General features: G+C 53.4%; 101 protein-coding genes and 1 pseudogene (1 of these 102 cut by a window edge). 33 read left to right on the top strand and 69 right to left on the bottom strand.

The annotated features are described in order from the left end of the window. Positions 1 to 7 precede the first annotated feature (7 nt). Both bamC and dapA read right to left on the bottom strand, forming a co-directional pair. Complete coding sequence (gene bamC, locus On2M_RS05675; protein WP_151217639.1) at positions 8 to 1,042, bottom strand: outer membrane protein assembly factor BamC; 1,035 nt, start codon at positions 1,040 to 1,042, stop codon at positions 8 to 10. Between the two features lie 16 nt (positions 1,043 to 1,058). Further along, the gene (dapA, locus tag On2M_RS05670) at positions 1,059 to 1,937 is read right to left on the bottom strand and encodes a 4-hydroxy-tetrahydrodipicolinate synthase (protein WP_006683510.1); all 879 of its coding nucleotides are present in this window, start codon (positions 1,935 to 1,937) and stop codon (positions 1,059 to 1,061) included. A 145-nt stretch (positions 1,938 to 2,082) separates the two neighbouring features. On the opposite strand from dapA, the gene On2M_RS05665 reads away from it, so the two are divergent. Both On2M_RS05665 and bcp read left to right on the top strand, forming a co-directional pair. Further along, complete coding sequence (locus On2M_RS05665) at positions 2,083 to 2,655, top strand: glycine cleavage system transcriptional repressor (protein ID WP_043017165.1); 573 nt, start codon at positions 2,083 to 2,085, stop codon at positions 2,653 to 2,655. Then, positions 2,655 to 3,125 (top strand): thioredoxin-dependent thiol peroxidase, encoded by a 471-nt coding sequence (gene bcp / locus On2M_RS05660; protein ID WP_151217641.1) that lies wholly within the window; start codon positions 2,655 to 2,657, stop codon positions 3,123 to 3,125. The genes On2M_RS05665 and bcp overlap by 1 nt, the downstream gene beginning before the upstream one ends. Before the next feature lie 90 nt (positions 3,126 to 3,215). On the opposite strand, the gene iadA is transcribed toward bcp, so the two are convergent. From iadA to On2M_RS05640, 4 genes are all read right to left on the bottom strand, one after another. Continuing rightward, on the bottom strand, positions 3,216 to 4,379 hold the full coding sequence (gene iadA, locus On2M_RS05655) for a beta-aspartyl-peptidase (RefSeq protein ID WP_210904485.1): 1,164 nt from the start codon (positions 4,377 to 4,379) through the stop codon (positions 3,216 to 3,218). Between the two features lie 11 nt (positions 4,380 to 4,390). Further along, on the bottom strand, positions 4,391 to 4,852 hold the full coding sequence (locus On2M_RS05650) for a YjiG family protein (protein WP_003037948.1): 462 nt from the start codon (positions 4,850 to 4,852) through the stop codon (positions 4,391 to 4,393). Between the two features lies 1 nt (position 4,853). Further along, positions 4,854 to 5,513, bottom strand: coding sequence for a nucleoside recognition domain-containing protein (locus On2M_RS05645; protein ID WP_151217643.1), 660 nt, complete (start codon positions 5,511 to 5,513; stop codon positions 4,854 to 4,856). A gap of 166 nt (positions 5,514 to 5,679) precedes the next feature. Further along, positions 5,680 to 6,744, bottom strand: a complete 1,065-nt coding sequence (locus tag On2M_RS05640) for an AI-2E family transporter (protein WP_151217644.1) — start codon at positions 6,742 to 6,744, stop codon at positions 5,680 to 5,682. Between the two features lie 226 nt (positions 6,745 to 6,970). Here On2M_RS05640 and bepA point away from each other — a divergent pair, with 226 nt between their 5' ends. Both bepA and arsC read left to right on the top strand, forming a co-directional pair. Continuing rightward, a complete protein-coding gene (gene bepA, locus On2M_RS05635; RefSeq protein ID WP_187253542.1) occupies positions 6,971 to 8,434 on the top strand; it encodes a beta-barrel assembly-enhancing protease in 1,464 nt (487 codons plus the stop codon). A gap of 12 nt (positions 8,435 to 8,446) precedes the next feature. Then, the gene (arsC, locus tag On2M_RS05630; RefSeq protein ID WP_151224079.1) at positions 8,447 to 8,806 is read left to right on the top strand and encodes an arsenate reductase (glutaredoxin); all 360 of its coding nucleotides are present in this window, start codon (positions 8,447 to 8,449) and stop codon (positions 8,804 to 8,806) included. A 34-nt stretch (positions 8,807 to 8,840) separates the two neighbouring features. Here arsC and On2M_RS05625 read toward each other — a convergent pair whose 3' ends face one another. The 4 genes from On2M_RS05625 to On2M_RS05610 all read right to left on the bottom strand — a co-directional run bounded on the left by On2M_RS05625 (position 8,841) and on the right by On2M_RS05610 (position 13,264). Next, positions 8,841 to 9,542, bottom strand: coding sequence for a DnaA inactivator Hda (locus tag On2M_RS05625; protein WP_211924219.1), 702 nt, complete (start codon positions 9,540 to 9,542; stop codon positions 8,841 to 8,843). 95 nt (positions 9,543 to 9,637) lie between these two features. Beyond that, a complete protein-coding gene (gene uraA / locus On2M_RS05620; protein WP_003037932.1) occupies positions 9,638 to 10,927 on the bottom strand; it encodes a uracil permease in 1,290 nt (429 codons plus the stop codon). A 96-nt stretch (positions 10,928 to 11,023) separates the two neighbouring features. Next, positions 11,024 to 11,650 (bottom strand): uracil phosphoribosyltransferase, encoded by a 627-nt coding sequence (gene upp / locus On2M_RS05615; RefSeq protein ID WP_003037929.1) that lies wholly within the window; start codon positions 11,648 to 11,650, stop codon positions 11,024 to 11,026. A gap of 183 nt (positions 11,651 to 11,833) precedes the next feature. Then, complete coding sequence (locus On2M_RS05610) at positions 11,834 to 13,264, bottom strand: 6-phospho-beta-glucosidase (RefSeq protein WP_187253543.1); 1,431 nt, start codon at positions 13,262 to 13,264, stop codon at positions 11,834 to 11,836. 420 nt (positions 13,265 to 13,684) lie between these two features. On the opposite strand from On2M_RS05610, the gene purM reads away from it, so the two are divergent. The 4 genes from purM to ppx all read left to right on the top strand — a co-directional run bounded on the left by purM (position 13,685) and on the right by ppx (position 19,185). Beyond that, the gene (gene purM, locus On2M_RS05605) at positions 13,685 to 14,722 is read left to right on the top strand and encodes a phosphoribosylformylglycinamidine cyclo-ligase (RefSeq protein WP_003838485.1); all 1,038 of its coding nucleotides are present in this window, start codon (positions 13,685 to 13,687) and stop codon (positions 14,720 to 14,722) included. Continuing rightward, the gene (gene purN, locus On2M_RS05600; RefSeq protein WP_101741993.1) at positions 14,719 to 15,360 is read left to right on the top strand and encodes a phosphoribosylglycinamide formyltransferase; all 642 of its coding nucleotides are present in this window, start codon (positions 14,719 to 14,721) and stop codon (positions 15,358 to 15,360) included. The genes purM and purN overlap by 4 nt, the downstream gene beginning before the upstream one ends. A 212-nt stretch (positions 15,361 to 15,572) precedes the next feature. Then, positions 15,573 to 17,639 carry a polyphosphate kinase 1 gene (gene ppk1 / locus On2M_RS05595; RefSeq protein WP_003037917.1) on the top strand — a complete coding sequence of 689 codons (2,067 nt, stop codon included), beginning with the start codon at positions 15,573 to 15,575 and terminating at the stop codon, positions 17,637 to 17,639. Positions 17,640 to 17,643: 4 nt separating this feature from the next. Continuing rightward, complete coding sequence (gene ppx, locus On2M_RS05590) at positions 17,644 to 19,185, top strand: exopolyphosphatase (protein WP_187258609.1); 1,542 nt, start codon at positions 17,644 to 17,646, stop codon at positions 19,183 to 19,185. Here ppx and On2M_RS05585 read toward each other — a convergent pair. After that, entirely contained in the window at positions 19,165 to 21,435 is a 2,271-nt protein-coding gene (locus tag On2M_RS05585) for a sensor domain-containing phosphodiesterase (protein WP_210904484.1), read from the bottom strand. The genes ppx and On2M_RS05585 overlap by 21 nt on opposite strands. 349 nt (positions 21,436 to 21,784) lie before the next feature. Here On2M_RS05585 and On2M_RS05580 point away from each other — a divergent pair, with 349 nt between their 5' ends. Together On2M_RS05580 and mscS are read left to right on the top strand one after the other, a co-directional pair. Then, positions 21,785 to 21,988 carry a YfgG family protein gene (locus On2M_RS05580; RefSeq protein WP_151217646.1) on the top strand — a complete coding sequence of 68 codons (204 nt, stop codon included), beginning with the start codon at positions 21,785 to 21,787 and terminating at the stop codon, positions 21,986 to 21,988. A 363-nt stretch (positions 21,989 to 22,351) separates the two neighbouring features. Beyond that, complete coding sequence (mscS, locus tag On2M_RS05575; RefSeq protein WP_151217647.1) at positions 22,352 to 23,230, top strand: small-conductance mechanosensitive channel MscS; 879 nt, start codon at positions 22,352 to 22,354, stop codon at positions 23,228 to 23,230. 92 nt (positions 23,231 to 23,322) lie between these two features. Here the strand turns inward: mscS and guaA are convergent, their stop codons facing one another. Together guaA and guaB are read right to left on the bottom strand one after the other, a co-directional pair. Beyond that, positions 23,323 to 24,900: a glutamine-hydrolyzing GMP synthase gene (gene guaA / locus On2M_RS05570; RefSeq protein ID WP_048224996.1), complete on the bottom strand. Its 1,578-nt coding sequence runs from the start codon at positions 24,898 to 24,900 to the stop codon at positions 23,323 to 23,325. A 63-nt stretch (positions 24,901 to 24,963) separates the two neighbouring features. Further along, on the bottom strand, positions 24,964 to 26,430 hold the full coding sequence (guaB, locus tag On2M_RS05565; RefSeq protein ID WP_187253548.1) for an IMP dehydrogenase: 1,467 nt from the start codon (positions 26,428 to 26,430) through the stop codon (positions 24,964 to 24,966). A 160-nt stretch (positions 26,431 to 26,590) separates the two neighbouring features. Between guaB and xseA the strand changes: the two genes are divergently transcribed. Beyond that, a complete protein-coding gene (xseA, locus tag On2M_RS05560) occupies positions 26,591 to 27,964 on the top strand; it encodes an exodeoxyribonuclease VII large subunit (RefSeq protein WP_210904483.1) in 1,374 nt (457 codons plus the stop codon). Here the strand turns inward: xseA and On2M_RS05555 are convergent. The 13 genes and pseudogenes from On2M_RS05555 to On2M_RS05495 form a co-directional block, all read right to left on the bottom strand. After that, positions 27,961 to 28,176: a zinc ribbon domain-containing protein gene (locus On2M_RS05555; RefSeq protein WP_210904482.1), complete on the bottom strand. Its 216-nt coding sequence runs from the start codon at positions 28,174 to 28,176 to the stop codon at positions 27,961 to 27,963. The two genes, xseA and On2M_RS05555, sit on opposite strands and share 4 nt — an antisense overlap. Before the next feature lie 217 nt (positions 28,177 to 28,393). Next, positions 28,394 to 28,657: pseudogene (locus On2M_RS24180) on the bottom strand (oxidoreductase); the annotation flags it as partial. 63 nt (positions 28,658 to 28,720) lie between these two features. Further along, positions 28,721 to 30,262 (bottom strand): peptide MFS transporter, encoded by a 1,542-nt coding sequence (locus On2M_RS05545; RefSeq protein ID WP_151217651.1) that lies wholly within the window; start codon positions 30,260 to 30,262, stop codon positions 28,721 to 28,723. 300 nt (positions 30,263 to 30,562) lie between these two features. After that, a complete protein-coding gene (der, locus tag On2M_RS05540; RefSeq protein WP_079939511.1) occupies positions 30,563 to 32,035 on the bottom strand; it encodes a ribosome biogenesis GTPase Der in 1,473 nt (490 codons plus the stop codon). A gap of 117 nt (positions 32,036 to 32,152) precedes the next feature. Continuing rightward, on the bottom strand, positions 32,153 to 33,331 hold the full coding sequence (bamB, locus tag On2M_RS05535; RefSeq protein ID WP_151217652.1) for an outer membrane protein assembly factor BamB: 1,179 nt from the start codon (positions 33,329 to 33,331) through the stop codon (positions 32,153 to 32,155). A 10-nt stretch (positions 33,332 to 33,341) separates the two neighbouring features. After that, a complete protein-coding gene (locus tag On2M_RS05530) occupies positions 33,342 to 33,962 on the bottom strand; it encodes a YfgM family protein (protein WP_151217653.1) in 621 nt (206 codons plus the stop codon). Between the two features lie 13 nt (positions 33,963 to 33,975). Then, a complete protein-coding gene (gene hisS, locus On2M_RS05525) occupies positions 33,976 to 35,250 on the bottom strand; it encodes a histidine--tRNA ligase (RefSeq protein WP_151224082.1) in 1,275 nt (424 codons plus the stop codon). A gap of 110 nt (positions 35,251 to 35,360) precedes the next feature. After that, on the bottom strand, positions 35,361 to 36,479 hold the full coding sequence (gene ispG / locus On2M_RS05520) for a flavodoxin-dependent (E)-4-hydroxy-3-methylbut-2-enyl-diphosphate synthase (RefSeq protein WP_016154000.1): 1,119 nt from the start codon (positions 36,477 to 36,479) through the stop codon (positions 35,361 to 35,363). Between the two features lie 26 nt (positions 36,480 to 36,505). After that, positions 36,506 to 37,507, bottom strand: coding sequence for a cytoskeleton protein RodZ (rodZ, locus tag On2M_RS05515; RefSeq protein WP_151217655.1), 1,002 nt, complete (start codon positions 37,505 to 37,507; stop codon positions 36,506 to 36,508). 285 nt (positions 37,508 to 37,792) lie between these two features. Continuing rightward, a complete protein-coding gene (locus On2M_RS05510) occupies positions 37,793 to 38,959 on the bottom strand; it encodes a bifunctional tRNA (adenosine(37)-C2)-methyltransferase TrmG/ribosomal RNA large subunit methyltransferase RlmN (protein ID WP_003037713.1) in 1,167 nt (388 codons plus the stop codon). A gap of 290 nt (positions 38,960 to 39,249) precedes the next feature. Further along, positions 39,250 to 39,681 carry a nucleoside-diphosphate kinase gene (gene ndk, locus On2M_RS05505; RefSeq protein WP_003037710.1) on the bottom strand — a complete coding sequence of 144 codons (432 nt, stop codon included), beginning with the start codon at positions 39,679 to 39,681 and terminating at the stop codon, positions 39,250 to 39,252. Between the two features lie 137 nt (positions 39,682 to 39,818). Continuing rightward, complete coding sequence (pbpC, locus tag On2M_RS05500; protein WP_210904481.1) at positions 39,819 to 42,131, bottom strand: peptidoglycan glycosyltransferase PbpC; 2,313 nt, start codon at positions 42,129 to 42,131, stop codon at positions 39,819 to 39,821. Next, positions 42,132 to 47,063 carry an alpha-2-macroglobulin gene (locus tag On2M_RS05495; protein WP_210904480.1) on the bottom strand — a complete coding sequence of 1,644 codons (4,932 nt, stop codon included), beginning with the start codon at positions 47,061 to 47,063 and terminating at the stop codon, positions 42,132 to 42,134. A gap of 206 nt (positions 47,064 to 47,269) precedes the next feature. On the opposite strand from On2M_RS05495, the gene sseA reads away from it, so the two are divergent. Further along, positions 47,270 to 48,115, top strand: coding sequence for a 3-mercaptopyruvate sulfurtransferase (sseA, locus tag On2M_RS05490; RefSeq protein WP_187258602.1), 846 nt, complete (start codon positions 47,270 to 47,272; stop codon positions 48,113 to 48,115). 43 nt (positions 48,116 to 48,158) lie between these two features. Here the strand turns inward: sseA and sseB are convergent, their stop codons facing one another. The 11 genes from sseB to trmJ form a co-directional block, all read right to left on the bottom strand. Beyond that, positions 48,159 to 48,935 (bottom strand): enhanced serine sensitivity protein SseB, encoded by a 777-nt coding sequence (gene sseB / locus On2M_RS05485; protein WP_151217657.1) that lies wholly within the window; start codon positions 48,933 to 48,935, stop codon positions 48,159 to 48,161. 70 nt (positions 48,936 to 49,005) lie between these two features. After that, a complete protein-coding gene (pepB, locus tag On2M_RS05480) occupies positions 49,006 to 50,289 on the bottom strand; it encodes an aminopeptidase PepB (protein ID WP_151217658.1) in 1,284 nt (427 codons plus the stop codon). 61 nt (positions 50,290 to 50,350) lie between these two features. After that, positions 50,351 to 50,551 carry a Fe-S cluster assembly protein IscX gene (gene iscX / locus On2M_RS05475; protein WP_003037694.1) on the bottom strand — a complete coding sequence of 67 codons (201 nt, stop codon included), beginning with the start codon at positions 50,549 to 50,551 and terminating at the stop codon, positions 50,351 to 50,353. An 11-nt stretch (positions 50,552 to 50,562) separates the two neighbouring features. Then, entirely contained in the window at positions 50,563 to 50,898 is a 336-nt protein-coding gene (fdx, locus tag On2M_RS05470; protein ID WP_003037690.1) for an ISC system 2Fe-2S type ferredoxin, read from the bottom strand. A 1-nt stretch (position 50,899) separates the two neighbouring features. Further along, the gene (hscA, locus tag On2M_RS05465; RefSeq protein ID WP_210904479.1) at positions 50,900 to 52,750 is read right to left on the bottom strand and encodes a Fe-S protein assembly chaperone HscA; all 1,851 of its coding nucleotides are present in this window, start codon (positions 52,748 to 52,750) and stop codon (positions 50,900 to 50,902) included. A 15-nt stretch (positions 52,751 to 52,765) separates the two neighbouring features. Further along, positions 52,766 to 53,281: a co-chaperone HscB gene (hscB, locus tag On2M_RS05460; RefSeq protein WP_005120410.1), complete on the bottom strand. Its 516-nt coding sequence runs from the start codon at positions 53,279 to 53,281 to the stop codon at positions 52,766 to 52,768. Between the two features lie 75 nt (positions 53,282 to 53,356). After that, positions 53,357 to 53,680 carry an iron-sulfur cluster assembly protein IscA gene (gene iscA / locus On2M_RS05455; protein ID WP_003037681.1) on the bottom strand — a complete coding sequence of 108 codons (324 nt, stop codon included), beginning with the start codon at positions 53,678 to 53,680 and terminating at the stop codon, positions 53,357 to 53,359. A 20-nt stretch (positions 53,681 to 53,700) separates the two neighbouring features. Then, positions 53,701 to 54,087, bottom strand: coding sequence for a Fe-S cluster assembly scaffold IscU (gene iscU, locus On2M_RS05450; protein WP_002913991.1), 387 nt, complete (start codon positions 54,085 to 54,087; stop codon positions 53,701 to 53,703). Between the two features lie 26 nt (positions 54,088 to 54,113). Next, positions 54,114 to 55,328, bottom strand: a complete 1,215-nt coding sequence (gene iscS, locus On2M_RS05445) for an IscS subfamily cysteine desulfurase (RefSeq protein WP_210904478.1) — start codon at positions 55,326 to 55,328, stop codon at positions 54,114 to 54,116. 242 nt (positions 55,329 to 55,570) lie between these two features. Then, positions 55,571 to 56,062: a Fe-S cluster assembly transcriptional regulator IscR gene (iscR, locus tag On2M_RS05440; protein WP_003037674.1), complete on the bottom strand. Its 492-nt coding sequence runs from the start codon at positions 56,060 to 56,062 to the stop codon at positions 55,571 to 55,573. A gap of 173 nt (positions 56,063 to 56,235) precedes the next feature. Continuing rightward, positions 56,236 to 56,967, bottom strand: coding sequence for a tRNA (cytosine(32)/uridine(32)-2'-O)-methyltransferase TrmJ (gene trmJ, locus On2M_RS05435; protein WP_210904477.1), 732 nt, complete (start codon positions 56,965 to 56,967; stop codon positions 56,236 to 56,238). A 118-nt stretch (positions 56,968 to 57,085) separates the two neighbouring features. On the opposite strand from trmJ, the gene suhB reads away from it, so the two are divergent. After that, the gene (gene suhB, locus On2M_RS05430; RefSeq protein WP_003037670.1) at positions 57,086 to 57,889 is read left to right on the top strand and encodes an inositol-1-monophosphatase; all 804 of its coding nucleotides are present in this window, start codon (positions 57,086 to 57,088) and stop codon (positions 57,887 to 57,889) included. A 72-nt stretch (positions 57,890 to 57,961) separates the two neighbouring features. Here the strand turns inward: suhB and On2M_RS05425 are convergent, their stop codons facing one another. Both On2M_RS05425 and On2M_RS05420 read right to left on the bottom strand, forming a co-directional pair. After that, the gene (locus On2M_RS05425) at positions 57,962 to 58,942 is read right to left on the bottom strand and encodes a nickel/cobalt transporter (protein WP_210904476.1); all 981 of its coding nucleotides are present in this window, start codon (positions 58,940 to 58,942) and stop codon (positions 57,962 to 57,964) included. Next, positions 58,933 to 59,571: a DUF1007 family protein gene (locus tag On2M_RS05420; protein WP_137375884.1), complete on the bottom strand. Its 639-nt coding sequence runs from the start codon at positions 59,569 to 59,571 to the stop codon at positions 58,933 to 58,935. Before On2M_RS05420 ends, On2M_RS05425 begins: the two co-directional genes overlap by 10 nt. Positions 59,572 to 59,992: 421 nt before the next feature. Here On2M_RS05420 and On2M_RS05415 point away from each other — a divergent pair, with 421 nt between their 5' ends. The 7 genes from On2M_RS05415 (at position 59,993) to csiE (ending at position 68,458) form a co-directional block, all read left to right on the top strand. After that, the gene (locus tag On2M_RS05415) at positions 59,993 to 60,976 is read left to right on the top strand and encodes an autoinducer 2 ABC transporter substrate-binding protein (RefSeq protein WP_003037665.1); all 984 of its coding nucleotides are present in this window, start codon (positions 59,993 to 59,995) and stop codon (positions 60,974 to 60,976) included. 103 nt (positions 60,977 to 61,079) lie between these two features. After that, positions 61,080 to 62,588: a sugar ABC transporter ATP-binding protein gene (locus tag On2M_RS05410; RefSeq protein ID WP_151217663.1), complete on the top strand. Its 1,509-nt coding sequence runs from the start codon at positions 61,080 to 61,082 to the stop codon at positions 62,586 to 62,588. Further along, positions 62,581 to 63,570, top strand: a complete 990-nt coding sequence (locus On2M_RS05405; protein WP_151217664.1) for an ABC transporter permease — start codon at positions 62,581 to 62,583, stop codon at positions 63,568 to 63,570. The genes On2M_RS05410 and On2M_RS05405 overlap by 8 nt, the downstream gene beginning before the upstream one ends. A gap of 1 nt (position 63,571) precedes the next feature. Next, a complete protein-coding gene (locus tag On2M_RS05400; protein ID WP_151217665.1) occupies positions 63,572 to 64,525 on the top strand; it encodes an ABC transporter permease in 954 nt (317 codons plus the stop codon). A gap of 17 nt (positions 64,526 to 64,542) precedes the next feature. Further along, positions 64,543 to 66,180 carry an FGGY-family carbohydrate kinase gene (locus tag On2M_RS05395; RefSeq protein ID WP_149692231.1) on the top strand — a complete coding sequence of 546 codons (1,638 nt, stop codon included), beginning with the start codon at positions 64,543 to 64,545 and terminating at the stop codon, positions 66,178 to 66,180. Next, positions 66,177 to 66,776: an SIS domain-containing protein gene (locus tag On2M_RS05390; protein ID WP_151217666.1), complete on the top strand. Its 600-nt coding sequence runs from the start codon at positions 66,177 to 66,179 to the stop codon at positions 66,774 to 66,776. The genes On2M_RS05395 and On2M_RS05390 overlap by 4 nt, the downstream gene beginning before the upstream one ends. 404 nt (positions 66,777 to 67,180) lie before the next feature. Beyond that, positions 67,181 to 68,458: a stationary phase inducible protein CsiE gene (gene csiE, locus On2M_RS05385; protein WP_151217667.1), complete on the top strand. Its 1,278-nt coding sequence runs from the start codon at positions 67,181 to 67,183 to the stop codon at positions 68,456 to 68,458. Here csiE and On2M_RS05380 read toward each other — a convergent pair. The 4 genes from On2M_RS05380 to On2M_RS05365 form a co-directional block, all read right to left on the bottom strand. Further along, positions 68,453 to 69,601: a 3-phenylpropionate MFS transporter gene (locus On2M_RS05380; protein WP_151217668.1), complete on the bottom strand. Its 1,149-nt coding sequence runs from the start codon at positions 69,599 to 69,601 to the stop codon at positions 68,453 to 68,455. The genes csiE and On2M_RS05380 overlap by 6 nt on opposite strands. An 88-nt stretch (positions 69,602 to 69,689) precedes the next feature. Continuing rightward, positions 69,690 to 70,532, bottom strand: a complete 843-nt coding sequence (locus On2M_RS05375; RefSeq protein WP_151217669.1) for an aldose 1-epimerase — start codon at positions 70,530 to 70,532, stop codon at positions 69,690 to 69,692. Then, positions 70,532 to 71,971, bottom strand: coding sequence for a sugar porter family MFS transporter (locus tag On2M_RS05370; RefSeq protein WP_151217670.1), 1,440 nt, complete (start codon positions 71,969 to 71,971; stop codon positions 70,532 to 70,534). The genes On2M_RS05375 and On2M_RS05370 overlap by 1 nt, the downstream gene beginning before the upstream one ends. 72 nt (positions 71,972 to 72,043) lie before the next feature. After that, the gene (locus tag On2M_RS05365) at positions 72,044 to 75,310 is read right to left on the bottom strand and encodes a DUF5107 domain-containing protein (RefSeq protein WP_210904475.1); all 3,267 of its coding nucleotides are present in this window, start codon (positions 75,308 to 75,310) and stop codon (positions 72,044 to 72,046) included. A 114-nt stretch (positions 75,311 to 75,424) separates the two neighbouring features. Between On2M_RS05365 and On2M_RS05360 the strand changes: the two genes are divergently transcribed. Then, on the top strand, positions 75,425 to 76,618 hold the full coding sequence (locus On2M_RS05360; RefSeq protein WP_151217672.1) for an ROK family transcriptional regulator: 1,194 nt from the start codon (positions 75,425 to 75,427) through the stop codon (positions 76,616 to 76,618). 3 nt (positions 76,619 to 76,621) lie between these two features. Here On2M_RS05360 and hcaR read toward each other — a convergent pair whose 3' ends face one another. After that, positions 76,622 to 77,515 (bottom strand): DNA-binding transcriptional regulator HcaR, encoded by an 894-nt coding sequence (gene hcaR, locus On2M_RS05355; protein ID WP_210904474.1) that lies wholly within the window; start codon positions 77,513 to 77,515, stop codon positions 76,622 to 76,624. 135 nt (positions 77,516 to 77,650) lie between these two features. Between hcaR and hcaE the strand changes: the two genes are divergently transcribed. From hcaE to hcaD, 5 genes are read left to right on the top strand one after another with little or no spacing between them, the layout of a single operon-like run. Further along, the gene (gene hcaE / locus On2M_RS05350; RefSeq protein WP_151217673.1) at positions 77,651 to 79,012 is read left to right on the top strand and encodes a 3-phenylpropionate/cinnamic acid dioxygenase subunit alpha; all 1,362 of its coding nucleotides are present in this window, start codon (positions 77,651 to 77,653) and stop codon (positions 79,010 to 79,012) included. Continuing rightward, positions 79,009 to 79,527 carry a 3-phenylpropionate/cinnamic acid dioxygenase subunit beta gene (hcaF, locus tag On2M_RS05345; protein WP_151217674.1) on the top strand — a complete coding sequence of 173 codons (519 nt, stop codon included), beginning with the start codon at positions 79,009 to 79,011 and terminating at the stop codon, positions 79,525 to 79,527. The genes hcaE and hcaF overlap by 4 nt, the downstream gene beginning before the upstream one ends. After that, the gene (gene hcaC / locus On2M_RS05340) at positions 79,527 to 79,847 is read left to right on the top strand and encodes a 3-phenylpropionate/cinnamic acid dioxygenase ferredoxin subunit (RefSeq protein WP_151217675.1); all 321 of its coding nucleotides are present in this window, start codon (positions 79,527 to 79,529) and stop codon (positions 79,845 to 79,847) included. The genes hcaF and hcaC overlap by 1 nt, the downstream gene beginning before the upstream one ends. Then, entirely contained in the window at positions 79,844 to 80,656 is an 813-nt protein-coding gene (hcaB, locus tag On2M_RS05335; protein ID WP_151217676.1) for a 3-phenylpropionate-dihydrodiol/cinnamic acid-dihydrodiol dehydrogenase, read from the top strand. Before hcaC ends, hcaB begins: the two co-directional genes overlap by 4 nt. Positions 80,657 to 80,665: 9 nt before the next feature. Then, positions 80,666 to 81,868: a phenylpropionate dioxygenase ferredoxin reductase subunit gene (hcaD, locus tag On2M_RS05330; protein WP_210904473.1), complete on the top strand. Its 1,203-nt coding sequence runs from the start codon at positions 80,666 to 80,668 to the stop codon at positions 81,866 to 81,868. A 67-nt stretch (positions 81,869 to 81,935) separates the two neighbouring features. Here hcaD and glyA read toward each other — a convergent pair whose 3' ends face one another. Next, complete coding sequence (gene glyA / locus On2M_RS05325) at positions 81,936 to 83,189, bottom strand: serine hydroxymethyltransferase (protein ID WP_187253566.1); 1,254 nt, start codon at positions 83,187 to 83,189, stop codon at positions 81,936 to 81,938. A gap of 326 nt (positions 83,190 to 83,515) precedes the next feature. On the opposite strand from glyA, the gene hmpA reads away from it, so the two are divergent. Further along, on the top strand, positions 83,516 to 84,706 hold the full coding sequence (gene hmpA, locus On2M_RS05320) for an NO-inducible flavohemoprotein (protein ID WP_210904472.1): 1,191 nt from the start codon (positions 83,516 to 83,518) through the stop codon (positions 84,704 to 84,706). Between the two features lie 96 nt (positions 84,707 to 84,802). Here hmpA and glnB read toward each other — a convergent pair whose 3' ends face one another. The 5 genes from glnB to purL form a co-directional block, all read right to left on the bottom strand. Beyond that, the gene (glnB, locus tag On2M_RS05315) at positions 84,803 to 85,141 is read right to left on the bottom strand and encodes a nitrogen regulatory protein P-II (RefSeq protein WP_002914032.1); all 339 of its coding nucleotides are present in this window, start codon (positions 85,139 to 85,141) and stop codon (positions 84,803 to 84,805) included. Between the two features lie 60 nt (positions 85,142 to 85,201). Then, positions 85,202 to 86,536 (bottom strand): two-component system response regulator GlrR, encoded by a 1,335-nt coding sequence (gene glrR, locus On2M_RS05310; RefSeq protein ID WP_304502307.1) that lies wholly within the window; start codon positions 86,534 to 86,536, stop codon positions 85,202 to 85,204. Beyond that, complete coding sequence (qseG, locus tag On2M_RS05305) at positions 86,536 to 87,279, bottom strand: two-component system QseEF-associated lipoprotein QseG (RefSeq protein ID WP_187253568.1); 744 nt, start codon at positions 87,277 to 87,279, stop codon at positions 86,536 to 86,538. Before qseG ends, glrR begins: the two co-directional genes overlap by 1 nt. A 22-nt stretch (positions 87,280 to 87,301) precedes the next feature. Beyond that, positions 87,302 to 88,732 carry a two component system sensor histidine kinase QseE/GlrK gene (gene qseE / locus On2M_RS05300; protein WP_151224096.1) on the bottom strand — a complete coding sequence of 477 codons (1,431 nt, stop codon included), beginning with the start codon at positions 88,730 to 88,732 and terminating at the stop codon, positions 87,302 to 87,304. A gap of 588 nt (positions 88,733 to 89,320) precedes the next feature. Next, complete coding sequence (purL, locus tag On2M_RS05295; protein WP_187253570.1) at positions 89,321 to 93,208, bottom strand: phosphoribosylformylglycinamidine synthase; 3,888 nt, start codon at positions 93,206 to 93,208, stop codon at positions 89,321 to 89,323. A 257-nt stretch (positions 93,209 to 93,465) separates the two neighbouring features. Between purL and mltF the strand changes: the two genes are divergently transcribed. Further along, complete coding sequence (gene mltF / locus On2M_RS05290; RefSeq protein WP_151217681.1) at positions 93,466 to 95,016, top strand: membrane-bound lytic murein transglycosylase MltF; 1,551 nt, start codon at positions 93,466 to 93,468, stop codon at positions 95,014 to 95,016. A gap of 12 nt (positions 95,017 to 95,028) precedes the next feature. Here mltF and tadA read toward each other — a convergent pair whose 3' ends face one another. The 4 genes from tadA to murQ are packed head-to-tail and all read right to left on the bottom strand — an operon-like array spanning position 95,029 to position 98,489. Next, complete coding sequence (gene tadA, locus On2M_RS05285) at positions 95,029 to 95,565, bottom strand: tRNA adenosine(34) deaminase TadA (RefSeq protein WP_072041501.1); 537 nt, start codon at positions 95,563 to 95,565, stop codon at positions 95,029 to 95,031. Between the two features lie 17 nt (positions 95,566 to 95,582). Next, positions 95,583 to 96,218 (bottom strand): phosphatidylglycerophosphatase C, encoded by a 636-nt coding sequence (yfhb, locus tag On2M_RS05280; RefSeq protein ID WP_187253571.1) that lies wholly within the window; start codon positions 96,216 to 96,218, stop codon positions 95,583 to 95,585. 3 nt (positions 96,219 to 96,221) lie between these two features. Continuing rightward, complete coding sequence (locus tag On2M_RS05275) at positions 96,222 to 97,586, bottom strand: PTS transporter subunit EIIC (protein WP_210904471.1); 1,365 nt, start codon at positions 97,584 to 97,586, stop codon at positions 96,222 to 96,224. Between the two features lie 9 nt (positions 97,587 to 97,595). Next, positions 97,596 to 98,489: an N-acetylmuramic acid 6-phosphate etherase gene (murQ, locus tag On2M_RS05270; RefSeq protein ID WP_151217683.1), complete on the bottom strand. Its 894-nt coding sequence runs from the start codon at positions 98,487 to 98,489 to the stop codon at positions 97,596 to 97,598. Positions 98,490 to 98,606: 117 nt separating this feature from the next. Here murQ and On2M_RS05265 point away from each other — a divergent pair, with 117 nt between their 5' ends. Then, the gene (locus On2M_RS05265) at positions 98,607 to 99,455 is read left to right on the top strand and encodes a MurR/RpiR family transcriptional regulator (RefSeq protein ID WP_151217684.1); all 849 of its coding nucleotides are present in this window, start codon (positions 98,607 to 98,609) and stop codon (positions 99,453 to 99,455) included. A gap of 55 nt (positions 99,456 to 99,510) precedes the next feature. Then, positions 99,511 to 99,771: a YfhL family 4Fe-4S dicluster ferredoxin gene (locus On2M_RS05260; protein ID WP_096756130.1), complete on the top strand. Its 261-nt coding sequence runs from the start codon at positions 99,511 to 99,513 to the stop codon at positions 99,769 to 99,771. On the opposite strand, the gene acpS is transcribed toward On2M_RS05260, so the two are convergent. The 12 genes from acpS to rseD all read right to left on the bottom strand — a co-directional run bounded on the left by acpS (position 99,768) and on the right by rseD (position 109,335). Next, positions 99,768 to 100,148 carry a holo-ACP synthase gene (acpS, locus tag On2M_RS05255; protein ID WP_003037588.1) on the bottom strand — a complete coding sequence of 127 codons (381 nt, stop codon included), beginning with the start codon at positions 100,146 to 100,148 and terminating at the stop codon, positions 99,768 to 99,770. The genes On2M_RS05260 and acpS overlap by 4 nt on opposite strands. Continuing rightward, positions 100,148 to 100,879, bottom strand: a complete 732-nt coding sequence (gene pdxJ / locus On2M_RS05250; RefSeq protein WP_151217685.1) for a pyridoxine 5'-phosphate synthase — start codon at positions 100,877 to 100,879, stop codon at positions 100,148 to 100,150. The genes acpS and pdxJ overlap by 1 nt, the downstream gene beginning before the upstream one ends. An 11-nt stretch (positions 100,880 to 100,890) precedes the next feature. Then, complete coding sequence (gene recO / locus On2M_RS05245; protein ID WP_151224098.1) at positions 100,891 to 101,619, bottom strand: DNA repair protein RecO; 729 nt, start codon at positions 101,617 to 101,619, stop codon at positions 100,891 to 100,893. Positions 101,620 to 101,646: 27 nt separating this feature from the next. Then, on the bottom strand, positions 101,647 to 102,552 hold the full coding sequence (gene era, locus On2M_RS05240) for a GTPase Era (RefSeq protein ID WP_151217686.1): 906 nt from the start codon (positions 102,550 to 102,552) through the stop codon (positions 101,647 to 101,649). Continuing rightward, a complete protein-coding gene (gene rnc / locus On2M_RS05235) occupies positions 102,549 to 103,229 on the bottom strand; it encodes a ribonuclease III (RefSeq protein WP_003037579.1) in 681 nt (226 codons plus the stop codon). Before rnc ends, era begins: the two co-directional genes overlap by 4 nt. Positions 103,230 to 103,496: 267 nt before the next feature. Beyond that, the gene (gene lepB, locus On2M_RS05230; RefSeq protein WP_042306654.1) at positions 103,497 to 104,471 is read right to left on the bottom strand and encodes a signal peptidase I; all 975 of its coding nucleotides are present in this window, start codon (positions 104,469 to 104,471) and stop codon (positions 103,497 to 103,499) included. A 15-nt stretch (positions 104,472 to 104,486) separates the two neighbouring features. Then, positions 104,487 to 106,286, bottom strand: a complete 1,800-nt coding sequence (lepA, locus tag On2M_RS05225) for a translation elongation factor 4 (RefSeq protein WP_210904470.1) — start codon at positions 106,284 to 106,286, stop codon at positions 104,487 to 104,489. Positions 106,287 to 106,499: 213 nt separating this feature from the next. Further along, the gene (rseC, locus tag On2M_RS05220; RefSeq protein ID WP_187253573.1) at positions 106,500 to 106,964 is read right to left on the bottom strand and encodes a SoxR-reducing system protein RseC; all 465 of its coding nucleotides are present in this window, start codon (positions 106,962 to 106,964) and stop codon (positions 106,500 to 106,502) included. Then, positions 106,961 to 107,917, bottom strand: coding sequence for a sigma-E factor regulatory protein RseB (rseB, locus tag On2M_RS05215; protein ID WP_151217688.1), 957 nt, complete (start codon positions 107,915 to 107,917; stop codon positions 106,961 to 106,963). The genes rseC and rseB overlap by 4 nt, the downstream gene beginning before the upstream one ends. Then, positions 107,917 to 108,567, bottom strand: coding sequence for an anti-sigma-E factor RseA (gene rseA, locus On2M_RS05210; protein ID WP_047501529.1), 651 nt, complete (start codon positions 108,565 to 108,567; stop codon positions 107,917 to 107,919). Before rseA ends, rseB begins: the two co-directional genes overlap by 1 nt. 31 nt (positions 108,568 to 108,598) lie before the next feature. Next, entirely contained in the window at positions 108,599 to 109,174 is a 576-nt protein-coding gene (gene rpoE / locus On2M_RS05205; RefSeq protein ID WP_003037573.1) for an RNA polymerase sigma factor RpoE, read from the bottom strand. Beyond that, complete coding sequence (rseD, locus tag On2M_RS05200) at positions 109,171 to 109,335, bottom strand: rpoE leader peptide RseD (protein ID WP_151217689.1); 165 nt, start codon at positions 109,333 to 109,335, stop codon at positions 109,171 to 109,173. Before rseD ends, rpoE begins: the two co-directional genes overlap by 4 nt. A 262-nt stretch (positions 109,336 to 109,597) precedes the next feature. On the opposite strand from rseD, the gene nadB reads away from it, so the two are divergent. Then, positions 109,598 to 111,220 carry an L-aspartate oxidase gene (gene nadB, locus On2M_RS05195; protein ID WP_151217690.1) on the top strand — a complete coding sequence of 541 codons (1,623 nt, stop codon included), beginning with the start codon at positions 109,598 to 109,600 and terminating at the stop codon, positions 111,218 to 111,220. Here nadB and trmN read toward each other — a convergent pair. Beyond that, positions 111,205 to 111,942, bottom strand: coding sequence for a tRNA1(Val) (adenine(37)-N6)-methyltransferase (gene trmN, locus On2M_RS05190; RefSeq protein WP_210904469.1), 738 nt, complete (start codon positions 111,940 to 111,942; stop codon positions 111,205 to 111,207). The two genes, nadB and trmN, sit on opposite strands and share 16 nt — an antisense overlap. Before the next feature lie 130 nt (positions 111,943 to 112,072). Here trmN and srmB point away from each other — a divergent pair, with 130 nt between their 5' ends. Continuing rightward, entirely contained in the window at positions 112,073 to 113,401 is a 1,329-nt protein-coding gene (gene srmB, locus On2M_RS05185; protein WP_210904468.1) for an ATP-dependent RNA helicase SrmB, read from the top strand. A gap of 16 nt (positions 113,402 to 113,417) precedes the next feature. Here srmB and On2M_RS05180 read toward each other — a convergent pair whose 3' ends face one another. Continuing rightward, the gene (locus tag On2M_RS05180; RefSeq protein ID WP_210904467.1) at positions 113,418 to 114,314 is read right to left on the bottom strand and encodes a LysR family transcriptional regulator; all 897 of its coding nucleotides are present in this window, start codon (positions 114,312 to 114,314) and stop codon (positions 113,418 to 113,420) included. Between the two features lie 102 nt (positions 114,315 to 114,416). Between On2M_RS05180 and eamB the strand changes: the two genes are divergently transcribed. Beyond that, the gene (gene eamB / locus On2M_RS05175) at positions 114,417 to 115,004 is read left to right on the top strand and encodes a cysteine/O-acetylserine transporter (RefSeq protein ID WP_151217692.1); all 588 of its coding nucleotides are present in this window, start codon (positions 114,417 to 114,419) and stop codon (positions 115,002 to 115,004) included. 79 nt (positions 115,005 to 115,083) lie between these two features. Here eamB and grcA read toward each other — a convergent pair whose 3' ends face one another. Further along, a protein-coding gene (gene grcA / locus On2M_RS05170) for an autonomous glycyl radical cofactor GrcA (RefSeq protein WP_003037563.1) crosses the window boundary here: on the bottom strand, positions 115,084 to 115,343 show its 3' portion. 124 nt of this gene lie beyond the right edge of the window; only the last 260 of its 384 coding nucleotides appear in the window; its start codon lies off the right edge, out of view — the gene reads right to left on this strand; it ends in the stop codon at positions 115,084 to 115,086.

Raw genomic sequence — 115,343 nt, 5'->3', positions numbered from 1 at the left:
TTCATTTTTACTTACTGAACGCTGCCTGGAAGACTGCGACCAGCGCGTCGTTCTGGCTTTGCGTCAGGGTATGCCCCTTCGGATCGATAAACTGCAAGCTACTACGGTTGTCTAAATCACCGACCTGCAGTTTATAGTCGCCGGATACCAACCCCGGATCGCTTGCGCCCAGCTCCTGCCAGCTGCTATCAGACAGTGGTTTGTAGGTCACGGCGATGCTGCCCTGAGAACGGGTGCTGTCGGTCACTTTCATCCCCACTTTCTCAAGCGCTGCCGGCAGACGCTGCCACACCACGTTGAACGGTCCGCGTACCACCAGCATAGGTAAACCGGTGTCATCGGCGGCGCTCTGAACATCCATGGTGGCTGCAGAGCGGTTCTGCGCAGCATTCGCGGCGTCGTTGGCGTTCTTGTCCAGACCAGCAGAGATAACGTTCATCATCTCAGCGCTGTAACGCTGCATTGATGCCGCATCGGCAACGGGTTTGCCCGCCTGCTCAAGGTTAATCAGTTTCACCGTTACCGCTTGCTGATAGCCCTGCGGTTTAACCGAGATTTGATAACGCCCACGGTACTGCTCGTCTTCATCCAGACGGTTCCAGTCGACCCAGTCGGTGGTTAACGTCTGGCTGGCATCATCACGTTTGGCGATTGTGTAGTTTTTAGACTGAATGACACTCACAACCTGCGGCCACAGCGTGTTACCACGACCATTTTCAACCAGCAACGTTGAGGTATCGCCTGCGATTTGCGTGCGAGCACCGGTGACTAACGCTAACGGCTGAGCCGGTGGACGAATATCCAGTGCCTTACCCACGGCACCGCTGCCGTTGGTTACCGGGATATTATAATCACCCGACATCACCGGCAGAATCATTCCAGCTGGAGCATGAAGCTCAGCAAGCGGTGTGGCCTCCAGATAGGATTCATCACCGCTCACCTGGCGCTTATAACGCGAGTCAGAACTACAGGCCGCGAGCAACATAACAAGCGAAACACCCGCAACCTTGGCCAGGCGCGACTTTTGTACTGAGTAAGCCATCAAATCTCCCTAAACTTTACAGCAAACCGGCATGCTTAAGCGCCGCTTTGACGATTTCACGAGCATTGTCCGTGATTGGCGTCATCGGCAGACGCAGCGTATCGGTCGCCACAAGTCCCAACTCCTTACATGCCCATTTCACGGGGATAGGATTGGGTTCGACAAATAGTTTGTTGTGTAACGGCATCAGACGCTGGTTAATCACCCGTGCTTCAGCAAAGTGACCAGCCGCCGCCAGTTTGCACATTTCAGCCATATCGCGCGCCGCAACGTTAGACGTTACGGAAATCACGCCATGACCACCGAGCTGCATGAAATCCAGTCCGGTCGCGTCATCACCGCTAAGCAGAATAAAGTCGTCTGAAACCAGCTCTTTGATCTGGTGAACGCGACTTAAGTTCCCCGTGGCCTCTTTAATAGCGATAATATTTTTTACTTTCGCCAGACGACCTACGGTTTCCGGCAGCATATCGCAGCCGGTACGGGACGGCACATTATACAGAATTTGCGGCAGGTCAGTATGTTCAGCGATGGCTTTGAAATGCTGGAACAAACCTTCCTGGGTTGGGCGGTTGTAGTAAGGCGTCACCGTCAGGCAGCCGACAACTCCGCTGTCGTTGAAACGCTGCGTCAGACTAATGGCTTCCGCGGTCGCATTGGCGCCGGTTCCGGCAATGACCGGAATACGCCCGTCAGCCAGCTCCAGGGTCATCATCACCACATCGCCATGTTCATCATGACTCAGGGTGGCCGACTCACCAGTGGTGCCAACCGAAACGATCGCCGAGGTGCCGCTGGCGACATGATAATCAATCAGTTTTTTCAGGCTCGACCGGCAGACTTTACCTTTCTCATCCATCGGCGTAACAAGCGCGACAATACTTCCCGTGAACATGGGCCATCCTCTGTGCAAACAAGTGTCTCAATGGTACGTTTGGTACGGCAATAAAAGCAAGCGACCAGAGCCGTTCTGATTGTTGTATGCATGTTTTTTTTATGCTTTCCTTATGATTACCTCACCGCTCAAAGGAAGAACAGGTTTGACTTCGTCATCGCAACACTATCTGGTCATTACTGCGCTGGGTGCCGACCGCCCGGGAATTGTGAACACCATCACTCGTCATGTCAGCAGTTGCGGCTGTAATATCGAAGACAGCCGACTGGCCATGCTGGGTGACGAGTTCACGTTTATCATGCTGTTGTCTGGCACCTGGAATGCCATCACCCTGATTGAATCAACCTTGCCGTTGAAAGGCGCAGAGCTGGATTTACTGATTGTGATGAAACGCACGACCGCGCGTCCCCGTCCGGCAATGCCCGCCACGGTATGGGTGCAGGTCGATGTTCCCGATTCTCCGCATTTAATTGAACGCTTCACCGCCCTGTTCGACAGCCACCAAATGAATATTGCAGAACTGGTGTCACGCACACAACCGGCGGAAAACGGAAAGGCGGCGCAGTTGTTTATTCAAATTACCGCACATAGTCCTGCGTCACATGATGCGGCAAATATTGAAGATGCCTTTAAAGCACTCTGTACAGAACTCAATGCGCAAGGCAGTATTAACGTCGTCAATTACTCACAGCATGATGAACAGGATGGAGTTAAGTAATGAACCCACTGAAAGCCGGTGATATCGCACCGAAATTTAGCTTGCCGGATCAAGACGGAGAACAAGTAAATTTAACCGACTTCCAGGGACAGCGTGTTCTGGTTTATTTTTACCCGAAAGCCATGACACCCGGCTGTACCGTCCAGGCCTGCGGCCTGCGCGATAACATGGATGAGTTAAAAAAAGCAGGCGTTGAAGTGCTGGGAATCAGCACCGATAAATCGGAGAAACTTTCCCGTTTTGCGGAAAAAGAAGTCCTCAACTTCACGCTTCTGTCCGACGAAGATCATCAGGTTTGCGAGCAGTTCGGCGTCTGGGGTGAGAAGTCATTTATGGGCAAAACCTACGATGGCATCCATCGCATCAGTTTCCTGATTGATGCCGAAGGCAAAATTGAGCACGTGTTCGATGACTTCAAAACCAGCAATCACCACGACGTGGTACTGAACTGGCTGAAAGAGAACGCCTGATTTACGTTTTACCGATCCAGGTCTGATGGCGACGCTACGCGTCTTATCAGGCCTGGATCCGCCCCCCCCCCCATAGGCCGGAAAAAGCGTTTATTCAAACGTCCCTTTTACGCAGGCTTTCTTCTCTCTGACCACGGCTTTTCCCTTCGCCCACAGGTGATTAACCTCCAGCGCATCGTTAAGCACCAGAATGTCTGCATCGCATCCCGCCGCCAGACGCCCCTTATGTTCGAGACCCAAAAATTCTGCGACCGTACGCGTCAGCGGACACAGCGCCTGTTCCAGCGGCACGGCATGCACCTTCACTAACTGACGCACCGTTTCAGCCAGAGATTCAAACCCTGCGACACCAATGCCGGTGAGATTACCCAACGCATCAAATTCCGGCTGACTACCGTTGCCGTCCGAACTCAGGGTAATGCGTGACAGCGGTACATTCTGGCACAGCGCCGTGGCAATGGCCATGGCCGGATCGACAGGCTCATCAATGCTGCTGGTAATATCGATAAATCCGCCCTGGCGGGCATACTCTAACGCCGCCTGGAACAACGGTTCCGCACGGTTAACGTGTGTCGGCAACAGCTTGGTAATCGGAACATCACAGCACTCGAGGATGTCGTACAACGGCTCCAGCATGCGCGGGCTGTCACCCATGTGGAAAACACTGATCCCCGGCTTGCGCCCTAACAATCCGCCAACGCGTGACTGCGCCGCCATGTTCGCCAGCGCCGAGGTGTCCGGGGCGGAGGAACGATGGTCAGAAACCGCGCATTTCACGCCAATGACTTTATCGATCAGCGCCACGTCGCGATCGATACTGCCGGTGATGGTCGGCGATGGCAGAGAATAGGCCCCGGTCAGCATCCATGCGCTGATACCTTCTAACTCCAGCGCGCGGGTTTTCGCCAGCAGCGATTCCGGGTGACGGGTGATGCCATCGGTACCCAGCAATCCCACCACCGAAGTGACGCCAGCTTCCACCAGTCGTGACAAGCGCACTTCCGGCGTACGCGTGTGCGGCCCCGCTTCCCCGCCGCCGCCAATCAGGTGGACGTGCTGATCAATAAACCCCGGGCACACAATCGCACCATCAAGATGGATGCACTTGCAACCGGGAAAGTCTTCAGGAGAAATCGACGGCGCGATGGCAACAATTTTAGTACCAGAGACCAGAATATCCTGGCGTCCTAAATCTTCCGGCGCGTACACATGTCCCTGCAGGAACAACGTCAAATTAAGAATTGAACAGTTCATAACCTTCCTTGTCAGGCAATTACCTGCATAACCCAAATAGAGAGCAGCGCATTAATGACGCATACCGCAATAATCAGTGGATAATAACGAGGATGGACCCCCGCAGTCCCCAAACAGCGTCCCACATTTTGCACCGGATTGCCCATCAGGTAGATAGCCGGTAGCAATACAGTCGCATCATGTCCCGAAAGCGTACCAGCGACAACCAGACTGGCGCAAACGCCGACACCGCCTCCCATACTCATCACCGCCGCCAGCAGCACGGTGGCAGATTCCCCCGGTAACCCCCACAGCGCCATAACCGGTTCGCACACCCGCCCGACAATCTCGAGCAACCCCGTCACCTTCAACGCCTGAATAATCACAAACGCCATCACCACGTTTGGTAACAGGCTGGTAGTTGCAATAGTAAACCCGCGCCGTGCACCATCGATAAACATATCCATGACGTTTTTACGTACCTGCGTTGTCATCTCAGACCTCCCGCTGCAGACGGCGATTTTCAAGCTGCGCGATCCACAGACGCAGCAGATTCGCTCCCACAAATTTGAAGACAAGGATCACCGCCAGCGGCGTAATCACCGGCACGGTCACCATGGTAAACAGCGCGGCACCCGAGGAAAAATAGTTGGTAATACACGCGCTGCCGCTGGTTTGCCAGCAGGCAAAAATAGCGCGTTCCTGTTCAGTAATAATTCCCTCTTCCGCCATCTCTTTGGTCATCCCTGCCGCAGCATCGGTATTTTGCAAATTCGCAATCAGCGCCAGCGAGCAAATACCAGGAATACCGAGTAACGGGCGCAGGACAGGCGTCATTAACTGTTGCGCCGCGCGCAAACCGCCCAGCCCTTCAGTAACGGAGATTATGCCGAGAGAAAGAATGACGGAAGGTGCCAGCTCAAGTGCGAATAAGAAGCCATCTTTTGCTCCCATTCCCCCTGCACCGCGAAAAGAGACTGCCGTATCGCCTGCGGCATTGATCTGCCCAAACGCGCCATTGAGGATGGTGAAGTCAAAGACTCGCCACCATTCGGTACTTTTCGCAAACATGCCTGAAAAAAGCACAATTGTAATAAAAAAAGCGAGATAACCGCCCCATCCCACTTTTTGCTGCGTGTGTGTGTTATGACCCATGTTGTTCTCCTGTTGGTCTTATTCCTTGCGTGACGAAAAGACATCACGTTGGTCAAGTTAAAGGCAAACACGGAGAAAAACGACACCAGAGGAAATTATTCAGAAAGAGTGGATAGAGGTCAGACAAGTTCAGTTCCGGCGACGTTGCGCCGCCGGTACTTGCCGATTAGGGTTCGTCAACGGCCTGACCATCCGGCCAGGCATGCATTACCGCTTTGATTAACGTCGCCAGTGGGATCGCAAAGAATACGCCCCAAAAGCCCCACAGGCCGCCGAATATCACGACTGAGAGAATAATGACCAGCGGATGCAAATTTACCGCTTCAGAGAACAGCACCGGCACCAGCAAATTACCGTCCAGCGCCTGGATAATCAGGTACACGGCAAAACAGCTCCAGAACTCGGTACCAAGCCCGAACTGGAACAACGCCACACCGACCACCGGAATCGTCACCACAAAAGCACCGATATACGGGATCAGCACGGAAAATCCGACCAGCACCGCCAGCAGCAGCGAATAGTTGAGGCCAAACATCAGGAAGCCGAGCCAGGTCGCTACGCCGACCACCACCATTTCCAACACCTTGCCGCGGATATAGTTGGTGATTTGCTGGTTCATCTCTTTCCACACCTGCCCCGCCAGCCCGCGATTACGCGGCAGCACCCGGCGCACGGCGTTCAGCATTTGTCCTTTATCTTTGATCAGGAAGAACACCATCAACGGGACAAGCACCAGATAGACCGCCAGCGTTAGTAAACCGACCAGTGAAGCCAGCGAATATTTCACCACCGAATCGCCCATGGTGAGCATTCGCGAGCGCATATTCTCCGCCATCGCATCAATAATGCCCGCATCCATCAACGCCGGATAACGCCGCGGCAAGGTAGCGGCAAAATCAGACAGTTTATTGAGCATGCCGGGCATATCGCGGATCAGGTAGATCCCCTGCTGCCACGCAACGGGCATCACCACAAACGCCATCAGCAGCAAAATACCGACAAACAGAATAAGTACAATCGATGTCGCCCAACGTCGTGAACAACCAATATGCTCCAGCCGCACCGTTGGCCACTCAAGCAGATACGCCAGCACTATGGCGACCAGTAGCGGCGCCAGAAGACCGCTAAAGAAGAACAGGATGCCAAAACCGGCAACCAGAATAATCAGCAGGGCAATGGCTTCGGGGTCGCTAAAGCGGCGACGATACCATTGCATCAACATTTCGAGCATAAAACCCTTCCATGAACCCAATAGCGGGATTGCGATCCCGAATTGTATCGAAATGTCACAAAAAAGACTTCGCTTTTTATGGCTGATTACGCAAAGTGAAAAGACATTTTTCCTGGGTGTTCATCGTCAGGTTTCGCAGTTACACTCCCTAAGCTTGCGGAGTGTGAACGATACTTCACGGCATTGGTCAAATGGCTATCTCAAAAAAGAATACAGGACAGAGGTTATGTTCAGGCAGTTGAAAAAAAACCTGGTTGCTACCCTCATTGCCGCACTGACTATCGGTCAGGTCGCGCCCGCATTTGCAGACACCGCGGACACCCTGCCTGATATGGGAACCTCGGCAGGGAGTACGCTTTCCATAGGACAGGAAATGCAGATGGGCGATTATTACGTACGCCAGCTGCGCGGTAGTGCGCCATTAATTAACGATCCGTTGCTGACCCAATACATTAATTCTCTGGGTATGCGTCTGGTCTCGCACGCCGACTCGGTAAAAACGCCCTTCACCTTCTTTTTGATTAACAACGATGAAATCAACGCCTTTGCTTTCTTTGGCGGCAACGTTGTCCTGCACTCCGCACTATTCCGCTATTCCGATAACGAAAGCCAGTTAGCATCGGTCATGGCGCACGAAATCTCCCATGTCACTCAGCGCCACCTGGCACGTGCAATGGAAGATCAGAAACGCAGCGCGCCGTTAACGTGGGTTGGAGCGTTAGGTTCAATTTTATTGGCGATGGCCAGCCCGCAGGCGGGTATGGCTGCGCTGACCGGTACGCTGGCAGGTACACGTCAGGGTATGATTAGCTTTACGCAACAAAATGAACAGGAAGCAGACCGTATCGGTATTCAGGTACTGCAACGTTCGGGCTTTGATCCCCAGGCCATGCCAACGTTCCTCGAAAAACTGCTCGATCAGGCCCGTTACTCTTCGCGTCCGCCGGAAATTTTGCTGACTCACCCCCTGCCTGAAAGCCGTCTGGCGGATGCCCGTAACCGCGCCAACCAGATGCGTCCGGTTGTCGTCCAATCATCGGAAGATTTTTATCTTGCTAAGGCGCGAACCTTGGGCATGTACAACTCGGGTCGTAACCAGTTGACCGATGACCTGCTGAGTAACTGGTCGAAAGGCAACGTACGTGAACAACGTGCCGCCCAGTATGGGCGTGCATTGCAGGCGATGGAAGCCAGCAAATATGACGAGGCGCGTAAAGCGCTGCAACCGCTGCTGGCGGCGGATGCAAACAATGCCTGGTATCTCGACCTGGCAACGGATATCGATCTCGGCCAGAAGAAAACCAGCGACGCCATTAACCGGCTGAAAAACGCCCGTGACCTGCGAACCAACCCGGTACTGCAGCTTAACCTGGCGAATGCGTATCTACAGGGCGGACAAGCCAAAGAAGCGGCAACCATCCTGAATCGCTATACATTTAACCATAAGGATGACCCTAACGGTTGGGATCTGTTAGCGCAAACGGAAGCCAACCTGAACAACCGCGATCAGGAGCTGGCGGCGCGCGCTGAAGGGTATGCCCTCGCCGGACGTCTGGATCAGGCGATTTCGATGCTCAGCAGCGCAAGTTCCCAGGTGAAACTGGGCAGTCAACAACAGGCCAGATACGATGCCCGTATCGACCAGCTACGCCAGCTGCAAGAACGCTTTAAACCGTACACCAAGATGTAACAGGAAAGAAAAATGTCCGACGCGATTAAAATCTACCATAACCCACGCTGCTCCAAGAGCCGTGAAACACTGGAATTACTGAAGTCCAACGGCGTGGATCCGGAAGTGGTGCTATATCTGGAAACCCCGGCTGACCCCGCGACCCTGCGTGAACTTCTGCAGATGCTGGGCATGTCCAGCGCGCGTGAGCTGATGCGCCAGAAAGAAGATCTCTATAAGTCACTTAACCTGGCGGACAAAAACCTGAGTGAAGATGCGCTGATTCAGGCAATGGTAGAAAACCCGAAACTGATGGAGCGCCCCATTGTGGTTGCCAAAGGCCAGGCACGAATTGGACGTCCCCCGGAGCAGGTACTGGAAATCGTCGGTTAACCTGAAACCTGCCGCAGTCTTTTGGCTGCGGCGCTTACAGCTTCAGTATCTCTTTTACGAACGGAATGGTCAGCTTACGCTGGGCGGTGATTGATGCATGATCAAGTTGATCCAGCGTCATAAACAGCGTACGCATTTCCCGATCCAGACGCTTAAGCAGAAAGCGTCCCACATCTTCCGGCAGTTCAAACCCACGTAGCCTGGCGCGTAATTGCAACGCCTGCAGTTTATCTTCATCAGAAAGCGGCTGTAGCTTATAGATTTGCCCCCAGTCCAGGCGCGAAGCGAGATCTGGCAGCCCCAAATTGAGCTGCCTTGGCGGGCGATCACCGGTGATCAGCAGCCGAGTTTTCCCCGACTCCAGGATGCGATTGTAGAGATCGAAGATCGCCATTTCCCATAGCGAATCGCCGGCCACGCATTCGATGTTGTCGATGCAGACCAGCGACAAATGCTCCATACCGTCAAGCACCTCGGGGACGAACCAGGTGCGCTTATCAAGCGGCACATAGCCTACCGCATCGCCCCGCGCAGACAGTTCCGCACAGGCTGCATGCAGCAAATGGCTACGGCCAGCGCCTTCACGCGACCAAAGATAAATATACCCGCTATGTTCCTGACGCAGCACATTTTGCAGTGCAGCCAGTAAAGAGGAGTTATCCCCCGGCCAGAAACTTGCGAAAGTTTCGTCGTCAGGCAGATAAAGTGGCAAAGAGAGCTGTGCCGGTGTGTTCAGAGATACCTCAACCCAGGATTTCATAAAATCGCGTTGAGTTTAACACAGAAATGCGTCGCGATAGAACCGGGCAGCGTCGCCGCCCGGTCAAAGGTTTACTGTTGCTCAGTGTCGGCATCTTTGGCGTCAAGCACCACTTCTTCCGGACGCAGCAGGCTGATAACTTTGAAAATCAGGCTCAGACAGACACCCACAATAGTCGCCAGCGCCATGCCTTTCAGCTCAGCAGCACCGATGTGAACTTTCGCGCCGCTGACGCCGATGATCAAAATAACCGAGGTCAGGATCAGGTTCTGTGCTTTGTTGTAATCAACTTTTGACTCGATTAGCACGCGAATACCGGAAGCACCAATCACGCCGTACAGCAGCAGAGATACGCCGCCCATTACCGGCAGTGGAATGATTTGGATCGCCGCAGCCAGTTTACCCACGCAAGAGAGCAGAATGGCGAAAATCGCCGCGCCACCAATAACCCAGGTACTGTAAACGCGGGTAATCGCCATAACGCCGATGTTCTCGCCGTACGTGGTGTTCGGCGTAGAACCGAAGAAGCCGGAGATCACCGTCGACAAGCCGTTAGCAAACATAGAACGATGCAAGCCTGGATCGCGAATCAAATCTTTTTTTACGATATTCGCCGTTACCACCAGGTGCCCGACGTGTTCAGCAATAACCACCAGCGCCGCAGGCAGAATGGTCAGAATAGCGACCCATTCAAAGCGCGGTGTGTAAAACGTTGGCAGAGCAAACCAGTGAGCCTGCGCTATCGGCGTGGTGTCCACGACGCCCATCACGAAGGAGAGCGCGTAACCGGCCAGCACCCCAATCAAAATTGGGATAATCGCCATAAAGCCACGGAACAGTACGGAACCAAATACCGTCACCGCCAGCGTCACCATTGAGATGATGATGGTTGTTGAGTCTGGCGCTTGTCCTTCAGCAGGCAGTAATCCCGCCATGCCCGCAGCGACCCCTGCCAGCTCCAGACCGATGACGGCAACGATTGCGCCCATAGCCGCAGGCGGGAACATTACATCCAGCCAGCCAGTACCGGCTTTCTTAACAATGAATGAAACCAGGCAGAAAAGGATGCCACACATAATGAAACCGCCCAGCGCCACTTCATACCCTAGCGGCAGCAGCAGCAGAACCGGGGAAATAAACGCGAAACTGGAACCGAGGTAAGCCGGAATTTTACCTTTACAAATAAAGAGATACAGTAACGTACCAATGCCGTTAAACAGCAGAACGGTAGCAGGGTTGATATGAAACAGGACTGGCACCAGTACCGTTGCGCCAAACATGGCGAACAGGTGCTGCAAACTAAGCGGGATTGTCTGTAAAAGCGGCGGTCTTTCACTCACCCCGATAGCACGGCGCGTCATAGTGTTTTCCTCTGAGTGTTGTTTGTTATTAGCGATTGGGTTGTTTTATTCAAAAAAAAGCCGACTCTTAAAGTCGGCTTCTTTTTATTTATTCATTTACTTGGTACCAAAAATCTTATCGCCGGCATCGCCGAGCCCAGGAATAATGTATCCGTGCTCGTTCAGTCCCTGATCGATGGAGGCGGTGTACAGCTCGACATCCGGGTGCGCTTTTTCCAGCGCCGCGATACCTTCCGGCGCGGCAACCAGTACCAGTACTTTAATGCTGCTGCAGCCTGCTTTTTTCAGCAGGTCGATGGTAGCGATAACCGAACCGCCGGTTGCCAGCATCGGGTCAACGATCAGCGCCATACGCTCATCAATGTTAGAAACCAGCTTCTGGAAGTATGGAACCGGCTCCAGCGTCTCTTCATTGCGGTACATACCTACCACGCTGATACGCGCGCTTGGAACGTTTTCTAGTACGCCTTCCATCATGCCCAGGCCCGCACGCAGGATTGGCACAACGGTGATTTTTTTACCTTTGATTTGGTCAACTTCAACCGGACCATTCCAGCCTTCAATGGTCACCTTTTCGGTTTCCAGACCAGCGGTTGCTTCATAAGTCAGCAGGCTGCCAACTTCCGAGGCGAGTTCACGAAAGCGTTTAGTGCTGATGTCGTTTTCACGCATCAGTCCCAGCTTGTGTTTGACGAGTGGGTGTTTGACTTCCACGATCTTCATACTCTTCTCCTTTCCTCAGACGAGTGGCAACCACAAAAAAAATCGCCGGATTATACCGCTTTTCGTCTCTGGCGCAACACTGCATACGCTTGATATGGATCAACCAAAATCGTTTGCGTCCGGATGATGAGTATAAAACAAGCCCCGCTTTGAGGTCGGGGCTTATTGTCAACACTATGAATTTTAAATATTTTCAGCGTTGCTCTGGATGACGTTTCGATACCAGGAAAAAGATTTCTTCGGCGAGCGTGCTAATGTCCCACTCCCGTCATTATTTTTATCAACATAGATAAAACCGTAGCGTTTTTTCATCTCCCCCGTCCCGGCCGAGACTAAATCAATACAGCCCCACGGGGTATAGCCCATCAGATCCACGCCATCTTCCACCACCGCTTTTTTCATTTCGCGGATATGCGCGGCCATATAGTCAATACGATAGGAATCATCCACCGAGCCGTCGGCCTGCTGCACGTCAATCGCACCAAAGCCGTTTTCTACAATAAACAGCGGCAGTTGATAGTGATCCCAGAACCAGTTCAGGGAATAGCGCAAACCGACCGGATCAATCTGCCAGCCCCAGTCCGACTTCTGCACGTACGGGTTAGAAACCAGGCTTTTCGACTCATCGTAATCCAGCTGTGGATTATCTGCCGTAGCCTGCGTCGCGAAAGACATATAATAACTAAAGCCAATGTAATCAACGCAGCCTTCAGTCAGTACCTGGCGATCTTCCTCGGTGATATCAAGTAAAAAGCCACGGCGTTCGAAATAGTTCATCAGATGCTGCGGATACTTGCCGCGCACGTGTACGTCAGTGAACCAGTAGCGGCGGTGCATGGCGTTCATCGCCATCATCATGTCATTCGGCGCACAGGTCAGCGGATAAATTGGGCACATCGCAATCATGCAACCAATTTGCAGCGCCGGATTTATCTCACGTGCGGCCTTTACTGCCAGCGCGCTCGCTACCAGCTCATAGTGCGCCGCCTGGTACATGACCGGTTCGCGATCTTCACCGGGCAGGTATTTCAGACCAGAGTTAGTAAAGGGCGCGAAGTCTTCGTGATAATTTGCCTGATTGTTAATCTCATTAAACGTCATCCAGTACTTCACTTTGTGCTGGTAACGAGTGAAAACCACCCGGGCAAAACGGACAAAAAAGTCGATCAGCTTACGGTTGCGCCAGCCGCCATATTCCGTCACCAGATAGTAGGGCATCTCGAAGTGCGACAACGTAATCACCGGCTCAATGCCATATTTCAGACATTCGTCGAACAGATCATCATAGAACTGCAGGCCAGCTTCGTTGGGTTGCGCTTCGTCGCCTAAGGGAAAAATCCGCGTCCAGGCAATAGAAGTACGAAAACATTTAAACCCCATTTCGGCAAACAGCTTTATGTCGTCTTTATAGCGATGATAAAAATCGATGGCATCGTGGTTAGGGTAATTTTTACCGGCAATGACACCGTCAGTAATTTCACGCGCCACACCATGCGCCCCCGCCGTCATGACATCGGCAACGCTAATTCCTTTACCGCCCTCCTGCCAGCCACCTTCCAGTTGATGAGCAGCGACAGCGCCACCCCACATGAAATCTGCTTTAAATCCTGACATCCCCTTCCCCTATCGTGATGAGTCTGCGCAAAACGCTCTATACCCGTCATACTTCAAGCTGCATGTGCGTTGGCTTTTCTCGCTCACTCCAGTTACGTACTTATGTACGCTCCTGGAGATTCGCTGCGTCGCCGCCTTCCTGCAACTCGAATTATTTAGGGTATAAATGAGGTTCGTAACAGAAAACAGAAACCGGTTTCAGTACGATACTGTGCATTCGGCTGGCAGGTTTCAAGCACAAGACTGTACCCGGTTTCATTTTCGTGGCGCAGTTCAAACAAATAGATAAATGATTGTAAAATGCTGAAAAAATCAGCAGATAAAACTTGATGCAGAGCAGGCTCGCAAACGTTTGCTTTCCCTGTTAGAATTGCGCCGAATTTAACTTTTACTGCAAGTAAACATGTGGGGAAGCAGGCAGTGACCGATAAAACCTCTCTTAGCTACAAAGATGCCGGTGTTGATATTGATGCAGGTAATGCTCTGGTTGATCGAATCAAAGGCGTAGTAAAGAAAACGCGTCGTCCGGAAGTTATGGGTGGTCTGGGTGGCTTCGGTGCGCTGTGCGCATTGCCGCAAAAATATCGTGAACCGGTACTGGTTTCCGGCACTGATGGCGTTGGCACAAAACTGCGTCTGGCAATGGATCTGAAACGTCACGACACTATCGGTATTGACCTTGTCGCTATGTGCGTGAACGATCTTGTCGTTCAGGGTGCTGAGCCGCTGTTTTTCCTCGACTACTATGCGACCGGCAAACTGGATGTAGATACCGCAGCCAGCGTCATTAACGGGATTGCCGAAGGTTGTCTGCAGTCTGGCTGTGCACTGGTCGGCGGGGAAACGGCAGAAATGCCGGGGATGTACCACGGCGAAGATTACGATGTGGCGGGCTTCTGTGTTGGCGTCGTCGAAAAATCAGAAATTATCGACGGTTCTAAAGTGGCTGACGGCGACGTACTGATTGCGCTCGGCTCCAGCGGTCCGCATTCCAACGGCTACTCTCTGGTGCGTAAAATTGTTGAAGTCAGCGGTTGTGACCCGGAAACCACCGAGCTCGAAGGCAAGTCGCTGGCCGATCACTTGCTGGCCCCGACCCGCATTTACGTAAAATCCATTCTGGAACTGATCGAGAAGGTTGATGTGCATGCCATTGCCCATCTGACCGGCGGCGGTTTCTGGGAAAATATTCCACGCGTTCTGCCAGACAACACGCAGGCCGTGATCGACGAATCTTCATGGCAATGGCCAGCCGTCTTCAACTGGCTGCAAACGGCGGGTAACGTTAGCCAGCATGAGATGTATCGCACCTTTAACTGCGGCGTAGGCATGGTTATCGCCCTGCCAGCTCCGGAAGTGGACAAAGCCCTGGCTTTGCTCAATGAGAAAGGTGAAAACGCATGGAAAATCGGTATCATCAAAGCTTCTGATTCCGAACAGCGTGTGGTTATTGAATGAAAAACATTGTGGTGCTCATTTCCGGCAACGGAAGCAATTTGCAGGCGATAATTGACGCCTGCGAACAGAAAAAAATCAATGGCACCATACGTGCAGTATTCAGTAACAAGGCCGATGCGTTCGGCCTTGAACGCGCACGCGAAGCGAATATTCCGGCGTACTCGCTGGAAGCCGCCCAGTTTGCCAGTCGCGAAGCCTTCGACCGCCAACTGATGCAAGAGATTGACGCCTGGGCACCCGATGTGGTGGTGCTGGCCGGTTATATGCGCATCCTCAGCCCGGCGTTTGTCGCACACTATTCTGAACGATTGCTGAATATCCACCCGTCTTTATTGCCGAAGTATCCAGGCCTGCACACGCACCGTCAGGTGCTGGAAAATGGCGATGAAGAGCATGGGACCTCCGTCCACTTCGTCACCGATGAACTGGACGGTGGACCGGTTATTCTCCAGGCCAAGGTTCCGGTATTTGAAGGCGACAGCGAAGATGATGTCACGGCACGGGTTCAGGCCCAGGAGCACACCATTTATCCGCTGGTGGTAAGCTGGTTTACCGATGGTCGACTGAAGATGCGTGATAACGCTGCATGGCTGGACGGCGTTCGTCTGCCGCCACAAGGTTACGCCGCCGACGAATAATAAAAAAACCTGTAAACCGGATCTCACCCTCCGGTCTACAGGCATAAATACCTTTTCCGGTTAACATCTCCGGTATTCATCTATGCTCCCCCTTTCTCTTTGCTATCAGACGGTTTATTGTCATATTTTTCTGGCACAGTTGGACATCTGAGAGCAATGCTCGCCATAATAAATCGGTAGTGTCCCGTGAATGAAACGGAGTAAAAGTGGTAATGGGTCAGGAAAAGCTATACATAGAGAAAGAACTCAGTTGGTTAGCGTTCAACGAACGCGTACTCCAGGAAGCTGCTGATAAATCAAACCCGTTGATCGAACGGATGCGTTTCTTAGGCATCTATTCCAACAACCTCGACGAATTTTACAAGGTTCGCTTTGCCGAACTGAAGCGCCGAATCATTATTAGCGAAGAACAGGGTTCAAACTCTCACTCCCGCCATCTGTTGGGCAAAATCCAGGCTCGCGTATTAAAAGCCGATCAGGAATTTGACGGACTGTACAACGAGTTGTTGCTGGAGATGGCGCGCAATCAGATTTTCCTCATCAACGAACGTCAGCTGTCGGCCAATCAACAGAGCTGGTTACGCCATTACTTCAAGCAATATCTCCGCCAGCACATTACGCCGATTCTGATTAATCGCGAGACGGATTTAGTTCAGTTTCTGAAAGATGACTACACCTATCTGGCTGTGGAAATTATCCGTGGCGATACAATCCGCTACGCGCTGCTGGAAATCCCTTCTGATAAGGTTCCCCGTTTTGTGAATCTGCCGCCGGAAACTCCGCGCCGTCGCAAACCGATGATCCTCCTGGACAACATCTTACGTTACTGCCTTGACGACATTTTCAAAGGATTCTTTGATTACGATGCACTGAACGCCTATTCGATGAAAATGACCCGTGACGCTGAATACGATTTGGTGCACGAGATGGAATCGAGCCTGATGGAGCTGATGTCATCCAGCCTGAAACAGCGTCTGACCGCAGAGCCTGTACGCTTCGTCTATCAGCGCGACATGCCCAATGCGCTGGTTGAGGTACTGCGTGAAAAACTGACGATTTCTCGCTACGATTCGATTGTGCCAGGCGGGCGTTACCATAACTTCAAAGACTTTATTAACTTCCCCAACGTTGGCAAAGCCAACCTGGTAAATAAACCGCTGCCACGTCTGCGCCACATCTGGTTCGACAACGAGAAATTCCGTAACGGATTTGATGCAATCCGTGAACGCGATGTACTGCTGTATTACCCATATCACACCTTTGAGCATGTTCTCGAACTATTGCGTCAGGCCTCCTTCGACCCAAGCGTACTGGCGATAAAGATCAATATCTACCGTGTAGCAAAAGACTCGCGCATTATTGACGCGATGATCCATGCCGCGCATAACAGTAAAAAAGTGACCGTGGTCGTGGAATTACAGGCGCGCTTTGATGAAGAAGCCAATATCCATTGGGCCAAACGTCTTACCGAAGCGGGCGTTCACGTTATCTTCTCTGCGCCGGGTCTGAAAATTCATGCCAAACTGTTCCTTATCTCACGTAAAGAAGGTGATGAAGTCGTGCGCTATGCGCATATCGGGACGGGCAACTTCAACGAAAAAACGGCGCGACTGTATACCGACTACTCGTTGCTTACCGCTGATTCGCGCATCACCAACGAGGTTCGCCGGGTTTTCAACTTCATCGAAAACCCGTATCGTCCGGTGACGTTCGATTATCTGCTGGTTTCTCCGCAGAACTCACGCCGTCTGCTGTACGCGATGATCGACAAAGAGATCGCTAATGCACAGCAAGGCCAACCTTCTGGTATCACACTAAAACTGAATAACCTGGTCGATAAAGGCCTGGTTGATCGTCTCTATGCGGCCTCAAGCTCAGGCGTACCGGTTAATTTGTTGATTCGCGGTATGTGTTCTCTGATCCCAAACCTGGAAGGTATCAGTGACAATATTCGCGTGATAAGCATTGTTGACCGCTACCTTGAACACGACCGGGTTTATATTTTCGAAAACGGTGGCGATAAGCAGGTATACCTCTCCTCCGCAGACTGGATGACCCGCAATATCGACTATCGTATCGAGGTCGCCACTCCGCTGTTGGACCCTCGTCTTAAGCAGCGCGTGCTGGATATTATCGATATCCTGTTCAGCGACACGGTGAAGGCTCGCTTCATCGATAAAGAACTCAGTAATCGCTACGTACCGCGCGGAAACCGCCGTAAAGTTCAGTCACAATTGGCGATTTACGATTACATCAAATCACTCGAGCAACCTGACTAACGCTATGCCAATACACGACAAGACTCCACGGCCGCAAGAATTTGCTGCGGTCGACCTTGGTTCAAACAGTTTCCATATGGTCATTGCCCGCGTGGTTGATGGCGCAATGCAGATAATCGGACGACTGAAACAACGCGTTCACCTGGCGGATGGCCTCGGCGAAGATAACAAACTGAGCGAAGAGGCAATGGAACGCGGATTAAGCTGCCTGTCGCTATTTGCCGAACGTCTGCAGGGCTTTCCCCCGTCAAGCGTATGCATCGTGGGAACCCATACTTTACGTCAGGCGCTAAATGCGACCGATTTTCTCAAGCGAGCAGAAAAAGTCATCCCCTACCCGATTGAGATTATTTCCGGTAATGAAGAAGCCCGACTGATTTTTATGGGTGTGGAACACACCCAGCCGGAAAAAGGCCGCAAGCTGGTTATTGATATCGGCGGTGGCTCAACAGAACTGGTGATCGGCGAAGATTTCGAGCCCAGGCTGGTCGAAAGCCGCCGTATGGGCTGCGTCAGTTTTGCCCAGATGTATTTCCCGGGCGGTGTCATCAACCGGGAAAACTTTCAGCGTGCCCGCATGGCAGCAGCGCAGAAGCTCGAAACCTTAACGTGGCAGTTTCGCATTCAGGGCTGGAATGTCGCAATGGGCGCGTCAGGCACGATTAAAGCGGCACACGAAGTGCTGCTGGAGATGGGTGAAAAAGACGGTTTTATCACCCCCGAACGCCTGGACAAACTGACATCTGAAGTGCTGAAGCATGCCTCATTTGATGCGCTCAGCCTGCCGGGGCTGTCAGAGGAGCGAAAGGCGGTATTTGTTCCCGGGCTCGCGATTCTGTGCGGCGTTTTTGACGCACTGGCGATCCGCGAACTTCGCCTTTCTGATGGCGCGCTACGCGAAGGCGTGCTGTATGAGATGGAAGGACGTTTTCGCCACCAGGACGTTCGCAGCCGTACCGCCAGCAGTCTGGCGAATCAGTACAACATCGACAGCGAACAGGCCCGGCGCGTGCTGGAAACGACGATGAAAATGTACGACCAGTGGCATACGCAGCAGCCAAAACTGGCCAATCCTCAACTGGAAGCGTTACTGCGCTGGGCAGCGATGCTGCATGAGGTTGGGCTGAACATCAACCACAGCGGTTTACATCGCCACTCTGCTTATATCTTACAAAACAGCGATTTACCGGGGTTCAATCAGGAACAACAGCTGATGATGGCAACATTAGTTCGTTATCATCGCAAAGCGGTGAAACTGGATGACTTGCCTCGCTTTACGTTGTTCAAGAAAAAACAGTTTCTGCCGTTAATTCAGTTGTTGCGCCTGGGCGTGCTGCTGAATAATCAGCGCCAGGCGACTACTACGCCGCCATCCCTGACTCTGATAACCGACGACAACCACTGGACCTTACGCTTCCCGCATGACTGGTTTAGCCAAAATGCGCTGGTGTTGCTCGATCTGGAAAAAGAGCAGCAATACTGGGAGGGCGTAACCGGCTGGCGTCTCAAAATTGAAGAAGAAAGCTCACCCGATATCGCCGCATAAACTCTCAGCAGGTGCCAGTTCAACTGGCGCCTGTTCTTCCAGCGTTTCATGCAATGGCAGGGGTTTACCAATCAAATATCCCTGCATGTAATCAATTCCCAGCGAAATTACCGCACTGCGTATTTCTTCACTTTCAACATACTCTGCAACCACCTGCATTCTTTTCATCCGCGCCAGATGGCAAATAGAAGCCACGATTTGGTAGTCGAGGCTGTTCGAAACGATATTGCGTATAAAGCTGCCGTCAATTTTCAGGATATCGGCATTCACATTCTTCAGCCGCGCATAGCTGGCGTATCCGGTGCCAAAATCATCAATCGCAATCTGACAGCCCATAGATTGCAGCTGCAGTAACGTTGCCTGTGCCTGTTCCGCATTGGTTAAGGCGTTGCTTTCCGTAACTTCAAAGATCAACTGCCATGCTTCAACCTTGTACTTAACCAGTAGCTGGTTGATGTCATGCGGAAGTCGGGCGCGACATATCGACGTGGGTGACAAGTTAATGGCAAACCGACGGGCGGGCATTTTTTCCCGATTCTGCGCCATAAACTTCAGCGTATTTTCAATCACCCATAGATCAATACTGGACGACAAGCCAAACTCATGCGCGACCGGCAAGAAGCAATCAGGGGCGACGGTTTCACCGTCATCCCCCTCAAGACGCAGCAGGATTTCATGATAAACATCGCCGCGTACGCCAGAAATCGGCTGCGCCATCAGGAAAAAACGATTGTGCTCCAGCGCCTGCTGTAGACGATTCATCATCGCAACCTTATCTTTCAGATCACGTTGCAAGTGCATTACGCCCCGGCGCTGCAAGTTCTCTGGCGCATTGGTCGCCAGAGAAAGTTCGGCAATGGTGCTTAACTCTCCCAGTAACAGATAGATATGGTTAACAGGAGAACGGACATAGCAAAAACTGATCCCCACCTGCGGCTGTAAAGGCATGCCATCCCAAATAAAACGGAACTGCTTGATATGCCTGTCCAGGGCCTCAATGCGCTCCTGATGAGACTCGGTGTTAAAACGCAAAACTAAGTCATTACCCGATAGCTGATAGACATGCTCATCCTGTTCCAACTGTGGCGTTATCCACTGTGAGAGTTTTTGCTTGTACTGGATACGCAGCATAATGCCGTAATTTTTTACCAGTAACTCCATGCCCGGAACACGCAAAAAGCAGAGTACTGACCATGGCGTTTTTTTCAAATCCCGGTTCAATGCGCGCAAATTTGGCAGATGCACCATCGGATCAAAGAATGCCAGACGATGATTGCGCCGGGTAACAAAGCGTTGGCGCGTTGCCAGTACGGCAATGAAGTTCACGATGAAGGAGAAAACAAGATAACTCGACGAGGTAATGGCAAGCTGGGTATCGTAGCCAGAATACCAGGGCATATAACGCTGGTAATAATGAATTGCGGTAATAAGTACGACAGACCATATCAGCGAAATAAATCTGTAGCCGTAACGCATTGCTCCCCAGAGCATGACGGGTAGCAACAGCGACAGCGTATAATTTGTGCTAAATATTGAGCTTTGTTCATTTAACGGCATACACAGTAATGCCATAAGTACAGCCAATATAATCAGCCAGATCGCAAACTCGGTTTTGGTAACTTTGTTATCAAACTGCTGCTTTAATTGAGAAAAATAGCCTCTGACATGCAAAGGGTTGCGGATCGTGCGAATAATAAAGTAGCACAAAGGAACCCCAACCAAATTCCCGACGAGCATGGCCTGATAGTTGATCAGCGTGCCAGTATTAAAGGGCATAACCCCCACCATGCCGGATTTACTCTCATAAACGCCCACAAACGCGGCAAACTGGAAGAGGATCAGAAACAGCGTCGCCGGGCAGAAGACCTGCCAAAACATGCGCTGAAACATCAGATGAGAGTCACCGTGAGATACGTTGTTCCGCCGGGGAGCAAATACTTTATACCCTCCCCAGCTCAGCACTATCGTAACAATAAAGTGCGAAATTATTGAGAGCGTTTCAAATAACCCAACCTGCGGATATTTGTAGCAGATAATGGAAATGATAATTCCCGGCAATGCCGCCCAGCCAAAAAATAGCATCAGGCTAATCATCAACGCCAAAGGCATGTAGAAAAGAATTACGGTCCCAGAACTAATATGGGCATAGGTATTAGCAGTGCTCAATATAGGCAACAGCAAAGATGGTAAGATGAGAGGTAACGCCCACCATCTATCTCTCATACCAATATAATGTTTTTTGAGTTTCATAGATGCTCAGTAGAATCCCGCACATCCTGCAGGGGGTATTCAGACAGGCATCCCACCTGACTCTAAACGATAAAGTTAAATACATTACGATGTCTCATCGATTTTAGTTATCATCAAACAGTGACGTTTGACATATATCAAAAAAAAAGACTCTCATTAATCAATTATTACTCTTTTCATCGTTTCTTATCGTTAATTCATTATTAATGCAAATAATAATATTAATTTTCATAACATATGAGGATGAAACAACTGAAGCAATTTTACATAACGAAAAATTGACCATTGCCCCACAGTATGCCTTAATGTGAATATCGCCCTCAGTTGGGTACACTACAAGGAACCTTTTGTGAGCCAGGTTACCAGCCTACGCAAACGACATCGATTTAATAGTCGCATGATCCGGATCGTACTGCTTATCAGCTTTCTCTTCTTCTTCGGACGCTTCGTCTACTCCGCTATAGGTGCGTGGCAGCACCACCAGAACAAAAAAGAATCTCAGCAGATCACCCAGCCGCAACAGGCATCTCCTGCTCAAACCGACGTGCGCTGATCGCTCGCGCCTGTAGTATCTCAGCATTAAGATTCCTTACCGGATGGCTAATCGCCTGACATTTAACCATCCGGTAAGGGATTTAAGTGATGAAACAAAACGCTGCCTTACCCACCACTCGCACGGAGTTATCGGATGATAAACCGTGTTTTCGCACAAATGCACAATCTTTTAATCCCACTTCACCGCACCATTCGCGCTGATTTTTACGTTCCGATTGACTGGGTATAAAAAAACACACCGTGTTCAAATAGACGTCAATTAATATCGCCAAAAAATATCACAGATGAAAGCATTAATATTATGTATGGAATTAAATGCTTATTTGAATCATTACCATTTTAAATTCTACAGGGTTTTACCATGAGTGGTTTTTCATTATTTCCGAAAATAAGCAGCGGTCTTGAATGGATCGCTGGACACAGCGATGCGGTTATTCAATTCGGGTGGAATATCGTTGCCGCCGTAATTTTACTGTTTGTCGGTAAATTTGTCTCTCGCCTGCTCTCCAGTGGTCTGGAAAAGTTACTGTTAAAACGTAAAGTTGACCGAACCATTATCCAGTTCTTCACCGCGCTGGTACGTTACATTACCCTCGCTTTCGCCGTTGTTGCCGCGTTGGGTCGCGTCGGTATCGAAACATCCTCCATTATTGCCGTCATTGGTGCCGCCGGGTTGGCCATTGGGCTCGCGCTACAAGGATCGCTTTCCAACTTTGCCGCTGGCGTACTATTGGTCTCCCTGCGTCCTTTCCGCGCCGGAGAAGTGGTACAAATTGGCGCAGTCACCGGAACGGTGGAAAAGGTACATATTTTCTCCACCACCCTGCTCACCGCCGACAGTAAAGAAGTGGTCATTCCAAACGGTAAGATCATCGCTGACAATATCATTAACTATTCCCGCCACCCTTTTCGTCGGATCGATCTGGTGATTGGCGTGGGCTATCAGACCCGGATAGCAGATGTTAAGCGCGTGATTAACCAGATTATCGAGCAGGATAGCCGCATCGATAAGCAACGTGGAGTAACCGTTCGTCTGGGCGAACTGGGCGCTTCAGCATTGAATTTTTACGTCCGCGTATGGGTACCCAACATCGAATACTGGAATACCTATTACGATCTGCTGGAAAACATTAAAGAAGCCCTGGACGCTAACCATATTGCCCTGCCGTATCCGCAGATGGATATCCGCGTGGAGAATGTGTCACCCCAATCTCCTCCCCAGCTACAGTTAGTTGATTAATAAGTTGTTCTCCGGTGTGAGCGCAATAAAAAACCCTCTGTTAAAGAGGGTTTGACATATTACCGTTCAAAAACCGCTAACGGAGAGAGATATTATTCCCACTCAATGGTAGCTGGCGGCTTACCGCTGATGTCATACACCACGCGGGAAATACCGTTAACTTCGTTGATGATGCGGTTAGAGACTCGGCCTAAGAAGTCATACGGCAGATGCGCCCAGTGGGCGGTCATAAAGTCGATGGTCTCAACAGCACGCAGGGAAACAACCCAGTCGTACTTACGGCCATCGCCCATGACGCCAACGGAACGCACCGGCAGGAACACGGTGAACGCCTGACTGACTTTGTTGTACAGGTCAGCTTTGTGCAATTCTTCAATGAAGATAGCATCCGCACGACGCAGCAGGTCGCAGTACTCTTTCTTCACTTCGCCCAGTACACGCACGCCGAGACCCGGCCCCGGGAACGGGTGACGGTACAGCATGTCGTATGGCAGGCCCAGCTCCAGACCAATCTTACGCACTTCGTCTTTGAACAGCTCACGTAGCGGTTCAACCAGACCCATCTTCATCTCTTTCGGCAGGCCGCCGACGTTATGGTGAGATTTAATGACGTGCGCTTTACCGGTGGCGGAAGCCGCGGATTCAATCACGTCAGGGTAGATAGTACCCTGCGCCAGCCATTTCACATCTTCCAGTTTCAGCGCTTCTTCGTCGAACACTTCAACGAATACGCGGCCGATGATCTTACGTTTCGCTTCCGGATCGTTCTCACCTTTCAGCGCGTCCAGGAAACGCTGTTCGCCTTCAACGTGAACGATGTTCAGTCCAAAGTGGTCACCAAACATATCCATTACCTGCTGGGCTTCGTTCAGGCGCAGCAGACCGTTGTCAACGAACACACAGGTCAGGTTTTTACCGATTGCACGGTGCAGCAGCATCGCAGTCACGGAGGAGTCCACGCCACCGGACAGGCCGAGAATCACTTTATCATTGCCAACCTGCTCGCGAATGCGGGCAACGGCGTCATCGATAATTTTTGCCGGCGTCCATAGCGCTTCACACTGACAGATATCGCGCACAAAGCGCTCCAGCATACGCATGCCCTGACGGGTGTGGGTCACTTCCGGGTGGAACTGCACGCCGTAGAAGCGTTTTTCTTCGTGCGCCATAATGGCGAACGGGCAGCTGTCGGTACTGGCGACAGTAACGAAACCTTCCGGGATAGCGGTCACTTTATCGCCGTGACTCATCCATACGTCCAGCAGCGGTTTGCCGTCGGCGGTCAGGGAGTCTTCAATACCACGCACCAGCGCACTGTCGGTCTGAACCTCTACCTGCGCATAGCCGAATTCACGTTCGTTAGATCCTTCAACATGACCACCGAGCTGCATTGCCATAGTCTGCATGCCGTAGCAGACGCCGAATACCGGCACACCGGCATTGAAAACGTATTCTGGCGCGCGCGGGCTGTTTGCTTCGGTGGTGCTTTCCGGACCACCGGAAAGAATGATACCGCTTGGGTTGAATTCGCGAATTTGTGCTTCCGTAACATCCCATGCCCACAGTTCACAGTAGACGCCCAGTTCACGTACGCGACGTGCAACCAACTGAGTATACTGCGAGCCGAAATCGAGGATGAGAATGCGATGTTTATGAATATTGTCTGTCATTGACGCTAATTCCGAGGCAAGTGAAACAAATTCGCCCGGCATATAGCCGGGCGCGGAAACTTATCAGGAGCCCATGCGGTAGTTAGGGGACTCTTTGGTGATGGTCACATCGTGAACGTGACTTTCCTGAATACCCGCACCGCTGATGCGTACAAACTCTGCTTGAGTGCGCAGCGCGTCGATAGTACCACAGCCGGTCAGGCCCATACAGGAGCGCAGGCCACCCATCTGCTGGTGGATGATCTCTTTCAGGCGGCCTTTATACGCGACACGGCCTTCGATACCTTCCGGGACCAGTTTGTCAGCAGCGTTATCGCTCTGGAAGTAACGGTCGGAGGAGCCTTTGGACATCGCACCCAGAGAGCCCATACCGCGGTATGATTTGTAAGAACGGCCCTGGTACAGTTCGATTTCGCCCGGGGATTCTTCGGTACCCGCCAGCATGGAACCCACCATGACTGCAGCAGCACCCGCAGCGATTGCTTTCGCGATGTCGCCGGAGAAGCGAATACCGCCATCGGCGATAACCGGAATACCGGTGCCTTCCAGCGCTTCAACGGCGTCAGAAACAGCGGTGATCTGCGGTACACCTACGCCGGTCACGATACGAGTCGTACAGATGGAGCCAGGGCCGATACCGACTTTAACCGCGCTGCAGCCGGCTTCCGCCAGTGCGCGAGCGCCTGCGCCCGTTGCAACGTTACCGCCGATGATCTGCAGATCCGGATATTTAGCGCGAGTTTCACGAATACGCTGCAATACGCCTTCAGAGTGACCGTGAGAGGAGTCAATCAGCAGTACGTCAACGCCCGCGGCAACCAGCGCGTCAACACGCTCTTCGTTACCAGCACCCGCGCCGACAGCAGCGCCAACGCGCAGACGACCATGCTCGTCTTTACAGGCGTTAGGTTTACGTTCTGCTTTCTGGAAATCTTTAACGGTGATCATGCCGAGCAGATGGAAGCTGTCATCAACAACCAACGCTTTTTCAACGCGTTTTTCGTGCATTTTGGCAAAAACAACATCACGCGCTTCACCTTCGCGAACGGTCACCAGACGCTCTTTCGGGGTCATGTAAACGCTCACTGGCTGGCTGAGATCGGTCACAAAACGTACGTCGCGACCGGTGATGATGCCGACCAGTTCGTTATCCTCCGTCACAACCGGGTAGCCTGCAAAACCGTTACGCTCGGTCAGTTCTTTCACTTCGCGCAGCGTGGTGGTTGGCAGTACGGTCTGTGGGTCAGTTACCACGCCAGATTCGTGTTTCTTCACGCGGCGAACTTCTTCCGCCTGGCGCTCGATGGACATGTTTTTGTGGATAAAACCGATGCCGCCTTCCTGGGCCAGAGCAATTGCCAGGCGCGCTTCCGTCACGGTGTCCATTGCTGCGGAGAGCATAGGAATGTTCAGGCGAATGGTTTTCGTCAACTGGGTGCTGAGGTCAGCAGTATTCGGCAGAACGGTAGAATGAGCGGGAACGAGGAGGACGTCGTCAAACGTCAGGGCTTCTTTTGCGATACGTAGCATGGGCAATATCTCACCTGGGAGGTTATTAAATATTGCCGCGGCATTATACAGAGCGTAACCGATTGCATCCACACTTTTTTGCAAAAAAACCTTGCGCTCCTCTGTGGGCATGTTACTTTCGACTGAATAACCTGCTGATTTAGAATTTGATCCCGCTCACATGTTATCCTCTCAGACCACCTCAATTTTTACCGTAAGCCGCCTGAATCAGACGGTTCGTTTGCTGCTTGAGCAGGAAATGGGGCAAGTATGGATCAGCGGTGAAATATCCAATTTCACTCAGCCGTCCTCGGGTCACTGGTATTTCACGCTCAAAGATGACACCGCTCAGGTTCGCTGCGCGATGTTTCGCAACAGTAACCGCAGGGTAACGTTCCGCCCACAGCACGGGCAACAGGTACTGGTACGCGCCAACATTACATTGTATGAGCCGCGTGGGGACTACCAGATAATCGTCGAGAGCATGCAGCCAGCTGGCGAAGGCTTGTTGCAGCAAAAATATGAGCAACTGAAGGCCAAACTGCAGGCTGAAGGGCTGTTCGATCAGCAATTCAAAAAAACACTGCCCTCACCGGCCCACTGCGTCGGGGTTATCACCTCTAAAACCGGGGCTGCACTGCACGATATTCTTCACGTCCTGAAGCGTCGCGACCCTTCCCTGCCCGTTATTATCTACCCGACCGCAGTCCAGGGCGATGATGCGCCAGGACAAATTGTACGCGCCATTGAGCTGGCGAATGCCCGCAACGAATGCGACGTATTAATCGTCGGACGCGGCGGCGGCTCGCTGGAAGATTTATGGAGCTTTAACGACGAACGTGTAGCGCGAGCGATCTTTGCCAGCAACATTCCAGTAGTCAGCGCCGTCGGCCACGAAACTGACGTCACTATTGCCGATTTTGTCGGCGATCTGCGAGCGCCCACGCCATCAGCCGCGGCGGAGATTGTCAGCCGCAACCAACTTGAACTGCTGCGTCAAATTCAGCATGGTCAGCAGCGTCTGGAGATGGCGATGGACTACTATCTCGCCAACCGAACTCGTCGATTTACCCAGCTTTTTCACCGCCTGCAACAACAGCATCCGCAGTTGCGTCTGGCCCGCCAGCAGACCGTGCTGGAACGACTGCGTCAGAGAATGAACTTCGCACTTGAGAATAAGATCAAACAGGCGAATCAGCGTCAACAGCGCATACTACAGCGTCTGAATCAGCAAAACCTGCAGCCGCGTATCCACCGCACGCAAACACGTATTCAACAACTGGAATACCGACTGGCGGAAAATATTCGCTCGCGCGTCAGCGAGCAGCGAGAACGTTTTGGCAATGCGGTCACGCATCTGGAAGCCGTCAGCCCGCTGGCCACGCTGGCACGTGGTTATAGCGTCACTACCGCGACAGACGGCAAAGTGCTGAAGCAAACCAAACAGGTGAAGGCCGGTGATGTGCTCACCACCCGACTGTCTGATGGTTGGGTAGAGAGCGAAGTGAAAGGCGTAACGGTGGCAAAGAAATCGCGTAAGAAAAAGCCGGATTAAACCGGCGCAAACTCCACGCGTTTCTTCGAAATCAGCCGATGGCCATTCTGACAGAAATAATCCACCGCGCCGCAGGCTTTTAACACTTGCAGTGGCAAATGGCATTCCGGACAACGCGCTTCCAGCTGAATATCTTTGTGACACTGCTCGCAGTGCGCCACACCGTTTTGTGGCTCCAGCTCAGCATGACAATCCGGGCATGTAATCGACATATCGTGTCCTTGTACAGAAAATGTATTCTTGTTTTTATTTTAACACCATGCGCGTAATGTGGCCCACGTAACTGCTGTTGTAACGTTAGCAGGCACTCCACTTCTTCCGCACCGCATCGGTCATGGCTGATGATGTTCCCGTCGCGAAGATAAATCCGCAGACCTTTTGTCCGCCATCAGGTCCCGCATATTTGTTGAGCCAGATCGCCAGTGAATTTTCAACCACGGTACATGCGATGGGAAAGGCCTGGACTTGTTCAAACACCTCAAGATGGTGCAGGGAAAAGGTCGTGATAAACAAGATATCAAAAGGCTGAGTAAGCAGTTCTTCGAAGGATGTGCAACGCGTCACGCCTGCAGGCTGTTTAGTGGAGCGAACATCAAAACCCGCTCAGCGTAGTGAATCACTAAAGAGGTTATGTAATGCAGGCAAGTATGCCGTTTCAACGACTGCGCCAAGGCCAACAAACCCAAACAGCATGTTCTTACCTCGAAAATTAAATGGCCGGGACACAACGTCTGCCCCGGCACAAACGAGGTGGTATCAGGCGCTGGTCACCGGTTTAGTTTGCGTATTTTCCAGCATGCGACGAATCGGAACAATGAGGACGATCAGTACTGCAGCGCAGATCAGCAGCGCAATCGAACAGCGCGCGAAGAGATCCGGCAGCATATCCAGTTGGTCAGCCTTCACATGACCACCAATCAGACCCGCGGCCAGGTTACCCAGCGCACTGGCGCAGAACCACAGACCCATCATCTGCCCACGCATTCTTTCCGGTGCCAACAGCGTCATGGTTGCCAGACCAATCGGACTCAGACACAGTTCGCCAAGCGTAAGCATCAGAATACTGCCCACCAGCCAGAATGGTGAAACGCCTGCCCCGCCGTTGCTCAGCACGTTTTGCGCCGCCAGCATCATCAGACCAAAACCTGCCGCTGCACACAGAATACCGATAACAAATTTGGTGATGCTGCTCGGACGAATGTTCATGCTCGCCAGCTTCGGCCACGCCCAGCTAAACACAGGTGCCAGCAGAATGATAAACAGCGCGTTGATTGACTGGAACCAAACCGCCGGGATTTCAAAATCACCGATCATACGATTAGTGTAGTCATTGGCGAACAGGTTAAACGAGGTTGGTTTTTGCTCAAACGCCGACCAGAAGAACGCGGCGGAGACCAGCAGGATAAAACAAACCAGCAGTCTGGCGCGCTCTTTACGATTCAGACCAGCAAAGATAAACAGGTAGATGAAGTAGAGAGCAACGGATGCGGCGATCACGTACACCAGCATGCTGGCAACCGCGACCGGGTTTATCACAATCACGCCCTGCGCAATCAGCGTAACGATAACCACCACGCCGACGGCCAGCGCCAGCAGCCACGCGCCCACGCCGTTACGTTTCACAACAGGACTATTCCAGGTGGAATCCAGACCGACTTCGCTATCGTAGCGCTTCATCGACGGAACGGCAAAAACACGGAAAATAATCAGCGCGACCAGCATCCCGATGCCACCAATACCAAAACCCCAGTGCCAGCCGTGGGTTTTAATCAGCCAGCCGGAGATCAGCGGCGCGATGAACGACCCCATGTTGATGCCCATGTAGAACAGCGAGAAACCGCCGTCGCGGCGCGCATCGCCTTTTTTATACAGCGTGCCTACCATGACCGAAATACAGGTCTTAAACAGACCGGAGCCGAGCACGATAAACATCAGGCCGATAAAAAACAGGTTGTTCCCCATGATGGCCGAGAGCGCAATCGACAGATGGCCGAGCGCAATCAGAATGGAACCGTACCACACTGCTTTTTGCTGACCGAGCCAGTTATCCGCCAACCAGCCGCCCGGCAGCGCGGCGAGGTACATCGTACCGGCAAAGATACCCACGATCGCCGAGGCGTTTTCACGCGCCAGCCCCATGCCGCCGTCATAAACGGTAGCCGCCATAAACAGGATCAGTAACGGGCGAATGCCATAAAACGAGAAACGCTCCCACATCTCTGTGAAGAACAGCGAGCCGAGCGGATAAGGATGGCCGAAGAAAGTTCGGCTTTCTTTTTGATTAACAGAGGATTGCATAATTCTCCCGAAAGTTATGTCGTCGTGCGTGTAGACACCGCGATGTACGCCAGTCAGTTACGTATCTGACCGATTTTTTACATGCGGCGAAAATTTATTTAACCATTTGATAACCTAAGACTAGTTTTGTCTAGTACCAGACCCCGGACTTTAAGATGAAAACTCGACAAATGTCTACTTTCTTAGATTTAAACTTGGTAAAAAACGAATAGTAATTGACATCGCACGGGTTGAGGCTGGCGATGAATTAACGAAAAAAACCCGCGACAAGCGCGGGTTTTTATCAGCATCAAGCAACGATCACTTGCTTTTTTTAATATGCTTAATCAAACGCTTACGTTTACGCATCTGAGTGGGAGTCAACGTATTGCGTTTGTTAGCAAACGGGTTTTCTCCTTCTTTAAACTGAATGCGGATCGGCGTCCCCATCACGTTCAAAGATTTACGGAAATAGTTCATCAGATAGCGCTTGTACGAATCCGGCAGGTCTTTAACCTGATTGCCGTGGATCACCACGATTGGCGGGTTATAACCACCGGCGTGAGCATATTTCAGCTTAACGCGACGACCACGCACCAGCGGCGGCTGATGATCTTCTACCGCCATGGTCATGATGCGAGTCAGCATCGCGGTGCTAACGCGGCGGGTGGAGCTGTCGTACGCTTCACGGACCGATTCAAACAGATTACCGACACCGCTGCCGTGCAGCGCAGAGATAAAGTGTACGCGCGCAAAATCAATAAAGCCCAGACGGAAGTCCAGCGTCTCTTTGACCTGCTCTTTCACTTCCTGTGTCAGGCCATCCCACTTATTGACTACGATAACGAGTGAGCGTCCACTATTGAGGATAAAGCCCAGCAGCGACAGGTCCTGATCGGAAATACCTTCGCGCGCGTCAATCACCAGCATCACCACGTTGGCGTCTTCAATCGCCTGCAGCGTTTTGATAACTGAAAATTTTTCTACCGCTTCGGTAATTTTGCCGCGCTTGCGCACGCCTGCGGTATCGATGAGCACATATTCGCGTTCATCACGCTGCATTGGGATATAAATACTGTCACGCGTGGTCCCCGGCATGTCGTAAACCACCACACGATCTTCGCCGAGAATACGGTTAGTAAGCGTGGACTTACCTACGTTCGGACGACCAACAATCGCCAGTTTGATCGGCAGATCCTGCGGGTTGAAATCGTCTTCAGGCTCTTCTTCGCCGTTTTCTTTGGCTTCCAGTTGCGCCCAATATTCCGCGTCTTCGTCCACTTCTTCCTGCGGAGCAACGTCATCCATCCACGGCAGCAGAACATGTTCCAGCAGGCTAAGAACGCCACGACCATGAGACGCCGCGATCGGATAAATTTCGCCCAACCCCAGTGAGTAAAAATCAACAACCGCCTGGTCAGGATCGAGTCCGTCAGTTTTGTTGGCGACCAGGAACGTCGGTTTCTGGCGCGAACGCAGATGCTTCGCAATAGCTTCATCTGCAGGCATCAGGCCAGCACGCGCATCCACCATGAACAGCACAACGTCCGCTTCCTCAATAGCCAACAGCGACTGTTCCGCCATACGAGTTTCAACACCGTCTTCGGTGCCATCAATACCGCCGGTATCAATACAGATAAACTCGCGGCCTTCAATTTCCGCACGACCGTACTTACGGTCACGAGTCAGACCCGGGAAATCCGCAACCAGCGCATCTCGGGTGCGAGTTAGACGGTTAAATAACGTGGATTTGCCAACGTTAGGGCGCCCGACAAGCGCGACCACAGGTACCATGTTTAAAGCCTCATTTAAAAAATCATCAGACAACGGGCGCATTTTGCGCCGTTGTTAAAAACAGTAAAACGGCCCCTGCATCCAGGAGCCGTTTTTCAAAGCGAGCGGCCGGGACGATTAACGCGTAATAGAGTACAGCGTACCGTCTTTCGCCTGGATCAGCAGTTTACCATCAGCAGAGACCGGCTCAGTCAGGAAACCAGAGCTGTCAACTTTCTGCTGGGCAACAAAACGGCCATCGTCAACGTTGATCCAGTGCAGGTAGCCTTCGCTATCACCCACAACCAGATTGCCGTTATACAATACCGGGGACGTCAGCAGACGGTGCAGCAGATCGCTTTGCGTCCACAGCGTCACGCCGCCGTCGGTGGTCAGCGCCAGTACGCGGTCGTTCTGGTCAACCAGGTAGATACGGTTACCGTCGACGATAAAATCATTCACCGAGCCCAGTTCACGTTTCCACATGATCTGACCGCTACGCAGATCCAGCGCCGTCAGGTTACCATTATAAGCCAGCGCGTAAACAACGCCATTGACGATAACCGGTGTGGTATCAACGTCGCTCAGACGATCGATTTCCGTTGGACCTGTCGCCTGCGAAATGCGTTGCTGCCAAATCATCTGGCCCTGCTGCATCAGCACGGCGCTTACGCGACCATTATCGCCACCGACAATGGCAGCGCCAAAAGCGGTCGCTGGCGCAGATTCTCCGCGCAGTGACAGAGAAGGCATATCGAGGTTAACGGTCCATTTGATGGCGCCGTCAGCTTCGTTCAAGGCTTGCAGTTGGCCGTTACTGGTGTGGATCAACACCATGCCATCGCTAACAACCGGACGAGACAGCGCTTCCCCGGCAACTTTCGTCTGCCATGCGGTGGTACCGTCGCTGGTGTTCAGCGCATAAACCTGCGCTTTCTCACTGCCGATATAAACATGCCCGCCGGATACGGTGACACCGCCAGAAAGCTGTGCTGATGCACGGGAGAACCATCCGTCTTTCTCACCCAGATTAACAGACCAGACTTCTTTACCGTCGTCTGCATTCAACGCTTTCACGACACCGGCGCGTGAAGCTGCATAGACAACATTATCCGCCAGCGCAGGATGAAGATTGGAATAGAAATCACCAATACCGTTGCCTACAGAGGTGCTCCATGCAGTGGACGGAGTAAACTGGTTTTCAACCACCGGTAATGGGGACATCTTAACGACATCTTCTTCGCCACTAAACAGTGAACAGCCGCTCAATAGGGTAACAGAAAGCAGCCCTGGCAGAAGTAATTTACGCAATTGCATCGGGTCCCTCTCAGATGGACAAATTATTGATTTTCATCTGCATCATTTCGCTCAGAGCAGGAGAGGCATCGCTTTTCACGCCCGCTTCCCATGCGCTACGCGCGCCTTGTTTGTCGCCTTTGCTCAGCAACGCTTCACCGCGTAGATCGGCAACAATGGCCGCCCACCCTTCACCCTTAATGGTGTCGAGCGTTTTCAGCGCGGTATCAGCCTGTTTAAGCTGAACCTGAACACGAGCCAGACGCAGGTTAATCACCGCTTTGAGATTTTCATCGCTGGTCGCAGCTAAGCCTTGTTGCAATTGGCTTGCAGCTTTCTCTAGTTCATTTTGGTCAACAAACTGTTGCGCCAGTTCCAGTGAAGCTAACGCGCCGTAAGTATTTTTGTTCTCTGCGGCAAATTTCTCTGCAGCAGGAATGCTATCCGGTTTACCCGCGCTAACCGCAGTCACCGTATTTTGATAAGCCAGAGAAGCAGAGCGTGCGGACTCTGTCTGATGGCTGGTCCAGTAACGCCAGCCAACCAGCGCGCCAACCCCTAAAATGATCCCAACAGCCAGCGCTTTGCCATTTTCAGCAAAGAAGCGTTTTACCGCATCAACCTGGTCGTTTTCGTTCTCGTAAATTTCCACGCTGTCCTTCTCCTTAGCCCAATAGAGTGCGCAAATGCGCGGCAACGCTATCCTGCGCTACTGCCGTTTGCTCACCAGAGCGCAAATCCTTCACTACAACAGTACCGTCAGCCACTTCGGACTCGCCCAGTACTAGTGCAACGCGGGCGCCCCACTTATCGGCGCGGGCAAACTGTTTCTTAAAGTTGCCGCCGCCGTGGTTTGTCATCAGTTTCACACCAGGAACTTCATCGCGCAGACGTTCTGCAAGTCGCATTGCCGCTGACTGCGTGTCTGCCCCTGAAGCGACCAGGTATATATCGACAACAGGATCTGCGTTAAATTCCGGATTAACTGCCTGAACTAACAAAACAAGTCGTTCAAGGCCCATAGCAAAGCCTACCGCCGGCGTTGCGCGGCCGCCAAGTTGCTCTACCAGACCGTCATAACGACCACCTGCACACACGGTACCTTGTGAGCCCAGGCTGGTGGTGACCCACTCAAATACGGTACGGTTGTAGTAATCAAGACCACGAACCAGACGCTGATTGACGGTGTAGGCAATACCTGCGGATTCCAGCAGTTTGCACAAGCCTGCAAAATGCTCGCGCGAGTCGTCATCCAGATAGTCGCCCAGCGCAGGCGCATCGTTGAGTAGTGCCTGTACTTCCGGGTTTTTGGAGTCGAGCACGCGCAACGGGTTGGTGTACATGCGGCGCTTACAGTCTTCGTCCAGTTTATCTTTATACTGTTCCAGATAAGCGACCAGCGCATCACGGTAGTTCGCACGTGCTTCAAGCGAACCAATGGAGTTCAGTTCAAGTCTCACATGCTGGGAAATACCCAGCGCACGCCACCAGCGGGCGGTCAGCAGAATGAGTTCAGCATCGATGTCCGGGCCTTGCAGGCCAAAAACTTCGCAACCCAACTGATGGAATTGACGATAGCGCCCTTTTTGCGGACGTTCGTGGCGGAACATCGGCCCGATATACCACAGACGCTGTTCCTGATTGTACAGGAGACCATGTTCGATGCCGGCGCGTACGCAGCCCGCAGTCCCTTCAGGACGCAACGTCAGGCTGTCGCCATTACGGTCCTCAAAGGTATACATCTCTTTTTCAACCACGTCGGTGACTTCACCAATCGCGCGTTTGAATAACGGGGTCTGCTCTACAATCGGCAAGCGGATTTCACTGTAACCATAGCTGCCGAGCACGTTTTTGAGAGTGCCTTCAATGCGCTGCCAGATGGCGGTTTCGCCAGGCAGATAATCGTTCATGCCGCGAATGGCTTGAATGTTTTTTGCCACGTTTATTCTCTTTATGAATATAAAAATGAAACCTCAGCGCTAACCCGAACAATGCGGGCGCCATGCGGGTTCAATCATACACGGGAAGCACGCCGCTTCCCATCACGTTGTTATTTTTCAAGCTGCTGCACGTCGATACGACGCGCTTCGTCCAGAATACTTGCTTTAGCACGAATGCGGGCTTCAAGCTGCGTAATCATGTCGTCGTTATCGAGTCTGTCCTTACGCACTCCGTCTTCATACAGACCGCTTTTCTTGTTACCGCCCGTCACGCCCAGCGTAGAAACCAGCGCTTCACCAGGGCCGTTTACCACGCAACCGATGATCGAAACATCCATTGGCGTAATGATATCTTCCAGGCGTTGCTCCAGCGCGTTCACCGTGCCGATAACGTCAAACTCCTGACGCGAGCAGGTTGGGCAAGCGATAAAGTTGATCCCGCGCGCACGAATGCGCAGCGATTTCAGGATGTCGAAGCCAACTTTGATCTCTTCCACCGGATCGGCAGCCAAAGAAACGCGCAGCGTATCGCCGATCCCTTCAGACAGCAGCAACCCTAAACCGATCGCGGATTTTACCGCCCCGCTGCGTGCACCACCGGCTTCGGTGATCCCCAGATGCAACGGCTGATCAATCTGTTTCGCCAGCAAGCGATAAGACTCTACGGCGAGGAAAACGTCAGACGCTTTAACGCTGACTTTGAATTGATCGAAGTTGAGGCGATCGAGGTGATCCACATGGCGCATAGCAGATTCCAGCAGCGCTTGCGGCGTCGGTTCTCCGTATTTTTCCTGCAGATCTTTTTCCAGCGAACCGGCATTAACGCCGATGCGGATCGGAATATTTTTATCACGAGCGCAGTCAACCACCATGCGAATGCGCTCTTCGTTGCCGATATTGCCTGGGTTAATACGCAGGCAATCAACGCCGTATTCCGCCACCTTCAGCGCGATACGATAGTCGAAGTGAATATCGGCAACCAGCGGGACGTTAACCTGCTGTTTGATAAGCTTGAACGCCTCTGCTGCATCCATTGTCGGTACAGAGACACGAACAATGTCTGCGCCTACGCGTTCCAACGCTTTAATCTGATTAACCGTTGCTTCCACATCTGTGGTACGCGTATTGGTCATCGACTGTACGGCGATGGGAGCGCCATCGCCGATCGGCACGTTCCCAACGTAAATTCGTGTCGATTTTCTACGTTGAATTGGAGCCTGGTTATGCATTAAAAAATCTCCCGCATTGCCGTCTGTTACTGAGCCGGTGATTGTTCGGCATTAACGGTCAGACGCGCAACCTGGTTAGTTCTGATAAAACGACTCAGGTCGACAGGTTTACCCTGGAACTGAATCTGCACTGCCGCCGGAGCGCCAATTTTCAGTTTGTACGGCGCCTGACCGGTCAGATTCAGATTGCCATCTTTACGTTGCATCCCGCTGAACAGTTTCTTACCGGTCGCATCGGTGACTTCCAGCCAGCAGTCGGCGGTAAAGTTCATTACCAGCGCGTTAGGATCGCCAGCCGGTGTTGTAACGCCCGCCTGGTCAGTCGGCAACGGTGCTGCGGCGGCCGGAGCGGTTGGCGCTGTGGTTGCGGTATCAACGTTAGCCTGAGAAGGTGCTACAACGGCGTTCTGTTGCGCATCAGCAGCCGGAGCCTGAGTCGCTGCGGCATCTTGTTGCGCTGGCGCCGCATCCGTTACCGCGCCATTTTCAGCTACCGACGTGGTATCCTGGCTTGCCGCAGCGCTGGTATCTAACGGTACATTCTGCGCCCCCTCTTTACCGGCATTCAACTCAGCGGAGGATTGATCGGCCATGGTGGTGATCTCTTCCTGCTGCGCTTTATGGTTCTGCCACCACCAGGCACCTGTCAGTCCGACAACGACAAACAGTACCAGCCAGGTAAAGGTCATTAACCAGCCGTCGCGTTTCTTACGACGCTTACCGAGCGAAAAGCTCTGCATCGGCGCGACTTTAGCAGGACGAATCGGAGCCTGTTTTTCCAGCCCTGGCAACAGTTCTTCTTCAGGAATATGCACCAGACGCGCATAAGAACGGATATACCCGCGCAGGAATGTTGAAGCGAGATCGGCTGGCGCCTTATCTTCTTCAATATCGCGTACCGTGGAGACCTTCAGGCAAAGTCGCTCCGCGACTGCCTGCTGGCTGAATCCGAGTTGTTCACGGGCATTGCGCAGACGAACGCCGGTGGAGAGTGCTTCATTTTTGTCGTGCGTGGCTTCAGTATTCATTCGCTACAGCTGCGTAATATTTGGGTTCTGATGCCGGCGAGCCATAATGCTCACCCACACCGCGAAACATCTGGTCAGTTAACCTTCGTCAGACAGTATAAAACCGTCAGACCATCAATGACAAAACAGCGTAAACCTGAGGGTTAAACGCTTGTTGCGCCGTTACATACTGCCTTAAAGTCGACAAAAACGCACCGTTATTATTGACCTGACGACAACAACAAGGAACCTCATCTGGCTTACGTTGCACTACGGTACATGAATTATACCGTAGTGCACTCAACATCAAACGGTCTTGATGTCGATAGCGTCGCCCTGCATACGCTTACGCAGAGTACGCTTGGTACGGTCGATAACGTCGCCCGCCAGCTGACCGCAGGCTGCATCAATGTCATCGCCACGTGTTTTACGCACGATGGTGGTGAAACCATAGCTCATCAACACTTTGGAGAAACGATCGATACGGCTGTTAGAGCTACGACCATACGGCGCGCCCGGGAACGGGTTCCACGGGATCAGGTTGATCTTACACGGCGTATCTTTCAGCAGTTCGGCCAACTGATGCGCGTGTTCAGTGCCATCATTGATGTGATCCAACATCACATATTCAATGGTTACACGACCCTGGTTAGCGTTGGATTTCTCCAGATAACGACGGACGGCGCCAAGGAACGTTTCGATATTGTACTTTTTGTTGATAGGCACAATTTCGTCACGAATTTCATCGTTCGGCGCATGCAGAGAAATCGCCAGCGCGACGTCGATCATATCGCCCAGCTTATCCAGCGCAGGCACAACGCCCGAGGTGGAGAGCGTAACGCGACGCTTGGACAGCCCGAAACCAAAGTCGTCCAGCATGATTTCCATCGCTGGCACCACGTTGGTCAGGTTGAGCAGAGGCTCGCCCATCCCCATCATCACCACGTTGGTGATAGGACGCACGCCCGTTGCTTTCACCGCGCCGACGATTTTCGCCGCACGCCAGACCTGACCAATGATTTCCGACACCCGCAGGTTACGGTTAAAGCCCTGTTGCGCTGTAGAGCAGAATTTACACTCTAATGCACAACCGACTTGTGAAGAAACACACAGGGTAGCGCGATCGTCTTCCGGGATATACACGGTTTCTACGCGTTGATCGCCAACCGCAATGGCCCATTTGATCGTACCGTCAGAGGAACGCTGCTCTTCCACCACTTCCGGGGCGCGAATTTCAGCCACTTCTTTCAGCTTGTTACGCAGCACTTTATTGATGTCAGTCATGTCATCAAAGTTGTCGCTGCAATAGTGATACATCCACTTCATGACCTGATCGGCACGAAACGGTTTTTCGCCCATTTCTTTGAAGAATTCGCGCATTTGCTGACGGTTCAGATCCAGCAGGTTAATTTTTCCATTTTTATTTGGAACCGCAGGAATGACGACTTCAGAGGTGTTAACTAATTCAGACATAATTTTTTCCGGCCTCGTTGTTACACGTTGTGGCCCGTGGAGGGTTAAAAAGAAACGCCCCGGCAAGCGATCTGCTCTTCCGGGGCGTTGCATTGTACAAAGTCTGGCGCAGGGATGCCACGTTTGCACGAAGCATTAGCGAAAATAATATGTAAATCGCTAATTCATCTCCAAAGGATTTCGCGTCGCAGGAAGGCGGCAAGTTCGAGCATCTCCGGGAGCATAGAAAACTATGTGACCGGAGTAAACGAACGCAGCCAACGCATCTGCGACGTGAAAGACGCGGGAGATTAGCGAGTACGAGGGCAAACCTCGCCTTCCCCAAAGAAATAGGCGATTTCGCGCGCCGCTGACTCAACGGAATCGGAACCGTGGGTACCGTTCTCAGTAAAGCTGTCAGCGTAATCTGCGCGCAGAGTGCCTGCCAGCGCATTTGCCGGGTTAGTTGCGCCCAGCAGATCGCGGTGGCGCTGTACGGCATTTTCGCTTTCCAGAACAGAAACAACGATCGGACCAGAGGTCATGAACTCAACCAGACCGTCAAAAAACGGCTTGCCATCATGCTCGGCGTAGAAGCCGCGCGCCTGCTCAACGGTCAGGTGCAGCATTTTAGTACCGACAATTTTGAACCCTGCAGCTTCAAAGCGCGCAAAGATGCTCCCAATAACGTTTTTTGCCACCGCGTTTGGTTTGATGATGGAAAAAGTACGTTCAATAGCCATGATTACCTCTGAAAAAGATGTTTTGTTGTGGTTTACCTGGCGCGGATTATAAAGAGCATCCTGGCAATTGACTATTGACGAAGATAACATTTCTTTAAAATAAGATGAATTTTAGCAACAAACAGTAACCAATTGGTCTACTGCAATGAAAATCTCACCGTCGCCACCTGTCCGGCATCATCCATCACCAGCAATTGATAATCCCCTTTGTTCGCCAACCGTAGCGTCAGGCGACGTCCTCGTTCATCCAGCCGTTCACCGTTAAGAAACCACCAACGTTCGCCTGTCCCGCCGCTGGTTTGTACCGGCAATGAGGCCTGCGCAGAACCGGGTAAACGCCTTACAATTGCGCCATCGCGAACGCCTGTCAACTGCAGCGGCAGTGAAACATCCTGTCCCAGTGGCGGACACGTGGCTGAGACCGGCGGTAGCCTTGCCCCACGTCGCTCTGACTCCGGTAACCACGGCTCCAGTGGCAAAGGCCAGACGATTAGCGTTTGCTCGTGCGCCTGCGGGCAATCCGCCGCCACACGTTGACCTTCATCGTCCAGCCAGACAGGGAAACGAATGCCACTCACTCCTTCCTGTTCGGGCAATAACAACGTTGGCGGCTGGCTATCGTCCAGTAGCCAGGTAGACAGACGGCGTCGGCAGTTGCTGTCACCGGGGGCAAGAGATTGCCCGCCCGGCCAGCACACCACACCGCGACTCACGGATTCAGGGCGTGGATCTTCCGGCTGATTTGTCCCGCGAGAGAGCAAAAGATTGTTGACCTGATTGAGCAACGGCACGGCACTGGCGAAACCAAACTGACCCACTACCGGCGTACCGTCGGGCCTGCCGGTCCAGATTCCAATCACATAACGAGCGTTAACGCCAATCGCCCATGCGTCGCGATAGCCATAGCTGGTGCCCGTTTTCCACGCCAGAGGGGCCACCCGGCTCAGCGCGTTATCCGGCAACGGCTGCCCTTCATCGGCCATAATGCGGCGAATAATCCACGCCGCGCCCGCCGACATCAGCGGACGCTCCAGCAGCGGATCGTCTGGCTGTAGGCGCAGTTTTCCCGCTTTCCCCTGGCGGGCAAAGGCGCTGTAAGCCGCTGCCATATCCTCAAGCTTTGCTCCCGCACCGCCCAAAATCAGCGACAGATTCGGTGCGGCCCCGGCGGGTAGATACAGCGATAAGCCAACGTTACGTAAGGATGCGGCAAAACGCTTCGGGCCATAGGCTTCGAGTACCTGCACAGCGGGTAAATTCAGCGAGCGCACCAACGCTTCACTCATACTCACCGGGCCATGAAAACCACTGTCAAAATTTCCTGGTCGATAATCCCCGGTTCGACGTGGTACATCCTGCAATAACGAAGCGGGATGGATGAGTCCGTCATCCAGCGCCAGACCATAAACAAACGGCTTTAGCACCGAGCCCGGCGAACGGATCGCATTCACCATATCCACATGACCAAAACGGGAGTCGTCATTCATATCTACCGACCCCACCCAGCCACGCACGCTCATATCGGTGTGATCGACCACGATCATCGCCAGCGAACTGCGCGCAGGTAAGCGTCCTTTCCAGTTTTGCGCCAGTTCTTCCAGTTGGCGCTGTAATCCGGCATCAAGGGTAGTCACGATTTTATCGCTTCGGCTTTTTCCCAGCACCATGCGCGAGAATAACGGCGCTAACTGCGGCATTTGTCTGGGCGCCAGCCAGACCGGTTCTTCGCGTGATTCCTGCACCTGCCTGACTGACCAAATGCCCTGCGTTGCCATGCGTTCCAGCACTTTATTGCGCGCCACTTCAGCACGGTCCGGCCAACGATCCGGTCGTAGGCGGCTCGGTGCCTGCGGCAGGACGGCCAGCAGCGCGGCATCGGAATAACTCAATTGTGCTGGCGATTTCCCCAGATAGGCCCAGCTTGCCGCCCCCACGCCCTGTAGCGTACCGCCAAACGGCGCACGGTTGAGATACAGCGTCAGGATGTCGCGCTTGGAGAGATGCCATTCCAGTTGCAATGCGCGCCAGAGTTGGCGGAACTTGCCGCCGAAGGTGCGGGGATGGGGATCGAGCAATCGTGCGACCTGCATGGTGAGCGTGCTGCCGCCAGAAACCACACGCCCAGAGGAGAGGTCCTGCCATGCCGCGCGCAGCACTGAAAAAGGATTAACGCCAGGATGTTTCCAGAACCAGCGGTCTTCGTAGTTGATTAACGCCTCGAGATACCGGGGTGACACTTCATCAATTGTCACCGGATAACGCCAGATGCCGTCTGCATCGGCGAAGCGCCAGAGCGGCGTACCATCATAGGCCACCACGACACGCGCCGGATCGACTTCGTGAAGCGGCAGCGGCCAGATTTTATCTGCCGCCCAAACCGCCACCACAAACAATAGCGTAGCGGCTACCAGCCAGTGCCAGCAGCCGCGCTTACCCAACACGCGCATCATTTACGGTCTGACAATCAAAAGTCCCTCTGTCGCACCGGTCGCGCGCCACTGCGGAACATACATTGATTCCACCTGTGGGACAGGAACCTGGTAGGTCCCCGGCGTTACCGCCCTCGCCAGATACACCAGCGTAACCGGTTGTCCTTCGTTAACTGCCACCGCGGCGACAAAGCGATCATCACGGAACTCAACATGCTGGATATCCGCCTGCTGCATCTGATTGAGCAGATTCGCCACTTCGCTGCCGCTATCCTGCAGGCTGGCGCTGCCGTTGGCCAGATTCTGGTTTTCAAGTTCCAGGCCCGCAGGCAGTAAGTCGACCACCAGCGCATCCGGTACGTTCTGACTGGCTTTCACCTCCAGCCAGACCAGCACCAGCTCGCCGCTGCGCAGAGAATCCAACGATTTGCTGTTCCCGTCGAGTCCCAGGATCTGACGCTCAATGTGCAGCACATTACTGGCAGGCGTCGGCGAGGTTTGCGGGTAACCACTCACATCCAAACGCAGCCACAGCGGCAGGCTACCTGTATTGGTCACGCTCAGCGTAGACAGCGCGTCGGCATCCAGATTACGCGTCTGTGATTTCTCTGCGGCTAACGGTTGTTCAGAGAATGACGTTTGCGCCTGCCATGAGCCAGGCAAGTCCTGCAACGTATGTGCGGCAAAGAACAGCGCATTATTTTCCTGAGTAGAGAGCCAGCGCTGCCCAAAGGCCTGTTCTGACAAGGTGTTCAGCAACGTATTCTGCACCTCAGGTTTAAGTTTGTTTTCTTCCAGCAATGCCAGCATCAGCGCGTTGTCGCGAAGTTGACTGCCGTAATCCGCCATCCACTGATGCGCATCGCGGCGTGGCGTATTCAACGCCAGCGTCAGCGCCTGTTCACTGCGGTTAGCATCGCCCATGTTTTTCAGCGCGATCCCCAATTGTAACAACGGTAAACCCGAAGCCGCCTGCGTACGACGCTCCCAGATTTCACGCAGCGCACCTAGCGGGGCTTTCTGCTGACGAGCCAGTACCAGCGCGGAGTAGGCCTGGACGGCAAACCGGCTCGCTGAAGCGTCGTCGGTATAACGAATCGACATCATGCCCGGATCCTGCAAGTAGCGCAGCAATCGCTCATTGCCCCGGTTAATGACCTCTGTCGGAACGCTATAGCCTTGTTCATTCGCCCGAACGAGGAAATCCATCACATACGCGGTCAACCAGTACTCTTCCGACCCGTTCTTATCCCACAGTGCGAAACCGCCGTTATCACGTTGCATTTGCAGTAAACGAGAGATACCAATCTCTATTGCCGCGCGGCGTTTTTCATCACTGTCGCCCGCGATACCTAATGCCTTCATCTGCGCGGCGTTGGTGTATAAAGACGGGAATAACCCGCTCGCCGTTTGCTCGAGGCAACCGTAAGGATAAGCTTTCAGTTCACGGATGTAGCGCGCCAGATTCAACGGCGGTTTACCGCTGAACAGCAGTTGTCCCTGCATCGTCGCTGGAGAGAAGCTCATCAGTTCTTCGCCCGGAAGCTGCCAGGTTGCACCCGGCTGAAGTGCGACACCGTTGTTGATGGTTTGCGCCGGGAACGCCGGACGCACGCCAATCTTCCACTGCTTATGCTGAACAGGCAGCGTTTCGCCCGGTAACGTCAGACCGCTAATCTGCGCCTGAATTTCGCCATCGCCAAAACCCTCTCGCGCACGTACCGGAACAAACAATGTTGTCCGTACGCCCGGTGCCAGATTTACCGGCGCGGGATCTTGCCCCATCAGCTCCAGTAAACCGCTGGCCACGAGCTTAATGTCCAGCGTTTGTGGTTTGTCAGTCAGGTTGGTCACGTCCATCGTCAGGCGCGACGTATCCCCCCCAGCCAGAAAGCGCGGCATGTTCAGTTCAGCAATCACCGGCGCGGCGACAATCACTTTGCTTTCACTGCTGCCAAAATCATCCGCCGTCCAGGCCTGCGCCATTACCCGCAGCTCGCCGTTGAAATCACCAATAGGTAACGTCACCGTACCTTCGCCCTGGTCGTTAAGCATGACTGGCAATGCCTGTTGCGCCACAATATTAACGTGATTGACTGGAGGTTTGCCGCCGCGTTTTAACTCATCGCCATCACCACCAAAGCGCAGCGCCGCCAAACGTCCTTGCCCTTCTATCACCTGGCCGTAAATATCATAAATATCCGCGCCATAGCGTTTTTGCCCGAAAAACGCCTGCCACGGATCCGGCGTGGCGTAATCGGTAATGTTCAATACCCCGCTGTCAACGGCAGAGACCAGTACGTTAACCTGTTTAGGCACGTCGCCATTTTTAACGCTGGCTTTAATCTTGACGGTCAACGGCTGATTTGGCCGTATTTTCGCCGGGCTTTCCAGCGCCAGCCCCAAACGACGGTTTTCATCACCTAACGGTAAATGCAGAAGGCCGACAGCCCTTTTGGGCGTTGCCGAGCGAGACTTATCGCCCGGACGAACCACCAGTGCGCTGAGATACAAATCGTGGCGGTTCCAGGTTTTATCGACCGGAATGGAGATATCAAGCCCCTCTGCCGGCACGTTTATCTCTTGCCACCATAGCGGGCCTTCGCTGGACTCCACCATCGCATAACCTTTGCCGGCGGCGGGTGCGGCAATGTGCAGCTTCATGGTATCACCGGGACGATAACTGGGTTTATCCAGTTTCAGGGTCACACGATCAGGACGCACTGACCCGCTGCCGTCGCTGTTATCCTGCCAGCTATAACCGGCCCAGAAGCGCACGCTGCTCACCGCATCATTCGGAGCTTTCACTTCCAGACGGTAAGCACCCCACTCAACCGGGAAGCTGACTTTACCGGTTTCATCGGCCTTAAGATCCAGGGTCTGCTCCCCCTCAATCAGATCTTTTTGATCGAACTGTGATTGCCACCCCTCGCCTTCAGACCAGTTCCAGTAATAATCACGACGTTCACGGATCAAGCGCACCTGCAAACCGGATACCGCTTTTTTCTCGCCTTGTGCGTTGGCATACACGATATCAAACGCGGCATTGCTGCCCTCATCAACGATGGGCTGATTCACGGTGGTATCGGTGCGGTAGTCATAAACGGCTTTCGCTGCAAACTGCGGACGAATACCCGGCAGCGTATCCGCAGGCCAGATGGCCTGTTCAACCCGACGCGTCACCGGGCGACCACCTGACTCCAGCAGGCTGGCTTGCAGAATGACCTGTAACGGGGAATGCGTCTCCTGCCACTGGCTGTTAGTGATTACTTCGCCGCGTCCGTGGTCATCCAGCGTGAGCTGAACTTCATCGAGGCTACGGGAAAGGTTTTCTTCAGCGATATTCCCAAACTGGAACCCCGGCAATGCCTGCACCGCATCCCGCAATGGTCGCAGATAAAGCTGTCCTTGCAGAGCATTGCCGTTGGCGGGCGCGCCATACAGGTAATAGCCCACCGCAGAGAACTTCACTTCATCAGTTGGCGCCACCGGCATCTTACTGGCGGTGAGGTTAAGCGCCATCCGCTCCGGCATAAAATCTTCGACATGGAAATCCCACATCCGTGACTGGTTGTCACCAGTATTGGCACGAATATGCCACATGCCGGTTGGTGCGCTGCTGTCCAGCGGCCAGCTAAAGCGGTACAAGCCGTTTTCCGGTTGGCTAACTACCGAGCGTAAAACCTGTCCGTCGGGTTTCACGACTTCCAGCTTCACCGGCTGGTCGGGTAACGTTTTGCCGTCGCTGTCACGCAGTAATCCGTTGAGGATCACCGTTTCGCCGGGGCGATAGAGGTCACGAGGACCAAACATAAAGAACTGTTTGCTGTATCCCGGCGCGCCAGCGATATCAAACTCAGCCAGATCTAACGCCGGGAGCTTCAGGTCCAGCAGCGTGGTTTGTCCGTCTTTGCGAGCCAGCAATAAGGCAGCGTCTTTATCATTCTCCAGCTTTACATGTCCTTGCGCATCGCTGGTCGCCTGCGCCAGCGTCTGCCCTTTTTCGTTGAGTAACGTGACCTCAATACCCTGCTGCGCAGCGCCATTTTCCAGACTCTGCGTAAAGACATCCAGTTGAGTGTGGTAACGGTGCACAGACACGCCAATATCACTGAGCGTAAACAGCGTAGCGGCATTGCTGTAGTTGTATTTTCCAGCCTGATTCATAACCGCAATGTAAACTCCCGCCTGCTGCAGCGGTTTGATATCGCTAAGCGGTAGCAGCAGTTTCTCGCGGGTGTTACGCGCAGGATTAAGGTCAAAGCGCCCGGTATAAACCAGTTCAGCCATCTTCAGCAGATTGTCAGACTCCCAGTTAGACAGCGAGTTGCGGTATTCCCACTGGCTGACAAACGCACCGAGCGACTCAGGCTTAACGCGAAAGAAGTTCACATCCACGCTATTAACGTTAAGGGCCATCACCGGCAGCCCTTCAATCACTTTGCCTGGCAGCAGCGAGCCACGACTGGCGAAGCCTACGCTTGGCTGGACATCGCGGGTGGTAATGTTTTTTTCATAGTCGATAGCGAACGTTGCTTTATTCAGCGCCAGCAACTCACGCTCGATGCTCACCACCAGTTCGCGATTAGGTTCGAGATGGCGTAAGCGTAGCTCTTTCAAATTTGGCGCCAGTTCCCAGGCTCCATCCACTTTGCCGCTTTTTTTATCAACCACGTGTAGTACGCGAGAAAAATCTTGTTCAGGATCGAGAGGAATAGAAAAAGTCAGCACCAGCGTCGCCGCACCATCCAACTGGACTTCTGAGGCATCCAGCAGCGTCAGCGGCTTGCCCTGGCTTTGCTGCATCAGCTTATGTAATTGCGCCGGATCTTTTGCCAACGTGGTCTGTGGGGCGGGCGTATCATTTTTTGCCGCCATCGACGGCTTATCGTTATTATCGCACCCCGCCAACGCCAACATCAGCAGACAGGCCACTACGTGTAATTGTTTCATTTTTCATCCCTGGCCTGAGTGGCCCGTTAGCTACGTAGAACAACTATTATGCGTCAGATTTCAGGCGGTGGAAGTCAGTAATGAGATGTTGTTGTCTGAATTTTCGTGATTAATGTGGGTCCACCTGACAAATCAGCCTCTTTTACTTGTCGCTTTACGGTAAACAGCCGACAATTTGCCGAAACCTGGTAAAAATGGAGATGCCTATGACCACCGCCTTCTTTGTCGCTGCCGACTGGCTTGTCGAACACATTGACGATCCGGAAATACAAATTATTGATGCCCGGATGGCTCCTCCAGGACAGGAAGAACGCGATGTTGGCGAGGAGTATCGCGCCGGCCATATCCCTGGCGCGGTCTTTTTTGATATCGAAGCGCTCTCCGACCATACTTCTGCATTGCCGCATATGCTGCCACGTCCGGAGGCTTTCGCCGTAGCCATGCGCGAGCTGGGTGTACATCAGGATAAACACCTGGTCATCTACGATGATGGCAATCTGTTTTCTGCCCCGCGAGCCTGGTGGATGCTGCGCACGTTTGGCGTCGAAAATGTCTCCATTTTGGCAGGCGGTTTTGCGAGCTGGCAGCGTGATGCGTTACCGTTGCAGAAAGGGAACGTTGATTTGCCCGAAGGCGAGTTTGACGCTGCGTTTACGCCAGAGGCCGTAGTGCGGGTGACCGATGTCCTGCTGGCCAGCCATGAAAAAACCGCACAGATTGTCGATGCTCGCCCGGCAGCGCGTTTTAACGCCGAAGTTGATGAGCCGCGACCAGGCCTCAAGCGTGGTCATGTGCCCGGAGCGCTTAACGTACCGTGGACCGAACTGGTTCGTGACGGCGAACTGAAAACCACCGAAGAGCTGGATGCTATCTTCTTTAGCCACGGCGTGAGCTTTGACCGCCCAATTATCGCCAGCTGTGGCTCAGGCGTAACGGCTGCCGTGGTGGTGCTGGCACTTGCCACGCTGGGTGTGTCCAACGTCGCGTTGTATGACGGCGCATGGAGCGAGTGGGGTGCTCGCAACGATTTACCGGTAGAACCGGTATTATAAAGCTGGAAATGCCGGATAGCGCTTCGCTTATCCGGCTTACAATTTAGATAATCCGATTCTGTTTAAAGTCGCGCAGGAAACCGCCCCAGCGGCGTTCGTAGAACGGTGCGATGTGCTCAGTGATAAAGTGGCTCACGCCCTTCTCACCTTTGACCACCTGGCAGATATCAATCGGTTCATCACCTGGCAACGTATCAGTCGCCACGCTGCCCGCGACATGAATGATCTCTTCAATATCACCGTCGGCTTCAATGCCAATCAACAGGTTGGGTTGGGCATCCGGACTTTCTTTGATTGAGCAGAGAAATGCCCGTTTTACCGGTTTAATGGTTTTAAACAGCGTGGTCAGCGAGTCAATCATCTGCGCCGGAGGTTCAGCGACTTCAGAGAGGATCAGCGATTCACCGCCTTCCAGTACTTCCTGGGTACTGAGCGGATTCCCTTCATCTCCCATCAGCAGGCTTATTTCACGCGGCATAAATTCTTTGCCGGTCGGCAGTTTCGCGTTGAGAAACAGCGTTTCGCCAAGCGTCATTTCAAACAACGTGCGCACTGGCATGACAACAAATGCCTGCTCCTCTTCAACCGCCTGCTGCAAGGCTTCCAGAGAGGTGAAGAACGGGATCACGGTCGTGCCATCTTCTTTTTCCCAGTGCTGAAGGTCGAGCGCACTATCTTCAACCACCGTCTCACCTTCTGCGGCAGTACCTGGCACCCAGACGGTAGACTCCAGTAAAGTACGGAAAAATGCCGGACGATGCGCAGGCTCTGTCGCCGCTTGCTCCAGCAGGATTTCTAATTCGTTTTTCGTTTCGGACATAAGGATCACAAATTGGGTAAATACATGTAGGCCGGATAAGCGTAGCGCCATCCGGCCATACAATCATGAATTATGCGGTCAACAGATTCGCGATAGTACGCACACCTAAACCGGTTGCGCCCGCAGCCCACTGCTCAACCGGCGCTTTGCGATAGGTTGCAGAGCAGTCGATGTGCAGCCAGCCCTGCTGATAGTTTTCCACGAAATGGGACAGGAAGCCCGCCGCAGTGCTTGCACCCGCCGGATAAGCCGCGCTGCCGGTATTATTCAGCTCGGCAAAGTTAGACGGCAACTGGCTACGGTGGAACTCTGCCAACGGCAGACGCCAGAACGGCTCGTTTTCTTGCGCCGCACTTGCCAGCAGACGGGCAGCCAGTTCATCATCAAAGCTAAACAGCGCGTGGTAATCGTTGCCCAGTGCCGTTTTTGCCGCACCGGTCAGCGTGGCAGCATCAATGATCAATTCTGGTTTTTGCGCGCTGGCGTCGATCAGGCCATCGGCCAGCACCAGACGCCCTTCAGCATCAGTATTCATCACTTCAACTTTTTTACCGTTGCGATAGTGAATAATATCGCCGAGCTTAAAGGCGTTACCGCTGATCAGGTTATCCGCGCAGCACAGATACAGCTTCACGCGCTTGTTCAGACCACGGGTGATGGCGAACGCCAGCGCGCCGGTCACCGTTGCCGCGCCGCCCATATCAGACTTCATCGAGTCCATAAAAGCGCTTTGCTTGATGCTGTATCCGCCGGAGTCAAAGGTAATTCCCTTGCCAACCAGACAGGCATAAACCGGAGCTTCTTTATCGCCAGTTGGATTGTAATCCAGTGCCAGCAGCACCGGAGGACGTTCGGAGCCACGACCTACGGTATGCAATCCCATGTAGTTCTGCTCGCGCAGATCTTCGCCTTTAGTGATCCGATAAGAGACGTTATCGCAGGCAACAGAACACAGCAGGTCTACTGCGCGTTGCGCCAGCTGTTCCGGGCCCAGCTCTTCTGCCGGGGCGTTAATGGTATCGCGCACCCAGTCAATAATCTTCAGACGGTTATCCAGCTCTTTGCGCTGTGTCTCGTCCAGAGCAGCCCACTCAACGTTGCGGGTGCCTTTTGGTCCTTTGTAGCCCTGCCAGAACGCCCAGCTACGTTCGGTATCCCAGCCTTCACCTTCCAGTTGGACATGTTTAATACCCAGGCCGTCAATTTTACGGGCAGCGCGCTGGATAAGGCCGAGGTCATCTTTTCCGTTCAGGTGCAGGGTAATGCCGTCATTATTAATGCTGTATGTCGCCTTTTCACCCCAGCGGGCGTCGGCGGGTTGCGTGGAAAGCGTAATTTTCATGGCTTCTGTCATTTTATTTATCCTTATTTTCGCGCATACAGGAAAACGGGCCACCCGTGGGCAGCCCGTTGACTTATTCGGCTTCGTCCAGCCAGACCAGCAAAATGGCCTCAAGGATTTTTTCGTTCGATGCCTGTGGATCATCATCGAACTCTTCCAGGTCACAGATCCACTGGTGCAGATCGGTGAAACGAACGGTCTTAGGGTCGAGATCGGGGAACGCGTCGTACAGCGCCTCGCCAATTTCACGGCTATCGGTCCACTTCAGTCCCATACTACCCTCTGTTAATGCTCACGTGCATGATTGATTGTGTAACGTGGGATTTCGACCACTAAATCGTCCTCGGTGACGCGCGCCTGACAGCTTAAACGGCTCTCCGGCTCCAGTCCCCAGGCTTTATCCAGCATATCGTCTTCTTCTTCTGTGCTTTCCGGCAAAGAATCAAAACCTTCACGTACGATGCAGTGGCAGGTTGTGCAGGCACAGGATTTTTCACAGGCGTGTTCAATCTCAATACCGTTACGCAGGGCAACGTCAAGAATGGTTTCGCCGGTCTCAGCTTCCAGAACTGCGCCATCGGGACAGAGATCCTGATGAGGCAAAATAACAATCTTTGGCATATTAAACCTCGTCCACGGAATGGCCCTTCAGCGCGCTACGGACGGATTTGTCCATGCGGCGAGCGGCGAATTCCTGGGTTTGTTTGTCTACGTTTTTAATGGCTTGTTCTATCGCGTCAACATCGTCACCCTGTGAAACCTCGCTCAAATGCGCGGCGGCGGTGTCGATAGCCTGACGTTCTGCGGCGCTTAACAGCGCGGCATCAGCGTTCAGCGCACCGGATAAACTCTCCAGCACGCGTGCCGCTTCGACTTTCTGTTCTGCCAGCATACGCGCTTTAACGTCCTGCTCGGCAAAACTCATCGAATCCTGAATCATGGAGGCGATTTCACTGTCGGTCAGACCGTAGGACGGTTTAACCTGAATTGAGGACTCAACGCCGGTAGATTTTTCCATCGCGGTGACGCTGAGCAGGCCATCGGCGTCCACCTGGAAGGTCACGCGGATATGCGCGCCACCCGCCGGCAACGCCGGGATACCGCGCAGTGCAAAACGCGCCAGGGAACGGCAGTCCTGCACCAGCTCACGCTCGCCTTGCATCACGTGAATGGACATCGCGGTTTGGCCATCTTTAAAGGTGGTAAAATCCTGCGCGCGCGCCACCGGAATCGTGGTGTTACGTGGGATCACTTTCTCCACCAGACCGCCCATGGTTTCAAGACCAAGCGACAGCGGGATAACGTCCAGCAGCAGCATTTCGCTGTCCGGTTTATTTCCGACCAGAATATCTGCCTGGATTGCCGCACCAATAGCGACCACTTTGTCCGGGTCGATAGAGGTCAGCGGCGTACGGCCAAAAAATTCACCGACACGTTCACGCACCAGCGGCACGCGTGTTGAACCACCGACCATCACCACTTCCAGCACATCCTGCGGCTCAACGCCCGCATCTTTCAGCGCGCGACGGCAGGCCAACAGCGTACGCTTAATCAGTGCGGAAATGAGTTCATTAAAGGTTTCACGGGTGATTTCACCCTGCCATCCCGCCACGTTAACCGTCACAGAATCGGCGTCGCTAAGCGCGATTTTCGCGGCAATCGCGGCATCCAGCAGCTCGCGCTGTACGCGGTTATCACTGCGATCGGCAACACCCGCCTGCTCGCGAATGTAATCTGCCAGCAGATGGTCAAAGTCGTCGCCGCCGAGCGCGGAATCACCGCCGGTCGCCAGCACTTCGAACACGCCGCGACTCAGGCGCAGAATAGAAATATCAAACGTGCCGCCGCCAAGGTCATAGACGGCGATCACGCCTTCCTGACCTGAGTCCAGGCCATAGGCGATCGCCGCAGCTGTCGGTTCGTTCAGCAAACGCAATACGTGCAGACCCGCCAGACGCGCGGCGTCTTTGGTCCCCTGACGCTGTGCATCGTCAAAGTAAGCCGGAACGGTGATCACCACGCCGTCCAGTTCTCCGGACAGCGATTCGGTTGCCCGCGCGGCCAGCGCTTTCAGAATGTCAGCGGAGACGCGCACCGGATTAAGCAAACCGGCAGCGGTTTCAATCATCGGCAAGCCATTTTCGCTTGCCTGGAAGGTATAAGGTAAATGCGGGTAACGCGCCTGGATATCCGTCAGAGAGCGGCCCATCATGCGTTTTACCGAACTGACGGTGTTTGCCGTATCCAGCGCGGCATTGGCGCGGGCATCGTAACCGACAGAGTAGCCCTGTTGCTGATAGTGAACCACTGACGGCAACAGGTGGCGACCTTCATGGTCTGCCAGCGTTTCGGCCTGGCCGCTGCGTACGGTCGCAACCAGGGAGTTGGTGGTGCCTAAATCGATACCTACCGCCAGACGACGCTGGTGCGGTGCGGCGCTCAGACCAGGCTCACTAATTTGTAATAAGGCCATTTTCGCTTCCGGAAATTAAAAATCGAGCAGTTTTTCTTCGAGTTGTTCTGCACTGCTTCGCAGTTTATCGAGAAAACGCAGTTTACGCACGGTATCTGCCGCCGCGTCCCACGTCTCGCTATCCAGTTGTTCCACCATCAATTGATGGCGTACGTTATACATTTCGCTAACGCGTTGCATAAACGTATCCAGACGTTGACTGTCTTTTGCCTGTTCAATTTCGTCCAGCTCTTCGCGCAGCTCCAGCTGTTCCATCAGGAACGCGGTGTCGCGCACCGTGTGTTGCTCGCTACGGATATCAAAGCCGTGTAAAGACAGTAAGTATTCCGCGCGCATCAAAGGATGACGCAGCGTTTGCCAGGCCTGGTTGATCGTGGCGGACTGCGAAACCGCAGCAAGTTGTTCCGCCTGGGAACCGCTGGCGAATTTATCAGGATGATACTGACGTTGTAGATCCTGAAAACGTAGGCTCAGCGCCTGAGTATCGAGCTGATAACGGGCCGGTAAGCCAAAGAGGGTGAAGTAGTCCATAACATTCTCAGGGTAGCCTGTTAGAACAAACCCCACACGTAGCAAAGCCACGGTGGGGTTTTCGGGTGACGCACGTTATACGTGGAAGCTTTCGCCACATCCACATTCGTCTTTCACATTCGGGTTAGTAAACTTAAACCCTTCGTTAAGACCTTCTTTGACGAAGTCTAACTGCGTACCGTCGAGGAATTGCAGGCTCTTACCGTCGACCACAACTTTAACGCCTTTGTCTTCAAACACGGTATCTTCAGCCGCCGGCTCGTCAACAAATTCCAGTACATAGGCCATACCTGAGCAGCCGGAGGTTCTCACGCCCAGACGCAGACCAAACCCTTTACCGCGGTTTGCCAGGAAGGTATTTACACGCGCTGCTGCACTGTCGCTTAAGGTAATCGACATAATAAAACCTCAACTCTTAATTATTTTGCTTCACGTTTGCTTTTGTAATCCGCAATCGCGGCTTTAATTGCGTCTTCAGCCAGAATAGAGCAGTGAATTTTCACCGGTGGCAGTTCAAGCTCGTCGGCGATATCGGTGTTTTTAATCGCCTGTGCTTCGTCCAGAGATTTCCCTTTCACCCATTCGGTAACCAGAGAGCTGGAGGCAATAGCGGAACCGCAGCCGTAAGTCTTGAAACGCGCGTCTTCAATGATACCTTCATTGTTGACTTTAATCTGCAACTTCATCACGTCGCCACAGGCCGGTGCACCCACCATGCCGCTGCCCACGTTCTCGTCGCTGTTGTCAAAAGAGCCCACGTTGCGTGGATTCTCGTAATGATCGATTACTTTTTCGCTGTAAGCCATGATGAATTCTCCTTATTGGTGCCGAATTAGTGATGTGACCATTCAATACTGTTCAGATCCACGCCCTGTTTGAACATTTCCCACAGTGGGGAAAGGTCACGCAGACGGCCGATGGAGTTGCGAACCAGATTGATGGTGTAGTCAATCTCTTCTTCGGTAGTGAAACGACCTAAAGAGAAACGAATTGAGCTGTGTGCCAGCTCGTCGGTCATCCCCAGCGCACGCAGCACGTAGGATGGCTCCAGGCTTGCAGAAGTACATGCAGAACCGGAGGATACTGCCAAATCTTTCAGTGCCATAATCAGCGATTCGCCTTCAACATAGTTGAAGCTGACGTTGAGAATGTTCGGTGCGCCCTGCTCGAGATCGCCGTTAAGATACACTTCTTCCATATCTTTCACGCCGTCCCACAGACGGTTACGCAGGCTGCGCAGGCGCGCCATCTCTGTTTCCATCTCTTCTTTGGCGATACGATATGCTTCACCCATACCAACGATCTGGTGCACAGGCAGTGTACCGGAACGCATGCCACGCTCGTGACCGCCGCCGTGCATCTGGGCTTCAATACGAATACGCGGTTTACGACGCACGTACAGCGCACCGATACCTTTCGGGCCATAGATTTTGTGACCGGAGAAGGACATCAGGTCGACTTTCAGCTGGCTCAGATCGATAGGCAGTTTGCCCACGCTCTGGGTTGCATCGACGTGATAGATGATGCCGCGCGCACGGCACATTTCGCCGATAGTCGCGATATCCTGCACCACGCCGATTTCGTTATTCACGTGCATGATGGAGACGAGAATGGTGTCGTCACGCATTGCCGCTTCAAGTTCTTTCAGGTCGATAATGCCGTTACGCTGCGGGGCGAGGTAGGTGACTTCAAACCCTTCGCGCTCCAGCTGGCGACAGGTGTCCAGCACGGCTTTGTGTTCGGTTTTGCTGGTGATGATGTGCTTGCCTTTTTTCTGATAAAAGTTGGCTACACCTTTGATCGCCAGGTTGTCGGATTCGGTCGCACCGGAGGTGAAAACAATCTCACGCGGGTCGGCACCCACCAGGTCAGCAATCTGATTACGGGCGATATCAACCGCCTCTTCAGCATGCCAGCCAAAACGGTGTGAACGGGAAGCTGGGTTACCAAAGTTTCCGTCCAGGGTCAGACACTGCATCATTTTCTCGGCAACACGCGGGTCCACCGGCGTGGTTGCGGAGTAATCGAGATAAATCGGTAATTTCATTGCTCTATAAACTCCGTACATCGCTTCAATGCAAGGAATCAGGCAACCGGCTGGATGTACGACCGAGTTAACGGGGCGTCTGGCACCCCGGCCTGATTCTAATATCTTATTATCTTTACCCTAAATAGTTCGTGTTGCAGCAAGGCGGCAAACTTGAGAGTGCCCAGGAGCTTACATCATGTAAGTGACTGGGGCGAGCAAGTGCGGCTAACGCAGTTGCGGCACGAAATATAACGGGCAAATTATGCGCGTAACTTAACGTCGATCGCGTCTTGTGCACGATTAGTGCGTGGAGCGTCATGTGTGTGCTGGCGACCAGACACATCCAGGACTTCCTGATTATTCACCAGTTCGCCCAACGTAATGTTGTTGAGGAAGCCGGTCAGACGATCGCTCAGATCGCGCCACAGCGCGTGAGTCAGGCATTTATCGCCGCCCTGACAACCGCCTTTGCCCTGGCAACGAGTCGCATCTACTGACTCGTCCACAGCGCTGATAACTTCACCTACTGCGATGCTGCCGGCATCTTTACCCAGCAGATACCCGCCGCCTGGCCCACGTACGCTGGAAACCAGACCGTTTTTACGCAAACGGGAAAACAGCTGCTCCAGATATGACAGGGAAATTCCCTGACGTTCAGAAATATCAGCCAACGGTACCGGGCCCGTTTCGGAGTTGAGCGCAACGTCCAACATTGCGGTCACGGCATAACGCCCTTTTGATGTCAGTCTCATGTCTTACTTAGCCTCAAACTCGCCCCTGCCCGGGGTTTTTTATTGTAAAATGGGGGTATTGCATAGCAGGGGCAAGTCTGACATTCCCGACTAAATCAGTCAACTATTTACTTGACTAATTTAGTCAGGTATTTAACCTTCAGTGCCATTTTTACTTGCCGGAGGCGTTACGTTTACTTGCCTTTATTCTGTTGCTCAATTGAAGCTAAAATTCCGCGCAAAATGTTCAGCTCCTGGCTCTCAGGACGTGCGCGCGTAAACAGACGGCGCAGCTTGTTCATCACCTGTCCCGGATGCCCTTCGCGGATAAACCCGGTCGACAGCAGCGTTTGTTCCAGATGACCGTAAAAACGCTCTAAATCATCGACCAGCGGGTACTCAGCGTCTTCGTATTCTGCGGTCTTCTCGCTTTCCTGCGTCGCCAGCCAGGCCATGCGCACTTCATAAGAAATGACCTGTACCGCCATCGCCAGATTCAGCGAACTGTATTCCGGGTTCGCGGCAATAGCGACGTGGTAATGGCACTTCTGCAGTTCTTCATTCGTCAGGCCAACGCGTTCACGACCAAACACCAGCGCCACGGGCGAACTCGTCGCTTCAGAGACGCTTTTTAAGCCGCATTCGCGCGGATCCAGCATCGGCCACGGCAGCGTACGGGAGCGCGCGCTGGTGCCTACCACCAGGCTGCAACCTGCCAGCGCTTCATCGAGAGTATCGACGATCTGCGCGCTGCCGATCACATCGCTGGCACCTGCCGCCAGAGCGATGGCCTGGGAATCCGGTTTAACCAGTGGATTTACCAACCACAGATTGGTTAAACCCATGGTTTTCATTGCGCGGGCTACAGAGCCCATGTTGCCAGTGTGAGAGGTTTCCACCAGCACAATTCGAATATTTTGCAGCATTGTATTTCTTCGGCTAAAGATTATTCGACCATATTATCATAAAACGAAGACATATTCCGAACTCGCTGCTATACTCTGCGCCGTTTTCCCGTTCTTTAACATCCAGTGAGAGAGACCGATGCATCCGATGCTGACCATCGCCGTGCGCGCAGCGCGCAAGGCGGGTAATGTAATTGCCAAACACTACGAAACCCCCGACTCTGTAGAAACCAGCCAGAAAGGCAGCAATGATTTCGTGACTAACGTCGATAAAGCCGCCGAAGCGATTATTATCGAAACTATTCGCAAATCTTACCCACAGCACACCATCATCACCGAAGAAAGCGGTGAGCACGCTGGTGAAGATCAGGATGTTCAATGGGTTATCGATCCACTGGATGGCACTACTAACTTCGTAAAACGTCTGCCGCACTTCGCGGTATCCATCGCGGTACGCATTAAAGGCCGTACTGAAGTCGCCGTTGTTTACGATCCAATGCGTAACGAACTGTTCACCGCAACTCGCGGCCAGGGCGCACAGCTGAACGGCTATCGTCTGCGTGGCAGCACCGCCCGCGATCTGGACGGCACCATCATCGCCACCGGTTTCCCGTTCAAAGCGAAGCAGCACGCTGCTTCTTATATGAAAATTCTTGGCAAAATGTTTACCGAGTGCGCTGACTTCCGCCGCACAGGTTCTGCTGCGCTGGATCTGGCTTATGTGGCCGCTGCGCGCGTTGACGGTTACTTCGAAATTGGTTTGAAACCCTGGGACTTCGCCGCAGGTGAGCTGATTGCGCGTGAAGCCGGCGCACTGGTTTGCGACTTCACCGGTGGTCATAACTACCTGGCGACCGGCAACATCGTTGCAGGTAACCCGCGCGTTGTTAAAGCCATGCTGGCTAACATGCGTGACGAACTGAGCGATGCGCTGAAGCGTTAATCTGCTGTGGTGCCGGATGCGACGCTTTCGCGTCTTATCCGGCCTACAAGTCATACCATTCCGCTCACTAACCTAAAACGGTCTTATCCCTCGCCCTACCGGCACCGCGCTCATCCACATCACTACCGCAGCAACAATAAGCACTGCACCACCGGCTAATGCCAGCGTTGTCCAGCCAATCTGTCGCCACAGCACCGGCGCTTTATGTCCGCTAAGTCTCACCGCCAGTGAGCGAAAACTGTGTACCAGCAGAGCCAGTGACGTAATCGTCAAAGAGGTTCCTGCCGCCATCGCCAACGCCGACGCCATGCCCCAGCTAAAGACGCCAACCACTTTACTGAACAGCAGCACCATAATTGCACCAGAGCAGGGACGCATGCCCATGGAGAGAATAATCATCAGCCGCGCGCGCCAGTCATCGCCGCTTTGCAGTTGTTCCGGCTTGGGCAAATGCTGATGCCCACAACCGCAGCCCTCGTGATGCACATGGTACGGCGTAAAGGCGGTGAATTTCGGCCGACGCAGCAGCTGGCGCAATTTCTTCAGCGCACGGACGCACAATAAAACGCCCAACATGCCAACCAGCGCATAACTTCCCTTCTCCAGCCAGAAACTGCTCATATGCAGCTGCCGGGCAGGCAGTTGCAGCACCGTGAGGACTACAACCACCAGTCCTATTGCCACCAGCCCCTGCAATAGTGAAGACGCCAGCGTCAGCCCAATGCTCGACTTGAGCTTCGACGGATGCGTCGCAAGCCAGGTCGTGATGACAATTTTGCCGTGCCCCGGCCCCAATGCGTGCAATACCCCATAAAGAAAGCTAAACAACAGCAGAGATCCGCCCGCACGAGTGGGATTCGCGGCAACCGCTTTCAGCAACCCGCTCATCTGCTGGTTAACGTCGCGCTGCCAGACAACACTTTGCATCATTACCTGAGGCCAGGCCTGCCACAACCACAGCCCCCCGCCTGTCGCCAGCAACAAAAAGACCGCCAGCGGCCATAGCGTGAGCCAACGGCGTCTGGCTGCGCGTTGTTGATAAACTACTGACATTGCAGTGTCACCGTCTGTGCAAACTGTTTACCCAATTCCATATCCTCCGGCGGAGCGTCTTCTTTATCCAGCGACTGCGCAAAGCTCAGCATGTGTTCATTCGGCGTCGGCGTATGCATTGAAATATGGCATTGCTGGCTTATAGTCTGCGAAAGCCGGGCGTCGCTGTCTTTGTCATAGCTCATATCGACGTAGTAGGTCGGATCGAAGGTTGAAATAGTATATTTTTGACCGCTCAGTGGTTGAGCTTCGGCCAGCGGCAGAACGAACGTCAGCACCGCCTGGTGTTCTTCACGCTCCATGCCATATTCCGTCGGTCTGTTTTTAAACTTTACCTTTTTCCCATCGTGCCACACTTCGGTGAAATAGTGCTGCCCGAGAACGTTGGCCATCACTTCCGCCGCCAGTTTCTTCCAAATTTCATCGCCAGGTTTAGCATTCCCCGCGTCGTAGAGCAGATCCGCCGACGTGATTTCATCCATCGTCCAGCGCATTTTTAGCGCGACGAACCGATCATTCTCGCTCACGACTTCGGTTTTCAGATGAATAAAGCTGTGGGGATGCGCACCTGCGCCAAAGGACAGGACAGCGAGAAACAACGTCATAATGATACGTTTAACGCCTTGCATGAGTTCTCCACGTTAAAAATCAACACCGCCACAAATAATGATGCCGTATTTGGCGCAAGTGTGCCGAGGATACCATCGAACGAAAAAAAGTTGAGCACCCTTTTCCGGTATCGATTCAGTTCTCAATTTCGATAATTTATTCTTCATCAATGTCAGCCTAAATCCCTTTTTTACGCCACAACTTAAGTTAAATGAAAATAGAATGTTAATTAATGGTTTAATTTTAATGTTTTTTTTAACTTTAAATTCATTCGCATCAATAAAAATCCGCTCAATTTTAACCAAAATATAACTGTTTATTTTCCATAAATTAACAATAACGGATATAGATCACATTCATCAAACTTGTGGTTCATTCCCTCTTCCATTCGTTGTTAACTTCACGCCGTGACATGTCCTGCCCCCTACAAAAGGTACAACTATGAAATTCAAACTCGCATTACTCAGTGCAACCCTGGTTTCTGCATGCATGTTGTCCGGCACGTCCTTTGCGGCGGAAAAATATGAAATTGCTGTGGTTGCCAAAGTCACCGGTATTCCCTGGTTTAACCGCATGGAAACCGGTGTTAACGAAGCAGCAAAAAAACTGGATGTGAACGCTTACCAGACCGGTCCGTCTACGCCGGATCCGGCACAGCAGGTCAAAGTGATTGAGGATCTGATCGCCAAAAACGTCAACGCGATCATCGTGGTACCGAACGATGCCAAAGTTCTTGAGCCAGTACTGAAAAAAGCGCGCGATAAAGGCATTGTGGTCCTGACGCACGAATCCCCAGACGAGCAAATCGGTCAGTGGGATATCGAAACCATCGATAGTGAAAAATACGCACAAGCCAACGTCGATGAGCTAGCAAAAAACATGGGCGGCAAAGGGGGTTATGCCATCTATGTTGGTTCGCTGACGGTCCCGCTGCATAACGCGTGGGCGGATTATGCAATCAAGTACCAGAAAGAAAAATATCCGGAAATGTTCGAAGTCACTTCACGTCTGCCGGTTGCGGAAAGCATCGATAAATCCTACGCCACGACGCTGGATCTGATGAAAACCTATCCGCAGATGAAGGGGATTATTGGTTTCGGCTCGCTGGGTCCAATCGGTGCGGGTCAGGCTGTACAGAAAAAACGCGCCAAAGATAAAATTGCCGTCGTCGGGATCGCCATGCCAGCACAAGCTGCGCCTTACCTGATGCGCGGTGATATCAAAAAAGCGCTGCTGTGGGATCCAAAAGATGCGGGCTATGCGCTGGTAACGGTCGCCGATCAGCTGTTGCAAGGCAAAGAAGTCAATGCCGATCTGAGTATCGACGGTTTAGGGAAAGCCGATATCGACACGGAGAAGAAAGTGATCCGCTTTAATAAGATCCTCGAAGTCACCAAAGACAACGCACAATCACTTGGTTTCTAAGGCTTTAGCCAACACCAGGGAACCTTAACGCCGACCGTCTGGTCGGCGCTATCAACCAAACTAACACTCAGCGTCCGTCAGGGCGCTCGCAGGGGTATTGTCCATGACAGACACCACCGCATTTATCACTCTTGAGAATATCAGCAAACAATTCCCGGGCGTGCTGGCGCTGGATAACGTGAATCTGACGCTGAGAAAAGGCGAAGTTCACTGTCTGGCGGGTCAAAACGGCTGTGGTAAAAGCACCATTATTAAAGTGATCTCCGGGGTTTATCACCCGGAAAAAGGCGCGCAGATTTTACTCGACGGAAAATTGTTCCATCACCTGACGCCGCAGCTATCTTCCCATTATGGCATTCAGGTTATTTATCAGGACCTGTCGCTGTTCCCCAACTTTAGCGTCGCAGAAAATATCGCGGTCAACCGCTATCTGCCGGGCGGTGATATCTGGGTGCGTCGTGGTGCTATGAAACAGCAGGCGCTGGCAGCCATGAAGCGTATCGGTGTGAACATCGATCCCGACAAAAAAGTTGAAAAACTCTCGATTGCCGACCGACAGCTGGTCGCCATTTGCCGGGCGATTGCCGCCGATGCACGTCTGGTCATTATGGATGAACCCACCGCCTCGCTGACCCGTCAGGAGGTCAATGGCCTGCTGAAGGTGGTTAACGAACTGAAAGCGGCTGGCATTTGCGTGGTGTTTGTCAGCCATCGCCTGGATGAAGTAATGGAAGTCGCTGACCGCATCAGCGTGATGCGCGACGGCAAACTGGTGGGCACGTACCCTGCCAGCGAACTGGACAGCCACGAGCTGGCTTTCCTGATGACCGGACAACGCTTCCACTACAGCCCGCTGCCGGAGAAATCATTCGACGATCGAGAACCCCTGCTTGAGCTGCGCAACCTCAGCCGCAGAGGCAAATACCAAAACATTAATCTGTCGCTGCATGGCGGCGAGATTGTTTCCATTGTCGGCCTGCTGGGCGCCGGGCGTACCGAGCTTTGTTTGAGCCTGTTCGGCATGACGCACCCGGAAAGCGGCGAGATGCATATTAACGGTCAGCCGGTCACGCTTCGTAATAACCACGACGCCATTAAGCACGGGATCGGCTACGTCTCAGAAGATCGCCTGACGCAGGGGCTGATCATGGAGCAGTCGATCTACGACAACACCATCGTCACGGTCTTTGATCAGCTGCACACCGGTAGCGGCTTGCTCGATCATCGTAAAGCGCAAAAGCTGGTCGCCGATTTAATCCGCGAACTGAATATCAAAGTGTCCGATCCGCACCTGCCGGTCAAAACGCTTTCCGGCGGCAATGCCCAGCGTATCGCCATTGCCAAATGGGTGGCAACCAATCCGCGCATTCTGATCCTCGACTCCCCGACTGTTGGCGTGGATATCGCCAACAAAGAGGGTATTTACCAGATCGCCCGCGATCTGGCGGAACAAGGTATGGCGGTGCTGATGATTTGCGATGAAATTCCGGAAGCGTATTACAACAGCCACCGCGTGCTGGTGATGCGTCGCGGCAGGCTGGTGGCGGAATTTAATCCTCATCACTGCCGTGAAGAGGAGATTGCTGAAGTGGTCGAGGTAATCAATGAATAAGATGCATCTCTCCCGTTTAATCGGGCAACATGAATTCTGGCTGGGCCTGCTGGTCGTGGCGCTGGCGGTTGGGCTAAGTGTCAGCACCGATGAGTTCCTCTCGCTCGGCAATCTGACAGATGTGGCCACCAGCTACGCGATTCTCGGCATTCTTGCCTGCGGGTTGTTTGTGGTGTTGATTTCCGGCGGGATCGACATCTCATTTCCGGCGATGACCGCAATTGCCCAGTATGCGATGGCCAGTTGGGTGATCGGCCACGGCGGCAACTTCGCACTGGCGTTAACCATTGCGATTGCGGTGGGGCTGCTTCTTGGGCTGATTAATGGCTTCCTGGTCTACTGGCTGCGCGTTCCGGCAATCATCATTACCATCGCCACGCTTAACGTCTACTACGGCCTTCTGGTTTACACCACCAAAGGCACCTGGCTGTACGGTTTCCCTGACTGGTTTATGAACGGCATTAACTGGTTGTCGTTCACCGCGGCAGATGGCTACGACTACGGCCTGACCCTGCCTCTGCTGTGCCTGGCGGCGGTGATCGTCTTTACCGCTGTGCTGATGAACTATACCCGTCTTGGCCGTCAGGTTTACGCCATGGGCGGTAATCGCGACGCAGCGTCACGCCTCGGTCTGAACCTGCTGAAGCTGCATTTCTACGTGTATGGTTACATGGGTATTCTGGCAGGCATTGCCGCCGTGGTTCAGGCGCAAATTACCCAGTCAGTTGCGCCCAATTCGCTGCTCGGTTTTGAGCTGACGGTGCTGGCGGCGGTCGTACTCGGCGGAACCAGCATGAGCGGCGGACGCGGTACGTTGACCGGAACCCTGCTCGGCGTTGTCCTGCTCGCCTTCTTACAAAATGGTCTGACGCTGCTCAGCGTCTCCTCTTACTGGCACACCGTGTTCAGCGGCGCCATTATCCTGGTCAGCATTAGTGCCACGGCCTGGAACGAAAAACGCAAACTGGCAAGGGAGCTTTGAGATGAAAACAATCGCCAGATTTTTACCCGGTGATGCCATCATTCGTCTGCAATGCGTCATTATTGTGGTCGTTGTCCTGGTCTTCTCAGCCCTACTTGGCAGCCGCTTTTTTAGCGTCGCTAACTTCCAGTCGATAGGCTCACAGTTACCGATCCTCGGCATGCTGGCCCTCGGAATGGGTATGACCATGCTGACCGGCGGCATTAACCTGTCAATTATTGCCGGAGCGAACGCCTGCTCGCTGGTGATGGCAGCGATTATCGTCACCCATCCGGATAACCCGCTGTTTCTGGTGCTGGCGCTGCTGGCAGGCGCTGCCGTGGCGGTGGCTATCGGTACGCTCAACGGCGCGCTGATTGCCTGGGTCGGCGTCTCACCGATTCTCGCCACCCTCGGCACGATGACACTTATCTCCGGGCTGAATATTCTGCTCTCCAACGGGACGGTGATTTCGGGTTTCCCGACTGCCATTCAGTATCTTGGCAACGCCACGATTGCGGGTATTCCGGTGGCGCTGTTGCTCTTTTTCCTGGTGGCAATCCTGCTATGGGTACTGCTGGAGCACACCACGCTGGGGCGCAGTCTTTATCTCGTCGGCTCCAATGAACAGGCTACCCGCTACAGCGGCGTGAATACCGTGCGGGTACAAATTTCCGTGTACGTTATTTCAGCCCTGCTCGGCTGGGTCGCCGCCATTCTGATGATGGCGAAATTCAACTCGGCAAAAGCCGGATACGGTGAGTCCTACCTGCTGGTCACCATCCTTGCCTCCGTACTCGGCGGCATCAATCCGGATGGCGGCTTCGGACGCATTATCGGCCTGGTATTGGCGCTGATTGTGCTGCAAATGCTGGAAAGCGGCCTTAACTTGCTGGGGGTTAGCAGCTATCTGACGATGGCGCTGTGGGGCGCGGTGCTGATCCTCTTTATCGCATTACAGAATCGTAAAGCCTGATTTCAGGAGAAAAAATTATGGCAAGTTACTTTATTGGTGTGGATGTCGGAACCGGAAGCGCCCGCGCTGGCGTGTTTGATCTCAACGGCAGAATGGTCGGTCAGGCCAGTCGGGCCATCGAAATTTACCGTCCGCAGGCCGATTTTGTTGAGCAGTCTTCCGATAACATCTGGCAGGCAGTGTGTAACGCGGTTCGCGATGCGATTAACCAGTCGGATATCAACCCTATCCAGGTGAAAGGTCTGGGCTTTGACGCGACCTGTTCACTGGTGGTGTTGGATAAAGAAGGTAAACCGCTGACCATCAGCCCGTCCGGGCGCAGTGAACAAAACATCATTGTGTGGATGGATCACCGCGCGATTACCCAGGCCGAACGCATCAACGCCCTGCATCATCGGGTGCTGGACTACGTTGGCGGCATTATTTCGCCGGAAATGCAGACGCCAAAGCTGCTGTGGCTGAAGCAACATATGCCCAATACGTGGGCCAATGCAGGTTATTACTTTGACCTGCCCGATTTCCTGACATGGCGCGCAACGGGCGATGACACGCGCTCATTGTGTTCAACAGTGTGCAAATGGACCTACATGGGCCATGAAGACAAATGGGATGCCAGCTATTTCCGCCAGATTGGGCTGGAAGACTTGCTGGAACATGATGCCGCCAAAATTGGCCGTTACGTGAAAACTATGGGCGAACCGCTTGGTCACGGGCTGTCAGCACGCGCCGCCAGCGAAATGGGGCTGATACCCGGAACCGCGGTCAGCGTCTCGATCATCGATGCCCACGCCGGTACGCTCGGCACGCTTGGTGCCTGCGGTGTTTCCGGCGAGGTGGCTGATTTCGATCGCCGCGTCGCACTGATTGGCGGCACCTCCACCGGGCACATGGCGATTTCCAAAGAGCCACGTTTTATCGGCGGTGTCTGGGGGCCTTACTACTCAGCAGTACTGCCGGAGTACTGGCTCAACGAAGGTGGACAGTCAGCAACCGGGGCGTTAATCGACCACGTAATTCAGTCGCATCCCTGTTACGAAACCTTGTTGACCCAGGCGAAGTCTCAGGGGCAAACCATTTATGAAGTACTGAATGCGCTGCTGCGTAAAATGGCCGGAGAGCCGGAAGATATCGCCTTTCTGACCCGCGACATGCACATCTTGCCCTATTTCCACGGCAACCGCTCGCCGCGTGCCAACCCCACACTCACGGGGGGGATCACCGGACTGAAACTGTCGCGCACGCCGGAAGATATGGCGCTACAGTACCTCGCGACCATCCAGGCTATTGCGCTGGGAACGCGCCATATTATTGAAACGATGAATCAAAGCGGCTATACCATCGATACGATTATGGCCAGCGGCGGCGGAACGAAAAACCCGATCTTCGTCCAAGAGCATGCCAACGCCACTGGCTGCGCCATGCTACTGCCTGAAGAGAGCGAAGCCATGCTGCTGGGCGGCGCCATGATGGGGACTATCGCCGCAGGCGTATTCGACACCTTCCCGGAAGCGATGTCGGCAATGAGCCGGATTGGTAAAACGGTCACCCCGCAGACCAATCGCATCAAGCAGTACTACGATCGCAAATATCGGGTGTTCCACGAGATGTATCAGGACCATATGAAATACCGCCAGTTGATGCAGGAGGACGCATGAGTGATTCATGGTCTCAGGCCAGCGGCGTATTCCAGCTCTATAGCGATGCCCTTGCGGGTCTGGGGCAGCATTTGACTGAACCGCTCTGGCAGTCGCTGATGGCGGAGTTGCGCGGTTGTCAGGGTAAAATCGTCGTTACCGGCGTCGGTACATCCGGTATTGCGGCGCGTAAAGTCGCGCATATGCTTGCCTGCGTGGAACGTCCGGCGATTTATCTCAACGCGACGGATGCAGCGCATGGCGATTTGGGCTTCTTACGCGCTAACGACCTGGTGATTATGCTGTCGCGTGGGGGAAATTCGGATGAACTCACCCGACTGCTGCCAGGGCTAACAGCGAGGAATGTGCCAATCCTGAGCGTGACTGAAAACGCCGATTCGGCCATCGCTAAAGCGTCGAGGTTGGTGATATCCACCGGTGTCCAGCGAGAGGCTGACCCGTTGAACATGTTGGCTACCACCTCTATTTTACTGGTGCTGGCTATCTTTGACGCCGCCTGTGCCTGTCTGATGAGCGAGAGCGGCTACTCAAAGGAAACGCTGCTGGCGGTCCATCCGGGCGGCGATGTGGGATTAACGCTGAGTCGTGGGCGGTAACGCCAGACAGCTGTTACGGAGGTAATGAATTTGTTGCCTCCGTCGTATTGCTACGTTCACCTAAAGTTTTCACTTCTCTGAAACGATACTCCCTGTGAACGTGTTAAGGGTATCAGCGCTTCAGAGAAATGACACTGCTGAGGTGAACGGAACCCTTTCTCTGCGAGAGCATGTTCATACCACCCTCCGCCAGCATTCCCCCCTCTGGCATTTTTTATATCTCAACAAAAGATAAAACAGTGAAAAAGCGGATTAACGCGCTGCGTTCCACTCCCGCTATCTGATCCCCACGTGAAAAATTCTGTGACGCCCTCCAGCATTCCTGGTGGAAAGCATTCCATTCCCCAAATCTATGAGCAAACTTTAGCTATTCTTATCAAACATACTTACGGGAGATCCTACAGATGATGTCAACGCTTGCTCCGCCATCTGTACTTTCCGCTCCCCAGCGCCGTTGCCAGGTACTGCTGACGCTTTTCCTGCCCGGCCAAATCGCTACGGCTCAAACCTTTATCAGCCTCAATGGCGTTGATGATGCCACGGTCCAGGAAGATATTATTGGCGCAGGACTCGAAATCCAGCGTTATCATCGACTCGCGATTACCATCGCGCAACATGGTGGCTATACGATCGAAGGAACGCCGCTCAATCAGCGCCTGTGTCTGTTGCAGTGGCTGCGCCGTGGTTTGCGAATTTGCCCGACTTTTATCGCCCAGCATTTCACGCCCGCATTAAAAATGGAGCTGAAACAACGAGGTATTGCGCGGACGCTGTATGACGACACCAACCTGCATGCGCTTATTAACCTCTGTTCCCGGCGCTTGCAAAAACCCTTTGAGTGCCGTGATATTCAGTTCCTGCGCTTGTATTTACAGTATTGCCTGCTGCAACATCACGCAGGGATCACCCCGGAGTTTAATCCGCTCCAGCAACGGTGGGCGCAATCCTGCGCTGAGTATCCGCTCGCCGAGGAAATTGGCCGCCACTGGCAGCGCCACGTCATGCAAAGTGCGCCGCTGGGCGAATCGTTGTTTATGGCGTTGTTATTCTCAATGATCCGCATCCCCGACCCTATCCGCGATAATCACCAGCAGGATCGTCGCCTGCGTCTTGCTATTGCTCGGCTGGTGCTGCGTTTTCGCGAGTATGGCAACGTCCGCTTCAGCGATGAGCAAGGACTGAATGACCAGCTTTATATTCATCTTGCCCAGGCGCTTAACCGTAGCGTGTTTGCCATTGGCATTGATAACACACTGCCGGAGGAGTTCAGCCGACTTTATCCCCGGCTGGTACGTACCACCCGCGAGGCGATACACGGCTTCGAAGCGGAATACGACGTGCAGTTTTCAGAAGAAGAGATCGGACTGGTGGCGGTTATTTTCGGTGCGTGGCTGATGCAGGAGAAGGATTTGCACGAGAAGCAGATTATCCTGCTGACCGGTAGTAACGAACAACTCGAAATGCATATAGAACAACAGCTGCGCGAACTAACGCTGCTGCCGCTCAACGTAAAACATATGCCAATGCAGGACTTTCAAAAAGAGGGCGCGCCGCGCGGTGTAACGCTGATCGTCACACCATACACTACGCCGCTGCCGCTGTTTTCACCGCCGTTGATTCATGCGGATCTGGCGCTGACGTCTCACCAGCAGCAGCAGATCCGCAAAATCCTCGAATCATAATGTTGCAGGCTGCGCCACCACTTTCGGGCGCAGCACGATAGCCGGTAGCGCCACCAGCGCCATCACCCAGAATACGCCGCTGCCCAGGTTCTGGTACAGGTAACCGGCGAAGACGGTCATGATGGCGATACTGCCGCCCATCGCCACCGCGGAATAGACCGCCTGTAAACGAATCACTTCGCTGCCCTGTCGCGCCGCGATATAGCGCATTGCCGCCAGGTGACAGACTGTAAAGGTGCCACAGTGCAGGATCTGCACCACAATCAGCCACGGGAGCTCTGTGCTCCAGCCCATCAGCCCCCAACGAATCACGCCGCAAACGGCGGAAAGCAGCAGCAGATCGCGGGCGCTAAAGCGGCGGAACAACTTATGGCTGAGCGCAAAAATAATCACTTCCGCCACCACACCTAATGACCATAAATAGCCCACCGCCGAAGCGGAATACCCGGCAGACTGCCAGTAAATGGCGCTGAAACCGTAATAAGCCGCATGCGCGCCTTGCAGCAGACTCACGCAGGCCAGAAAACGCCAGCTTTGGGTTATCAGCGCGCGCCAGGCGGGCCATCCCGCACTCTCCTGCTGACGGGTTTCACCTGCGGGCTGCACGGTCGGGCGAATCATCATGCCCAGCAGCATCGAGGCGATGCCAAGCGACAGCAGGACCAGGATAATCCGATAGTCAAACAGGCTCACCAGCTTACCGGTCAACGCAGAGCCGATCACAAAGGCCACGGATCCCCACAACCGTACCCGACCGTAATCCATGGTTATCTGTTTTTGCCAGGTGTTGGCCAGTGCGTCGGTCAGCGGCACCAGCGGCGAGAAAAACAGGTTAAAGCCGACCATCACCACCATCAGCCACGCCACGTTGGTTCCCGCCCAGAAGGCCAGCGCAAACACCAGCGTCAACAGGGCCAAAATACGTAAAGCTGAGATCAGACGAGAGGGATCGCTTACGCGCGGCGCAATCAGTAAACTGCCGAGAAAACGGGCAATCAACCCAGTCCCTAACAGTAAACCAATCGTTTCCGGCGTCAGCCCCAGTCCTTCGAGCCAGACGCTCCAGAAAGGCAGAAAAATACCGTAGCTAAAGAAGTAAGTAAAATAACCGAGCGCCAGCCAGCGCGTGGAATGCAAAGCCATGAATCCCTCCCGTTTGGTGGCGATAGTCTGGCGACAAACGCTGGCTGGCGCAAGAGTGCATTAACACGCAGATAACATGATATTGGCCCTATTCGACGCAAATTTGCATCGTAAAATGGCAGCCTTCTCCCTGCGCTAAAACCTGCAACCCCGGCTGCCCCTGCATGTGGTGGGCATTCACCGGATGCGTCTGCGGCTCCAGGCACAGAAACGGCTCACCCGACATTCTGAACAGCATCAACCACGGAGTTTGCGCTAAAATCGTGATTTTCATCACGTTCCGCTGAATAACAGCCCGTCCGCTCCAGCCAGAATAACCGACGTTCAGCCAGCGATCCTCACCGTATTGCGCGCGCATGAAATCCGCTGCTGGCGGAAGGACACTTTGCCATTCCAGCGGCAGATGCTGTTCCCCCTCCGGCCAGTAGCCGCTGGCGGTGAACTGCGCCGTACTGTGCTTATCAAAGGCGAAAAATGGATGAAACCCGCAGCCATAGATCATGGGCTGCTCACCGCAATGGGTAAGCGTCAACGAGGCATGCAGGCTTGAGGTTTCCAGTTGATAGCAAAGCTGCGCCGTATAGTCGTAGCCACAGGGATGCCAACTGCGCAACTGCAGCAAACAGCCGCTTTGGGTAGCGGTAATAATCTGCCAGCGTTGCAACCAGCCGTCACCGTGCAGGAAGAAAGTATCATCTGCGTCATGCTGAGGTAAAACCACCTCTTCACCACGTAGCTTAAAACGATTGCCCGCTACCCGATTTGCGACAGGCAGCATCGGAAACAAGCCGCAATCCCCCGGTTGCTGGCCCTGGCCTTCGCGTAAAACGGCCTGTTGATGTTGTAACGACACCAGACTCAATAGCGAACCGCCTTGCGGATCGACGCACATCCGTAGATGTGCGTTTTGTAGCGTCAGCAGACCATCCATCAGCGGGCGTTTCGCGGTTGAGCTGATGCGCCAACTTTTGTATGCTGCGCCGCCAGTTGCTCCTCCAGCGCTTCCAGCGTCACGCCTTTGGTTTCCGGTACATTACGCAGAACATAGATGAAGCCCATCGCGCAAATCACACCGTACAGCAGGAAGCTTCCCGACGCGCCAAGACTCGCATTGAGCAGCGGGAAGGTATAGGTTAGCAGGAAGCAGGCAATCCACAGCGCCAGTGTACCGAGCGACATTGCCAGCCCGCGTACGCGATTGGGAAAAATCTCCGACAGCAGCACCCAGGTCACCGGGGCCAGCGTCAGGGCATAAATCGCGATCGCCGCCAGAACCAGAACCAGAACCGGCCAGCCCATAATGCCCAACCCGTACGCCCCGGCAATCAGGACATAAATAACCGTCAATCCTGACGCGCCGAACAACATCAGTTTACGACGGCCAATTTTGTCCACTAACGGCAGGGCGGCAAGAGTAAAGACCAGATTGATGATCCCCGTCGCCACGATCGATTTTAACGTACCGTTGATGTCGAATCCGGCGGAGGCGAAGATCTCCTGCGCATAGTTGAAAATAACGTTGATCCCACACCACTGCTGGAACACCGCCAACACCATACCGATAATCACGATCGGTTTAATTTGTGGTTGTAACAGCGTTGACCACGCGACTTTGTGGTTATCTTTTTGCAATGTATGTTCAATCTCTTTCAGCGTTTGCCCGGCATATTCCGCCGAACCAATGCGCTGCAGCATGGCACGAGCACGATCGACTTTGCCTGCTTTCACCAACCAACGCGGTGATTCAGGCACAAAGAACATTAGTACCAGGAAAATTACTGCGGGCACCAATTCCGCACCAAACATCCAGCGCCAGCCCGTCTGACCGTTCCAGCTTTCCACAATCGCCTGCTGCGTGGCGCCTGTGGCGACAGGTTCGGCTATCATCAGGTTGATAAGCTGCGCCGCCAGTACGCCAATCACAATGGTGAGCTGGTTAACGGCAACAAAGCGACCTCGCTTTTCCGCCGGGCTAACCTCGGCGATATACAGCGGGCTTAGCGCAGACGCCAGACCAATCCCAACACCACCCACGATGCGATAGACAATAAACATGTCGAAATGACTGGCGACGGCGGTTCCCCATGCGGAAGCGCTAAACAGGATCGCCGAGAGAATCAGCGGCATCTTTCGACCAAACTTATCGGCGCACCAGCCGGAAATCAGTGCACCAAATACACAACCGACCAGCGCGGAACTCATCGCCCAACCGGATTGCGCCGGATCGGTAATCGAGAAATACGCTTCATAGAAAGGTTTTGCCCCGCCGATTACCACCCAGTCATAGCCAAACAGTAAACCACCGCAGGCCGCAACCAGGCAGATAGTCCAGACGTAACCAATCTTTAAATGTGTCTGCGCGTTATTCATTATGATTCCTCTTTCAGGGAAACGCAGGGGACAGAAGGTTTCGGGTGAGGTCGCCCCCACCCATTTCAGGTATTACTGGAAAAGCCTTACGTTAATGGCGTGACGCAGCAGTAATGCCTTGTCATGCGCCGGATTAAGTTGCAGGAGTTCATCAAGATCACGCTGACAGGCTGCGCTATTTCCCAACCCCAGATGCCCAAGCGCATTGATAAACAGGCAGTGTTGCTGGTGTTTTGCTTGTGCAGAGGTATCCAGCACCACCAGATCGGGTAGCGATACAGCAAAGAAATCGACATCCGGCACGTTCTCGCGATTCAACTCAACCCATTGCAGGAAGCTGTTGAACAGAACATCCGCCTCTGCATCTTCGCCAAGTTTTCTCTGCGCCATTCCTTGCCAGAAGAGATAGTCCACTGGCTGGTCGTTGTAGTAACGTCCTGCATCCAACGAGCTACCGCCACGCGTCGCACGGGAGAAGTAGCGCTGAGACTCGTCAAAATGGCCTTGTTGCTGCGCGCAATGCCCCAGCAAATACCAGATGTCATTATCCGTTTGTCCGGGTAAACGTCCCTCGCCGAGGTTTTGCGGATAGTGCAGCGCCTGTTGCAGCTGCATAATAGCCGTTTGCGGGTCGCCGGACTGCACGGCAGCCAGCGCGCGATGCAATTGATTAAGCAGATATTGCCCGGTGGCTTTGCCTTCACCGCCTTCCCACGGATGGAACACCCGCTCGCGTAATACTGCGGCAGCATCGTCATAGCGCCCCAATCCATTCCATAGGCTGAGCAGTTCCACCGTCAGATCATCACGCTGGAAGACAATCTCTTTGCTGGCTTCCAGTCGCTGCAGGCGCTGTTCAACCGGTTGTGCCATCAGCTTATTGAGATAGTCGAGTTCAAACAGGAAGCGGGCATTTTGCGGATCCAGCGCCACAGCCTGCGACAGATACTGTTTCGCCTGCTGCGCATCGTGCAGTTTGTTCCAGGCGTAGATACCCAGTAAACGATGCACCGGGGCAAAATCGGCTTCCTGCGCAAGCGTAAATTTCCAGCAGTCAACGGCCTCGGCATAACGTCGTTTGCTGTACCAGAAACAACCGAGTAAATAGCGAGCAAATGCGCTCTGTTCGAGGCTCTGCAGCATCTGCACTTCATCCAGCGTATTAGGGAAACGGACGCGGTTTTGCAGGCACGCGCGGGCTCGCTCAATGAAAGGTTGCGGGTCGTCGCTCAGTGAGGCGCGCCACAGCATCGGCAGCGTTTCCTGGCTGTCGAGCAGTTCCAGCACACCACGGGCAGCATCCTTTTGTCCGAAAGAGGTCAGCCAGCCCGCTAGTTCACACGCATTGGTCCCGCGACACCCGGTAATCGAAATCAGTGCTTGCGCCGTCGCCTCATCCTGGCAGATAGCCCAGCGCGCATAGTGCAGGGTATAACTGAGCGGATAATCCACCAACTGTTGGCGGATATAGTCCAGCGCTTGTTCACGACGATTAAGCCTGGACAACACCAGCGCTTTTAGCCCCATCGCCAGGTTGTTACTGCCGTTAAAGCGTAAGCTCTGCTCGACCTTTTCCAGTGCACCGGCGTAGTCCTGACGCTTCATCGCCAGACGCGCTAACGACCAGAATGCCGCATCCCGACAGTTACCGCTCCAGCTTGCCTTAAAATAGTTATCCCAGGCGCTGTCATCATCGCCCTGACGTTCCTGTGCGGCGGCCAGCAACATACTGGCCTCACCATCCCGTGGATTCTTATTGAGCTTATGCGCTCGCTCCAGCGCTTTGCCCGCACAATGTTCTGCCAACCCCCAGTCCGCGCGGTTTAACGCCAGCGTTCCGAGGGCAACATTATTGCGATAATCCAGCGGGTCAACCTCCAGCGCGCGACGATAATAATCTTCGGCATAGCGGCTGGCGTGGTTGTACTGCTCCAGATGCTGACCAATGAAATAGAGTTCATCGGTATTAGACAGCGCTTCTGGTCGTGCTGGCGCGACGGCCGCTGAAGGTAGTGGTAACTCTTGCGCGATGTGCTCTTTGTACTGCAAAAGCGAAGTACCATCGGCACCAGTGACAGTCATCGTTACCCGCGCATGGTTATTGTCAGACACATCAGCCAGCCAACTTTGTCCAGGCTCCAGGGTCAGCGTGTGCTCATAGAACGGTCGCCCATCGGCAGAAAGCGTAACCTGCACGTCGCACAGCGGCGCAATCGCATAAACCCCCACAGATAGCTGATTACTCTCACGTACCAGGCGCAGTGCCAGTTGCGTGCTGGCGTTTTGCACCATGCCCAGTTCGCTGTAGGGCAGGAAGTTTTGTACGAAGACTTTCTCTTCATACGGCGCAAGCCAGGTGAAATCCGGCTGGTTGTCGGTAAAGACCCCGGTCATCAGTTCAATATACGGACCGTTGTCATCGGTAAGGTTACGATCCCAGGCAACGCCAAAGTCGCCATAGCCCCAGGTCCACTGTTTTTTCCCTGGCGAAACATGGTGATCGGCCACATGCAGCAGCCCGCCTCGCTCACCGTGATGCCATGCACCAACAAAATCATAATCTGATTTTTCAGCCATGTAGGAGGTCGGTACAGGAACGTTTTTGTAGCGCGAGATATCCACGCCAGCCGAGTAGTCCACTTTGTAGTATGTGCCGGTGGCAATGGGAAATGCAGAAACATCGCGCTTACCGTGGTCAAATACTGCGGTCACATCCGGCGGAAACACGCTCTGATGCTCGTCACCGCCCTTCACCGCTGGATTCGCCCACCATAAAAAATGGCGCGGCGTGGCGTTACCATTAAACACCTTCCCGGTTATCTCGATCAGAGCGCGATCCGGATACAGCGTAAATCCGGTCATCACCTGTAAACCGCGCATAGGTTCTACTTCACCCATCCATACAGTATATTCGCCATGCTCACCCTGCTGCTGCGTAAAATCGACCGGCATAAAAGTGGTTGGGCGATGATGCTGCGGCCAGTTAAATTCAATGCCACCAGAGATCCACGGTCCAAGCAAACCAACCAGAGCGGGCTTCACCACTTCGTTGTAGTAGACAAAATCGCGCTGCTGTACTTTGTCATACGCTCTATGAATACGCCCGCCTAACTCCGGCAACAGCATGACGCGAATGAAGTCATTCTCCATCCACACCGCCTTGTAGTCGCGCATTTCACGTTTGCCGGTCAGCGTATCAATCACGCCATACGGATACACCGCGCCAGAAGATCCCTGATAAACCCTTTTCTCCAGAAACATGGGGTTAGCGTCTTCTTCACCCGCCGTCCACGTTGGGAGGGTGATCGTTTCTTGCCAGACTTTAACTGAACCGTACATGCCGCTCTCCACTCAATAAACAAAAGTAAAAATTCAACTTGATGCTATTCTGCGGCAGTTAAGTGGCGGTAAAATGCGCAATGCTCACGCAATATAGTTAAGGGAGTTAAGTGAATGCAACGTTCGGGGTTCAACAACGCCAGGGTTCGTCAGGCGAATAAGCAGATCTTTTTGTCGCACCTTTGGCGGGAAAAGCAGCTCAGCAAATCACAGCTGGCGCAGCTCACCAGTCTGTCGATCCCGGCGGTCAGCAATATCCTCGAAGAGCTGATGGATGAAGGGAGAATCAGCCACTCGCGAGAAACCTTAAGCCAGCGCGGTTTGAGCAGCGGCAGTTATCATTTGCCAGAAAAAGGCGCATGGACGCTATGTATCAACGTCACCCCTACCAGCATCACCAGTCAACTGGCAGACGCACGGCTGGTTGCCATCGGCGCCTGGCGTCATGAGGTCATCAAGCCGGAAACGCCCAAAGCGCTGCTGTCGGCCCTGGCTGCACACTGGCGGGAATACCGTCGACAATTTCCCGAAGTCACGATTAATCTGGCGCTCGGCGTTCACGGCCAGGTTGATCCGATCACCGGCGCATCAAAAACCATGCCCCAGGCACCGTGGAAAACACCGGTGGAAATAAAATATCTGCTGGAAGAGATGCTCGGCGTTCAGGTCCGCCTGGACAATGACTGCGTGATGCTGGCGCTGGCCGAAAAATGGCAAAACCCAGCGGCTAACGGTGATTTTTGCGTGATTAACGTTGATTACGGTATCGGCTCATCGTTTGTGATAAACGACAATATCTGGCGCGGTAGTCTGTATGGCAGCGGTCAGATTGGACACACCATCATTCATCCCGATGGAATTGCCTGTGACTGCGGTCGCTATGGTTGTCTGGAAACGGTAGCGTCATTGAGCGCGTTGAAAAAACAGGCCCGCGTATGGATGAAATCGCAGCCGACATCCCTTTACGATCCGGAAACGCTCACCACCGACCAGCTTATTACTGCCTGGCAGAACGGTGATGTTCGTATTCAGGCCTGGGCCGAGCATGCCGCCAGCGCTATTGGACTAAGTTTATATAACTTTCTGAATATACTGAACATTAACCAAATATGGTTGTACGGACGTAGCTGCGCTTTCGGCGATAGCTGGCTTAATACGCTGGTGCAGCAAACTGGGTTTAACCCATTTGATCACGGTGATAACCCGCGCGCCAGAGCGACTCAGATAAGCTTCGGCCAGCTCAATCGCGCCCAGCAACTCATGGGAATTGGCTATCTGTATGTCGAGTCGCAGCTCAGCGAGTTGTAACCATTATACCTTCAGACTCACGGCCAAACGTTCATGTACCGTGGCGATAAAATCGGCCAGTGCCGGTTTGAGCGATCCTTTTTTCCACGCCATCAGCAAAGCAATGGTTGGGGCATCGCCAACAATAGGGCGAAAAACCACCTGCCCGGTATTAAAATTATTCATATAACCGGGTATCAAAGTCACCCCCAGCCCCATCCCGACCAGGTTCATCGTCACCAGAATATTGGTCGCTACTTGCACAATATTGGGCTGGCTTTTCTGCTGCTGAAACCAGTTTTTGACAATCATCGCTAACGCGCCGGAATACGCAGGATCGGTGCTGACAAAATTCACCCCGTGCAGCTGCTCTGCGGAGATCGCTGGTTCATTGGCTAACGGATGATTCACCGGTAACACCACCACCAACGGCTCATGAATGAGCTCCAGATAGTCCAACTCCGGGCTGTAAACCGGGTGGCGCATTAAGCCCACATCCAGCTCGCCGCGCAGGATCTTCTCCTCCTGCTCAGTGGTTATCAAACTCACCAGTTCAATATGCGTATCCGGCTGCTTTAAACGAAATAAAGGCAGCACCTTCGGCAGTAAATTCACCTCTGCAGAAGGGACAAAACCAATAGCAAAATGGTTATCTTCCTGTACCGTTTTACGGGCGCGAACTTTGGCGTTTTCCGCCTGCTCGAGGATCGTCAGCGCATCCTGTAAAAAGCACTCTCCCGCCGCCGTTAGCGCAACTTTTCGCTTATCGCGCACCAGTAACGGAACGCCCACGCAGGTTTCCAGATCGCGGATCTGACTGCTTAACGACGGCTGGGAGGTATGCAATTTTTCTGCCGCTCGGGTGAAATTCAGCGCCTGCGCCACCGCCACAAAATAGCGTAAGTGCCTCAGTTCCATGCCCTTCTCCTTGTTATCGAAAAAATGTCTCAACTGGTAGAAATTTACTATTTCACAGATTGATAACTAACCAGCAACATCCTTATGGCACAAAAAATGAAGGTCAATACATCTTAGCTTTCAGGATTAAAAAATATGACCACACCCTCAAATTTAGACATCTACCAACTGATCGACACGAAAAACGGTCGCGTAACCCCACGGATTTATACCGACCCTGAAATTTACCAACTGGAGCTGGAACGCATCTTCGGTCGCTGCTGGCTGTTTCTCGCCCACGAAAGCCAAATTCCCAAACCCGGTGATTTTTTTAACACTTACATGGGCGAAGATGCAGTCGTGGTAGTCCGCCAGAAAGACGGCAGCATCAAAGCGTTTCTCAACCAGTGCCGCCACCGCGCGATGCGCGTCAGCTATGCCGACTGCGGCAATACCCGTGCCTTTACCTGTCCGTATCACGGCTGGTCGTACGGCATTAACGGCGAGCTGATCGACGTCCCACTGGAACCACGCGCTTATCCGCAAGGTTTATGCAAATCGCATTGGGGACTGAACGAAGTCCCTGGCGTCGAGAGCTATAAAGGGCTGATTTTCGGCAACTGGGATACCACCGCACCAACGCTTCGCGATTATCTCGGCGATATCGCCTGGTATCTCGATGGCGTGCTCGACCGCCGTGAAGGCGGCACCGAAATCGTCGGTGGCGTCCAGAAGTGGACTATCGACTGCAACTGGAAATTCCCCGCCGAACAGTTTGCCAGCGACCAGTATCACGCGCTGTTCAGCCATGCCTCTGCGGTGCAGGTGCTGGGGGCGAAAGACGACGGTAGCGATAAGCGCCTCGGCGATGGTCAGACTGCCCGCCCGGTGTGGGAAACCGCCAAAGATGCGCTACAGTTCGGCCAGGACGGGCACGGCAGCGGATTTTTCTTTACTGAGAATCCCGATGCCAACGTGTGGGTAGACGGCGAAGTCTCCAGCTACTACCGCGACACCTACGAAGAGGCCGAACAGCGTCTGGGCAAGGTTCGCGCCCTGCGCCTGGCCGGTCACAACAACATTTTCCCCACGCTTTCCTGGCTGAACGGTACCGCCACGCTGCGCGTCTGGCACCCACGCGGACCGGATCGGGTTGAAGTGTGGGCGTTCTGTCTTACTGATAAAGCCGCCTCCGACGAGGTGAAAGCCGCATTTGAAAACAGCGCCACCCGCGCCTTTGGTCCGGCCGGATTCCTTGAACAGGACGACTCGGAAAACTGGTGCGAGATTCAAAAACTGCTGAAGGGTCACCGGGCACGCAACACTAACCTGTGCCTCGAAATGGGCTTAGGCCAGGAAAAGCGCCGCGAAGACGGTATTCCGGGGATCACCAACTACATCTTTTCGGAAACCGCCGCGCGCGGCATGTATCAGCGCTGGGCCGATCTGCTCAGCAGCGAAAGCTGGCAGGATGTGCACGACAAAACCGCCGCTTACCAGCAGGAGGTGATGAAATGAGCGCGTTAGTTTCTCTCGAACTGCATCATCGCATCAGCCAGTTTCTGTATGAAGAAGCACGTCTGCTGGACGACTGGCAGTTTCGCGACTGGCTGGCGCTGCTCGATGACGACATTCGCTACACCATGCGTACCACGGTCAATGCCCAGACCCGCGACCGCCGCAAAGGCGTGCAGCCGCCGACCACCTGGATTTTCAACGATAACAAAGACCAGCTTGAGCGCCGCATCGCACGGCTGGAAACCGGCATGGCCTGGGCGGAGGAGCCACCTTCCCGCACCCGTCATCTGATTGACAACTTACAAATCAGCGAAACCGACCAACCGGACGTGTTCGCCGTGCGCCTCAACTATCTGCTGTATCGCGCGCAAAAAGAGCGGGACGAGACGTTTTACGTCGGTACGCGCATGGACAAAGTGCGTCGTTTGCCCGGCGATGAGTGGCGCTTACTGGCGCGTGAGATCGTGCTGGATCAAGCGGTTATCACCTCCCATAACCTGAGTGTACTGTTCTGATGAGCCGTGTATTTGCCTGCTCCGCCACGGAGCTGCCGGATGGTGAAGCCCTCCGGCTGGAAACCTCGCCCGTCATCGCCCTGTTCAATGTTGGCGGCGAGTTTTATGCCATTAACGATCGCTGTAGCCACGGTAATGCCTCGATGTCCGAAGGTTATCTGGAAGACGATGCCACGGTGGAATGCCCGCTGCATGCGGCCAGCTTCTGCCTGAAAACCGGCAAGGCGTTGTGCTTACCTGCCACCGATCCGCTGACCACTTACGCGGTTTACGTGGAAGGCAGCGATGTATTTGTTGATATTCCAGAGGACGCCCGATGAGCGATTTACGCGATAACGTGGTTTTTATTACCGGCGGTGGCTCCGGCCTCGGCCTGGCGCTGGTCGAGCGCTTTATTGAAGAAGGCGCGAAGGTCGCCACGCTCGAACTGTCGCCAGCCAAAGTTGCCAGCCTGCGCCAGCGTTTTGGCGAACATGTGTTGGCGATAGAGGGCAACGTCACCTGCTATGCCGACTATCAGCGTGCGGTCGATCAAATCCTCACCGCGTTTGGCAAGCTGGACTGTTTTATTGGCAATGCGGGCATCTGGGATCATAACGCAACGTTGGTGAACACCTCTGCTGAGGCGCTGGAGAGCGGCTTTCACGAGTTATTTAACGTCAATGTGCTCGGCTATCTGCTTGGTGCAAAAGCCTGCGCCCCAGCGCTTATCGCCAGCGAAGGCAGCATTATCTTTACCCTGTCCAACGCCGCGTGGTACCCGGGCGGCGGCGGTCCTTTGTATACCGCCAGTAAGCATGCAGCTACCGGGCTGATTCGCCAGTTGGCCTACGAGCTGGCACCAAAGGTACGTGTTAACGGTGTCGGTCCGTGCGGTATGGCTACCGATCTGCGCGGCCCACAGGCGCTGGGGCAAAGCGATACCTCGATTATGCAGTCGCTGACGCCGGAGAAAATCGCCGCGATTCTGCCGCTCCAGTTCTTCCCCGACCCTGCCGACTTTACCGGACCGTACGTGATGCTGGCGTCGCGTCGCAACAACCGCACCTTAAGCGGCGTGATGATCAACGCTGATGCCGGACTGGGGATTCGAGGTATTCGTCACGTTGCCGCCGGGCTGGATCTGTAGGGAGTCGTTATGAGTGAACAGATTATAGCCATCATCGGCGGCGGTCAGGCGGGGGCAATGGCCGCCGCCGCGCTACGCCAGCAGGGGTTTAACAGGCCGTTACACCTCTTTTCTGACGAAGCGCATCTACCCTATGAACGCCCGCCGCTCTCCAAAGCCATGCTGCTGGACGATGCCCCGCAGCTTCAGCCGGTACTCCCCGCCAGTTGGTGGCAGGAACACAACGTGCAACTGCATCTCGGCGTTACGTTACGCCAGATTGATCGCGCCTCGCGTACGCTAACGCTGGCCGATGGTCAAACCTACCGCTGGTCGCAGTTGCTGCTGGCCACCGGCGCCGCTGCCAGGCCTTTGCCACTGCTCAATAAGCTGGGCGAGCGTTGCTTTACGCTGCGCCATGCTGGAGACGCCGAACGCCTGCGCGACGTGCTACAACCGGGTAAGGCAATTGTGATCGTCGGTGCGGGCACGATTGGCCTGGAACTGGCGGCGAGTGCCACACAACGCGGCTGCAGGGTGACAGTGGTCGAGATGGCGTCGTCGGTAATGGGCCGCAACGCCCCTGCTCCGGTGCGCGACTACCTGCTTGCCCGCCACCAGCAGGTGGGCGTGCGGGTGTTACTCAACAGCACCATTGAACACGCCGAAGCGGGGGAGTTTCTCTCGCTGACGCTGCAAAACGGCGAGACGCTGCTGGCCGATGCCGTGGTTTACGGCATCGGTATCGTGGCGAATGATGCGCTGGCCCGCGACGCCGGTCTGGAAACGGCTAACGGCATTATCGTTGATAGCGCCTGCACCACCTCCGATCCGGACATTTTCGCCGCCGGTGATGTGGCGATAATGCGCTTGCCCGATGGTTCGTTAGTTCGTGTGGAAAGCTGGGAAAATGCCAATAATCAGGCACAGATTGCAGCCGCCGCAATGCTCAACCAGCCGTTGCCCCACAAGACACCGGGCTGGTTCTGGACCGACCAATATCGCGATAATTTGCAGTTTATTGGCGAAATGCAGGGGCAAACATGGCTATGTCGTGGCAACCCTGAAAGGGGGAAAGCAATCTGGCTCCAGTTGCGCGATGGAGCGATAATTGGCGCAGTCGCGCTCAACAACGGGCGCGAAGTGCGTGTACTGCGTAAGCTTATTCAGTCAGAGCGAGCCTTGAGCGAGGAAGCGTTGTGTGATGAAGGCGTGGCGCTGAAATCGTTATAACTGCTGCCTGATATCGAACATAAAAAAGGCCGCATTCGCGGCCTTTTTCACAGCTAACTATTGACGCTTACGCGTAAACCGGGAAGCGTGCGCAGATGTCCAGAACTTTACCTTTGACGCGCTCAATTACGGCTTCGTCATTGATATTGTCCAGCACGTCACACATCCAGCCAGCCAGTTCTTTCGCTTCCGCTTCTTTGAAGCCGCGGCGAGTGATTGCCGGAGAACCGATACGGATACCGGAAGTCACAAACGGGCTCTTCGGATCGTTCGGCACGCTGTTTTTGTTGACGGTGATGTTGGCACGGCCCAGCGCAGCGTCAGCTTCTTTACCGGTCAGGTTTTTATCAACCAGGTCCAGCAGGAACAGGTGGTTTTCAGTACCGCCAGAAACCACTTTGTAACCACGGTTCAGGAACACTTCCACCATCGCTTTGGCGTTTTTAGCAACCTGCTGCTGGTAAACCTTGAACTCAGGCTCCATTGCTTCTTTCAGCGCCACGGCTTTCGCCGCGATCACGTGCATCAGCGGGCCACCCTGCGCACTTGGGAACACCGCAGAGTTCAGTTTTTTGTACAGCTCTTCATCACCGCCTTTCGCCAGGATCAGGCCGCCGCGCGGACCCGCCAGAGTTTTGTGGGTGGTGGTGGTGACAACGTGTGCGTGTGGAACCGGGTTCGGGTAAACGCCTGCGGCAATCAGACCCGCAACGTGCGCCATGTCAACGAACAGGTATGCGCCGATGCTGTCAGCGATTTCACGCATTTTGGCCCAGTCAACCACGCCAGAGTAAGCAGAGAAACCACCGATGATCATCTTCGGTTTGTGTTCTTTGGCCTGCTTCGCCATATCTTCGTAGTCAATTTTGCCGGAATCATCAATACCGTAAGGAATGATGTTGTACAGTTTGCCGGAGAAGTTAACCGGGGAGCCGTGAGTCAGGTGGCCGCCTTGTGCCAGGTTCATACCCAGAACGGTATCGCCCGGTTGCAGCAGAGCGGTGTAAACAGCGAAGTTAGCCTGAGAACCGGAGTGCGGCTGCACGTTAGCGTAGTCAGCGCCAAACAGCTCTTTTGCACGATCGATAGCCAGTTGTTCAACGATATCAACGTACTCACAACCGCCGTAGTAGCGCTTGCCCGGATAACCTTCAGCGTATTTATTGGTCAGCTGAGAACCCTGCGCCTGCATAACACGCGGGCTGGTATAGTTTTCGGAGGCGATCAGTTCGATGTGCTCTTCCTGACGTACTTTTTCCTGCTCCATAGCCTGCCACAGTTCGGCATCATAATCGGCAATGTTCATTTCACGCTTTAACATCCGCATCTCCTGACTCAGCTAACAATAAAATTTTCGGCCTTAAAAGGCGGTCCGTAGGACAACGGCGAACAGTATAACCGAATCATTCTTCGATAACAGGTCTTGACAAAGGATTTTACGCAAACGATTACCTTCACGGTACGCAAGGCTTTGGAGAACAAAGGTCTGCTGAATTTCAACGGATTTCTTTTCAGGTTTGTGATGCAGATTTTTCACGATGTAACCTTTACAACGCAAAGTTACAAAGAACCATTTACAATGCAGGGGTATTTTTTATAAGATGCATTTGACATACATCATTAAAGTCTCAGATAAAGGAAGACCGTATGCTTGACGCACAAACCATCGCTACAGTTAAAGCCACCATTCCCCTGCTGGTTGAAACAGGTCCGAAGCTGACCGCCCATTTCTACGATCGCATGTTTACGCATAACCCAGAGCTGAAAGAAATTTTCAACATGAGTAACCAGCGTAATGGCGATCAGCGCGAAGCGCTGTTTAACGCGATTGCCGCGTATGCCAGCAATATCGAAAACCTGGCGGCGCTGTTGCCAGCGGTTGAGAAAATCGCGCAGAAGCATACCAGCTTCCAGATTAAACCAGAGCAGTACAACATCGTGGGTGGTCATTTGCTGGCAACGCTGGACGAAATGTTCAGCCCAGGCCAGGAAGTCCTGGATGCGTGGGGTAAAGCGTATGGTGTACTGGCGAACGTTTTCATCAACCGTGAAGCGCAAATCTATAGCGAAAATGCCAATAAAAATGGCGGCTGGGAAGGTACTCGACCTTTCCGTATCGTGGCAAAAACGCCGCGAAGCGCGCTTATCACCAGCTTTGAGTTTGAGCCTGTCGACGGTGGCGCAGTAGCTGAATATCATCCGGGGCAATACCTGGGCGTCTGGCTGAAGCCGGAAGGTTTCCCGCATCAGGAAATTCGTCAGTACTCACTGACCCGTAAACCTGATGGCAAAGGCTATCGGATTGCCGTTAAGCGTGAAGACGGTGGTCAGGTTTCCACCTGGCTGCACAATCATGCGAATGTTGGCGACGTTGTTCACTTAGCCGCACCTGCGGGCGATTTCTTTATGGATGTCGCGACTAATACCCCTGTGTCTCTGATTTCCGCAGGCGTAGGTCAGACCCCAATGCTGGCGATGCTGGATACGCTGGCGAAAGCAAACCATGCGGCGCAGGTTAACTGGTTCCATGCGGCTGAAAACGGTGATGTCCATGCCTTCGCCGATGAAGTGAATGAACTCGGCAAAACGCTGCCGCGCTTTAGCGCACACACCTGGTATCGCGAGCCAACCGAAGCTGATCGCGCGAAAGGTGCGTTTGATAGTGTAGGTCTGATGGATCTGAATAAACTGGAAGGCGCAATCAGCGATCCGGCGATGCAGTTTTATCTGTGCGGTCCGGTTGGCTTTATGCAGTTTGCCGCAAAGCAGCTGGTTGGTCTGGGCGTAAAAAACGAGAACATTCATTACGAATGTTTCGGCCCACATAAAGTTCTGTAATTACGTTATGCCTGATGGCGCTGCGCTTCTCAGGCCTACGAGATATTGTAGGCCTGAGAAGGTGTTTACACCGCCATTCGGCAAGCACGGCGCGGCTTAGATTGCCGCGTCGTCTTCTTCACCGGTACGAATACGAATAACGCGAGCCACGTCAAAGACAAAAATCTTACCGTCACCGATTTTGCCGGTCTGGGCGGTACGAATAATGGTGTCGACGCAGGTATCTACGATGTCGTCGGTAACCACAATTTCAATTTTTACTTTCGGCAGAAAATCCACCATATATTCCGCGCCGCGGTACAGCTCGGTATGGCCTTTCTGACGGCCAAAGCCTTTGACCTCTGTTACAGTCATACCGGTAATGCCAACTTCGGCCAGCGCTTCGCGGACGTCGTCCAGCTTGAAGGGTTTAATAATCGCATCAATCTTTTTCATGCTATTCCTTGAAAAGGTCGCCTGTCTTTTGATCGGATAAACGTAACATAATCCGGAAAACTATTCTTTGAAATCGTTTGCATCTAACTCATGGCGAGAAAGCAACTTGTAGAACTCAGTGCGGTTGCGCCCAGCCATTCGCGCCGCATGGGTCACATTACCCTTGGTAATTTGCAGCAGCTTACGCAGGTAATTGAGTTCAAACTGATTACGCGCCTCAACAAAGGTCGGCAGCGCGGTGTTTTCCCCTTCCAGTGCCTGCTCCACCAGCGCATCGCTGATCACCGGAGAAGAGGTCAACGCGACGCACTGTTCAATCACGTTGACCAACTGACGCACGTTGCCCGGCCAACTGGCGGTCATTAACCGCTTCATGGCATCGGTTGAAAAGGCGCGCACGAACGGTTTATGTCGTTCAGCAGACTGGCGTAGCAGATGGTTTGCCAGCAGCGGAATATCTTCCGTACGTTCGGCCAGTGCCGGGATCTTCAGACTCACCACGTTGAGGCGATAGTACAAATCCTCGCGAAATTCTCCCCGCGCCATGGCTTTGGGTAAATCGCGGTGCGTCGCGGAAACTATCCTCACATCAATGTCGATATCGCGGTTACTTCCCAGCGGTCTGACTTTTCGTTCCTGCAACACGCGCAGTAATTTAACCTGCAACGGTGCTGGCATATCGCCAATCTCATCGAGAAACAGCGTCCCACCTTCCGCAGCCTGAAACAGCCCTTCACGATTACTCACCGCGCCGGTAAAAGCGCCACGCGCATGGCCAAACAGTTCAGACTCCAGCAATTGTTCCGGCAACGCGCCGCAATTAATGGCAATAAAGGGTTTGTGGCTACGCGGGCTGGCGTTGTGAATCGCCTGAGCAAAAACTTCTTTCCCGGTCCCACTTTGACCGTTGATGAGTACACTAACGTCCGACTGTGCCACCATTCGCGCCTGTTCCAACAAACGCAGCATCAGCGGACTGCGGGTGACAATGGACTCACGCCAGCTATCATCAGTAGCAGGCGCAGACTGTTCCAGCGCCCCGTCAATTGCGTGGTATAACGCGTCTTTATCGACCGGTTTGGTGAGAAAACTGAAGACCCCTTGCTGCGTCGCCGCTACGGCGTCAGGAATGGAGCCGTGAGCGGTAAGGATAATAACCGGCATTCCCGGCTGTACTTTCTGGATTTCCGTAAACAGCTGCATGCCGTCCATTTCATCCATGCGCAGATCGCTAATGACCAGATCCACTTTTTCGCGATTCAGTACCCGTAGCCCTTCCTGCCCGCTTTCCGCAGTCACGACGCTGTAACCTTCGCTGGTCAGTCGCATACCGAGTAATTTCAACAGCCCCGGATCATCATCCACCAGCAGCAAATGCGCGGGCTTACGGCTTATCATGGCGTTACCTCATCGGCAGGCGGCGTGGCACCGTCCTCGTTATCAGGCGTAGTGAGTTTATCGTTCCCGTGCGGCGCATCAGGATTGTAGTTACCGGCGGGTTTGCGCGTGGAAAGCTGGCGCTCAATATCGGTCAGATTCTCCAGCTTGCGGGTCGTGAGATCGAGCTGGGACTGCAAATGCTGTTGCTGCTGACGCAGCGTATCGAGCTCGCTGTCTGACGCCTGCTGGAGCTTACTGTAACGCATGCGTTCTTCAGCAAGCTGTAATTGCAACAGTTGGTTACGAAACCAGGCCTGATAAAGCGGTCGAACCTGAGTCGGAATTTGTGGACTTAACGCATCGAGACGCGTAACTGCCTCCTGCCGTTCAGGCGGGGTAATACGGGCGTTATCAAGCAGGATCCCGCGTTTGAAAGCGCCCTGCCAGGTATCCGTGAGTTGAGCACTGGCCTCACTGCGCGCCTGCACAGGCATCATGCGATCGGCGCAATCCATCGCCCGCAGCCAATACAGCGGGTTGGTATCCGTGGACTGACCCGTTAGCGACCAGATATCCGCACACTCGGTTGCAAGGTAGTCAGCAAGTTGATGAGGTGGAATTTTCTCCTGCGAGGGATCGCCGATGATATGATTCACCGCGTTCGGAACGCAGCCAACCAGCACCAGACACGGCAGGCTTGCGAGGATAACGCGACGGAAAAAATGTCGTTTAAGCATTCTGACAACAACGTAAGGCATACTCACCAGACTTAGGTTTATTTTAGTGATTTTTCGCAGCAGCTAGCGGCAGTTCTATGCGAAAACAAACGTTTTGCGCATGGTCATCAACCAGATACAGTTTGCCCCGCATACGGCGGATGCAATCTCTGGCAATGCTCAGCCCCAACCCGCTTCCTTTAACCGCCCCTTTTCGCTGATGGCTCCCCTGGAAAAAAGGCTCGAAGATCATGGTCTGTTCTGCTTCTGGGATCGGCGTGCCGGTATTCATTACATCAATGTATACCGTTGAGCCATGCAAACTGCTGCGGATCCAAATGTTACCGGATTCAGCGCCGTAGTGCACCGCATTGGAATAAAGATTGTCCAGCACGCTCATTAATAGCATCGGCTCTGCCAGGCAGGCGTTCACCGCAAGCGCAACATCAGTATGGATCATTTTGGCGCGGGCGGGCAGGCTATGCGCAGAAACCACGTTTTCCACCAGCGGGGCGATTTCTACACTTTCAAGCTCAACCTCGTCATCCGCCAGCTTGCGGTTGTAATCGAGAAGCTGCTCAATCAGTTTTTGCAGATTGCGGCTGCTGTCATCGAGAATACCGACCACCTCTTTTTGCTCCGGTGTTAACGGGCCCACTACCTGATCGGCCAGCAATTCGGTACCTTCGCGCATACTCGCCAGCGGTGTTTTCAGCTCATGAGAAAGATGGCGTAAAAACTGATGCCGCTGCGACTCAAGCCAGGAAAGACGTTCGCTCAGCCAGATAATACGCTGCCCCACGGATCGCAGCTCACGGGGCCCGGTAAATAACACGCTATCACCCAGCGAGCGCCCTTCTCCCAGACGGTTGATCATCCGTTCGATGCCCTTCACCGGACCGATAATCATGCGGGTAAACAGCAGCACCATTGCCAGGCTAACGAGAAACAGCACCAGCGCCTGCCAGCCGAAGAACTGACCTCGCTCGGCTATCTCCTGCTGTAGTTGCTGTCCACGAGAAAAGACGACAGTCCGCGTCGCTTGTACCATCTCAGTATTGGCATTGGCGAACGCTTCCAGCCGCGCGGCCGCCACGCTGTCAGGACCACTGTTACGACACTGCAACTGCGCGAGATCGTTGATGTCCTGGCGTAACGCCTGATAGAGCCGGTTATCCGGCAACACGCCTGCATGCGCATCCAGCATGTCGCTGTAGCGTTTACGTTGACTCTGGTAAACCTTAGCTAACGTTGGGTCATCAAGTACACAGTATTGGCGGTAGCTACGCTCCATCTCAAGGGCAGCATTGGTCATCGCTTCACTGCGTCTGGCGTCAATCAGCGTCGTTCGGTTCGTCAGAGCCGCCTGCGCGCTCAGGGCATTCAGGCTTTGCCACGCCTGCCAGGCCAAAACTAACAACGGCAACAGGATAAGCAAAAATGCCAACGTCACCAGTTGACGTAAAGATCGGGGAAAAACTGACCAGCGCTTCAAGGTGTTACTCTCAATGGACAGGAATAGGTTGATGCTAACTGAGGGAAACGCCAGATACAACAAAGCCGGGATTAACCCGGCTTTGTTGTGGAATAAGGCGGTGCCTAACTCGACGTTTCGCCCGAAGGTTGATATAGCTACGCTAATATCAGATGTTGGACGGCAGGCACCTTGTTGTGCGTCATTCGAAGTTTATGTAGCACGTCCCGAAGGGGCTGACATAAGAAGGTGAATGAGCCACTGATTAATATTATGCAGCATCTGTGCCAATATTCAAAACATTTTATTAACACAATGATATATATAGAAAATATCATTATTTATCTGAAAAATGTTATTGTCCGTTTTTTACCCATACCGTCGCCAATCAGCAACACCTGTAGCACTTAAAAACAAATTCATTGTAAATCATATAATTAAATGTCTCTTTTTGGCGACACCCCAACCCCGCCAATGTCGGGATTTCGAGACACATTAATTCTGTGCCATAAGCGCTGAGGTATTGCCGGATGACGGCGTGAACGCCTTAATTGGTCTGCGCCATAAAAAAAGCCCCTCACGAAGAGGGGCTTAATGATTACAGGCTAATTAACCCAACTGTTTACGCGCGTTACGGAAAATGCGCATCCACGGGCTGTCCTCACCCCAGTTTTCCGGGTGCCAGGAGTTACTCACGGTACGGAACACGCGTTCCGGGTGCGGCATCATAATGGTAACGCGACCATTTTCCGTGGTAACAGCGGTAATACCGTTCGGCGAACCGTTCGGGTTAGCCGGGTAGGTCTCGGTCACCTTACCGAAATTATCAACATAGCGCAGGGCCACCAGACCTTTGCTCTCGAGCTGAGCCAGATGCGCACCGTCACGCACTTCCACACGACCTTCACCGTGAGAAACGGCAATCGGCATCATCGATCCCACCATATCGGCAAGCAGTAAAGACGGGCTTTGCGTCACTTCAACCAAACTGAAGCGGGCTTCAAAACGATCGGAGTGATTGCGTACAAAGCGCGGCCACAGGTCGCTTCCCGGGATCAGCTCACGCAGGTTAGACATCATCTGGCAACCGTTACACACCCCGAGCGCCAGCGTTTGCGGGCGATGGAAGAAGGTTTCGAACTCATCACGCACGCGGTTGTTGAACAGAATTGACTTCGCCCAACCTTCTCCTGCGCCGAGCACATCGCCGTAAGAGAAGCCGCCGCAGGCTACCAGCGCCTGGAAATTACCCAGGCCGATGCGTCCCCCCAGCAGATCGCTCATGTGTACATCAATAGCGTCAAAGCCCGCACGGTGGAAAGCTGCCGCCATTTCGACATGGGAGTTAACGCCCTGCTCGCGCAGCACGGCCACTTTCGGACGCGCGCCAGTGGCGATGTACGGAGCAGCAACGTCTTCATTGATATCAAATGACAGTTTAACGTTAAGGCCAGGGTCGGCATCGTTGGTTTTAGCGTCGTGTTCCTGATCGGCACACTCCGGGTTGTCGCGCAGACGCTGCATCTGCCAGGTGGTTTCCGCCCACCACATACGCATCGTAGTGCGGCTTTCGCTGAACACCGCATGACCGTCAGCTTCAACCACGAAGCGGTCGCCCTGCACGGCTTTCCCCAGATAGTGCACGCAATCGGCCAGGCCATGTTGAGCCAGCAACGCCTCAACCGCTTCACGATCAGCTGCGCGAACCTGAATCACCGCGCCAAGCTCTTCGTTAAACAGCGCAGCCAGACGATCGTCACCCAGAGAGTGGATATCAGCTTCAATACCGCAGTGACCGGTGAAGGCCATTTCCGCCAGCGTAACCAGCAGCCCGCCGTCTGAACGGTCGTGGTAGGCCAACAGCTTACGCTGTGCCACCAGCGCCTGAATGGCGTCGTAGAAGCCTTTCAGTTGCTCAACGTTACGCACATCAGCAGGCTTATCGCCCAGTTGACGGTAAACCTGCGCCAACGCTGTTGCACCCAGCGCGTTGTGACCAAGACCAAGGTCAATCAGCAACAGGGCATTGTCTTCAGTAGAAAGCTGCGGGGTAATCGTGTGGCGCACGTCTTCCACGCGGGCAAAGGCGGTGATCACCAGCGACAGCGGCGAGGTCATTTCACGCTGTTCGTTGCCTTCCTGCCAGCGGGTTTTCATCGACATAGAGTCTTTGCCCACCGGAATGGTCAGGCCAAGCGCCGGACATAATTCTTCCCCAACGGCTTTTACCGCTTCGTACAGTCCGGCGTCTTCGCCAGGGTGACCCGCAGCAGCCATCCAGTTAGCCGACAGTTTAATGCGTTTGATATCGCCAATCTGCGTTGCCGCAATGTTGGTCAGCGCCTCACCTACAGCCAGACGCGCAGAGGCAGAGAAGTCGAGCAATGCGACTGGCGCGCGCTCGCCAAGAGACATCGCTTCACCGTAGTAGCTATCAAGGCTTGCGGTAGTGACCGCGCAGTTGGCTACCGGGATCTGCCATGGCCCCACCATCTGGTCACGCGCGACCATGCCGGTAACGGTACGGTCGCCGATGGTCACAAGGAACGTTTTTTCAGCAACAGTCGGCAGATGCAGCACACGGTTAACCGCATCTGCAATCGAGATTTCGCCACGATTCAGGGCATCGCCTTTGGCTTTCAGCGTCTGCACATCGCGGGTCATTTTCGGCGTTTTGCCCAACAGCACATCGAGCGGCATGTCGATCGGCTGATTGTCGAAGTGGCTATCGCTCAGTGTCAGATGCTGTTCTTCGGTGGCTTCACCGATCACCGCATACGGCGCGCGCTCGCGCTTACACAGTTCGTCAAACAGCGGTAGCTGGTCAGCGGCAACCGCCAGCACATAACGCTCCTGGGATTCGTTACACCAGATTTCCAGCGGGCTCATGCCCGGTTCGTCGCTGAGGATATCGCGCAGCTGGAACTTACCGCCGCGACCACCATCGCTTACCAGCTCAGGCATGGCGTTTGACAGGCCGCCAGCGCCAACGTCATGGATAAACAGGATCGGGTTGGCATCGCCCATCTGCCAGCAGCGGTCGATAACTTCCTGGCAACGACGTTCCATTTCCGGGTTGTCACGCTGTACGGAGGCAAAGTCGAGGTCCGCATCAGACTGGCCGGAAGCCATAGAAGAGGCCGCACCACCGCCAAGACCGATGTTCATTGCCGGCCCGCCGAGGACGATCAGCTTAGCGCCAACGACGATCTCGCCTTTCTGTACATGATCGGCACGGATGTTACCGATCCCGCCTGCCAGCATGATCGGTTTATGGTAACCGCGCAGTTCTTCGCCGTTGTGACTGTTAACCTTTTCTTCATAGGTGCGGAAATACCCCGTCAGCGCCGGGCGACCAAATTCATTATTAAACGCCGCGCCGCCCAGTGGCCCTTCGGTCATGATATCGAGTGCGGTAACAATACGGTCCGGCTTACCAAAATCTTCTTCCCATGGCTGTTCAAAGCCTGGAATACGCAGGTTGGAAACGGAGAAACCCACCAGCCCTGCTTTCGGTTTTGCACCACGACCGGTTGCCCCCTCGTCGCGGATTTCGCCGCCGGAGCCGGTTGCCGCACCCGGCCACGGAGAGATAGCCGTCGGATGGTTGTGGGTTTCTACCTTCATCAGGATGTGGGCTGGCTCCTGATGGAAATCGTAGCGGCCGGTTTTGTGGTCGGCAAAGTAACGACCCACTTCAGAACCTTCCATTACCGCAGCGTTGTCTTTATAGGCAGACAGCACGTGGTCCGGCGTAGTTTCGAAGGTATTTTTGATCATCTTGAACAGCGACTTCGGCTGCTGTTTACCATCGATAATCCAGTCGGCGTTAAAAATCTTGTGGCGGCAGTGCTCGGAGTTTGCCTGCGCAAACATGTACAGTTCAATGTCGTTCGGGTTGCGTCCCAGTTTGGTGAACGCATCCTGCAGATAGTCGATTTCGTCTTCCGCCAGCGCCAGGCCCAGACGCAGGTTAGCGTCGATCAGTGCCTGGCGTCCCTCACCCAGCAGATCAACGCTTAAGACCGGTGCCGGCTGATGATGTACAAACAGCTTTTCGGCATCGTTCAGTGCTGGGAAAACTGTTTCCATCATGCGGTCGTGCAGTTCATCGGCAACCATCTGCCACTGCTCAGCGGTCAACGTAGAGGCCTCAACATACCAGGCAATGCCACGTTCCAGGCGGCTAATCTGCTGCAGGCCGCAGTTGTGGGCAATATCAGTCGCTTTAGAAGACCACGGGGAGATGGTGCCAGGGCGAGGCGTAACCAGCAGCAGTTTGCCTTCAGGGGCGTGGCTGTGAAGAGCAGGACCATATTTCAGCAGACGTGCTAGTTGTGCGTGCTCGTCCTCATTCAGCGGTGCATTCAGATCGGCAAAATGGACGTACTCGGCGTAAATATTGTGGACCTGGAGGTTGGCAGCCTGAAAACGTGCCAGCAGTTTGTTAATACGGAATGCAGACAGTGCAGGTGAACCACGCAGAATTTCCATCATAAGTCTCTCGTCTTCTAAGCTTTCGGTGTGCCCAAGTGGGGGAAACGGGCGTCATTATAAAGAATCTGGCGCGCCGACGAAACCGTTTGCGTCGAAATAAAATCACGACCATTTCTTATCATCAAATGCGGTCTGGTTTCTGAATAAGTTGCCAACTGGCGCAAGTTTAAGCAAAATGCCGCTCATTAATGACGACTTCACTTCTTAATCAGCACCACAGCAGGCAGAGAAAACGTACGGTTCAGAGAATTAACTAATTGAAAAAATTAAAGATTAATTATCTGTTCATCGGCATATTAACGCTGTTGTTGGCAGCGGCCCTTTGGCCATCTATCCCCTGGTTCGGTAAAGCCGAAAATCGTATCGCCGCCATTCAGTCGCGGGGAGAGCTGCGCGTCAGTACCCTCGACTCGCCGTTAACTTACGCAACCCTCAACGGCAAAAAATTCGGTCTGGATTATGAACTGGCCCAGGCGTTCGCCAACTACCTGGGCGTGAAGTTAAACGTCACAGTGCGCCAGAACATTAGCCAGCTTTTCGACGACCTGGATAACGGTAATGCCGATCTGTTAGCCGCAGGTCTGGTCTATAACAGCGAGCGGGTAAAAAATTACCAGCCAGGACCGACCTACTATTCAGTTTCACAACAGTTGGTGTATCGGGTTGGACAATACCGCCCGCGCACGCTCGCCACCGTGAACGAAAGCCAACTGACTATCGCCCCAGGACATGTGGTGGTTAACGATCTCCAACAGCTAAAAGAGAAAAAATTCCCCGAGCTGAGCTGGAAGGTCGATGACAAAAAAGGGACCACTGAACTGCTTGATGATGTTATCGCCGGAAAGCTGGATTACACCATTGCCGATTCCGTCGCCATCAGTTTATACCAGCGCGTTCATCCTGAGCTGGCCGTGGCGCTGGACGTTTCCGACGAACAACCGGTGACCTGGTTTAGTCGTCTGGACAATGACAACACGCTGTCTGCCGCGCTGTTGGATTTCTTTAATACCATGAATGAAGATGGTTCTCTGGCGCGGCTGGAAGAGAAGTATCTTGGGCATGGCGATGATTTTGACTATGTTGATACCCGCACCTTTTTGCGTGCTGTAGACAGCGTATTGCCGGACCTCAAGCCGCTCTTTGAGAAGTATGCGCAGGAGATAGACTGGCGACTGCTCGCCGCAATATCCTATCAGGAGTCGCACTGGGATGCGCAGGCCACATCCCCGACTGGGGTACGCGGGCTGATGATGCTGACCAAAAATACCGCCCAGAGTCTCGGGCTAACTGACCGTACCGATGCAGAACAGAGCATCAGCGGCGGCGCGCGGTATTTGCAGGATATGATGAGTAAAGTGCCGGATACCGTTCCCGAAGGGGAACGTATCTGGTTTGCGCTCGCGGCCTACAACATGGGTTATGCGCACATGCTGGATGCCCGGGCGCTGACGGTGAAAACAAAAGGCAATCCGAACAGCTGGTCCGACGTAAAACAGCGACTGCCACTACTCAGCCAAAAGCCGTATTACAGCAAGTTGACCTATGGCTATGCGCGTGGTCACGAAGCCTACGCTTATGTGGAAAATATCCGTAAATACCAGATTAGCCTGGTGGGGTATCTGCAGGAGAAAGAAAAACAGGCGCAGGAAAAAATGCAACTGGCTCAGGATTATCCGGCGGTGTCACCGGCTGAGCTGGTGGGTAAAGATAAATTTCCGCTTTCAGCCTTTCTGACTCAGACATCGTCAAACTACCTGTCGCACTCCCCTTCGCTGCTGTTTTCAGCACAAAAGAAAGAGGATAAGTAGCCTGATTGGTATTTACTGATTGGCGGATTTTTTCAACGCTTTGATCTCCTGCCTACGCATGCGGAAGAAATCACTGAGCAGCGTGGCGCATTCATCCCGTAACACGCCTTCGGTCACTTCAACCCGATGATTCATTCCTGGGTGATGCAGCACATCCATTAATGACCCGGCAGCGCCCGTTTTCGCATCGCGTGCGCCAAAAACCACCCGGCCGATACGACTATGGACCATCGCGCCTGCGCACATCACGCACGGCTCCAGAGTGACGTACAGCGTGGCATCTAACAGACGGTAGTTTTGCAGTACCAGGCCCCCCTGACGCAGCGCCATAATTTCAGCGTGAGCAGTCGGATCATGGTGGCCGATCGGACGGTTCCAGCCTTCGCCAATCACGCGGTTGTTATGCACCAATACTGCACCCACCGGAACTTCACGCTCATCCCAGGCGCGCTTAGCCAGCGTTAAAGCATGACGCATCCAGTATTCGTGGCTAAATTCAACTTCAGACAAAGGGGTTACTCCACCAATAAAAGCGGGCGCATTATACACAGACGCTATCGTTTACTCTATTCGAGTTGTTGCAGCTCTCCGCGCGGCGTGACGCGCCAGCGATGCTGGCAAAAAGAGAGCAACGGATTGTCCTGCTTACTGTCGCTGTAGCCGCTGTAAAGAGACAGCGGTGCGCCAATCTGCCGCTCCAGTTGAGTCACTTTCTCATGGCCGAGGCAGCGCAGCGTCAGCACCCACCCGCCGTATCCCCGCGCCATTTTGCTGGCAATCAAATTGACACGCGGTAGCCACGGCGTGTCGAAGTAAACCTGCTCGACCAGTGACTGCGGAGAGCCGGTGATAAGCCAGATGTCAGCATCAGAGCTTAACAGGTAGGTTGTCAGGCGCTGCTGAACGAGCGGAAACGCCGTCACATTACTGCGAAACCAGCGTACAAAGTCGGACTGATGCGCTTTCAGACGCGCCTCGCTGCGACCAAAAGTGCATCCCCACAACAGCAGACTCATTGGCCAGCGGGCGGCACGCCCTTGAATCAGCAATGCCAGCGCAATCACCGGTAGCAGAGGCAGCACCAGCAGCGCGTTCAGCGGCTGACGACGTAGCAGATAACGTATGAAACTACCGAACATATCCTGCTGGTGTAACGTGCCATCCAAATCAAAAAAAACAACGCGGCGCGGGTGATTGGTCAAACCTTAGTCCTCTGGATCGTTGAACCCCAATAGCCAGGTAAACAGGAACCCGGCAATAACTGCTACCAGATAGCCTAACAGATAGAACATCACTTTTCCGGCAACAATCGTCAGTGCCAGCGGTAATCCTGAGATACCAAAGGTGATAACCGTCGCCACCTTCCAGTAGCTAATCAGCGCTCCGCCTACCGCGCCGCCAAGGCAGGCACCGATAAACGGTCTACCTAACGGCAGCGTGACGCCAAAAATCAGCGGCTCGCCAACGCCCAGCAGTCCAACCGGCAGCGCGCCTTTGATCACTTTTTTAAGCCGTGCGTTACGGGTTTTCATCAGCACGGCAATGGAAGCTCCAATTTGCCCGACGCCAGCCATCGCCAGGATAGGAAAGAGCGCGTTATAACCATGCGCCTGTACCAGTTCAACGTGGATCGGCACCAATCCCTGATGAAGTCCGGTGAGCACCAACGGCAGGAAAGTCCCAGCCAGTACGGCCCCCACCAGAAAACCGCCGCGATCAATAGCCCAGGATGCGCCATGAGCAATAGATTCAGAAATCCAGCCGCCAAGTGGTTGCAGCGCAACAATCGCGATGGCCCCGGTGATAATGGTGGTCAGCAGTGGGTTTAGGATCAGCTCCAGCGATTCTGGCAACAGCTCGCGGAATTTGCGTTCGATCCAACACATCAACGCAACCACCAGCAGTACCGCGATCACCCCGCCGCGTCCCGGCTGCAACGCTTCGCCAAACAGCGTGATTTGTGCCAGTTGCGGACTGGAGAGGATCCCCGCCATCACCCCGCCCATCGCCAGAGAACCGCCGAATACTTTGGCGGTATTCACCCCGACCAGAATATTCATGATGGCAAACACGGCGCTGCCAAATATTCCCATCAGCCCAAGCATATTTGGATAGTGGGTCGCAAAATCCCCGACGATATCCGGTCGCTTAAGAATGTTAATAATGCCGGTGATCAAACCAGAAGCGATAAAAGCTGGAATAAGAGGGATAAAGACGTTCGCCAACTTACGCAGCGCATCGCTCATGGGCGCTTTGTACTTCGCTTTGGCCTCTGACTTCGTGCGCTCGATATCATTCGTATCTCTGCCTTCGCCGCCATCAGCAATCAGAGAGCGCATAGCATCCACCACCTTGGCCGCTTTACCGGGGCCGACAATGATCTGGTGCTGCGCGCCCTGCTTCACGTAGCCGCTGACGCCGGGCAGTTGCCTGAGACGAGGGATATCGAGCAGCCCGTCATCCTGAACTTCAACCCTGACGCGGGTCATACAGTTTTCCAGACGCAGAATATTTTTCTCTCCGCCAACGCCCAGCAGAATATCGCTGGCCAGCACCGCCGTCTTATCCATATACACCTCTTAGTGTTCTAACGCCGCGCGTAAAAAACCCTGGTGAGCGGCAAGCTTTTCGCGAGCGGCAGCGGCGTCCAGGCCGGTGAGCGCCATTAAAATAGCCGGCTTAACGTCAAAATCAGTCTGCTTTAGCAACGCTTGCGCCTGTTCACGCGCAATGCCCGTGGCTTCAACCACCATACGGCACGCACGATCGACCAGTTTGACGTTGGTTGCCTGCATGTCCACCATCAGGTTCTGATAAACCTTACCGAACTTCACCATCGCTCCGGTGGAGATCATATTGAGCACCAGCTTTTGCGCGGTACCGGATTTCAGTCGCGTTGACCCCGTCAGCGCCTCCGGACCCACCACCGGGGAAATAGCGATATCCGCTTCATGTGCAATTGGTGAATCCGGATTGCAGGAAATAGCCGCCGTCGTACAACCTACCGTACGCGCATATTTCAGTCCGCCAATCACATACGGCGTACGACCTGAAGCCGCCAGACCAACGACCATATCCTGTGCGGTGAGATTGATCGCGCGCAGATCGTCCTCACCTAGCTGTGGGTTATCTTCCGCACCCTCAACCGCCTTCAGCAGCGCGCCCGGCCCCCCGGCAATCAACCCAACCACCAGACCGTGCGGAACGCCGAAAGTCGGTGGGCATTCAGATGCATCCAGCACCCCAAGACGCCCGCTGGTACCCGCCCCCATGTAAATAATGCGGCCACCTGCTTTTAGCGCGTTAGCTGCCGCATCGACCGCGCACGCAACTTGAGGCAGAGTTGCTTTTACTGCTTCGGCTACCAGCGTATCCTGTTGATTAAAACGATGAACCAACTCCAGCGTGGAGAGCGCATCCAGGTCCATGGTCTGTGGATTGCGGGTTTCTGAAACTAATGCACCGAGATTCATTTTTTGGTCCTTAGGAATTTTTAATTCATAATAATCTGCCATAATGGAATATTATATTCATCAAGGCGAATGAAATTTTGTTTTGTAATCGCCATCACGTTTTCGCCAGGAGACAGCATGAACTGTTTAATTCGCATTCGTCAGCGTTACCCGGATCTCGCGCAGAGCGATAAAAAACTTGCGGATTATCTCCTTGCCCAACCGGATAGTGCGCGGCACCTCAGTTCGCAGCAGTTGGCCGCGGAGGCGGGCGTCAGCCAGTCCAGCGTGGTGAAGTTCGCGCAAAAGATGGGTTTTAAAGGATTTCCTGCACTCAAACTAGCGATTAGCGAAGCGCTGGCCAGCAATCCTAACCCCCACTCCATTCCGGTGCATAATCAGATTCGCGGTGACGACCCTATGCGTCTGGTGGGAGAAAAGTTGATTCAGGAGAACGTGGCGGCGATGCATGCGACGCTGGACGTCAACAGCGAAGAGAAACTGATGGAGAGCGTCATGATGCTGCGCTCAGCCCGGCGCATTATCGTGACCGGGATTGGCGCATCGGGTCTGGTGGCACAGAATTTTGCCTGGAAGCTGCTGAAAATTGGTTTTAACGCGGTGGTTGAACGCGATATGCACGCCCTGTTGGCGGCAGTGCAGGCGCTTTCGCCCAACGATCTGCTGCTGGCCATTTCGTATACCGGCGAACGCCGTGAGCTCAACCTGGCTGCGGACGAAACATTGCGCACCGGAGCCAAAATTCTCGCCGTCACCGGATTTACACCGAACGCCCTGCAGCAACGGGCAACTCATTGTCTGTATACGATTGCTGAGGAGCAGGCTACGCGCAGCGCAGCGATTTCCTCTACGCATGCGCAAATGATGCTGACTGATTTATTGTTTATGGCACTGGTACAGCAGGATCTTGAGCACGCTCCGGAACGCATTCGCCACAGCGAAGCACTGGTAAAAAAACTGGTCTGAGCAAAGAATGCGCGTATAATGCCCGCCCGATTTGTGATGTTTTGAGAGTTTCCTGATGGCCCTGTTAATCACTAAAAAGTGTATCAATTGCGATATGTGCGAGCCCGAATGCCCGAATGAGGCAATTTCGATGGGTGACAGCATTTACGAGATTAACAGTGACAAATGTACGGAATGCGTAGGCCATTACGACACGCCAACCTGCCAGAAGGTGTGCCCGATCCCCAATACTATTTTGAAAGATCCGGCACATATCGAAACGGAAGAGCAGCTGTGGGATAAGTTTGTCCTGATGCATCACGCAGACAAACTTTAACTCTCGATAATCACCGTAGCGCAGGCGTAGTGACGCTCATCAGCCAGCGTCACATGCATATGTGCGACACCGAGTTTTTCCGCCAGTTTTAACGCCTCTCCCCATAACCGCAAACGCGGCTTACCGAGTTCATCGTTAAAGACTTCAAACTGATTAAATGCCAGACCGTTGCGGATACCCGTCCCAAAGGCTTTTGCTGCCGCCTCTTTGACCGCAAAACGCTTCGCCAAAAAACGCACCGGCTGCTGATGCGTCTCCCAGATAGCCCATTCGTTGTCACTGAGCACACGTCTTGCCAGACGGTCGCCGGAACGGGAGATCACCGCCTCAATGCGGGCAATCTCCACGATATCCGTGCCTAATCCCAGAATCGCCATTAGCCACGCGCTTCCAGCATCAGACGTTTCATTTCGACAACTGCATCTTTCAGACCGCTCATCACCGCGCGTCCGATAATGGCATGTCCAATGTTCAGCTCGTGCATTTCCGGGATTCGCGCGATGGCTTTAACGTTATGGTATGTCAGGCCGTGACCTGCATTTACCTTCAGGCCAAGGCTGGCGGCAAAGGTTGCCGCTTTGGCGATACGCGCCAGTTCGCTGGCCTGTTCAGCGTCGGTTTTCGCATCGGCGTAACAGCCTGTGTGAATTTCGATGTACGGCGCGCCGACTTCAGCAGCAGCCTTAATCTGCTCTTCATCGGCATCGATAAACAGCGAAACCAGAATGCCTGCGTCCGCCAGGCGTTTGCAGGCATCACGCATCTTATCTCGCTGGCCGGCGACGTCCAGACCACCTTCAGTAGTCACTTCCTGACGTTTTTCCGGCACCAGGCAGCAAAAATGCGGCTTAGTCTCAACGGCAATCTCCAGCATCTCTTCGGTGACCGCCATTTCCAGATTCATGCGCGTATCCAGCGTCTGGCGCAAAATACGTACGTCACGGTCGGTGATATGACGACGGTCTTCACGCAGGTGTACGGTAATACCATCCGCGCCCGCCTGTTCAACGATAAATGCCGCCTGAACCGGATCCGGATATGCGGTACCGCGTGCATTACGTAATGTGGCAATGTGGTCAATATTGACGCCTAACAGTAATTCAGCCATGACAATCCTCGTTAATCATTATTTGTTTTTACTGCTCGTTTTGGCATAAATTGCCGGAACAGTTCCCGGCTTTTTAACGGCTTACCACCAAGATACGGCTTTAACGCCATGCGGGTAAAGCGTTTCGCGGCGCGTAACGTATCGACATCGGGAAATTCACGCGACTCAAGCGCTTTGAGATGGCGTCCCGTAAAAGTGTTGTGATCAATAACAACGCTGGCAATAAACCCTTTTTCTTCCCGGTAACGATAGGTCATGGTGTCGTCTACCGGCTCGCCGCTGCCCGCACAGTGGGTAAAATCGACGCCGTATCCCAAATGTCCAAGTAAGGCCAGCTCAAAACGACGCAGCGCGGGTTCTGGCGAACCTGTGGCGCCAGCCAGCGCCTGAATACAGTTCAGATAATCGAAAAAGAGTTCAGAAAAGCGGGTCTCGTACTCAAGGACGCGGGAGATAAGTTCGTTGATATACAAGCCGCTGTACAGCGTGATACCGCTAAGAGGGAGTGCCAGAGAAACGGCTTCAGCACTACGTAGGGTTTTGACCTCTCCACGTCCACCAAAGCGAAGCAACAACGGGGTAAAAGGCTGGAGTGCGCCTTTAAGATTGGAGCGTTTGGAACGTGCGCCTTTAGCCACCAGGCGCACGCGACCCGACTCTTCCGTGAAGACGTCCAGCACGAGACTGGTTTCGCTCCAGGGGCGACTATGTAAGACAAAGGCTCGTTGCCATCCTTCCATATACTCGCCGTGTTTCAGAAGATGGGTTTAGACGTCGTCGCCGTAACCGAGGCTACGCAACGCGCGTTCGTCATCGGCCCAGCCAGATTTCACTTTCACCCACAGTTCGAGGTGAACGGGCGCTTCGAACATCTCCTGCATGTCTTTACGCGCTTCGATGCCGATGGTTTTAATTTTGGCTCCTTTGTTGCCAATAACCATCTTCTTCTGTCCTTCACGTTCAACGAGGATCAGACCGTTAATATCGTAGCCACCGCGCTCGTTAGAGATAAAACGCTCAATCTCCACGGTGACAGAATACGGCAGTTCAGCCCCCAGAAAACGCATCAGCTTTTCACGGATGATTTCAGAAGCCATAAAACGCTGAGAACGGTCAGTGATGTAATCTTCCGGGAAGTGATGAATAGCTTCCGGCAGATGCTTACGTACGATGTCCGCAACGGTATCCACATTCAAACCCGTCTCGGCAGAGATCGGGACGATATCGAGGAAATTCATCTGGCTTGCCAGGAACTGCAGGTGCGGCAGCAGATCGGCTTTTTCCTGAACATTGTCTACTTTGTTCACAGCCAGAATAACCGGGGCTTTACCGTCGCGCAGCTTGTTAAGCACCATTTCGTCGTCCGGCGTCCAGCGGGTGCCTTCCACAACGAAAATAACCAGTTCAACATCACCAATCGAGCTGCTCGCCGCTTTGTTCATCAGGCGGTTGATCGCCCGTTTTTCTTCCATATGCAGGCCCGGGGTATCAACATAAATCGCCTGATACGCGCCTTCAGTATGGATGCCAACAATACGGTGACGTGTTGTCTGAGCCTTACGTGAGGTAATGGAAATCTTCTGCCCAAGCAGGTTATTTAACAGGGTGGATTTGCCGACGTTCGGACGACCGACGATGGCAATAAATCCGCAGTAAGTTGTATCGATGCTCATTCCAGCTCCAGTTTTTTCAACGCCTGTTCGGCGGCAGCCTGCTCAGCCTTACGACGGCTAGAACCTGTGCCAACCACCGGTTCACTCAGGCCGCTGACCTGGCAGTGGATAGTAAATTCTTGATCGTGTGCTTCACCACGAACCTGCACCACCAGATAAGACGGCAGCGGCAGGTGGCGACCCTGCAAATATTCCTGCAAGCGCGTTTTCGGATCTTTTTGTTTATCGCCTGGGCTAATTTCATCCAGACGAGTCTGATACCAGTTCAGGATCAGTTGCTCAACGGTTTGAATGTCGCTGTCGAGGAAGACGCCGCCAATTAAAGCTTCAACGGTATCAGCCAGGATCGATTCACGGCGGAAGCCGCCGCTTTTCAGCTCACCAGGCCCCAAACGTAAACATTCACCGAGGTCAAACTCACGGGCTAATTCAGCAAGCGTATTGCCGCGAACCAGCGTTGCGCGCATGCGGCTCATATCACCTTCGTCCACTCGCGGGAAACGGTGATAAAGCGCATTAGCGATAACAAAGCTCAAAATAGAGTCGCCTAAAAATTCTAAACGCTCGTTATGTTTGCTGCTGGCGCTACGGTGAGTCAATGCCTGCTGCAACAGCTCCTGATGATTAAAAGTGTAGCCCAGCTTCCGTTGAAGCCGATTAATTACGATGGGGTTCATGCGATACCAATAAATGAATGCGTCAACAATTCAGCACACGAAACAGACCTGATATACGCACTTCGCTTAGCCATTTGGCTTTAGCTAAATGCATTTATACAAACCAACGCTGTTTCGTGTGCCGTGGCAACCTGTCGGTGCCAACCTAAAACTTCGGGGGAATATTCTATACACAACGACAAGGGATGTCGTTAGTCTGCGGGAATTTATCCGAGAAATAATTCACGCTGCCGCCATAATGACGACAACGTGAACGATTATCAGCGATTAGTGAATACCGCCAATACGGCTTAAACGTACACCGGTCGGCCATTCGCCTTCTTGCTTGTCGAAACTCATCCAGATAGCGGTCGCTTTACCCACCAGGTTCGCTTCCGGCACAAATCCCCAGTAACGGCTGTCCGCGCTGTTGTCACGGTTATCACCCATCATGAAGTAGTGTCCCGGAGGGACGATCCAGGTTGCCAGTTGCTGGCCAGGCTGGCGGTAATACATTCCCACCTGATCCTGCGCGATTGGCACGGTCAGAATGCGGTGCGTTACCTCACCCAGCGTTTCTTTACGCTCGGAGAGGCGAATACCGTTTTCTTTCGTTTCATTCAGAGGAACTTCAAAGAAGCCACTGGTCGCTTCCCCACCGTTACGACGGGCAAAGGTCTGCACGAAATCACTTGGCTGAACATCCGAATACGTCACCGGCAGCGCGTTTTCACACGCCTGACCAGAACTGCATCCTGGCTGAATCGTGACCTCTTTCGCCACCGGATCGTAGGTCACTTTGTCTCCCGGTAAACCGACAGCGCGTTTGATGTAGTCCAGACGCGGATCTTCCGGGTATTTAAACACCACGATATCACCGCGTTTCGGATGGCCAGTTTCGATCAACGTTTTCTGGTAAATAGGATCTTTAATCCCATAGGCGAATTTCTCCACCAGGATAAAGTCCCCGATAAGCAGCGTCGGCATCATCGAACCTGACGGGATCTGGAACGGCTCATAAATAAATGAACGTACCACCAGCACAATCGCCAGTACCGGGAAAACGGATGCTCCAGTTTCCAGCCAGCCCGGTTTAGGGGCTACTTTTTTTAGCGTTGCTTTATCCAGTGAATCACCTGCAGCAGCTTGCGCTGCTGCCTGACGCTCCCGGCGCTTTGGTGCGAAGATGAATTTATCTACGCACCACAAAATGCCAGTCACCAGTGTGGCAATCACCAGAATCAGGGCAAACATGTTCGCCATGCCAACTCCTTAAGGTTATTTGCTGTCTTTACCGACATGCAGAATGGCGAGGAAGGCTTCCTGCGGCAGTTCGACGTTACCGATCTGCTTCATGCGCTTTTTACCCTCTTTCTGTTTTTGCAGCAGCTTTTTCTTACGACTGATATCGCCACCGTAGCATTTCGCCAGAACGTTTTTACGCAGCTGCTTAACCGTTGAACGCGCAATGATGTGCGTACCAATGGCTGCCTGAATCGCGATATCAAACTGCTGGCGAGGGATCAGATCTTTCATCTTCTCAACCAGTTCGCGGCCACGGCTCTGGGAATTGTCGCGGTGGGTGATTAGCGCCAGCGCATCGACACGTTCGTTGTTGATGAGGACATCAACGCGCACCATGTCAGACGCCTGGAATCGTTTAAAGTTATAGTCCAGCGACGCATAGCCGCGCGAAGTCGACTTCAGACGGTCGAAAAAGTCGAGTACCACTTCCGCCATCGGGATTTCGTAGGTCAGCGCCACCTGGTTACCGTGGTAAACCATGTTGGTCTGAACGCCGCGCTTCTCGATACACAGGGTGATCACGTTGCCAAGGTAAGCCTGCGGCAGCAGCATGTGACACTCAGCGATCGGCTCACGCAGTTCGTAGATATTGTTCAGCGGTGGCAGCTTGGACGGGCTATCGACGTAGATAGTCTCTTTCGCCGTAGTTTCAACTTCGTAAACTACGGTCGGCGCGGTGGTGATCAGATCCAGATCGTATTCACGCTCCAGACGTTCCTGAATGATCTCCATGTGCAGCAGACCAAGGAAGCCACAACGGAAGCCGAAGCCCAGCGCGGTCGAGCTTTCCGGTTCATAAAACAGGGAGGCGTCGTTGAGGCTCAGCTTGCCGAGGGCGTCACGGAAGTTTTCGTAGTCGTCAGAGCTCACCGGGAACAGACCAGCGTACACCTGCGGCTTCACTTTTTTAAAGCCTGGCAACGGTTTGTCTGCCGGGTTACGTGCCTGCGTCAGGGTATCGCCAACCGGTGCGCCGAGGATGTCTTTGATTGCACACACCAACCAACCTACCTCGCCGCATTTCAGCTCGGTACGATCAACCTGTTTTGGTGTGAAGATCCCCAGACGGTCGGCATTGTAGACCTGACCGGTGCTCATCACTTTAATTTTGTCGCCTTTACGCATGGTGCCGTTTTTAATACGCACCAGCGAAACCACGCCCAGGTAGTTATCGAACCAGGAGTCGATAATCAACGCCTGCAGCGGACCTTCCGGATCGCCTTCCGGCGGCGGAATGTCGCGCACCAGACGTTCCAGCACGTCGGTCACGCCCACGCCGGTTTTCGCCGAGCAGCGAACAGCATCAGTCGCGTCGATGCCGACGATGTCTTCAATCTCTTCTGCTACGCGCTCAGGATCGGCGGCTGGCAGGTCGATTTTGTTCAGAACCGGCACCACTTCCAGATCCATTTCCATGGCGGTATAACAGTTCGCCAGGGTCTGCGCTTCGACACCCTGTCCGGCGTCAACCACCAGCAGTGCGCCTTCACAGGCGGCAAGCGAACGGGAAACTTCATACGAGAAGTCAACGTGGCCCGGGGTGTCGATAAAGTTAAGCTGATAGATTTCACCATCAGATGCTTTGAAATCGAGCGTCACGCTCTGCGCTTTGATAGTAATACCGCGCTCACGCTCAAGATCCATCGAGTCGAGAACCTGCGCTTCCATTTCACGGTCAGACAGGCCACCGCAGATCTGGATAATACGGTCAGACAGCGTCGATTTACCGTGGTCGATGTGAGCTATGATTGAAAAGTTACGTATGTTCTTCATATAGTGTAATTATTGTGCCTTACGCCCGCCTGAGCAGGCTCTGAGAAGTCGCTGTTCTGAGCTTAACGTCTGTTTAAGTGAAACGCCGCATTCTACACTACAACGCTGAGGCGAGGAAATGTTCATAGAGCAAGGATAGTGGGAACTGGAAACAACTACGCAAAGTCGGTGAAACTTTTGCCGGATGGCGTTACCTCCCCTCCGGCAAAGGTATCACTGCTGGGTTTCAATGCGAATGAGATCGGGCGGGAGAGCAACGTTCAGAATGACCGGCTGCCAGGCTTCACGCTCAGCAAGCTTACGAGAGAATCCACGGGCTATCAGGAATCCGCCCACGCCACCCAGTACCGCACCGCTTAACGCCGCAAGGTCGGAACCAAACAGCACCTGGAACAACGCCGCGAAAAGAAAAAGTCCCGCTAACGGTGACATATAGACCAGCATCGCTGATCCCAACAGGCTACCCTCGGCAATGCCCAGTTCAACTTTTTGTCCGGGTGTTAAGGGTTCGTCACTCGGCACCACAATGGTATGTGTGGTCTGTGGCCCAAGTTTGTTCAGCACGCGACTCCCACATCCAGCCCGGGAAGCGCAGCTGCTACATGATGCTTTAACGTCACAGCTAACCGTCGCCAGGCCATCTTGCCAGGAGACGACTGTCGCCCACTCTTTAATCATTGTGCTGCCCTGAACTTGATATTGTCCGCGATACGCTTCGCCGTTTGTGGTGGGAGCTCGCCCACAATCGTAATTTCCGCGTTGTCACGCACGCTGGTGCTGACCGTCCTACGCCCGGTACGCAGCAGCTGCTCGGCGCTGTTTTGCGTCGCACGGTTTACGTTCACAGAAAAACTAAACAGGCCATCAGAATAAAGCCGCGATTCGATCGGCATGTTATCCATCGTCGGCAACGGGCGTCGACTGCTGGAAACTTCGCTGAAGCCTTGCGGCAACCACGACGGACTCCAGTTAAAGTTGGTTTTCTCGCCCGCAGGAACTGACAGCAACGGCGGCAGATTGGCCTTTGCCAGCGTCTGCATGCTGTCGCTGACGCCGTTGTTTACGGTAAAGGCGATGACGCGGAACTGTTCCAGCGTTTCGCCATCACGGTCAAGAAGATCAACACGCATCGGCAGCTTGGTCTCCGTGTCCATCCAGACGATATAGCTGTAACGAGTACCGTCTCGGGCTACCACGCGGATCACTTCACAGAGCCTGTCGGCAATGCGGGTGCGGCCTACTGAGATAAAATCATAGTAGGGAGCAAGACGTTTGAAGTCGGTATAAATCAGGGATGGCAGAGAGTCAACGATATAGTCGCCATTCAACGTGAACGGTTCAAGACCTGGCTCAAAATAGCTGATTTCATTGCCACGTTGCACCACTTCCCGGCGCGGCCCATCCATTTGCAACAGTTGTGCTAGCGGACGGTTATCCAGGCGAGCATGGCGATAACGTAGGGATTCAACACCCTGTTTATTGATGCTGACAAATGACAGCTCATAGGTTAGCGACTGGCTGGCCAGATTCATCTGCTGCAACAACGCCCCGGACGCAGGATTGGCCGAGGCGTTGACAGAGAAGAACAGGCTACCAGCCACAAGTGACATGGCAAACCAAAGTTGCTTCATTACTGCGATTGCGTTCCTAAAGTTTGAATTCCTGGCACCTGTACAGCGGCTTGCTGTGTTTGGGCCTGCTCAAACTGAAGCTGTTCAGAGTGCAGTCGACGTTGCAGTTCGTAATCCTGCAACATGGCATTAATACGACGACGCTGCTCCTGTACCTGCTGTTGCTGACCGCCGCTGGCCGTCGCGTCAGAAGGTACACCCAGGCTTACCGGACTGGCTTTACCCATCATCGGTAATGTATTAAATACCGGTGTTTCGGGCTGCTGGGACGTTTCAGATTGCCCATTATAGTGCTGGACGCCAACAATAACTGCAAGTGATACACACGCGGCAACACCCATTTGAGTAAGCTGCGCGGCCCACGGACGCATTTTCTTCCAGAACGGCATTTTCTGCCACTGGTGCGGTGCTGGCTGGGCCTCAGGAATCAATGGCACCGTCTGACGTACTGGCTCATCCTGGATGGCGGCCATTACGCGGGCGGAAATATCGAAATGGAGAACGTCGGCGGTATCACCTCGCATGGAATCGCGAATCAGGTGATAACTCTCCCAGGTTTTTTGCATTTCCGGGTCGTGAGCCAGCTCTTTGAGCAACTCAGTATCCAGCGTTTCGCCATCCATTAAAGCGGAAAGTTTTTCTTTCTGCATGCCTAATACCTTTTCCAGTATCCCGCTATCGTCAACGCCTGATAAGCGGTTGAACTTTATTATCAATAGCTTCCCTCGCTCGGAAGATACGTGAACGCACCGTACCCACCGGACAATCCATGATAGCGGCTATCTCTTCATAGCTCAGGCCATCCAGCTCCCGCAAGGTTATTGCCATGCGTAAATCTTCCGGGAGGGACTCAATAGTCCGGAAAACTATCTGTCTCAGTTCTTCTGACAACATTAAGTTCTCAGGGTTCGAAATTTCTTTCAGCGCACCGCCACTTTCGTAATTTTCTGCTTCAATCGCATCTATATCACTGGAAGGTGGACGACGCCCCTGAGCGACCAGGTAATTCTTCGCTGTATTGACCGCAATACGATACAGCCAGGTATAAAAAGCACTATCCCCCCGGAACGAGTCCAGCGCACGATAGGCCTTGATAAATGCTTCTTGTACGACATCGGGTACATCACCCGACGGTACATAGCGAGAAACCAGACTCGCCACCTTATGCTGATAGCGCACTACCAGTAGGTTAAAGGCTTTCTGGTCTCCCTTTTGGACCCGTTCTACCAGGACCTGGTCCGTTAACTGCTCGCTCATCCGAGGTAAAGTCTCCCCAAACCAAATTTCCACGCGCTTTCGAAACGCCACTCCATCAGCTTCACTATGAGCAAGCAAATGCTTAGAGTGCTCAAGTTTCGTAAAGTTCCGTTACGCATTGTTTTTTGTTTGTCATGTTGTAGACAGGTCTTATATCTCATTATAAGTCTACATAACCCAATCAACGCACTATCTGTAAGAAATGCCCATTTCACCGCCAGCAGAGTAACCCAACGGGCACTTTATTTCATCACATAATCTGATGCTAACGGCCTGCTTCACAAAATATTTTTGCTCATTTCACCCTCGTCACGCTTTTCTATCATGTTTAGTCATTGCAACACATATAAAAATAAAACGTGCATTATCGCCCAATGTGGTGCTATGGTGACCACACACTGTTTAGTAAATTAAACAAAAAACATGAATACGACTCCTGAATTATCCTGTGACGTGCTGATCATTGGCAGCGGAGCTGCTGGACTTTCGCTGGCGCTGCGGCTAGCGGAAAAACATCAGGTCATTGTTCTGAGCAAAGGTCCGGTCAGCGAAGGTTCAACGTTTTACGCCCAGGGCGGTATTGCCGCGGTGTTTGATGAAACCGACAGCATCGACTCCCACGTTGAAGATACGCTGATTGCCGGAGCCGGCCTGTGCGATCGCCATGCGGTGGAATTTGTCGCCAGTAATGCCCGTAGCTGCGTTCAGTGGCTTATCGATCAGGGTGTCTTATTTGATACGCAGGTTCAGCCCAACGGTGAAGAGAGTTACCATCTGACCCGTGAAGGCGGTCATAGCCATCGACGCATTCTGCATGCGGCGGATGCCACCGGCAAAGAAGTTGAAACCACCCTCGTCAGCCAGGCGCAAAATCATCCCAACATCCGGGTTCTCGAACGCAGCAATGCCGTCGACCTGATTGTCTCTGATAAAATCGGTCTGCCGGGAACGCGTCGGGTTGTCGGAGCCTGGATCTGGAACCGTAATAAGGAAGCCGTTGAGACCTGCCATGCGAAGTCAGTAGTGTTGGCTACCGGTGGCGCATCAAAAGTGTATCAATACACCACAAATCCGGATATTTCTTCGGGCGACGGCATTGCGATGGCCTGGCGTGCAGGATGCCGTGTCGCCAATCTGGAGTTTAACCAGTTTCACCCGACGGCGCTGTATCACCCGCAGGCACGCAATTTTCTGCTGACCGAGGCGCTACGTGGCGAAGGCGCACACCTGAAGCGCCCGGACGGTTCACGCTTTATGCCCGATTTTGACGAGCGTGGCGAACTGGCTCCCAGAGATATTGTCGCCCGCGCCATTGACCACGAAATGAAGCGCCTTGGCGCTGACTGTATGTTCCTCGACATCAGCCATAAGCCCGAAGAATTTGTTCGTCAGCATTTTCCAATGATTTACGAAAAATTGCTGGGACTGGGTATTGATCTGACCAAAGAGCCAGTCCCCATTGTTCCTGCCGCGCACTATACCTGCGGCGGGGTGATGGTGGATGACTTTGGTCGTACGGATGTCGACGGGCTATATGCAATTGGCGAAGTGAGTTACACCGGCCTGCATGGTGCTAACCGAATGGCGTCGAACTCATTACTGGAGTGCCTGGTTTACGGTTGGTCCGCTGCGGAAGATATCGACAGGCGTATGCCTTATGCGCGCGGCGTCAGCACGCTCCCAGGCTGGGATGAAAGCCGGGTAGAAAATCCGGATGAGCTGGTTGTCATTCAGCATAACTGGCATGAGCTACGGCTGTTTATGTGGGATTACGTCGGTATTGTGCGCACCACTAAACGTCTGGAACGCGCCCTGCGCCGTATCACCATGCTGCAACAGGAAATCGACGAGTATTATGCGCATTTCCGTGTGTCGAACAACTTACTGGAATTGCGCAATCTGGTGCAAGTTGCTGAGCTGATTGTCCGCTGCGCGATGATGCGCAAAGAGAGTCGGGGCCTGCACTACACGCTGGATTATCCAGAACAGCTTCCAGAGGCAGGCCCGTCAATTCTCTCGCCGCTCAGTCATCACATAAACAGATAGAACGCCTGGGTCAGTGCCGTGTAACCTTCAGAGTAACGTTGGTCTGGCCCACGGATCACCAGTCTGTCGCTAAAGCACTCCCCGGCCTGCGGGGAGAATGCCAGCAATACCCGATGCGGTAGACGGGCCTCGGTTTCTGCTACATCCGTGCGCAATCGCAGGTGCCAGCCCATGCCAAGTGCCAGCTGAGTAAATGCGTTACCAATCTCCTCCGGTAGCACCACGCAAAAAAAACCGTCTTCCGTAATGCTGTCCGCCGCCAGCGTAAGCAATGCTTGATGATCGAGCGTGGTGGTGTAGCGTGCTTGCTCGCGCTGCGGCGTAGCACATTCCACGCCCTGTTCATAATAGGGAGGATTGCTGATGATCAAATCAAAACGCACGGTCTGGCGTGGTATCCACTGTTGGGCATCTTCCGTATGCACGTTCATACGATGCATCCACGGAGATTGCGCGATGTTCTCCTGCGCCTGCTGCGCGGCGTCAACGTCGAGCTCCACGGCGTCAATGATGACGTTTTCATCAGTACGTTGGGCCAGCATCAGCGCCAACAGACCGCTCCCGGTACCAATGTCCAGGATTCGTTTAACACCAGCAACGGGCGCCCAGGCCCCCAATAAAATGCCGTCCGTTCCGACTTTCATTGCACAACGATCGTGTGCCACAAAAAACTGCTTAAAAGTAAATCCATTACGTCTAAGTACGGATGTAGACTGGGGCATGAAGAACAACCTTCCTGGAAAAAAAACGATAACATAGGATAAAAACAATACCTGAGAAGGTATATCCATACAAACAGATGAAGATTGCAGCCGTAACGTCTATAATCAGCGCCCCACTCAGAGGTAGAACATGACTGTAACGACTTTTTCCGAACTTGAACTCGATGAAAGCCTTCTGGATGCCCTCCAGGAAAAAGGTTTCACTCGCCCGACCGCCATTCAGGCTGCCGCCATACCGCCTGCGCTCGATGGCCGTGATGTACTCGGTTCTGCGCCGACAGGCACCGGTAAAACGGCGGCATATTTGCTGCCAGCGTTGCAGCACCTGCTCGACTTCCCGCGCAAAAAATCGGGTCCGCCACGCATTTTAATTCTGACGCCAACGCGTGAACTGGCGATGCAGGTTGCTGAACATGCCCGTGAACTGGCGAAGAATACACATCTGGATATCGCGACTATTACTGGTGGTGTGGCTTACATGAACCACATGGAAGTCTTTAGCGAAAACCAGGACATCGTGGTCGCTACCACCGGTCGTCTGCTGCAATATATTAAAGAAGAGAACTTCGACTGCCATGCGGTTGAGACGCTGATCCTTGATGAAGCAGACCGTATGCTGGATATGGGCTTTGCCCAGGACATTGAGCATATCGCGGGTGAAACCCGTTGGCGCAAGCAAACGATGCTGTTTTCCGCCACGCTGGAAGGCGATGCGATCAAAGACTTTGCCGAGCGCCTGCTGGAAGATCCTGTCGAAGTTTCGGCGGATCCGTCCACCCGCGAACGCAAGAAGATCCATCAGTTTTACTACCGTGCCGATGACATCGAGCACAAAACTGCCCAGCTGATCCATCTGTTAAAACAGCCAGAAGCGACCCGCTCGATTGTCTTTGTACGTAAACGCGAGCGTGTGCACGAGCTGGCAGGCTGGCTGCGCCAGGCGGGCATCAATAACTGCTACCTCGAAGGCGAGATGGTGCAGAACAAACGCAATGAAGCGATCAAACGCCTGACTGATGGTCGTGTGAATGTGCTGGTTGCCACCGACGTTGCCGCTCGTGGGATCGATATTCCTGACGTCAGCCATGTGTTTAACTTCGACATGCCGCGCAGTGGCGATGCTTATCTGCACCGCATTGGCCGTACCGGTCGTGCAGGCCGTAAAGGTACTGCAATCTCTTTGGTTGAAGCGCATGATCACCTGCTGCTTGGCAAAGCGAGCCGCTATATTGACGAGCCACTGAAAGCACGCGTCATCGACGAACTGCGTCCAACCACGCGCGCGCCAAGTGAGAAATCTAACGGCAAGCCATCCAAGAAAGTACTGGCGAAGCGTGCCGAGAAAAAAGCAAAAGAGAAAGAGAAACCGCGCGTGAAGAAACGTCACCGCGACGCCAAAAATATCGGCAAACGTCGTAAGCCGAGCGGAGCTGCTACTCAGCAGTCCGACAAAGAGTAACCGAATGCCGGGCCATTTAGCCCGGCTTTTTTTCATGCGTCGCAAAGCTCTCTTCAATACACTCAATAAACACCCGCATCGCCGGGCTAACGGCTTTCCCGGCATGATAGCCGCACAATGCCGTAATTAACTCGGGCTGTTTACTAAACGGTAATTCAATCAATTCCCCTGAACGTAGCTCCTTCTCAACGGCAAAATGCGGCAAAAAGCTGACCCCAAGATTTGCCGATACGCACTGCTTGATGCTCTCAATACTCCATAACTCAATGGTATTTTCCAGTGTAATCTGCCGTTTACGCAGAAGTCCCTCGAAGCGTTGTCTGAAAATACATTGCGGCTCATTAATGATAAAGCTGCAGGGAATGTGCTGGTTATGTCGAGTAAAATCAATCTGCTGAAGCAACGGCGAAGCCACTAACACCAGAGACTGATCGCCAAGCGGCATCATCTCAAGGGCATCGTCATTACCAACACGATAAAATACGCCCAGGTCGACCTCATCACTGAGTAGCGCATCGCGAATGACATAACAGTTGAGCGACTGTAAGGACAGCCGCACATGGGGCGCACGTTGTTTAAATCGCTGTAAAACCTGCGGCATTTTATATGCCAGCAGCGTTTCACCGGTGGCGACGCGCAGATCGCCGCTCGGCTGCGCATCCTGTTGTACGGACTGACGAATTGAGGCCATCACACGCGTCAGGTCATGTATATGCGGCATCAGCCGTTTTCCTTCGCTGGTAAGACACATCCGGCGACCAATTTTTTCAAACAGCTGCACCGAGAGTTCTTGCTCAAGCTGTTGAATATGAAAGGTAACCGTTGACTGCGTACAGCAAAGCTTTTGTGAAGCCCGCAGGAATGAACCTTCTTCTACCACTGTTTTTAGCGTAATAAACCGACGTAAATCCATCCGCACCAACCCATCGAAAATATCGAACTCAGAATGCAAAAACATTCATTTTTTTAAATGTTTTATCTCGGGTACTGTCTACCAAAACAGAGGAGATAACAAGTGACCCCCACCCTTTTAAGTGCATTCTGGACCTATACATTGATTACCGCGTTAACTCCCGGGCCAAACAACATCCTTGCGCTCAGTGCCGCAACGTCACACGGTTTTCGTCAGAGTACGCGCGTTCTGGCCGGAATGAGTCTTGGTTTTTTAATCGTCATGCTGATGTGCGCCGGGATTTCGTTTTCGCTGGCGAATATAGACCCGGCCATCATCCATTGGCTCAGTTGGGCCGGAGCCGCTTATATTCTGTGGCTGGCGCTGAAGATTGCCACCAGCCCGGCGACAAACGATGGTTTACAGTCAGAACCCATTAGCTTCTGGGCGAGTTTTGGCCTGCAGTTTGTTAACGTCAAAATTATTTTGTACGGCATTACCGCGTTATCCACATTTGTATTGCCGTATACGCAGGACGCGCAGTGGTTGATTGGAGTGAGTCTTCTTCTGGCGCTTATCGGCACCTTCGGGAATGCCTGTTGGGCGCTGGCGGGCCATCTTTTTCAGCGCATCTTTCGCCGTTACGGTCGGCAGCTGAATATCATTTTGGCATTACTGTTGGTGTATTGTGCGGTGAGGATTTTTTACTAACGGATATAAAAAAGCGGAAGACGCACTGGCATCTTCCGCTTATAGATTCTCTGCTGGACGGGGTTATTCCCCGTGAACCTTACAGGCTCTCAGTAAAGGTACGGGCAATAACGTCGCGCTGCTGCTCTGGAGTCAGAGAGTTGAAACGCACTGCATAACCTGAAACACGAATGGTCAGCTGCGGATATTTTTCCGGATGCTTAACCGCATCTTCCAGCGTTTCACGACGCAGAACGTTTACGTTCAGATGCTGACCACCTTCCACACGGACTTCCGGCTGTACGTCTACCGGTACTTCACGGTATTCGATTTCACCCAGTTTGCTGACGGCAACGACTT

Source organism: Citrobacter sp. On2M, from assembly GCF_018035235.1.
Lineage (GTDB): Bacteria > Pseudomonadota > Gammaproteobacteria > Enterobacterales > Enterobacteriaceae > Citrobacter > Citrobacter meridianamericanus.
The sequence above is the reverse complement of the archived record's forward strand: the minus strand, read 5'-3'. Positions and strand labels throughout refer to the sequence as shown.

Coding starts and splice junctions, on each gene's coding strand:
- On2M_RS05380 (WP_151217668.1), bottom strand. CDS start 69,601: ATGGCTTTGCATTCCACGCGCTGGCTGGCGCTCGGTTATTTTACTTAC.
- ndk (WP_003037710.1), bottom strand. CDS start 39,681: ATGGCTATTGAACGTACTTTTTCCATCATCAAACCAAACGCGGTGGCA.
- On2M_RS05415 (WP_003037665.1), top strand. CDS start 59,993: ATGAAATTCAAACTCGCATTACTCAGTGCAACCCTGGTTTCTGCATGC.
- On2M_RS05400 (WP_151217665.1), top strand. CDS start 63,572: ATGAAAACAATCGCCAGATTTTTACCCGGTGATGCCATCATTCGTCTG.
- srmB (WP_210904468.1), top strand. CDS start 112,073: ATGACTGTAACGACTTTTTCCGAACTTGAACTCGATGAAAGCCTTCTG.
- On2M_RS05545 (WP_151217651.1), bottom strand. CDS start 30,262: ATGCAATCCTCTGTTAATCAAAAAGAAAGCCGAACTTTCTTCGGCCAT.
- hcaC (WP_151217675.1), top strand. CDS start 79,527: ATGAGCCGTGTATTTGCCTGCTCCGCCACGGAGCTGCCGGATGGTGAA.
- glnB (WP_002914032.1), bottom strand. CDS start 85,141: ATGAAAAAGATTGATGCGATTATTAAACCCTTCAAGCTGGACGACGTC.
- On2M_RS05610 (WP_187253543.1), bottom strand. CDS start 13,264: ATGTCAGGATTTAAAGCAGATTTCATGTGGGGTGGCGCTGTCGCTGCT.
- rnc (WP_003037579.1), bottom strand. CDS start 103,229: ATGAACCCCATCGTAATTAATCGGCTTCAACGGAAGCTGGGCTACACT.
- On2M_RS05495 (WP_210904480.1), bottom strand. CDS start 47,063: ATGAAACAATTACACGTAGTGGCCTGTCTGCTGATGTTGGCGTTGGCG.
- On2M_RS05555 (WP_210904482.1), bottom strand. CDS start 28,176: ATGTCGATTACATGCCCGGATTGTCATGCTGAGCTGGAGCCACAAAAC.
- On2M_RS05405 (WP_151217664.1), top strand. CDS start 62,581: ATGAATAAGATGCATCTCTCCCGTTTAATCGGGCAACATGAATTCTGG.
- murQ (WP_151217683.1), bottom strand. CDS start 98,489: ATGAATCTCGGTGCATTAGTTTCAGAAACCCGCAATCCACAGACCATG.
- bamB (WP_151217652.1), bottom strand. CDS start 33,331: ATGCAATTGCGTAAATTACTTCTGCCAGGGCTGCTTTCTGTTACCCTA.
- iadA (WP_210904485.1), bottom strand. CDS start 4,379: ATGAACTGTTCAATTCTTAATTTGACGTTGTTCCTGCAGGGACATGTG.
- bcp (WP_151217641.1), top strand. CDS start 2,655: ATGAACCCACTGAAAGCCGGTGATATCGCACCGAAATTTAGCTTGCCG.
- bamC (WP_151217639.1), bottom strand. CDS start 1,042: ATGGCTTACTCAGTACAAAAGTCGCGCCTGGCCAAGGTTGCGGGTGTT.
- glyA (WP_187253566.1), bottom strand. CDS start 83,189: ATGTTAAAGCGTGAAATGAACATTGCCGATTATGATGCCGAACTGTGG.
- csiE (WP_151217667.1), top strand. CDS start 67,181: ATGATGTCAACGCTTGCTCCGCCATCTGTACTTTCCGCTCCCCAGCGC.
- lepB (WP_042306654.1), bottom strand. CDS start 104,471: ATGGCGAACATGTTTGCCCTGATTCTGGTGATTGCCACACTGGTGACT.
- hcaE (WP_151217673.1), top strand. CDS start 77,651: ATGACCACACCCTCAAATTTAGACATCTACCAACTGATCGACACGAAA.
- hcaD (WP_210904473.1), top strand. CDS start 80,666: ATGAGTGAACAGATTATAGCCATCATCGGCGGCGGTCAGGCGGGGGCA.
- pdxJ (WP_151217685.1), bottom strand. CDS start 100,879: ATGGCTGAATTACTGTTAGGCGTCAATATTGACCACATTGCCACATTA.
- rseA (WP_047501529.1), bottom strand. CDS start 108,567: ATGCAGAAAGAAAAACTTTCCGCTTTAATGGATGGCGAAACGCTGGAT.
- recO (WP_151224098.1), bottom strand. CDS start 101,619: ATGGAAGGATGGCAACGAGCCTTTGTCTTACATAGTCGCCCCTGGAGC.
- ppk1 (WP_003037917.1), top strand. CDS start 15,573: ATGGGTCAGGAAAAGCTATACATAGAGAAAGAACTCAGTTGGTTAGCG.
- On2M_RS05410 (WP_151217663.1), top strand. CDS start 61,080: ATGACAGACACCACCGCATTTATCACTCTTGAGAATATCAGCAAACAA.
- rpoE (WP_003037573.1), bottom strand. CDS start 109,174: ATGAGCGAGCAGTTAACGGACCAGGTCCTGGTAGAACGGGTCCAAAAG.
- On2M_RS05510 (WP_003037713.1), bottom strand. CDS start 38,959: ATGTCTGAATTAGTTAACACCTCTGAAGTCGTCATTCCTGCGGTTCCA.
- rseC (WP_187253573.1), bottom strand. CDS start 106,964: ATGATTAAAGAGTGGGCGACAGTCGTCTCCTGGCAAGATGGCCTGGCG.
- dapA (WP_006683510.1), bottom strand. CDS start 1,937: ATGTTCACGGGAAGTATTGTCGCGCTTGTTACGCCGATGGATGAGAAA.
- qseG (WP_187253568.1), bottom strand. CDS start 87,279: ATGCCTTACGTTGTTGTCAGAATGCTTAAACGACATTTTTTCCGTCGC.
- On2M_RS05395 (WP_149692231.1), top strand. CDS start 64,543: ATGGCAAGTTACTTTATTGGTGTGGATGTCGGAACCGGAAGCGCCCGC.
- On2M_RS05390 (WP_151217666.1), top strand. CDS start 66,177: ATGAGTGATTCATGGTCTCAGGCCAGCGGCGTATTCCAGCTCTATAGC.
- trmJ (WP_210904477.1), bottom strand. CDS start 56,967: ATGCTGCAAAATATTCGAATTGTGCTGGTGGAAACCTCTCACACTGGC.
- guaA (WP_048224996.1), bottom strand. CDS start 24,900: ATGACAGACAATATTCATAAACATCGCATTCTCATCCTCGATTTCGGC.
- guaB (WP_187253548.1), bottom strand. CDS start 26,430: ATGCTACGTATCGCAAAAGAAGCCCTGACGTTTGACGACGTCCTCCTC.
- uraA (WP_003037932.1), bottom strand. CDS start 10,927: ATGACGCGCCGTGCTATCGGGGTGAGTGAAAGACCGCCGCTTTTACAG.
- On2M_RS05260 (WP_096756130.1), top strand. CDS start 99,511: ATGGCCCTGTTAATCACTAAAAAGTGTATCAATTGCGATATGTGCGAG.
- hscB (WP_005120410.1), bottom strand. CDS start 53,281: ATGGACTACTTCACCCTCTTTGGCTTACCGGCCCGTTATCAGCTCGAT.
- der (WP_079939511.1), bottom strand. CDS start 32,035: ATGGTACCTGTGGTCGCGCTTGTCGGGCGCCCTAACGTTGGCAAATCC.
- iscR (WP_003037674.1), bottom strand. CDS start 56,062: ATGAGACTGACATCAAAAGGGCGTTATGCCGTGACCGCAATGTTGGAC.
- pepB (WP_151217658.1), bottom strand. CDS start 50,289: ATGACAGAAGCCATGAAAATTACGCTTTCCACGCAACCCGCCGACGCC.
- On2M_RS05645 (WP_151217643.1), bottom strand. CDS start 5,513: ATGGGTCATAACACACACACGCAGCAAAAAGTGGGATGGGGCGGTTAT.
- On2M_RS05425 (WP_210904476.1), bottom strand. CDS start 58,942: ATGTCAGTAGTTTATCAACAACGCGCAGCCAGACGCCGTTGGCTCACG.
- hcaF (WP_151217674.1), top strand. CDS start 79,009: ATGAGCGCGTTAGTTTCTCTCGAACTGCATCATCGCATCAGCCAGTTT.
- fdx (WP_003037690.1), bottom strand. CDS start 50,898: ATGCCAAAGATTGTTATTTTGCCTCATCAGGATCTCTGTCCCGATGGC.
- On2M_RS05375 (WP_151217669.1), bottom strand. CDS start 70,532: ATGGATGGTCTGCTGACGCTACAAAACGCACATCTACGGATGTGCGTC.
- On2M_RS05360 (WP_151217672.1), top strand. CDS start 75,425: ATGCAACGTTCGGGGTTCAACAACGCCAGGGTTCGTCAGGCGAATAAG.
- ppx (WP_187258609.1), top strand. CDS start 17,644: ATGCCAATACACGACAAGACTCCACGGCCGCAAGAATTTGCTGCGGTC.
- hmpA (WP_210904472.1), top strand. CDS start 83,516: ATGCTTGACGCACAAACCATCGCTACAGTTAAAGCCACCATTCCCCTG.
- hcaR (WP_210904474.1), bottom strand. CDS start 77,515: ATGGAACTGAGGCACTTACGCTATTTTGTGGCGGTGGCGCAGGCGCTG.
- iscU (WP_002913991.1), bottom strand. CDS start 54,087: ATGGCTTACAGCGAAAAAGTAATCGATCATTACGAGAATCCACGCAAC.
- pbpC (WP_210904481.1), bottom strand. CDS start 42,131: ATGATGCGCGTGTTGGGTAAGCGCGGCTGCTGGCACTGGCTGGTAGCC.
- rseD (WP_151217689.1), bottom strand. CDS start 109,335: ATGAGATATAAGACCTGTCTACAACATGACAAACAAAAAACAATGCGT.
- On2M_RS05180 (WP_210904467.1), bottom strand. CDS start 114,314: ATGGATTTACGTCGGTTTATTACGCTAAAAACAGTGGTAGAAGAAGGT.
- On2M_RS05585 (WP_210904484.1), bottom strand. CDS start 21,435: ATGAAACTCAAAAAACATTATATTGGTATGAGAGATAGATGGTGGGCG.
- On2M_RS05265 (WP_151217684.1), top strand. CDS start 98,607: ATGAACTGTTTAATTCGCATTCGTCAGCGTTACCCGGATCTCGCGCAG.
- purN (WP_101741993.1), top strand. CDS start 14,719: ATGAAAAACATTGTGGTGCTCATTTCCGGCAACGGAAGCAATTTGCAG.
- suhB (WP_003037670.1), top strand. CDS start 57,086: ATGCATCCGATGCTGACCATCGCCGTGCGCGCAGCGCGCAAGGCGGGT.
- iscX (WP_003037694.1), bottom strand. CDS start 50,551: ATGGGACTGAAGTGGACCGATAGCCGTGAAATTGGCGAGGCGCTGTAC.
- hscA (WP_210904479.1), bottom strand. CDS start 52,750: ATGGCCTTATTACAAATTAGTGAGCCTGGTCTGAGCGCCGCACCGCAC.
- iscA (WP_003037681.1), bottom strand. CDS start 53,680: ATGTCGATTACCTTAAGCGACAGTGCAGCAGCGCGTGTAAATACCTTC.
- mscS (WP_151217647.1), top strand. CDS start 22,352: ATGAGTGGTTTTTCATTATTTCCGAAAATAAGCAGCGGTCTTGAATGG.
- On2M_RS05365 (WP_210904475.1), bottom strand. CDS start 75,310: ATGTACGGTTCAGTTAAAGTCTGGCAAGAAACGATCACCCTCCCAACG.
- On2M_RS05640 (WP_151217644.1), bottom strand. CDS start 6,744: ATGCTCGAAATGTTGATGCAATGGTATCGTCGCCGCTTTAGCGACCCC.
- lepA (WP_210904470.1), bottom strand. CDS start 106,286: ATGAAGAACATACGTAACTTTTCAATCATAGCTCACATCGACCACGGT.
- nadB (WP_151217690.1), top strand. CDS start 109,598: ATGAATACGACTCCTGAATTATCCTGTGACGTGCTGATCATTGGCAGC.
- hcaB (WP_151217676.1), top strand. CDS start 79,844: ATGAGCGATTTACGCGATAACGTGGTTTTTATTACCGGCGGTGGCTCC.
- era (WP_151217686.1), bottom strand. CDS start 102,552: ATGAGCATCGATACAACTTACTGCGGATTTATTGCCATCGTCGGTCGT.
- rodZ (WP_151217655.1), bottom strand. CDS start 37,507: ATGAATACTGAAGCCACGCACGACAAAAATGAAGCACTCTCCACCGGC.
- upp (WP_003037929.1), bottom strand. CDS start 11,650: ATGAAGATCGTGGAAGTCAAACACCCACTCGTCAAACACAAGCTGGGA.
- On2M_RS05420 (WP_137375884.1), bottom strand. CDS start 59,571: ATGCAAGGCGTTAAACGTATCATTATGACGTTGTTTCTCGCTGTCCTG.
- iscS (WP_210904478.1), bottom strand. CDS start 55,328: ATGAAATTACCGATTTATCTCGATTACTCCGCAACCACGCCGGTGGAC.
- On2M_RS05275 (WP_210904471.1), bottom strand. CDS start 97,586: ATGGATAAGACGGCGGTGCTGGCCAGCGATATTCTGCTGGGCGTTGGC.
- ispG (WP_016154000.1), bottom strand. CDS start 36,479: ATGCATAACCAGGCTCCAATTCAACGTAGAAAATCGACACGAATTTAC.
- On2M_RS05370 (WP_151217670.1), bottom strand. CDS start 71,971: ATGAATAACGCGCAGACACATTTAAAGATTGGTTACGTCTGGACTATC.
- trmN (WP_210904469.1), bottom strand. CDS start 111,942: ATGCCCCAGTCTACATCCGTACTTAGACGTAATGGATTTACTTTTAAG.
- sseA (WP_187258602.1), top strand. CDS start 47,270: ATGACCACCGCCTTCTTTGTCGCTGCCGACTGGCTTGTCGAACACATT.
- acpS (WP_003037588.1), bottom strand. CDS start 100,148: ATGGCGATTCTGGGATTAGGCACGGATATCGTGGAGATTGCCCGCATT.
- arsC (WP_151224079.1), top strand. CDS start 8,447: ATGTCCGACGCGATTAAAATCTACCATAACCCACGCTGCTCCAAGAGC.
- rseB (WP_151217688.1), bottom strand. CDS start 107,917: ATGAAGCAACTTTGGTTTGCCATGTCACTTGTGGCTGGTAGCCTGTTC.
- bepA (WP_187253542.1), top strand. CDS start 6,971: ATGTTCAGGCAGTTGAAAAAAAACCTGGTTGCTACCCTCATTGCCGCA.
- xseA (WP_210904483.1), top strand. CDS start 26,591: ATGTTATCCTCTCAGACCACCTCAATTTTTACCGTAAGCCGCCTGAAT.
- purL (WP_187253570.1), bottom strand. CDS start 93,208: ATGATGGAAATTCTGCGTGGTTCACCTGCACTGTCTGCATTCCGTATT.
- sseB (WP_151217657.1), bottom strand. CDS start 48,935: ATGTCCGAAACGAAAAACGAATTAGAAATCCTGCTGGAGCAAGCGGCG.
- On2M_RS05650 (WP_003037948.1), bottom strand. CDS start 4,852: ATGACAACGCAGGTACGTAAAAACGTCATGGATATGTTTATCGATGGT.